Consider the following 113,545-nt stretch of genomic DNA (forward strand, 5'->3'; position numbering starts at 1 on the left):
CCCCCCCCCCCCCCCCCCCCCCCCCCCCCCCCCCCCCCCCCCCCCCCCCCCCCCCCCCCCCCCCCCCCCCCCCCCCCCCCCCCCCCCCCCGCCTCGGTTCGTCTAGTGGTGGTGGGCTTCGGCTTCGCCTCGGCGGTGGACTTCGGCGGCGAGGCGGTCGGCGATCGCTTCCGGCGTCAGGCCGAGGTCGGCGAGGAGCTGGGCGCGGGTGCCGTGCGGGTGCCAGCCGCGTTCGACGGCGAAGTCGATGAGCGGGGTCTCGTCGCCGGAGTCGCGCAGGGACTGCGCGAGCGCGTCGCCGAAGCCGCCGGTGCGGATGCCGTCTTCGAGCGTCGCGACGAGCGGGTACTGGCCCGCGAGCTTGACGAGCGCGGCGGGCACCGGAGAGATCCAGCGCGGGTCGACGACGGTGGCGCGGATGCCCTGCTCCGCAAGGAGTCCGGCGACGCTGACGGCGGTCGAGGCGAAGGAGCCGCAGGCGACGATCAGGAGTTCGTCGTCTTCGTGCTTGACGAGCAGGTCGAGTCCTTCGTGGACTTCGACGGCTTCGATGTCGGCCTCGGGGATGGCGCCCGTGGGGAAGCGCAGCATCGTCGGGCCGTCGTCCACGGTCAGCGCCTCGGCGAACTCCTCGCGCAGCGAGGCGGCGTCGCGCGGCGCGGCGATGCGCAGGCCGGGGACGACGCGGAAGATCGAGGTGTCCCAGATGCCGTAGTGGCTCGGCCCGTCCGGGCCGGTGATCCCGGCGCGGTCGAGCACGAACGTCACGGGCAGCTTGTGCATGGCGACGTCGAGCACGGTCTGGTCGAACGCGCGGTTCATGAACGTGGAGTAGACGGCCACGACCGGGTGCATGCCGTTCATGGCAAGGCCCGCAGCGGAAGTGACGGCGTGCTGCTCGGCGATGCCGACGTCGAAGACCCGCTCGGGGTGGCGCTTCATGAGCTTGTCGACGCCGGTGGGGCCGGGCATCGCGGCGGTGATCGCGACGACCTCGGGGCGCAGGTTGGCCTGCGCGACCAGCTCGTCGGCGAACACGCCGGTCCAGCGGCGCTTGGAGGCGTTGAGCGGTTCGCCGGTGATCGGGTCGAACGCGGCCGAGGGCGCGTGCATCTGCTCGGCCTCGTCGGCGCGGGCGGGGGCCCAGCCGTGGCCCTTCTCGGTGAGGGCGTGGACGATCACGGGCCCGCCGAAGCGCTTGGCGCGGTCGAGGGCCTCGCCGAGTTCGGCGATGCTGTGGCCGTCGACGGGGCCGACGTACTTGATGCCGAGGTCGGAGAACATGCCCTGCGGGGCGAGGGCGTCTTTGAGGCCGGTCTTGGCGGCGTGGAGGCCCTGGTAGGCGGCGCGGCCGAACACGGGGATGCGTTCGACGAGCTCCTGGATCCTCTTGAGCGCGGGCTCGTAGCCGGGGTTGAGGCGCAGGCCGGAGAGGCGCTTGGCGAGGCCGCCGACGGTGGGCGCGTAGGAGCGGCCGTTGTCGTTGACGACGATCACGAGCTTGAGGTCGTCGCGGGCGGCGATGTTGTTGAGCGCTTCCCAGCACATGCCGCCGGTGAGCGCGCCGTCGCCGACCACGGCCACGACGTGCCGGTCGGACCCGCTGAGCGCGTGGGCCTTCGCGAGGCCGTCGGCGTAGGAGAGGGACGTGGAGGCGTGCGAGTTCTCGACGAGGTCGTGCGGGGACTCGGCCTGGCTGGGGTAGCCGGTGAGGCCGCCGCGCCCGCGCAGCCCGGCGAACTGCCCGGCGCGGCCGGTCAGTGCTTTGTGGACGTACGACTGGTGCCCGGTGTCGAAGACGATCTGGTCGTGCGGGGAGTCGAAGACCCGGTGGATCGCCATGGTCAGCTCGACGACGCCGAGGTTGGGGCCGATGTGGCCGCCGGTCCTGGCGACGGCGCCGACGAGGAATTCGCGGATCTCCTCGGCAAGCCGGGGCAGCTCCTCCTCGTCCAGCGACTTGAAATCGGCCAGCCTGCCGATGCCGGACAGCAGCGGGCCCATCTCGGGTTCGTCGTGCGGGTTCATAAGGGGGAAGTCTATCGGTGAGCCCGTGCGGGCGGTAGCTGCGCGAGCGCGGCTGGGACGTGTCTCATGGGCGTGCGCCAGGCGTGATCTGCGCGTCAAGGGCCCGGCGGCTCGGTCACGCTCCGGACGGGGGAACGTGACGGGACCGCACGGTGTTCGAGCGGTGCTCGCGCACACCGGAAGTTCATCCGGTCGGGGGACGGGACACATCTATGGCTCGCAAGCTTCGCCAAGGCAGAGCCGAATTTATGGCTCGCAAGCTTCGCCAAGGCAGGGCCGAATTTATGGCTCGCAAGCTTCGCCAAGAAGGCCTGACTGTCGGAAAGCAGTCAGTCCCCGAAAGGGACACGCCGGGCGAAAGCCGGGCCGGTTCGTGATCGAAATGTGATCATCCCAACATGGACCTCATCGACCTGCACCAGAACACCGAATGGCCCGCGCGCCTCGACCAGGTGTTGAGCTCCTCCCCGGTGGACTGGGCCGACCGGCGCGAGAGCGTGCAGGCCGCGGCCCCGCCCGGGCTGGCGCGGCTCCAGCGCATGTCGGCCGTCCCGCGGTTCGACCTCGACGCGGTGGACCCGGAGGTCTACGAGGGCATCCTGGAGGACGCGCTCATCGCCGCCGCGCGCGGCGGCGCGGTCTACACCGAGCTGCGGCTGCCGCAGGAGTCGGTGGTGTACCCGCAGTTCATGGAGCGGTTCACGGCCGCGTGCGAGCGGGTAGCGGCGACGTTCCCGGGGTTCAGCGCGGGCGCGGTGCTGAGCATGAACCTGTGGGACCCGATGCTGCGGGAGCTGTGCGACGCGTTCGCGGACGCGGCGGCGGCGGGCCTCTCGGGCGTCGAGATCATCTACGTTCCCTATGCGGCCGAGGCGGACTGGACGCGGGGCCGGATCGTGGCGGAGGCCGCGGGCGCGGCCGGGCTGGGAGTGACCGTGCCTGCGGGGGCGTTCAACGCCTCGAACCTGGCGTCGCTGGCGGAGATCGAGCAGATCGGGCGGATCGGGCACGCCGTGGGCGCGGCGAGCGACCCGGGGATCATGCGGCTGCTGGCCGACCGCGGCGTGACCGTGGAGGTGTGCCTGACCTCGGCGGTCGTGCTGGGCATGGTCGCGAAGCTGGAGGACCACCCGCTGCCGCGGTTCCTGGAGGCGGGCATGGCGGTCGTGCTGGGCACGGACTCGCCGATGCGGATGGGCACCTCTATCGCGGGCGAGTACGAGAAGGCGCGGGCGCTCGGGCTGAGCGAGACGGACCTGGCGGTCGTGTCGGCGCGGGCGAAGGCGGCCCGGCTCTGAGCCGACGCCGCGCCGAACGGTCACGAACAGGCCTCAGCTTGATCACCTGACGGCGTCAATTCTGCAGATCGTCGTATTGTAGACAATCAAACCAGCCTTCATTTGACATCTAGATTCAAGGCGTTGAGCTGCGGAAATATCGCGCATCAACGGCTCGTGTCGGTCTTATCACGCGCTGCTCGGGTTGAAAAAACACAGGCGTTGACTAGTGTTTCCCCGGTTCCCGCCCCCCAACCGGAACCCCCTGCTGCTCGAAAGGACGAGATGTCAGCGATAGCAGTTGATTCCCTGTACAAGGTCTTCGGCAAAGGCGCCCGAAGCGCCGTCGCCCAGCTGAAGAGCGGCACCCCGCGCGACCGGCTCAAGAACGTGACCGCAGCCGTCATCGACCACAACTGGTCGATCGAGCCCGGCGAGATCTTCGTCGTCATGGGCCTCTCCGGCTCCGGCAAGTCGACGCTGATCCGGATGCTCAACGGGCTCATCAAGCCCACGTCGGGCACCATCCGCATCGGCGACGTCGAGCTCGGCTCACTGTCGAAGCGCGAGCTGCGCCGGCTCCGCCGCGAGAAGATCAGCATGGTCTTCCAGCACTTCGCGCTGCTGCCCCACCGCAGCGTCGTCGAGAACGTCGCGTTCGGCCTGGAGATCAAGGGCCTCAATAGACCTGAGCGGCTGGAGCGCGCAAGGGAAGCCGTCGAGCTCGTCGGCCTCTCCGGCCACGAGGACAAGCTCCCCGCCCAGCTCTCGGGCGGCATGAAGCAGCGCGTCGGCCTCGCCCGCGCGCTCGCGGCCGACACCGAGATCCTGCTCATGGACGAGGCGTTCAGCGCCCTGGACCCGCTCATCCGCCAGGAGATGCAGGACCAGCTGCTCGACCTGCAGTCCAAGCTCGGCAAGACCATCGTGTTCATCACGCACGACCTCAACGAGGCCATGCGGATCGGCGACCGGATCGCCGTGTGCGACGGCGAGGTGAAGCAGCTGGGCACCGCCGAGGACCTGCTGCTGCGCCCGGCCGACGAGTACGTCGCCGAGTTCACCGCCGACGTCGACCGCGCCCGCGTGCTCACCGCCGAGGCCGTCATGGTCCCCTGCCGCACCGTGCTCACCCCCGACGAGCTCGCCGCGGCCGACCGCGACGTCACCCAGTTCGACACCGTCGCACCGGATGTGCCCGTCAACGAGCTGTACGAGTCGGTGCTCAACTCCGAGCGGCCGGTCCTGGTCGTCGACGAGCAGTCCGACCGGCTCGGCGCGGTCACGACCCGGACGATCCTCGAAACCCTGGCGAACGAGCCCGCCGCCGAACCCCAAGCTCCCGAGGCCCCGGCCTCCGCAGCCGAGGAGGTCGCCGCGTCATGATCGAGTACCTCAACAACTGGTTCTGGACCTATATCTGGAAGCCCCTGCCCGACATGCCGTTCGGCGACTGGATGGAAACGTTCATCCGCTGGGCGCGGGACGCCTGGTCGGCCGGGTTCGACGCCGTCGACACGGGCCTGGAGTTCCTGTACCTGCACCTCGCCGACGGACTGCTCTGGCTCCCTTCGGGAGTCATGGTGCTCCTGTTCGCGGCGGCCGCGTGGGCCGCGAAGGGCTGGAAGCTCGGCGCGGGCATCGGCCTGGGCATGTTCGTCGTCGCGTGGACCCCGTACTGGGAGCAGACGATGCAGACCCTGTCGATGGTCCTCGTCTCGGCGGTCATCGCGATCCTGCTGGCGATCCCGCTGGGCGTCGCCGCCGCCGAGAGCAGGGCGTTCTCGGCGGTCGCGCGGCCGGTCCTGGATTTCATGCAGACGCTCCCGGCGTTCGTGTACCTCATCCCGGTGGTGATGCTGTTCAGCGTCGGCGTGGTCCCTGGCATCATCGCGACGATCATCTTCGCGATGCCGCCGGGCGTGCGCCTCACCGAACTCGGCCTGCGCCAGGTCGACCCCGAGGTCGTCGAGGCCGGGCAGGCCTTCGGGGCCTCGCCCGCGCGCATCCTCGCGCGCATCAAGCTGCCGCTCGCGCTGCCGACGATCATGGCCGGGCTCAACCAGGTCATCATGCTCGCACTGTCCATGGTGGTCATCGCGGGCCTCGTGGGCGGCGGCGGCCTCGGCTCTGTGATCTCAGGGTCCCTGGGCCGCTTGGACATCGCCGCCGGGTTCAACGCCGGGCTGGCCGTGGTGCTGCTCGCGATCCTGCTCGACCGCGTCACGCAGGGCCTGTCCGACCGCACGCCGGTCGCGCGCGCCGCCAAGCTCGCCCGCTAGCCATCGAACACCCCGTCAGTTGGCGCACGCCCCTGCGCCGGAGAGAAGGAATCATGCAACGACGTTCGATCATGAAGGGCGCCATCGCCACCGGCGCCGTGACCCCGCTGGTGCTGGCCGGCTGCTCGGTGGAGGAAGAGCCGGGCGAGGCCGCGGCGGAAGGCGTCGACTTCGGCCTGCCGAAGGGCGAGGGCGAGATCAAGATCGGGTACATCAACTGGGACGAGGCGGTCGTCGCCACCGAGCTGTGGCGCCAGGCGCTCACCGCCTCGGGGTACACGGTGACGGCCCAGGAGTTCACCGAGGTCGGGCCGTTGTTCGAGGGCCTGTCCTCGGGCGACCTCGACTTCTTCCTCGACGGCTGGCTGCCGATCACGCACCAGACGTACATGGCGACGTACGGCGACCAGCTCGAGCAGCTGGGCACGTGGAACGAGAACGCGGCGCTCACTGTGGCCGTGCCGTCTTATGTGGACGTCGAGTCGCTCGCGGACCTCAACGCGAACGCCGGGCTCTTCGGCGGCCGGATCGTCGGCATCGAGGCCAGCGCGGGCCTGACGGAGGCGGTGCAGAACAGCACGATCCCCACGTACGGGATCACGGACCTGACGCTGGAGACCTCGTCGACGACGGCGATGCTCACCGAGCTCGACAGCGCGATCGCGGCGGAGGAGCCGATCGTGGTGACGCTGTGGCAGCCGCACTGGGCGTACGCGAAGTACGACCTGAAGAACCTGGCCGACCCGGAGGTGACACTGGGCGAGGCCGAGACGATCAACACCTTGGCGCGCTTGGGGTTCAGCGAGGAGTTCGCGGATGTGGCGGCGGCGCTGGGCACGTTCGCGATGAGCGACGAGCAGCTGGCGGGCCTGGAGAACCTGGTGTTCTCGGAGCACGGCGGCGACGTGCAGGCGGGCGTGACGGCCTGGCTGGCGGAGAACGAGTTCTCGGACCTGGTCGCTTAACGCAGGCGTGGCGGGCCGCATCCGGCCCTTCGGCCGGATGCGGCCATAGGGCATGCCCCTTCCCACCCGCATCCACCTCCGACCACCGGGGATAAATAAGACGACTCTCCCACAGGGGTCCGACATCCCCTGTTCAATTGCATTGATATCTGTTGATGTTTCGATTAGAATGTGACACGCCACCTCGTTTTTGAACCAGGTGGCGCAGGTAGCGGTGGCATTCCCCGGCATCGCGCACCGCATGGCGCATTGGAGCACCATGTCCAGCACCCATAGTCCGGCACCCGCACTTCCCCGCCGGCGCCTCTTCCAGGGCGCGGCCGCCGCAGGCGGCCTCGCCGCGTTCGGCACCGGCGTCCCCGCCGTGCAGGCCCAAGACGTCGGCACCCTGGCCGTCCACCCCGGGGCGCTGCACACCCAGGCCGACATCGACCGCATGTACGCGAAGGTGAGCACCAACCAGGAGCCGTGGCGCAGCGGCTGGGAGCGGCTGATCGCGAACAGCCACGCCCAGACCACCTGGGCCGCAAGGCCGACCGCGACCATCATCCGCGGCGGCGACGGCCAGAACTACCCCCAGCTCTACAACGACATCCACGCCGCCTACCAGTGCGCCCTGCGCTGGAAGGTCTCCGGCAACACCGCCTACCGGGACAAGGCCGTCGAGATCCTCAACGCCTGGTCGTCCACGCTGGAGGCCGTCAACGGCAACGCCGACCGTTTCCTCGCGGCCGGTATCTACGGCTACCAGTTCTGCTGCGCGGCCGACCTCGTGCGCGGCGCGCCCGGCTTCGACCTCGGCGCGTTCCAGGCCATGATGACGAGCATCTTCCTGCCGATGAACGAGCACTTCCTCACCAACCACAACGACGCCTGCATCACCAACTACTGGGCGAACTGGGACCTGTGCAACATGTGCAGCATCCTGGCCATCGGCATCATCTGCGACGACGCCGCGCTCATCAACCGGGCCGTGGACTACTTCTGGAACGGCGAGGGCAACGGCTCGATCTACAACGCCATCCCGTTCGTCCACTCAGGATTCCTCGCCCAGTGGCAGGAGTCGGGCCGCGACCAGGGGCACTCGATCATGGGCATCGGCATGATGTCGAGCTTCATGGAGATGGCCTGGAACCAGGGCATCGACCTCTACTCCGCGCGCGACCTCGCGTTCGGCAAGGCCGCCGAGTACGTCGCTAGGTACAACCTGGGCTACGACGACCTGCCGTTCACCACCTACAGCTGGGGCACCGGCCAGAGCTGCGCCTACAGCGAGCAGACCGTCATGGGCTCGGGCGGCCGCGGCCAGCTGCGCCCCGTGTGGGAGATGGTCTACAACCACTACACCGTGCGGCGCGGCCTGCGGATGCCGAACGTCGCGCGCATGGCGGCCCTGGTCCGCGCCGAAGGCGGCGGCGGGGACTACGGCACGACCTCGGGCGGGTTCGACACGCTCGGGTTCGGCACGCTCGCGCACACCCGGCCGACCCCGGCGGTCGTCTCCGGCGGCGTCTACACGCTCATGACCGAGCGCTCCGGCAAGTGCCTCGACAACGGCTCGGTCACCACCGAAGGCGCCCAGGCGATCCAGTGGGACGACAACGGCGGGAACTGGCAGCGCTGGCGCATCACGGACGTCGGGAGCGGCTACTACAAGCTCGTGAACCTCCACTCGGGCAAGGCCCTCGACAACTTCTCACTGACCGCCGACGGCGGGAAAGTGGTGCAGTGGACCGACAACGGCGTGGCCGCGCAGCGCTGGCAGATCACGGACGTCGGCGGCGGGGCCGTCCGGCTGGTGTGCCAGCACTCGGGCAAGGCGCTCGACAACGGCAACGGCGAGGCGAACGGCGGCGGCGCGATCCAGTGGGCCGCCTCCGGCGGGGTCCAGCAGCGCTGGAACCTCAAGCGGGTCGCGTAGCCGAGCGGGCGGCGGGGAGCGCGTCTCCTCGCCGTCCTTTGTGCTGCAACGCATTGCAATTGTCCGATTACGTCGGAAATCCTGGAAATATGTCGTTTGATCTTGAAGATTGTTTATGCGGCCTTTAGACTGGCCAGCGGCGGCGGCCTCCCGGCACCGCCCGCCGACAATCCGCGGTGGCATTCCCCGGCATCGCACACCGCATGGCGCATAGGAGCACCATGTCTACTAAGGACAACACCATCGAACCGAATAGCGGCCCGAACCTCAAGCGGCGCCGGCTCATCACGGGCGCGATCGCCGCGGGCGGCCTCGCGGCCGCCGGAGCCGGCGGGCTCGGCATCGCGGCGGCCCAGGACGCGGACGACGTCACGGCACAGGCCTCCCACCCCGGCCTCCTGCACACGCAGGCCGACTTCGACCGCATGAAGGCCAAGGTCGACGCCGGGCTCGAGCCGTGGGTCGCGGGCTGGAACAAGCTCACCGCCAACAGCCACTCGCAGTCCACCTGGGCCGCAAGGCCGACCGCGACCATCATCCGCGGCGGCGACGGGCAGAACTACCCGCAGCTGTACAACGACATCCACGCCGCCTACCAGAACGCGCTGCGCTGGAAGGTCTCCGGCGACACCGCGCACCGCGACAAGGCCGTCGAGATCCTCAACGCCTGGTCGTCCACACTGGAGGCCGTCAACGGCAACGCCGACCGCTTCCTGGCCGCCGGGATCTACGGCTACCAGTTCTGCTGCGCCGCCGACATCGTCCGCGACGTCTCCGGGTTCGACCTCGGCGGCTTCCAGGACATGATGACGGGCATCTTCCTGCCGATGAACGAATCGTTCCTCACCAACCACAACGACGCGTGCATCACCAACTACTGGGCCAACTGGGACCTGTGCAACATGGCGAGCAAGCTCGCCATCGGCATCATCTGCGACGACGCCGCCATCACCGACCAGGCGATCGACTACTTCTGGAACGGCGAGGGCAACGGCTCGATCGGCAACGCCATCCCGTTCGTGTACGACGGCGGGCTCGCCCAGTGGCAGGAGTCCGGGCGCGACCAGGGGCACTCGATCATGGGCATCGGCCTCATGTCGTCCATCATGGAGATGGCCTGGAACCAGGGCGTCGACCTGTACGGCGCCAACGACAACGCCTTCGCGAAGGCCGCCGAGTACGTGGCGCGCTACAACTCCGGCCACGACGACCTGCCGTTCACCACGTACTCCTGGGGCACCGGCCAGAACTGCGCCTACAGCGAGCAGACCGTCATGGGCTCCGGTGGGCGCGGCCAGGCGCGGCCGGTGTGGGAGATGGTCTTCCACCACTACACCTCGCGCCAGGGCTACGCGCTGCCGAACGTCAGCGCCCTCGCGGGGACCAACAGCCCCGAAGGCGGCGGCGGTGACTACGGCACCACCTCCGGCGGGTTCGACACCCTCGGGTTCGGGACCCTCGCCCACGTGCGCCTCACCTGGGACGAGATGCCCGACAACCTCAAACCGCTCGGCTGAGGCCAGACCCGCACGAACGGGACGCGCCCGGCGGTCCCCCGCCGGGCGCGCGCCCGCCCGCGACGCCCGAAAACACCTCCGGATTCATGCGTATGTGCTAATATGTTGGTGCGCTTTGCGGGCCGCCCCCCTCGCTGAGCGCCTACAGACCCTGCACGCCTCCCAGACGCGACCGCCGACCCGCGCTCGGCGGTCGCGTTGCGTCCCAAGGGCATCCGCACCGCCGTACCCACACAGTGGCGCTCCACCACTACGATCTGCCAAGACACGCCCCCAACGGCAGGCCGCGAGGCACGGCCCCGGCCCGCCGTCGAGAGCTAGGAGACCACTTGTTCGGCATGCTCGCGCCCTGCCCCTCCCGCACCCCCGACGACCTCAAACCCCGCTGGATGGGGCATTTCTGCGGCCTGTGCCTGGAACTGCGCGACGACGCGGGCCAGTTCGCGAGGCTCACCACCAACTACGACGCCCTCGCGCTCTCCGTGCTCGTCGAAGCCCAGCAGGGCGACGCCGCCGACAGCCGCAACGCCGGGCCCTGCGCCCTGCGCGGCATGCGCCGCCAGACCGTCGCCACCGGCGCCGGACCGCGCCTCGCCGCCACCGCTTCACTCGTGCTCGCCTCGGCGAAGATCCGCGACCACGTCGAGGACGGCGACGGCTTCGCCGCCCGGCCCGGCGCGCGCGGCATCGCAGGCCTCACCGCCGACCGCCTGCGCGCCAAGGCCATCGCTATCGGCGACTCGATCGACCTCGACACCGCTCCGCTGTTCGCCCGCATTGAGGGCCAGCACGGCATCGAAGCGGCCACCAGGATCGGCACACCGCTCACTGTCGTGACCGCCCCGACCGAGGCCGCCACGGCCGCGCTGTTCGCGCACGCGGCGCTCATCGGCGGCAGGCCCGAGAACGCCGACGCATTCCGGACGGCCGGGGCCGCGTTCGGGCGGCTCGCGCACCTGCTCGACGCCGCGGACGACTTCGAGGAGGACGCCGCGCGCGGCGCGTGGAACCCGCTGGCCGCCACCGGGTCCGGGATCGGGGACGCGCGGGCGCTGGCGAAGGGCGCCCTGGCGGACATGAAGCGCGCCTTGGACTCGGCGGTGATCGTCGACGCGTCGATGGTCGGCCTGCTGCTGGACCGGTATGCGCGCCATGCGTACTCGAAGACGTTCAAGTCGTCGTGCTCGACGCAGCACGCGCCCGCGCAGGAGACCGCCGAGCGCCGCGGCTACCGGGAGCGCCGGGACTATCGCCGGGACGAGCGCCGCCGCTACCGCGAGGACGAGGGCCACCACGGGCGCAGTCGCGGCTTCTGGGCCGGGCTGTGCACGTTCGCGGTGATGGCGTGCACGTGCCAGCTGTGCTGCTCCGAACATTACAACGACCCGTGGACGGGTCAGCCGCGTTCGGGCTGGTGCCGGGACTGCTGCGACAGCTGTCAGTGCTGCGAGTGCTGCGAATGCTGTCAGTGCTGCGGCGACTCGGAGGGCGACGGATGCTGCGGCGGTTGCGACTGCCCCTGCAGCTGCGACTGAGCCGTTCCGCTACCGGGGCGGCTGCGGCCAGCCTTGCGACGCAGAGGAACCGGGGACTGGCGGCTGCTGCCCCGGCGGGGTGTACGGGCCGGGCTGGTTCGGCTGCGGGGCGGCGTCCCTCCACTGGGGAGGCGGCGGCTGCTGGTAGCCGGGGAAGACCTGGTCGTCGGCGGCGGGGCGCTGCTGCTGGGCCTTGGCTGACTGGTTGCCGGGGGTGTTGCGGAGCCAGTTGCCGACGGGCTTGGTGAAGAGCAGGCCGAGGACGCCGAGCACGGTGAGGAGCTGCACGAGCGCGAACGGGACCTTGAGCGCGCCGATGAAGCCGCACAGGGACACCAGGCCGAGGAAGCCGAGTCCGATGTAGAACGCGGTCTTCGGGTTCTCGAAACCGAAGCGGCCCAGGCGCTCCCTGGCGGTCCCCCAGATGAGGACGAGGTCGACGGCGGCGACGAGCACGCCGAACACGATGTTGAGCACGAGCCCGGCGCCCGGTCCGAGGAACGAGGCGATCGCGGCCGAGAGCGACACGGACACGATCGTCAGGAGCACGGCGGCGGCCAGGTAGATCCACAGCAGCTGGAGCATCCACGTGACCTGCTTGAGCCGGCCTTCCATGGGCACGATGCCCCAGCGCTGCGCGAAGGTGGGCGCGGGCGGGAGCACGGGCCCGGAGGGCTCGCCGGGGGCGAAGGTCCCGTAGGGGTCGTGCGGGCGGTAGTCGAAGGACGGCGAAGCGGGCCCGTTCTGCTGTGGATTCGGCTCGCTCGCGGGCCCGGTTGCGTAGGGAGGGTTGGTCATCGATGCTCCGAGGCTGCGGTCAGTTGCGGCAATCAAGTTATCGCAACGCGCGCGGGCGCGCGGCCCCCGGTCAGTAGTCGACGAGTTCGAACAGGGCGATCGTCTCGAAGTGCTGCGTCATGGGGAACGCGTCGAACGCGCGGATGCGGGTGAGCTCGTAGCCTTCGATCGCGAGGTCCTTGGCGTCGCGGGCCAGAGCGCCTGCGTCGCAGGCGATGTAGCAGATGGCGCGGGGGCGGGCCTCGCCGAGCGCGACGACGACTTCGGGGCCCGCGCCGCTGCGGGGCGGGTCGAGGACGACGAGGTCGACGGAGCCGAGGTCGGGGGCGATGGCGGCGACGTCGCCTTCGATCGCGCCGGCGTTCTTCCAGGAGGTGAGGTTCGCGGCGGTGCGGGAGGACGGCGCGTTCTCAACGGCCACAACGCGTCCGGTGTCCCCGACGGCTTCGGCGAGCCCGGCGGCGAAGAGCCCGGCCCCGGCGTACAGGTCCCAGGCGGACTCGCCTTCCTGCGGGTCGAGGAATTCGAGGGCGCAGGCGAGGAAGGCGGGGGCGGCGGCGGGGTGGACCTGCCAGAAGCCGTCGAAGGCGATCTCGAACTCGTTGTCGCCCACCGTCTGGTGCACGAGTTTGGGGCCGCTCTTGTGGTGCGGGCGGGCGGTGCGGCGCAGCTGGGTGTAGACGGCGAGCTCGTCGTCGTTCGAGTCGACAACGCCGACGGCGCCCATGCCGTCCCAGGTCTTGGTGAGGAGGTCGGATTCGCGGATGCGCTCGGTGGCGATGGCGCACTTGTCGATGTGCACGAGGTCGTGCGACTTGTGGACGCGCAGGCCGGGCTTGCCGTTCTCGTCGACGGCGTACTGCATGCGGGTGCGCCAGCCGAGCGCGCCCTCGTCCCAGGGGAGCTCCTCGACTTCGACGCCCTCGAGCTTGGCGGGGTCGACGCCGCCGATGCGGGTGAGCTGGTCGTGGAGGACGCGGGCCTTGAGGCGGCGCTGGGCGGCGGGGGCGGCGTGCTGGAAGTCGCAGCCGCCGCACTTGCCGGGCCCGGCGTAGGGGCAGGGGGGCTCGACGCGGTCGGGCGAGGCCTCGATGACCTCGACGGCGTCGGCGAACGCGAAGCGCTTTTTGCGCTCCTTGATCTCGATGCGGACGGTCTCGCCGGGCAGGGCGTGGCGCACGAAGTACACCTCGTTGTCGACGCGGGCCACGCAGTGGCCTCCGGCTGCGACGTCTGCAACGGTGACGATCATCGTCCTCAAATCCTCAAGCTCTCCGCCGCCGGAACTCGGCGGGCCGCACGCCAGGATACGGGTTCGCAAAGCACCCTCGCCGCGACTTACCACGCGGGTGTGACATCGCGTTTCCGGGCCCCCCGGGGATACCCTACGCGCAAGGTCCGACAGTGAGCCCCCTTCACCTGTGGAAACGCCCGGGACCCGCCGTCGCGGCGGGTCCCGGGGCGTTCGCTAATCCGTTACGGCCGCTTCGATGGTGAGGGTTCCGGCGGCGGTGTCGAGGGTGGCTTCGGTGCCGAGTGGCATGACGCGCGGGTCGAGGCCGTGGCCGACCTTGAGGCCGCCGAGGACCGGGACGCCGAGGTTGCCGAGGCGGTCCATGAGGGCCTCGTTCATGGTCCATTCGCCTTCGGTGTACTCGTCGTTCGCGTCCGGCTCGAACTGGCCGACGGCGATCCCGGCGAGGTTGGAGAAGTGCCCGGCGCGGATCAGGCGGGTGAGCATGTTGTCGACCCGGTAGCGGGCCTCGTCGACCTCTTCGACGAAGAGGATCGCACCGTCGAGGTCGGGCCAGTTGGACTCGTCGGGCTCGGCGGCCATGAGCGAGAGGTTGCCGCCCAGCAGCGGCCCCGTCGCGGTACCGGCGACCTCGACCTCCGCGGTCGGCACGAGCGGGTCGCGGGTGAGCACGACCGGGTCGGTGGTCATCAGCGCCGTGCGCAGCGACTCGGCGGTCGCGGCGGTGTTGTTCGACGACCACGCCATCATCGGCGAGTGCAGGCTCGCCAGGCCCGTCTGGTGGTTCGCGGCCAGGTGCAAAGCGGTGATGTCGGAATACCCGACGATCAACTTCGGGTTGTCCGCGAGGCCGCTGAAGTCGACCTCGTCGATGATCCGGGTGGTGCCGTAGCCGCCGCGCGCGGTCATGACCGCCTTCGCTTCCGGGTGGTCGAGCGCGTACTGCAGGTCGGCGAGGCGGTCCTCGTCGGGCGCCGAGAGCCAGCCGTACGTGTCGAGCGCGTGCTCGGTCAGCTCGACCCGCAGGCCCCAGCCTTCGAGGATCGCGATGCCCTTCGCGACGGCCGCGGCCGTGGTCGCGCTGCCCGGGGCGGGCACGACGACGAGGTCGCCCGGCACGAGCTTGGCGGGCTTGCATGCCTTGGGCTGCTTCGCGTTCGCAGGCGATGCAGCTGCGGCGGCGACGACGGCGCCAGCGGCGATGCCGCCGATGAGGGCGCGGCGGGAAAGGGCGGGACGGGGGTCTTGACGCATCGGGGTCTCCTCAGGAGTGGAACAGTTACCCCCCCACTAGACGCAGAAAACATGTCGCTTCAACACCCCCGTGACCGATTTTTCTCAGAGTTCAACCGGTCCTCGTCTCCGGCCCGGCGCGAACGGCGGCGCGGTATCGTCACGTGGACAGCGTCGACGCGAGGGGTGGAGCCGGGTGCATGTGGTGATCATGGGCTGCGGGCGCGTGGGCTCGTCCCTGGCGCGGAGCCTGGTGGAGCGCGGGCACACCATCGGGATCATCGACCAGGACCCGAAGGCGTTCCGCCGCCTCGGCCCGGACTTCGACGAGACCACGGTGCGCGGCGTCGGCTTCGACCGCGGGGTCCTCCAGAAGGCCGGCATCACCCGCGCCGACGCGTTCGTCTCGGTCTCCTCGGGCGACAACTCGAACATCATCGCCGCGCGGGTCGCCCGCGAGAACTACGGCGTCCCCAACGTCATCGCCCGCATCTACGACCCGCAGCGCGCGAGCGTCTATGAGCGCCTTGGCATCCCGACCGTGGCGACGGTGCGGTGGACGGCCGACCGGCTGCTGCGCCACCTCCTCCCCGAGGACCAGGAGCCCTTGTGGAGGGACCCGACCGCGACCCTGTCGATGGTCGAGGTCCTGTGCGCCGAAGCGTGGTACGGCACGCCGCTGTCCCGCCTGGAGGAGGCCACCGGCCACCGGGTCGCCTACATCACCCGCTTCGGGCGCGCGACCCTCACGGGCCCGTCCACAGTGCTGCAGGACGGCGACCAGGTGTTCATGCTCGTCGCCGACGGCGACGAGTCCCGCATCCGCGAGATCGCGGGCACCGCCCCGCAGGGAGGTGCCGCATGAGGGTCGCCATCGCCGGGGCCGGGAACGTCGGCCGCTCGATCGCCTCGGAGCTGGTCGGCAACGGCCACCAGGTGCTCCTCATCGAACGCGACCCCGATTCCATGCGGCCCGAACGGGTCCCGGAGGCCGAGTGGCTGCTCGCCGACGCGTGCGAGCTGGAGAACCTGCGCCAGGCGCACCTCGAAGGCTGCGACGTGGCCGTGGCCGCCACCGGCGACGACAAGGTGAACCTCGTGGTGAGCCTCCTGTCGAAGACCGAGTTCGCGGTGCCGCGCGTGGTCGCCCGCGTCAACCGCGCCGAGAACGAGTGGCTGTTCAACGAGGAGTGGGGCGTGGACGTCTCGGTCTCCAAGCCGCGGCTGCTCGCCGCGCTCGTGGAGGAGGCCGTGAGCGTCGGCGACCTGGTGCGGCTCCTGACCTTCCGCCAGTCGCAGGCGAACCTCGTCGAGATCACGCTGCCGCTGGACGCCCCGCACGTCGGCAGCCGCGTCGCCGAGGTCCCGCTGCCGCACGACGTGGCGCTCGTGGCGATCATCCGGGGCCGCCACGTCATCCCGCCGAGCCCGGGCGACACGCTCCAGTCCGGCGACGAGCTCGTGTTCGTGTGCAATGAGGACGCCGAGGACGCGACCCGCTCGGTCATCCTGGGCGAACGCCCCTAACTGCGGCGCTCAAACCTGGCCCTTCGGGCTTTACAGGGGCGAGCACCGCAAGATACATTGAAAGTTCTCAATGTTCCTATTATTTGGGAGCGCTTTCATGTTGCACCTCAAGCAATCCGGCAACCCGCCGGACCGACAATCGCGCAGGCGGAACCTCCGCGGCCTCATCGTCCTCATCGCCGCGCTGTTCGCGGCCGGGACCGCCGCGGTCGTGTTCGTCCAGCCCGCCGCCAGCCACGGCACCTCCATCGCCCAACCCTCCCGGCACTACAGCTGCTGGGAGCGGTGGGGCTCGGACTTCCAGAACCCGGACATGGCCCAAGAGGACCCCATGTGCTGGGCCGCATGGCAGAACGACCCCAACGCCATGTGGAACTGGAACGGCCTCTACCGCGAGCAGGTCGGCGGCAACCACCAGGCCGCCATCCCCGACAACCAGCTGTGCTCGGGCGGACAGACGGGCGGCACCCGGTATGCGCCCCTCGACACCCCCGGCGCCTGGAAGACCACGAAGGTGAACTCGGACTTCACGTTCACCAACTGGGACCAGGCGAACCACGGCGCCGACTACTACCGCATCTACGTCACGAAACAGGGGTACGACGCCCAGACCGACGCACTCGACTGGGCCGACCTCGAACTGGTCGAGGAGACGCCGAAGATCCTCCCCGGAGCGGGCCGCACCCCGCCCTCGGGCGGCGGCACCCTCGTCGACATCGACGTCTCCGCGCCCGGGCGCACCGGCCACCACGTCGTGTACATGATCTGGCAGGCCAGCCACTTCGACCAGTCCTTCTACTCCTGCTCGGACGTGTGGTTCGGCGAAGGCCAGCCGACCGACCCGCCGACCACGCCCACCGGCAGCCCCACCACCAGCCCGACCACGGGCCCGACCACCGGTGAGCCGACCGAGGAGCCCACCACGGGCGGCCCCGCCGGGTACCTGTGCGGCGCAACGGCGACGGTCAACAGCTGGGGTTCGGGCGCGACGGTGAACGTCAAGGTGTCCAACACCGGGACGCAGGCCATCCACAACTGGATGCTGCACTGGCAGTGGCCCAGCGGCGTGACGCTCAGCAACATCTGGAACGCCACGCACTCCACGATGGGCACCATGGAGATGGCCGAACCGGTCGACTGGAACAAGGCGATCCCCGTTGGCGGCTCGGTCGAGTTCGGGTTCAACGTCTCAGGCTCGCTCACCAGCGCGCCCGCATTCGAATGCCTCCCGAGTTAGACAAGAGAAGGCGCGGCGCATCAGCGCCGCGCCTTCTTGAAGAACCTCTTACGACGAAGCGGCCTCGACGGCCTTCATCCTGCGGCGCACGGCCCAGATCGTGAAGGCCGTCAGAGCGATCGTGACGGGCCAGCCGCCGAAGAGCGTCACCAGGCCCAGCGCGTTGTCGGAGTCCAGGTAGTACAGCCAGATGCGGGCCGCGTTCTTGACGATGAAGACCACGCCCCACAGGATCGTGATCTTGCTCAGGACGTCGACGAGCGGCTTGTTCTCGCGCCACTCCTTCTTGCCGCCCTGGGCGACCACGGCGTAGATCCAGCCGATGATGGGGTGGCGCACCAGCGCCGAGACGATGAGCAGCACCCCGTAAATGGAGCCCTGGATGATGCCGGGCAGGTAGAAGTTGCGGGCGTCCGTGGACTTCCAGGCGAGGAACGCGCCGAGCGCGATGCCGAAGAGCCCGTTGAGCGCGTGGCGGATCGGCTCCTTGCGGGCGGCGCGCCACCCGGCGATCGCGAGCGCGCTCGCAGCCGAGATGACGATGGCCCACTGGAGTCCGCTGAGGGGCCCCATCTGGTCGGGCAGGAGCGGGTTGAGCACCACGAACAGGGTGATCGGGACGGCCGCCTCGACGACGCCCTTGACGCCGCCGAGCTGCTGGGAGAGCTGCTCGGTGAACGGCGGGAGCTCGTCCGGGTCCTGCGGCTCGCGGCGCTCTGAAGCGCTGCGGTCGGCTTGCTTCGGCGCGATCTCGTGGTCGTGGGCCGGCGTCTCGGTGCTCAATGCGGGCCTTCCAGGTCGTGTGGCCGGTCCGCGTTCCGGGGCGGTCTCGGCGCCGGCTTGCCAGCCGTAGATGTGCACAGTTCGTAGGTCGGGTTGTAGACGGCGAGGCGTCCATCGCCCAGCTGGGCCACGCGGCCGCGGGCGACGAGCCTGGTCCCGGCCTCAAGGCCCACGATACGCCGTCGGCCCATCCAGACCAATGCGACGTGTCCGGTGCCGTCGTCGAGTTCGGCCTCCACGGAGGGCGAGCGGCCGCCGGTGTCGGCCGTGACGGCGGTCAGGGTCCCGGCGACGGCGGCGAGCTGCCGCGGCCGGAGCCGGGCGATCGGTACGGCGTCGGCTTCGGCTTCGCGGCGGATCTCGTCGGTGAACGGCACCTGCCGGGGCGGGGTACGCCAGCGCTCCGCTCGCAGGCTCCGCAGTGAGTGGAGCCAGTCCTTGGCGCGGGCGGCGGGCATGGGGGTGCTCCCTTACCGCTTGGGGCGCGGCGAGGGCTTGCGGCGGACCTGGGGCCGGGGGGTGTCGCCCGCGGCGATGATGGCGCGGTTGCCGTCGCCGCCTTCGGCTTTGCGCTGCGCGATGCGGGCGGCGGCCTCTTCGGCCATCTTCGGCGGGAGCTTCAGCGGGAGGGGTTCGCGCACGGGCATGGCGACGGAGCCGCGGTCGATCACGAGGAGGCGCAGGGCCTCGTCGAGTTCGGGGGCGGCGTCCACGTCGAGGGCCCTCTGGCCCTGGAAGGTGGCCTGGACGAACCAGCGGGGGCCGTCGATGCCGCAGAAGCGCACGGAGTTGGTGCCCTTCTTGGAGGCGACCTTGGCGATGAGCTCGGTGCCCCAGCGGCCCTCGACCTCCTCGACCTGGCCGCCCTGGCCGGTGACCTGGGTGGTGAGTTCGCCGCGGAACTCGTCCCAGATGCCTTCGCTGCGGGGCGCGGCGCGCACGAGCAGCTGGAGGGCGGAGGCGCCGGTGGTGAGCAGGACCTGGCTGATGTTGCCCTTGGCGTCGGTCTGGGCCTGGAAGCCCACGCCCTTGGGGACGGGGAGGCGGATCGCTCCCAGGTCGATGCGGCGGACGCCGTCGTCGGGGGCGTCGGAGACGTCGTAGGGGCCTTCGGTGGCCTCGTGCTCGAAGGTCTCGCCGCTCTCGGCCAGCGAGTCGAGGACGGCGCCCTCGGCGGGGCGCTGCTTCTTCGACTTTCGCCGCTTAAACACGTTCGCTCTCCTCTGCAAGTCGGCGGTGCCCGCCGGTGGAACCGTGGCCGCTCGCGCCGCGCTGCGTCGGCGCGAAGTCGTCGACTTCGGTGAAACGGGCTCGCACAACCGGTTGGACTACCAATTGTGCGACACGGTCGCCGCGTTCGATGACGGCGGTCCGCTCCGGGTCGAGGTTCACGAGGTTGATCTTGATCTCACCGCGGTAGCCGGAGTCGATGGTGCCGGGTGCGTTGACGATGGTGACGCCGAGGCGGTGGGCGAGTCCGGAGCGGGGGTTGGTGTAGCCGACGTGCCCGTCGGGGATGGCGACGGCGACGCCGGTGCCGACGAGGGCCCGCTGCCCGGGGGCGAGGGTGACGCCTTCGGCGGCGTACAGGTCGGCGCCCGCGTCGCCGGGGTGCGCGTAGGCGGGCAGCGGCAGGTCGGGGTCGAGCCGCCGGATGGCGACCGGGACGTCGGCGGTCATCGTCGTCGGGTTCCTCTCACTCGCGGAAGCACGGCCCGAGGGCCGTACGAGTTGCGGGGTTATGGTCTCAGATATGAAGAGCGGGGAACGGTACGCCGAGCGCATGCGGCTTCCGGCGGCGGGTTGGCTGGCCGTGATCGTGGTGGCGGTGCTCGCGGGGGCGTTGTCGAACTTCGGCGACATGCGCTGGTGGCGCGTGGCGGCGAGCGTCGCGCTCATGGCCGCGGTGTTCGCGGGCGCGTGGTGGCTGGGCCGCCTGCGGGTGAGCGTGGCGGAGGCGGACGGCGAGGTGTGGCTGCACGTCGACGACGCGAAGCTGCCGATGTCGGCCGTGGCGGAGGTACAGGTGCTGGACCGGGTCGCGTACTCGGACGCCCTGGGCGTGGCGCTGCATCCGCTGGCGTTCGTGGTGCAGCGGCCGTGGATCGGCCGGGGCCTGCGGATCGTCCTCGACGACCCGGCGGACCCGACCCCCTACTGGGTGGTCGCCTCGCGTCGTCCCGAGCGCCTGGAGGCGGCGCTGACGGCCTCGCGCGTGTCCGCTGAGGCCTAGAGGCCCGGACAAGCGAGACGGCCCGCAGGAGGCATCCTGCGAGCCGTGCGCTATCTGAGGGGCACCGTTCAGGCGGGCGTCACCCGAGCCGCGGGGGCTCGGTGCTTACGCGCAGTCCTTGCAGATCGGCTGCCCGTTCTTCTCCTTGGCGAACTGGCTGCGGTGGTGGACCAGGAAGCAGCTGGAGCACCGGAACTCGTCCTGCTGCATCGGCAGGACCTTCACGGACAGCTCTTCGTCGCCCAGGTCGGCGCCGGGCAGCTCGAAGTTCTCGGCGACTTCGGCCTCGTCGACGTCCACCGACCCCGATTGATCGGTGCGGCCCTTCGCGAGGGCGTCAATGCCGTCGCCTCCGGCGGACTCTTCCTTGTCGCGGCGCGGGGCGTCGTAGTCGGTTGCCATCGTTTTCCACTCCCAATTGGTTTCTCTTGCGGTTCCGGAACCGAGCGCGGCGGGTTGCCGCTGGAGTGTTCGGGTGACACAGCGGCCCGGCTCGGGTTCCTGGCGGGTTCGGTTCCGTCCCTGCAGGCGGCGTACCTTACCGCGTGCAGTCCATTCCTATACACGATGCCCCCGGGTTTTTCATCCCCATTGTGGCGAGAAACACTTCTGTGTCAAGCGCAGCGAGTGTACCGCCTCTCGCCCACGGAGACGACTCGCGCACGATAGCCTTTCGGATGGCAACGTTTGCGGGCCTTCGGCTCGTCTAAGTGCAGACACATTCGTTGGCACTTTTTGGAGACTCGGGGAGGCAGCCGTGCGTATCGCTCGTATCCGCGCTTTGACGGTTCTGTGCGCATTGGCTCTGGTGGCGGGCCTGATCACGCTCTGGGCGATCCGGAACGACTCGCAGACGTCCGCGAGCGGGGACTGCCCGCCCGGAGCCGTCGAGATCAAGACCTCCCCGATCCCCAAGACAGAGGAGATCGAACTGGTCGTCCTCAACGGCACCGACCGGGACGGCCTGGCAGAGCAGGCCGCCGCGCAGCTGGAGGACCGCGGGTTCATCGTCACCGAGACGGGGGACGCCGACGAGACCTACGACGGCACCGCGCTCGTCTACTTCGGCCCCGACCAGTACGCCGCCGGCGCCCACGCCCACGCGTACTTCTACCAAGGCAGCCAGGCCTTCGACCTGGACTGGGACAAGCCCATCACCATCGTCCTCGGCGACGACTTCGCCGAGGTCCGCTCGGCCTCCGACGCCCGCCAGTCCTTCGCCCAGGGCGGCATCGGCCCGGCACCCGAGGGCACCTGCACGGTAGAATAGAGCGCCGTCACACCCCACGTGCTGCAACACATTGACACTGAAAATGCGGAAACACAGCTCGAAACGGCACCACGGACGGGCCGCAGGCGAATTTCGGCGCTACAATTCACGCCTGCCCGGTCGTTGTGCCGACCTGGGCTGCCGACCCAATATCCAACGCTCACCCGCTATGGAGCCCGGCTGCGCCGTGCCCGCCATTGCCTCGGAAGGTTGCTCGTGACTGACGCACGTCCCACCGGCACAGACGTCAATTCCCTGACCGACTCGCTGCTCGCTCTGGCCCGAGAGAGCAACGGGCAGCTGACGTCCGCGACGGTCGCCCAGGTTCTGGAGTCGGTGCAGGCCTCCCCCGCTGACGGCAAGAAGGTGCTCCGCGCCCTCGCCGAGGCCGAGGTGACCGTGGTCGTGGACGGCTCCGCCTCCACGCGCAAGCGCGTCCCCGCCGCCCGCACCGCCACCTCCTCCCGGACCACCACCGCGAAGGCCGCCAAGAAGACCGCGGTGAAGAAGACCGCCGTCAAGAAGGCCGCCGCCGCTCCCGCCGCTGAGGAAGCCGACGAGGAGGGCGCGGTCAAGAAGGCCGCCAAGAAGACCGCGAAGAAGGCCGCCGTCAAGAAGACGGCGGTGAAGAAGGCCGCCGCGAAGAAGCCCGCCGACGGCGAGGAGCCCGACGAGGCCGAACTCGCCGCCGCGGCCGACGACGACGCGCTGGCCGAGGCCGCCGCCGCCGCGCCCGCGAAGAAGGCCACCCGCAAGAAGGCCGCCAAGAAGGCCGCCGCGGGCCGCAAGTCCAAGAAGGACGGCGAAGAGGACGAAGAGGGCGACGACTTCGAGTGGGACGAGGAGGACTCGGAAGCGCTCAAGCAGGCCCGCAAGGACGCCGAGATGACCGCCTCGGCCGACTCCGTCCGCGCCTACCTCAAGCAGATCGGCAAGGTCCCGCTCCTCAACGCCGCCCAGGAAGTCGAGCTCGCCAAGCGCATCGAGGCCGGGCTCTACGCCGTCGAGCGCCTCAAGCTGCTCCGCGAGGCCGGCGAGGAGATCCCCACGCAGATGCGCCGGGACCTCGAATGGATCGTCCGCGACGGCGACCGCGCCAAGGACCACCTCCTCGAGGCCAACCTCCGCCTCGTCGTCTCCCTCGCCAAGCGCTACACCGGCCGCGGCATGGCGTTCCTGGACCTCATCCAGGAAGGCAACCTCGGCCTCATCCGCGCCGTCGAGAAGTTCGACTACACCAAGGGCTACAAGTTCTCCACGTACGCCACCTGGTGGATCCGGCAGGCCATCACCCGCGCCATGGCCGACCAGGCGAGGACCATCCGCATACCGGTCCACATGGTCGAGGTCATCAACAAGCTCGGCCGCATCCAGCGCGAACTCCTCCAGGACCTGGGCCGCGAACCCAGCCCGGACGAGCTCGCCAAGGAGATGGACATCTCCCCGGAGAAGGTCCTCGAGATCCAGCAGTACGCGCGCGAGCCGATCTCCCTCGACCAGACCATCGGCGACGAGGGCGACAGCCAGCTCGGCGACTTCATCGAGGACTCCGAGGCCATCGTGGCCGTCGACGCGGTCTCCTTCTCGCTCCTCCAGGGCCAGCTCCAGCAGGTGCTGCAGACCCTCTCCGAGCGCGAGGCGGGCGTCGTCCGGCTCCGGTTCGGCCTCACCGACGGCCAGCCGCGCACCCTCGACGAGATCGGCCAGGTCTACGGGGTCACCCGCGAGCGCATCCGCCAGATCGAGTCCAAGACCATGTCGAAGCTGCGGCACCCGTCGCGCTCGCAGGTCCTGCGCGACTACCTCGACTAACCCGCTGCGACCGCACCGTCCCGATTACGCCCGGTTTCGCTCCGGGCGTAATGGAACCCCAAGGCGCAGCACGGCTCCGAGCTGGGGTGTATCACCCGAACGGGTGGGTACCTCAAGCTCGTGCCGGGTTGTCGAACGGCGTTCCGTGGGCTACGGTGTGGAACAACCATCGAACCGATGAACTGAGTGAGGCCAGTCTCAGTCAGGAAATGTCGGGAAGAGGCAGTACAGTGCAGGCGTTGAACGGAACGAGCCGGTCAACAGGCCGACCATAGAGATTCATTGCTATGCAGGTGCATAGCGACCGAACGCAGCGGAGGACCTGGTATGACATCCACCCTGACGCCCCCGCCCCAGGTGGAGGAACGTCCGATCGCGGGCGAGCGCTGCGATCGGTGTAGCGCCGCGGCAAAGCTCCGCGTGACCCTGGCCGAAGGCGGCGACCTCGTCTTCTGCGGCCACCACGCGAACCAGTTCGCCGAGAAGCTCGTGCCGATCGCCATCGACTTCACCGCCGACCCCGAATTCGAGTGGCGCGGCACCGACCTCATGGCCTCGGAGAACTAGCCGGGAACCAGCCGCCGACACAGGCTTTCAAGGGCCCGAGCGCGATTGCGCTCGGGCCCTGATCCATGTCCGGACAGCACTGCCGGAACGATGCGACGGGCCGCCAGCGCAATGCGCCGGCGGCCCCGTTGTTTATATAGCGGACATCCCGCTCCGGGATTCGGTCACCAGGAGCGGATGACGGCGATCCGCTCCTCCAGCTGCTCGATGGTCGCCTGCGCGCTCGGCGGGCCGCCGCACGTCGACCGGAGCTTCGCGTGGATCTTCCCGTGCGGCTCGTTCGTCGAGAACGACTGCGCGCCGACGAGGGCGTTCAACTGCTTGCGGAGCTTCAACCGCTTCTGCGCGTTCGTCATCGCCGGTTCGGCCGCCGGGCGCTCGGCAGTCTCGGTGCGGGTGCCGGTCCTCTGCTTCGCCATCTGCTCGCGCTGGCGCTTCTGCAGCAGCAGGTGCACCTGCTCCTGCGTCAGGAGGCCAGGCAGGCCCAGGTACTCCTGCTCCTCGGCGCTTCCGGCCTCCACCGGCAGGCCGAACGAGCCGCCGTCGAAGATCACCTGGTCGAGCTCGGCGTTCGACTCCAGGGTCTCGCGCTGGCCGCCGAGTTCGGTGCCCTCGTTGAGGACCCGCTGCGCCTGCTCCAGCAGGAGCTCGGGGTCCTGGTCGTCGGCGGACTTGGGTTTGATGACGTGGTCGCGGTCGGCTTCGAGGTTCTCGGCGAGGCTCAGCAGCGGGATGACGCTGGGCAGGAACACCGAGGCGGTCTCGCCGGGGCGCCGGGACCGCACGAAGCGGCCGATGGCCTGCGCGAAGTACAGCGGCGTGTGGGCGTTCGTGGCGTAGACGCCGACGGCGAGGCGCGGGATGTCGACGCCTTCGGAGACCATGCGGACGGCCACGAGCCATTCCTCATCGGACTCGGCGAACTTGGCGATCTTGTCCGAGGAGCCCGCGTCGTCGGAGAGGACGATCGCGGCGCTCTTGCCGGTGACGCGTTTGAGGATGCCGGCGTAGGAGCGGGCGGTGTTCTGGTCGGAGGCGATGATGAGCCCGCCCGCGTCCGGGATGCCTGCGGCGCGCAGCGAGGAGAGCCTGCGGTCGGCGGCCCGGATGACCTGCTTGATCCACTCGCCTTCGGGGTCGAGGGCGGTGCGCCAGGCCTGGCTGGTGAGGTCTTTGGTGAGCGGCTGGCCGAGGCGCACGGCCAGCTCGTCCCCCGCGCTCGTGCGCCATTTCGCCTGGCCGGAGTAGGCCATGAACATGACCGGGCGCACGACGCCGTCGGCGAGCGCGTCGCGGTAGCCGTAGAGCGCGTCGGCGCGGGAGCGCTTGACGCCGTCGGCCTCCTCGTCGTATTCGACGAAGGGGATCGGGTTGTCGTCGCTGCGGAAGGGCGTGCCGGTGAGGGCGAGGCGGCGTTCGGCCTCGTCGAAGGCGGTCTTGACGCCGTCGCCCCAGGAGCGGGCGTCGCCCGCGTGGTGGATCTCGTCGAGGATGACGAGGGTGCGGCGGGCGAGGGTGCGGCGGCGGTGGACGGCGGGGTCGGCGCCGATCTGGGCGTAGGTGAGGACGACGCCGTGGAAGTCGGATGCACTGTGGACGGAGGCGTTGCGGAAGGCCGGGTCGAGCTGGATGCCGAAGCGGGCGGCGGCCCCGGCCCACTGGGTCTTGAGGTGCTCGGTGGGAGCGACGACGGTGACGGTGTCGACGGTGCCGTCGGCGAGCAGGTCGTAGGCGATGCGCAGCGCGAACGTGGTCTTGCCGGCGCCGGGCGTGGCGACCGCGAGGAAGTCGCGCGATTGACCCCGGTGGTAGGCGACCATGGCCTTGCGCTGCCAGACCCGAAGCGACGGAAGCGTTTCGGGTGGGGCGGCCGGGATCATGCGGGCTCCTCTGCGACGTGGGCGGACCCGGTTGATTTTAGGACGCGACAGGGGTCACGTTCATCGCTCCAGCAGGATCGTGTTGGGGCCGACGTTGACACTGCGGACGAGCATCATGGCGCCGAACTTTCCGGTCTCGACGTGCGCGCCGAGGCCGCGGAGGCGGGCGGCGACGGCTTCGACCAGGGGCTCGGCGACGGGCCCGGGAGCGGCGGCGTTCCAGGAGGGGCGGCGGCCCTTGCGGGTGTCGGCGTAGAGGGTGAACTGGCTGACCAGGAGGATCGGTGCGTCCAGATCGGACGCCGAGAGCTCGTCGCGCAGGATGCGCAGGGACCAGATCTTCTCCGCGATCCATTTGACTTCGTCGGGTCCATCCGTGTGGGTGACGCCGAGGAGGACGAGGAGGCCTTCGCCGATGGCGCCGACGCTGGTGCCTTCAACCGTGACTTCGGCTTCGCTGACGGTCTGCACAACTGCTTTCATGCCCCAGATCCTCCCGCACCGGTCAGGCGTAGGCTCGAAGGGTGGCAAGGCGTGAGAAGGCGACGAGCATCACCGATGCGGCGATGTCCCTCGATGAGGAGCGGCGGTACCGGACCATCCGGTATGTCGTGATGATGTCTATTCGCGGCGTGGTCGTGATCGTGCTCGGCATCGCGGTGATGGCCGAGGCGCCCCTGCTCTGGCTGTGGCTGGCGCTCGGCATCGTCGGGATGGCGGTGCTGCCTTGGCTGGCGGTGCTGCTGGCGAACGACCGCCTGGTGCGCAAGCCGGGCGTGTTCACCAAGCACCAGCGGCGGGCGCACACGCTGGAAGCCCCCGAGCACCGCATGATCGATTCGGAATAGTCGGGTCGGGCCTCCTCGACGAAGCTTGCGGGTCGTAAATTCGTGGAGCAAGATTGACGGGATCTTGCGCGTTAATGAGGAGTGAGTTGCCGTGAGCGAACTTCCCACCACCGGTGGTACCGAGGGCGGCGGTTCTACCCTGCTCGAAGAGCAGACCCAGACCAACCCGAACTACACCTACGAGGACGGCGACGAGGATCGGTTCTCGCACTACGTCCCGAAGGACAAGCTCATGGCCGCCATGGTCGACGGCATCCCGGTGAAGGCGCTGTGCGGGAAGATGTGGGTCCCCACCCGCGACCCCGACCGCTTCCCGGTCTGCCAGAACTGCAAGGACATCTACGCGAAGATGAAGGGCTAGCCGCGGCGCGGCTCTCACCTTTGCGAAGAACAACGATGTGATGGGGCTCCACCTGCTATAACGCACGGGTGGAGCCTTCTGATTTCGACCCGAGCGCCTTGATGCTGGTCGCCGAGCTGATCGGCACGGCGGTGTTCGCCGCATCGGGCGCGAGCGCCGCGGTCGGCAAGCGCCTGGACCTGTTCGGCGTGGTCGTCATCGGTGTCCTCTGCGCGCTCGGCGGCGGGGCGGTCCGCGACGTCCTGATCGGCGCGAAACCCCTGCTGCTCACGGACTGGCGGTACCCGCTGACCGCGCTCGTCGCGTCGCTGTTCGTGTTCCGGTTCCACCCGGCGCTGTCGCGGATGCGGCCGACGATGCTGGTGCTCGACGCGGCCGGCCTGGCGCTGTTCACCGTGGTCGGGACGCAGAAGGGCCTGGATTTCGGGTTCGCGGTCTACGCGGCTTGCATCGTGGGAGTACTCTCCGGAATCGGCGGGGGCATCCTGCGCGACATGATGGTCCAGGAGATCCCGGCGGTACTCCGCGAGGACTTCTACGCGATGGCCGCGGCGATCGGCGCGATCATCGTGGCGGTGGGGGCGCGCTGGGAGTCGCTGATCGGGCACTGGACGCTCGCGCTGATCGCCATCGCGGCGATCTTCGTTGTACGGCTGGTGGCCATCAGGTATCGGTGGCAGGCCCCGAAACCGAATTTCTGATCGTGTCTCCCGGGTTCGTGCCACCCTTCGTTCTGGGGGATCAGAATCCTCGAAATCACCTGCAAGCTGGTAGCCCGTACCCCGGTGCCCGCCGGGTCAGGCGCGGTTCAACCCACGCGCCGAGGGTCTGCAGCGAAAGGCGAATTCGATGGCACCTGTCGACAGCATCCGCCAGCGTCCGGCGAGGCGTCCGGCGCAGCGCGCGACCGAATACTCCGGCGACCCCGTTCGCGCCTATCTGAACGGCATCGGCAAGCACCGGCTCCTCACCGCCTGCGAGGAGGTCGAGTGCGCCAAGGCGATCGAGGCCGGCCTCATGGCCGAGTGCCGCATCTCCGAAGTGACCGACCCCGACTTCCGCTCGGACCTGGCCCGCATCGCGGCCGAGGGCCGCGCGGCCAAGCAGCGCATGCTCGAGTCGAACCTGCGCCTCGTCGTCTCCGTCGCGAAGCGCTACTCCGGCGCCGGGCTGAGCCTGCTCGACCTCATCCAGGAGGGCAACCTCGGCCTCATCCGCGCCGTCGAGAAGTTCGACTACCAGAAGGGGTACAAGTTCTCCACGTACGCCACCTGGTGGATTCGCCAGGCGATCAACCGGGCCGTCACCGACCAGTCCCGCACGATCCGCGTGCCCGCGCACACCGTGGACCAGATCAAGCGCATGAACCGGGTCCGCCAGGACCTCATGGTCGAGCTGGGCCGCGAGCCGCGCTACGAGGAGATCGCCGAGGAACTCGACGTCACCCCGGGCAAGGTCCTGGAACTCATGTCGTACGACCGCGAGCCGGTGAGCCTCGACCAGACCGTCGGCGAGGACGACTCGACCGCGCTGGGCGACCTCGTCGCGCACCTGCCGCGCGAGCACGGCACCGACGACGCGGTGTCGTACGCGCTGCTGCGCCGCCACATCGCGAACGTGCTCGCCTCGCTCCCCGAGCGGGAACAAACCGTGCTGCGCCTGCGTTTCGGCATCGACGACGGGCGCCAGCGCACCCTCGAAGAGGTCTCCGCCGACTTCGGCCTCTCGCGCGAGCGGGTGCGCCAGATCGAGAAGAACGCGCTGCACCGCCTCCGCCAGCCCGACTACGCCGGGCGCCTCGCCGAGTATGTGGCGTGATCGACCCTGACGGCCCGGTTCACCGTGTCGCTTTGGGGTGTGAGCGTGCCGTACGTCCGGATGGCTGCACGCAGGAGCAGCCTTCACGCCGTATACCATTGGGGTTGACAGGGGGTCTGGCGGCTACTCGACCCACCCCGCTCGGTGCCCTGCGGGCGGACTAAGTGAAGGAACGAAGCTGTGACCACGGACCTCGTCGACACCACTGAGATGTACCTGCGCACGATCCTCGAACTCGAGGAGGAAGGCGTCCCGGCGCTGCGCGCCCGGATCGCCGAACGGCTGGAGCAGAGCGGCCCGACGGTCTCGCAGACCGTGGGCCGGATGCAGCGCCACGGCCTGCTCAACGTCAAGAGCGACCGGCACTTGGAGCTCACCGAGGAGGGCCGCAGGCAGGCGGTCGCGGTGATGCGCAAGCACCGGCTCGCCGAGCGGCTCCTGGTCGACGTCATCGGCATGTCCTACGTGGAGGCCCATGAGGAGGCCTGCAAGTGGGAGCACGTCATGAGCGACTCGGTGGAGAAGCGCGTGTACGAGCTGCTGGAGCACCCCACCCGGTCGCCGTACGGCAATACGATCCCCGGGCTCAAGGAGCTCGACGCCTCGGCAGTCGCGGAGGGCCGCGAGGCCGACGAGCGGCCGCTGAGCGTGGTCTCCCCCGGTTCCAAGGTGCGCGTGACGCGCCTGTGCGAATCGGCCCAGACGCACCCGGAGCTGCTGGCCTCGCTGCACGAGGCCGGTGTGGACCCGGGCGCCGAGGTCGCGATCGACCGTCTCGACGGCGAGGTCGCGGTGACCTCCGGCGCTGACACGATCCGGCTCTCGACCGACGACGCCGCGAAGATCTTCGCCACTCCTGTCGTGTAGTCCACGGGCGCAAGGGTTTGCGCGCCTTGGAAGTCCGTGCCGCCGAGTCTTGACCCGGGCCTTACCGGGGAGTAGTCTGAGCAAAGCGTGCAAACGTTTCCAATTCATCCCACACAGGGCCGACCACGGGAAACGTCTGCGCCCGATAACTGCACTCCGCACCTGAGCGCCCTCCTCGCACCCCCGGCGAGGAGGGCGCTCACTATGCGGGGCAAAGCGAAAGGCCGCCGGAGAACCGGCGGCCTTTCGTCTTGCTTGTCTAGCCCGCTTGCTCCGCATATGCCGCTGCGATGCCCTTGGCGAGTTCGGTGAAGCCGCCGACGAGTTCGTCCACGGCGGCCGGGTCGGTGTCGACCGGGGTGGTGTATCGCATCTCGAAGATGGTGCCGCCGTTGTACCAGCCCATTTCGAGGGCCGGGCCCGCGCCCGTGTCCTCGGTGTGGACGATCCAGTAGGCCGCTTCGCCGAGGCCGTCGATCGACTCGGTGCCGTCGGCCAGTTCCTCTTCGTAGACCTCGACCTTCGCCTCGGTGCCGATGACGAAGAGCGTCAGGTCCGGGTAGGCGGCCTCGCCGGTCTGGACGGCGCACGTGAGCTGGGCCGGGGCCTCTTCGGTCTCCTCGCCGGGGCCGCCGGAGGCGAAGCGGAAGTCCTCGCCGGTGACGGAGTTGAGGGTCGCGCCGTCGATGAACGGGCAGGCGCCCGCGGCGTCGGCCAGGTCGAGCTCGACCGGTGCGGTCGAGGCCGACGACTCGCTGGACTCGTTCGCGGCGGTGTCCACCGGGTCGCCGCCCTCGGGCGTGCCGTCGTCGCTGCAGGCGGCCAGCGCCAGCAGGAGCGCGGCGGGGAGGGCGATCAGTGCGCGTCTCATGCCTGCTCCTCTCCCTGTGCCAATTTACGGCTCGCAAGCGTCGCCGAGGTGGCGACGTCGCGGCCGCGCGAGACCCAGTCGCTCCACGAGCCGATGTACACCGGCGGGGTGGGCAGTCCGGCGGCGGTGACGGCGAGCGCGGTGCGGGCCGCGCCCACGCCGGAGCCGCAGTAGTAGGCCGCTTCGGCATGGGGCGCATAGCGTTCGCGCAGGCGCGCGGTGTCGGCGAGGTCGTCTTCGCCGAGGAAGAGGTTGATGGCGCCGGGCACGTGCCCCGCGACCGGGTCGACCGGTTCCATCTCGCCGCGGTAGCGCTCGGGGGCGCGGACGTCGACGAGTTCGCGGGTCCGGGCCCATGCGGCGGCTTCGTCGGCGTCGAGCACCGGGAGGTTCCCGGGACGGACTCGGGCGGTGCCGGGCTTGGGCTCGGGGGTCTGGGTCTCCAGCGGGAGTCCGGCGCCGGTCCAGGCCTTGATGCCGCCTTCGAGGACCTGGACGTTCGCGATCCCGGCCCAGCGGAGGGTCCACCAGGTGCGGGCGGCGGCCATGCCGTCGCCGTCGTCATAAACGAGGACGTGCGAGTCGTCGTCGATGCCTGCGGCGCGCAGTACTGCTTGCAGCGCTTCGGGTTCGGGCAGCGGGTGGCGGCCCCCGACGGGGCCGACCGGGCCGCACACGTCCCGGTCGAAGTCGAGCCGGACGGCGCCGGGCAGGTGCCCTTCGGCGTAGTCGGCGTCCCGGGACGGTCCCCCGAGCGTCCAGCGGACGTCGAGACGGACCGATTCGCGCAGTTCGGCGGCCGCCTCGGCGCCGATCAATGGCCTCATGGGTCCCAGATTAACGGAGGTGCGCGTTGGGGCGTTCGGCCGCGTCCGCGAATTCGGGCATCACGGTCACAACCACGCCGTTCTCGCGCAGGATCGCGTCGCCGCCGGGCGTGTCGACGAAGTTGAGGGGCTCGCCCAGGGCGTACACGACGCGGGTGATCCCGGCGCCGATGAGCAGGCGGGCGCACGGGTCGGGGCGGGAGGCGCGGTGGCCGCACGGTTCCATGGAGGAGTAGGCGGTCGCGCCGCGCGCGGCGTCCCCGGCTTGGCGGAGGGCGACCTCCTCGGCGTGGTCGCTGGGGTCCTCGGCGCGGGAGTAGCCTTCGCCGACCATCGCGCCGTCTGCGACGATCACGGCGCCGACGCTGAAGGCGGTGTCGGACGGCGGGCATCGTTCGGCCAGTTCGACGGCGCGCGCCATCCAGCGGGCGTCGTCCTCTGTGGAGTAGTCTTCGGCGTTCGGCACGGTCCCACCGTACCGCCGCGAGGCCCGGCCCGGACGCCATGAGGCGGTAGTCACCGGCCCTTGCCGGGGGCCGATACCATGTGGGAGTCCCCCGACACTCCAGCCACGTCAGACGTGCGCGCGGCCGCGGCCGCCGATCAAGTGAGGTGCAGTAGTTGTCCGTCCAGTCCCCTCCCGCTCCGACACAGGCGCCCAGCGCACCTGCTGCAACCGGGCAGCGACGGTTCGACCGCGTGCTGGCCGCACTGCGGTTCACGCCCGGACAGCTGCGCGGCGTGCTCGCGCTGGTCGCCGCGCTGATCCTCGGCGCCGGGATCACCGGCATGACCGCGATCCTCGCGAAGTCGGCCGTCATCGAAGAGACCACCAGCCAGTCCGGGCGGCTCTCGGTGGCCGCCCTCTCGCTGTACCAGGCGCTCTCGCAGGCCGACGCGACCGCCGCGTCCTCGTACCTGACGGCGGGCACGCCCTCTGACGAGATGAACGAGACCTACCGCGAGGCGATGCGCGACGCCACGGTCGCACTCGCTACGGCCGCAGGGGAAGTGAAGACCCCGGCCGACACCGCGCTGGTGGCCGAGCTGAACGCGCGGCTGCCGGTCTACACCGGGCTCGTGGAGACCTCCCGCACGTTCAACCGCCTCGGCGAGCCGGTCGGCGCGACCTACCAGGAGCAGGCCTCGACGCTCATGCGCGACGAGATGCTGCCCGCGGCGCACGAACTCCAGGAGAACGCCCTCGGGCAGCTGCACGAGTCGCGGGACGCGGCCGCCGCGTTCCCGTGGGTCGCCGCGGCGCTCACGGTCGCCGCGCTCGGCACGCTCGTGTGGGCGCAGATGTGGCTGTCGCGCAAGACGAACCGCGTGTTCAACCTCGGTCTCGTCGGATCCTTCGTGCTGCTCGTCGCGTTCGCGGGGTGGCTCACGATGGCGTCCCTGGCGTCCGGCAGCCACACGAACCGGTCCCATGAGGAGGGTTCGGCGCCGCTCGAACTGCTCGCCGAAGCCGAGATCACCGCCCAGCAGGCGCGCGCCGAGGAATCGCTCCTGCTCATCGCCCGAGGCGAGGACCAGGACGCCGCCGACCGCTTCGAGGAGCACTTCGCGGCGCTCGCAGACGAAGGCCGGCTCCTCGACCGGCTCGAAGTCGAATTCAAGGGCGACAGCACGATCGCCGAGAAGATCGCGACCGCCCGCACCGCCGCGGACACGTGGCGGGCCGGGCACGACGAGGTCGTCAAGCTCGCCCAGGGCGGCCAGTACAACGAAGCCGTGGACCTCGTCGTCGGCGAGAGCGACACGAGCCTGTGGGCGTCCTTCACGACCCTCAACAACGCCTTGACCGAGGCGACCGACGTCAGCGCCGACCGCTTCGCCGAGGCCACCAACGACGCCCAGCGGTCCCTCTCGGGCGCCGCCGCCGGGCTCGCGGCCCTGGCGCTCGGCGCGCTCATCAGCGCCGCGGTCGGCATCCAGCTGCGAGTGGCGGAGTACTACGCATGATTCGACACCAGATCCGGCTCGCGGCCGCAGCCGCCGCCTGCCTCGTCCTCGCGGCCTGCTCCCAGCCCGCCGACATGGGGCCGCCGCAGGTCGACGTCCCCACGCCGCTGCCCTCGGGCATCAACTTCTCCCCCGAGATCGAGACCGACGCGGTCGACGAGTCCTGCCAGCCGCTCGCGTCCTACAACCCCGGCGCGACCACCGCCGCGCAGGCCGTCGCGCAGCTCGACAACCCCGAGCAGATCACCATCGGCGTCAGCCAGTCCACGAACCTCATGGGCTACACCGACCCCTCGTCCAACGAGCCGGCCGGGTTCGACATCGACATCGCCAAGGCCGTCGCCCAGTCGATCCTCGGCCCCGACGTGACGATCCGCTGGGTCCCCATGACCTCCAAGCAGCGCGAGGACGCCGTCAACGACGACAGGGTCGACATGGTCGTTCGCACCATGACCATGAACTGCAAGCGCTGGGCCGATGTGGAGTTCTCCGCCGAGTACTACCACGCCGGGCAGCGACTCCTCGTGCCGAAGGACTCAGGCATCGGCAGCCTGGCCGACCTCGCCGACGACCACCTCGTGTGCACCGGCGACGGCTCCACCTCCGTGCGCACCATCGCCGAGCAGTCCGCCGCGCAGGCCGTCACCGTCCCCGACTTCAACGACTGCCTCGTCCTCCTCCAGCAGGGCACCGTCGACGCCATCACCAGCGACGACACGATCCTCGCGGGCATGGCCGTCCAGGACCCGACGCTGCAGGTCGTGGGCGACGCGTTCTCCCAGGAGCCCTACGGGATCGCGTTCCAGAAGGGCAACACCGACCTCGCCCGCTACGCCAACGCCGCCCTCGCCCAGATCATCGCGAACGGCACCTGGCAGGCCGCCTACGACAAGTGGCTCAAAGGACCGCTGGGCGTCGCCGGCGCCCCGCCAGCCCCCCAGTACCGGGATTAAGGAAGCGACATGAGCGACCAGCAGCCGCCTCCCGAGCACACCCAGCGGTACCTCCCGGGCGCCTACCAGCCCGAAGGCGAGGCGACCGACACCGTCAGCATCCGCAAGCGGCTCAACACGCCCCCCGCGGTGCCCCCGCAGCCGGGCTTCGCGCCCGCGCCGCCCGGCCCGCCCGGGACGAATGCCGTACCGCCGCAGCCGATGCAGCACCAGGCGCCGCCCGTCTCGCCGCCGCTGCCGCAGCCCGGGACGCAGGGCATGGTGCCAGCTGGCGCCATGCCGTCCCCGCCCCCGGCCCCCTACCGGGCGCCCGCCGCGCCGCTGCCGCAGCCCATCACCGGCCCCGTCACGCGCTCCTCGACCACCAGCGCCCGCCAGCGCGGCGGCCTCTCCGACATGCCGCCCGTCCCGCCCCGCGACCCCGCCGAAGCGGTCATGGAGCACCCGCAGGTGCCCGAGCACAAGCGGTTCTGCTCCGCGTGCGGCAAACCGGTCGGACGGCCCCAGGCCGGGCGCGGCGGCCGCGTCGAGGGCTACTGCGCGCACTGCCGCACCCGCTACTGGTTCACGCCCGCGCTCAGCCCCGGCGACATCCTCTCCGACCGCTACGAAGTGCTCGGCGCGATCGCCCACGGCGGCCTCGGCTGGATCTACCTCGCCAACGACAAGAACTTCGCCGACGACCTGACCCAGCGGTGGGTCGTCATCAAGGGCCTCATCAACACCTCCGACGAGGACGCGATCGAGGCCGCGATCAACGAGCGGCGCTTCCTCGTCGGCATCGACCACCCCAACGTCGTCGACATCCACGACTTCGTGACCGCCGCCGACCCGCGCTCGGGCCAGCTCCAGTCGTACATCGTCATGGAGTACCTGGCCGGGAAGTCCCTGCGGGACATCAGGGACGCGGTCGACGAGAACGGCGAGCGCCACCCGCTCCCGCTCGAGCAGGTCCTCACCTACACCGCCGAGCTGCTGCCCGCGTTCAGCTACCTGCACGACCGGGGCCTGCTGTTCTGCGACTTCAAGCCCGACAACATGATCCACGTCGAGACCTGGCTCAAGCTCATCGACCTCGGGGCGGTCCGCCACGTCGAGGACATGGAGTCCGCGATCTACGGCACCCCCGGGTACTCGGTGCCCAACGACGAGATCCTGTCGGTCGGGCCCTCGGTCACCTCCGACCTGTACACGATCGGCCGCTCGATGGCCGTGCTCGCCTTGGATTTCAAAGGTTTCACGAGCACGTACCGCGACAAGCTGCCGCCCGCTTCCGAAGCGCCCGTGTTCAGCGAGTTCGGGGCGTTCCACCGGCTCCTGCTGCGCGCCACCAACGCCGACCCGCGCTCGCGGTTCCAGGACGCCGACGACATGCGCACCCAGGTGCGCGGCGTCCTCCACGAGGTGCAGTCGGTCCAGAAGGGCGAACCGCGCTTCGAGCCGTCCACGCTCTTCTCCGGCGAGCAGTCAGTGTTCGGCGAACCGGACGTGGAGTACGACCTCCACGCCGTGGGCGACCCGTTCGACGTGGCGCACGCGCTGCCCACGCCGATGGTCGACCTCGCCGACCCCATGGCCGCGTTCATGGCCACGCTCCAGGCCACCGACGCCGCGGGCATCCTCGCCGAGCTGAACGCCGCGCCCGTGCAGAGCCCCGAGGTGCACATGCGGCGCGTGCGCACCCTCGTCAACGCCGGGGACCTCAACAACGCCGCCACCGCGCTCGACCAGTTCGCGCAGCGCGAGGGCAACACCTGGCAGGTCACGTGGCTGCGCGGCACGATCTCGCTGCTCGCCGCCGACTTCCACACGGCCGCGGCGCATTTCGACGCCGTCTACTCGCACCTCCCCGGAGAGCTGGCGCCGCGCCTGGCGCTGGCGGCGTGCGCGGAGCTGGCGGGCCGCCGGGACCTGGCGCTGCCGCACTATACGCGGATCTGGACGTGCGACCACCGGTTCGTCTCGGCCGCTTACGGCCGCGCGCGGCTGCTGGACATCGACGGGAACTCTACGGAGGCGATCACGACGCTGCACCAGGTCCCGAAGACCTCGTCGCAGTACGGGATCGCGCAGACCGCGGCGATCCAGACGGCGCTGCACTCGCGCACGTCGCCGCCGTCCCTGCTCGACCTGCACCACATGGCCGGAAGGCTCGACGAGCTGAAGCTCGAGCCGCGGCGCAGGCACCTGGTGTCGACCCGCATCCTCCACCTGGCGCTGGAGACGGTGCAGCGCACCGGTCCCGCGCACGAGCCGCGCGTGTTCGGCGCGCAGCCGGAGGAGCGGGAGCTGCGCCTGGCGCTGGAGCGGACGTACCGCGACCTCGCCCACGCCTGCACCCGCAGGGAGGACCAGGTGTACTACTTCGACCTGGCGAACACCCACCGCCCCCGCACGATGCTGTAGCGAAGGAGCCCTATGCAGCCCTCAACCACCCTGGGCGCCGCGAAGCGTTGCACCGCTTGCGGTCTCACCGCCGACATCGGCCGCTACTGCGAGGATTGCGGCGGCGACCTGGAGGAGTTCGCGGTGCCCGCCGAGTCGGTGCCGTGGATGTCCTCCGTTGCCGTGGAAGAGAACCCGGACCACCCGGGCGGTTCCGACGACCACCTGTCGTTCGGGCTGCCGGGCATCGGCGCGGCCACCGACGTCGGCCACCGGCACCACTACAACCAGGACTCGATCGCGATCGCGCTCGCCGACGACGGGCGCAAGATCGTCGTCGTCTGCGACGGGGTCTCGGGGGCCTCGGACTCCGAGCGCGCGTCACTCGCAGGGGTGGAAGCGGCGGTGACGGAGATCCGCGCGGCGCTCGGCGAAGGGCTCTCGGCGGAGGACGCCTCGAGGCGCGGGGTGGGCGCGGCCCACTCGGCGGTGGCCGCGGTCGGGAAGCAGTACCCGAACTCGCCGCCGTCGTCCACGTACGTCTCGGCCGTGGTCGAGGGGAACCAGGCGATCCTGTGCTGGGTAGGCGATTCGCGAGCGTACTGGGCCGGCGAGAAGGAGGCGAAGTGCCTCACAGTCGACGACACGATCCAGGACCGGCTGGAGTACCAGGGGGTCCCGCCCGAGGACGAGCGGTACAAGAACCCGTACGCCAAAGCCCTGCTCGCGTGGCTCGGCGCGGACGCGCCGACGCTCAACCCCAACCTGCTCCGCGTGGATCTGGACGGGGGTCATGTCGTAGTGTGCAGCGATGGTCTGTCGCGCTATTTCAATGACGATCGCGACCTTCTGCCACTGCCGGACGGCAGCGTTGGCGACAAGGCGGTAGCGTTGACACGACAAGCGCTCGCCAACGGCGGGCACGACAACATCAGTGTCGCGGTGGTGGAACTCGAATCCCCCGGTTCGGTCCAGGCCCAAGCGCATGCCCAGGAGCATGCCGGCCAGGACGGTCCGAACCAGGGTGACGGGTCCGCCTCGCTTGCTGGTGTCGTCAGCGAGGCCGAGTACACCCAAATGCTTGGAGGGGGACGACCTTGACCTACCAGCCGACCTACGGCGGTGCCCCACAGCCGGGCGGGTACCAGTGCGCCTGCGGGGCCTTCCCGCAAGCCCAGTTCTGCGAGCAGTGCGGAACGCCCAACCCGGCGTGGCAGCAAGGCCAGCCCCCGCAGTCGCCGGCCTTCGGCCAGGGCTACGCGCCGAACGACCCTTACGGGCAGCCTCAGGACCCGTACGGGCAGCAGCCGCAGCAGGGCTACGGGCAGGACCCGTACGGCCAGCCGCAGCAGCAGGACCCCTACGGCCAGCAGCCGCAGCAGGGTTACGGCCAGGACCCGTACGGTCAGCCGTCGCAGCCGCAGGACCCGTACGGGCAGCAGCAGGGCTACGGCCAGCCACAGGACCCTTACGGGCAGCAGCCGCAGCAGGGGTACGGACAGGACCCTTACGGGCAGCCGTCCCAGCCGCAGGACCCGTACGGGCAGCAGCAGGGCTACGGGCAACCGCAAGACCCTTACGGCCAACCCCAGCAGCAGGACCCTTACGGTCAGCAGCCCGGTTACGGCCAGCAGGACCCGTACGGCCAGCCGCAGCAGCAGGACCCCTACGGTCAGCAGCAGGGCTACGGCCAGGACCCTTACGCGCAGCAGGCGTACGGCGCCGCACCGACCTCGGCCCCGCCCGGACCGCCCCCGGGCGTCCCGGCCGCGCCGTTCGGCGCCCCGACCTCCGCGCCGCCCGCGACGGCGACCGGCGGGTTCTCCATGCCGGACGCGCAGCCCGCGGACCTGGCGTCGAACTACGCCCCTGCCGGACAGGCGGCCACCCGCTGGGGTGTCGCGGTCACCGCGGACCAGGGCTACTTCAACAAGGTCGCGGCCTCCGACGGGGCCTCGCAGCTGCAGTACCCGTCGTTCGCGAAGCCGCGCCGCTTCCCGCTCGACAAGCCGGACCTGACGATCGGCCGCTACAGCGCCAAGCGCGGCGTCACCCCGGACATCGACCTGTCCGGCGACGTGGCGGACCCGGGCGTCAGCGCCCAGCACGCGAAGCTGTTCTCCAAGCCCGACGGCTCCTGGACGATCATGGACGTCGGCTCCTCGAACGGCACGTTCCTCAACGGCTCCGACGAGCCGCTGGCGCCGAACGTGGAGTTCCCGGTGACCGACGGGACCTACATCAACATCGGTGCGTGGACCCGCTTGACCGTGCACTACGAGGGTTAAGACCTACGAGTAAGGGCCGGGTCCGATGGACCCGGCCCTTACTCGTACCGCTTACTAGCCGTTCAGGAACGCCCTCACCCTGGCACTGACGGCCGGGTTCGCGAGGACCTTCCGGTGGCCCAGGCCCGTGGTCGCCATGAGCTCGGCGTTCGGCCACGCGTCCGCGAGGGCCTGGCCGTGGCGGAACGGGTTGGGCCGGTCGCCCTTGTCGTGGACGATGAGCACCGGCGCGTCGACCTCGACGCCGCGCAGCGAGAAGTCGTCGAGCGCGATCCCGGCCTTCGCCTCGCCGAGGGGCACCAGGTGCCCGAAGATGCGGGGTCCGACGGGCACGATCGCGCCGATCGTGTCGCGGAAGCCCTCCTGGCCGCCGATGAACGGGGCCAGCATCGCCAGGCGCACGTTCTCGATCGCGATGCCGCTCTGGAGCATCGCGTGCACGGAGCTGAGCGAGCCCATCGAGTGCGAGACGACCGCGTGCGGCGTCCCGAACTTCTCCAGGACCACGTTCATCGCCTCGATCAAGTGGAGGCCGCTGGCGTGCCGCTCGCCCCAGGGCCCGGCCCCGGCGTTGCCGTGGCTCGGCGTGTCGAACGCGACGACGCGGAAGCCGGAGGCGACCAGGTTCGCCGCGATGAACTTGAAGTCCCCCGTCGAGCCGCCCCAGCCGTGCACGAGGTAGACCAGCGGGCCCTCGCCCCAGTCGTACCCCCACACCGTGGTGCCGAGGCACTCCAGCTCGAACACGTGCGACCCGGCCGGGGCCTCGCCGCGCAGGCGCTTCTCAGGACCCGCGGGGAGCTTGAACCACAACTCGCACAAGACCTTCGCGGCCCGCGCGGGAGCGACGCGCTCGGCGGCGGCGAAGCCGGAACGCACATACCAAGGAGCACGAACGGTCGTGCTTTTCTTTTTCGCGGTAGGGGCTGGGGACGCCATGTGTGCGGGCCTTCCTGGTTAAGACTGGAGACTCTCGATCAGTCGGTTGAACGCCGTCCACGCGCGGTCGGCGGCGTCGGGATAGGACAGGATGCGGCTCATCCAGTTGTAGGACAACAAGATGCCGAACACCTCCTGTGCCACCTGGAAGACGTCGGTGTCTTCGGGGAACTCGCCCTGCCCGACCGCCGTCGAGGCGATCCGGGCGAGGGACTCGAGCAGGTCGCGCTGCTCCGAGGCCATGAAGTCGTGCAGCGGCCCCGGCAGGTCGTCGAACTCGGCGGCGGCGGCCAGGAACAGGCAGCCGCCCGGATGCGCGTACCACTGCATCCAGTACTCGACGATGGCCTGCAGACGCGTGATCCCGCGCGGCTTCTGGAGCGCGGGCCGGATCACCTCGTCGATGAACTGCTCCCCGTTGCGCTCCATGCAGGCCAGCTGGAGCGCCTCCTTCGACTTGAAGTGCGCGTACAGGCCCGACTTCGACATGTCCGCCGCGGCCGCCAGCGAGCCGATGGTCAGCCCGGAGAGCCCCGAGTAGCGGGCCATCCGGACCGCTTCGTCGAGGATCGCCTGCCGCGTCATCTCGCCTTTGCGCACCGCTTAAAAATAGCACGATCGTGCTGGAATCCATAGAGGTGCGCTAGACGTCGCACTGGCTCGCATCACCCGCATACGAGAACGTCACCGACACCCGCTCCGACAGCGCCCGCACCGACCCCGGCTCCGGCGACTGCCTGATGATCTCGCAGTCCGCGTACGACCAGTCGAAGACACCGCGCTCCTCCCCCGACTGGTCCACACCCGCGAAACCCGCGTTCTCCACGGCCTCGTGGGCGTCAGCGGTCGACATGCCGACCAGGTTCGGCACCTCGCCGGTCGGCGCGCTCTCCGTCGTCGGCTCCTCCTCCGACGAGGTCGCCTCCTCGACCGGCTCCTCGGGCCCCTGCACGCTCTCCTCGGGCGTCGGCGATTCCGACGGGCTCGCGCTGGCCGTCTCGGAAGGCGTGCCGCCCGCCTCCGGGGAGGCAGCCGCAATGGTCTCCGAAGTCGTTGCGGCGGAAGCGCTCTCACCGTCGAGCGCCTCGTCCCCGGCTGAATCCCCGTCACCGAGTTGCGAACCGAACGCCGCGCCCGCACCCACCACGACCAGCAGCGCCGCCGCGATCACGACCGCGCGCCCCTGACCCCGGCGGCGCGGCGCGGCCTCCTGCTCCTCGACGAACGGCAGCTCCCGCGTCGGCACCGGCGCGGCCTCGGCCGCCAGGACCTTCGCGTTCGGCGCGGCGAGCACCGGCTCGACACCGAACCGGCGGCGCAGCGTCGTCGCCGCGAGCGGCGTGCGGGACGCCCCGCCCGCCATGAGCAGGCCGGCAAGCTCGGCGGGGTGGACACCCGCCTCCGCCAGGGTCTCTTCCAAGACGTCGGCGGTCGTGTCGACGAGCTCGGCGACGCGCGACTCGAATTCCTCGCGCGTCAACGGCATCTTGATATCGGCGGCAGGGACGTTGACGACGGTGAAGTCGCGTTCGGACAGCTGCTCGCGGGCATACGTGATCTTCTCCAGCAGGAGCGCGCGCAGCTGCCGGTCGCCGGCCTCCGAGGGGTCGGCGATGCGCGACCACAGGCGCACGCCCGCGTCGGGGTGGCGGCCGGAGAGGTACGCCAGGATCAGGCCGTCGAACTCGGCGCCGCCGATCGGCTCGGTCCGCTCGGCGACGACCACGACTTGGTTCTCGACTCGGCGGACGACGGCGGCGTGGAACGAGGACCGGCCGAGCCGGTAGACCGCGAACGCGGCGCCGGAGGCGAGGGGGCCTCCGGTCGCACTGCTGAGACTTGCCGCTGCGGCCCCGGGGTCGATCCGGACCGATGCGGCCGGGGGGACGTTGTGCATAGAGGCGAGTCTATGACCGCCGCATCCGGCGCCTTCGACCCGTCTTGGTCTGCTTTGGACCGTTTACGCAGTGCAATCACGGTGTACGGCAAACGGGGCCGGGAAGGGATTCCCGGCCCCGTTTCAGGCATTTCTCCTAGGAGCTAGCTGCAGCCGCTCGTGGCCCCGCAGCCCTCGCAGGCGTAGCAGGAACCGGCCGGGCGCATCTTCGTGCCGCAGTTCATGCACAGCGGCGCGTCCGCGCTGCGGGCCTGGGCCGAGTGCAGGAGGTCCTTGCGGGACTTCTTCGACTCGATCTGGACCCTTTCGGCCACGGCCTCTTCGATGGGCGCGGACGCGCGCAGCACGTCCATGTCGATCTCGTGGACCTTCGCGGGGTCGTCCCCGTTCAGCTCGGCGGTGCGCTCGGCGGTGGTGAGGATGCCGAGCGCGGCGCGCTCCTCGTACGGCAGGTAGTCCAGCGCGAGGCGGCGGAAGATGTAGTCCACCAGCGACGACGCCATCCGGATGTCCGGGTCGTCCGTCATGCCCGCGGGCTCGAACCGCATGTTCGTGAACTTCTCGACGTACTTCTCAAGCGGCACACCGTACTGCAGCGCGATCGAGATGGACACCGACAGCGCGTCCATGACGCCGGCCAAGGTCGAGCCCTGCTTCGACATCTTCAGGAAGACCTCGCCCAGGCCGTCGTCCGGGTAGGACGAGGAGGTCATGTAGCCCTCCGCGCCGCCCACCGAGAACGAGATCGTCTGCGACGGGCGCTTCTTCGGGAGCTTGCGGCGGACCGGGCCGTGCGTCGCGACGGTCTCGATCGCCCTCTCCACGGCCTCCTCGACCGCCTGCTCGACTTCCTTCTTCTTGGCGGACAAGGGCTGCCCGACCTTGCAGTTGTCCCGGTAGATCGCGAGCGCCTTCAGCCCGAGCTTCCAGCCCTGGTAGTAGACCTCCTCGACGTCCTCGACCGTGGCCGTCTCCGGTAGGTTCACGGTCTTGGAGATCGCACCGGACAGGAACGGCTGCACGGCGGCCATCATGTGCACGTGGCCCATCGGCGCGATGGACCGCTCGCCCATGGCGCAGTCGAAGACCGAGTAGTGCTCCTCGCGCAGCACGGGAGCGCCGATGACGTGCCCGTGGTCGGCGATGTACTCGACGATCGCATCGCGGTCGGCATCGTTGTAGCCCAGGCATTCGAGCGCGCGCGGCACGGTCTGGTTGACGATCTCCATAGAACCGCCGCCGACGAGCTTCTTGTGCTTGACGAGCGCGAGGTCGGGCTCGATGCCCGTGGTGTCGCAGTCCATCGCGAACGAAATCGTGCCAGTAGGTGCCAACAAGCTCGCCTGCGCGTTGCGCCAGCCGTTGACCGCGCCGAGCTCGTTGCCGTGGCCCCATTCGGACTTGGCGGCCTCGATGATCTGCGTGTCGACGTCGCCGAAGGTCCGGACGGTCTCGGCGGCGTCGGCGTGCTTGGCCATGACCCGCTGGTGCGGCTCGGCGTTGATCGCGTAACCCGCGTAGGGCCCGACGACTCCGGCGATCTCGGCGGAGCGGCGGTACGACACGGCGGTCATCAGCGCGGTGATCGCGGCGGCGAGGGCGCGGCCCTCTTCGGAGTCGTACGCGTGGCCGGAGGCCATCAGGAGCGCGCCGAGGTTCGAGTAGCCGATGCCGAGCTGGCGGAAGTCGCGGGTGTTGCGGCCGATGGCCTCGGTCGGGAAGTCCGCGAAGGAGATCGAGATCTCCATCGCCGTGAACACGGTCTCGACGGCCTTGGTGAACATCTCGACGTCGAAGGAGCCGTCCTCGCCGAGGAACTTCAGCAGGTTGAGGCTCGCGAGGTTGCACGAGGAGTCGTCGATGCTCATGTACTCCGAGCAGTTCGCGACGACGACGCCGCTGACGATGTACGAGTGGTTGCGAGGCTCGGTGAGGTTGAACGTCGTCTCGAAGCCGATGCTCTCGCGGCTGGTCATCCGCACGGTCCGGTCGGCGTCATCGCCGGCCTCAAGGCCGCGAACCGAATCGAACCCGGTCATCGACCCGACGGCGATCCGGAGGTCGAAGCCGTCGGCATCGCCGCGTCGGATCTGGGCGCTGACGCCCTGTGCCGCCAGGATCTCCTGGACGCCCAGCAGCAGCTCCTCAGGCTTTCCGCCGAGCTCGAAGCAGCGGCTCCCGTCCGCCTGTTCCGCGACACGACCGCGGGAGTCGAAGAGGCCCTTCAAGAACGCGTCGAGCGTTTCCTCGTCCGACTCGAACATCGCCTCCGGCAGCGACTGCTCCTCGGCACCGTCGGCCGCCACACCGAGTGCCCTGAAGAACTCGATCAGGCCGGCGTTTCCGGAGCGCAGTTCTCGCGGGCCGCTGCCGACGATCGTGGTCGGCTCGCCGGTCAGGCGCTCCAGCAGGCGCTGGTGGCGCGGGAGCAGCTCCTGCTGCTCGGCTTCGGTGCCGTACACCGTGACCGCGCCCTGGTCGCTCAGGGAGCCGTGGCCGACGAGCCAGCCCATGTAGTGCGCGAGGTCGGGCTCCTCGTCCCACTTGTGCGGCAGCCGCAGCGCGGAGCCGGTGGCTTCTGCGGCCGCGAGCGCGGCCCGCGGAATCCGCGTGCTCGCGGCCGACCGCGGCGCGTACTGGTTGGAGCGGACGACCTTGTCCTCGGCGGTCAGGTCCTCGGCGTGGACCCAGCCGCGGTTCTGCGTCCAGAGCCGGTGGCCCGGGGTGCAGCGCAGCCGCGAGCCGTCGGTGAAGCGGAGCTCGACGACTTCGTTGGTGCCGGTGACCATGTAGCGCAGCGGGTTCGTCGCGACGACGCGGTCGACCGCCTCGGTCTCGGAGGTGACGTCGTTGGTGAAGACCGCGAAGGTCTCGCCCTCTGCGGAGCGGCGCACGAGGTCGCCGATCTTGATGAGGCCCTTGTCGGTCGCGACGCGCTGGTCGGCCGGGAAGCACGGGTTGGAGGTGCGGATGCGGTCGGTGTTGGGGTTGGTGTGCCAGTCGTTGATGATGTCGTCGTACTGGATGCCGGGGTCGGCGCACTCCCATGCGGCCTCGGAGAGCTTGCGGAAGATCTTCCGGGCGTCCTTGCGGGCGAGCTCCTGGCCGTCGAGGCGGCCGGTCACGGCGTAGTCGCCGCCGGTCTCGAAGGCCTTCATGAACTCGTCGGAGACGCGCACCGAGTTGTTGGCGTTCTGGTACTGGACGGAGACGATGTCCTTGCCGCCGAGGTCGACGTCGAATCCGGCGTCGCGCAGGGCGCGGATCTTGTCCTCTTCGCGGGCCTTCGTCTCGATGAACTCCTCGATGTCGGGGTGGTCGACGTCGAGGATGACCATCTTCGCGGCGCGGCGGGTCGCGCCGCCGGACTTGATGGTGCCCGCGGAGGCGTCGGCGCCGCGCATGAAGCTCACGGGGCCGGAGGCGTTGCCGCCGCTGGAGAGCAGTTCAGTCGACGCGCGGATCTTGGAGAGGTTCACACCGGCGCCGGAGCCGCCCTTGAAGATCAGGCCTTCTTCGCGGTACCAGTTGAGGATCGAGTCCATGGTGTCGTCGACGCTGAGCAGGAAACACGCCGAGACCTGCTGCGGCGCAGCGGTTCCCACGTTGAACCAGACCGGGGAGTTGAAGCTGAAGTACTGGTGGAGGAGGAGCCAGGTGAGCTCGTCGGCGAAGATCTGGGCGTCTTCGGCGGTGTCGAAGTAGCCGTTCTTGTCCCCGGCGGCGTGGTAGGCCTGGACGACGCGGTCGATGACCTGCTTGAGGCCGGTCTCGCGCTGGGGGGTGCCGAGGGCGCCGCGGAAGTACTTCGAGGTGACGATCTGGGTGGCGTTGATGCTCCAGAACGAGGGGAACTCGACGCCGCGCTGCTCGAAGTTGATCGAGCCGTCGCGCCAGTTGGTCATGACGACGTCGCGGGACTCCCATTCGACCTCGTCGTACGGGTGCACTCCCGGTTTGGTGAAGACGCGTTCGACCTTCAGGCCTCCGGTGGGGGCCTTGGCGGCGGTCTTCTTCGCGGTGGTCCTGGTGCTCGTGGTCTTCGGCATGTTCCTCGCCCCTGTCTGCTCATGCCTGGTCATGGGAATCGGATGGGTGTGGTTCGCGGTGAGGGGTTCAGCCGCTGTTCTGGGCGGCGCCGTTGCGGGCGGCGTGCTCCTCGCGCAGCTGCGCGATCGCGGCCTCGAAGTCTTCGAGGGATTCGAAGTCCTGGTAGACGGAGGCGAAGCGGAGGTAGGCCACTTCGTCGAGCCGCCGGAGCGGCGTGAGGATCGCCAGGCCCACTTCATGGGCGGGGACCTCGGCCACGCCCTTGGAGCGGATCTCGTCCTCGACGGACTGGGCGAGCTTCGCGACGTCGTCGGCGTCGACCGGGCGGCCCTGGCAGGCCTTGAGGACGCCGGAGGCGACCTTGCCGCGGCTGAACGGCTCGGTGGCGCCGCTGCGTTTCACGACCGCCAGGATCGATTCCTCGACCGTGGTGAAGCGCTTCTCGCACTGCTGGCAGACCCGGCGGCGGCGGATGATCTTCCCGTCCTCGGCCTCGCGGGAATCCACCACTCGGCTGTCGGGATGGCGACAGTACGGGCAACGCATCGCTAGTCTCCTTCTTGGGCCATCGTCTCGCAGCGGTCCGACATTCGATGAGGGGATCCATCGAGCTGATGGCGGTGCGTCGGGAGGGACAGCTTGCCCCTCGTCGTTCCAGTAGGTGCCGGAACCCCAACACCTAGTGAGAGACGATACAACACACCACTAGATCTTGTGTCTAGGATAGCGCAAAACGGGGTGCCGAAAGATCGCGGAGTTCGGGGGCGGGCTCCAGTGAACCAGCGGTCGACGCAGTATCGTTCACCCGTACGGGTGAACCTGGGCGAAAACACATTCCGAGCAGCGCGGCGACACGCCGGTGTCGCACGAATGTTTGACTTGACACAGCACCTGAGTTACATTGTCGGAATCAGACATACCGTCCCATTTGTCTAACGGGAGCCTCCTGTGGCTAGCGAGACCGCAACAGCCCGACCGAAAACGCGCAAGCTCACGCGTCGGCAGCAGCAAGTCCTCGAGTACATCGAGGAGTTCATCAACAACAAGGGGTACCCGCCCAGCGTCCGCGAGATCGGCGCCGAAGTGGGCCTCGCCTCCGCCTCTTCCGTTGCGTACCAAATGAAGCAGCTGGAACGCAAGGGCTACCTCAACCGCCTGGCCGGTCGGCCGCGCGCGGTCGGGGTGCGCCAGTCGACCCCGGGCGGCGTGCAGACCTGCTCGCAGCACCCGCGGCCGCGGTACGTGCCGATGGTCGGCGAGATCGCCGCCGGGCAGCCGATCCTGGCCGAGGAGCGCGACTACGACGTCATGCCCCTGCCGGCCGAGTTCGTCGGCGAAGGCGTGCACTTCCTCCTGCGCGTCAAGGGCGACTCGATGGTCGACGCGGCCATCACCGACGGCGACTGGGTCGTCGTGCGCCAGCAGCCGGACGCCCTGAACGGCGAGATCGTGGCCGCCATGATCGACGGCGAGGCCACCGTGAAGACCTGGAAGCGCAAGAACGGCAAGCCGTGGCTGCTCCCCGCGAACTCCCTGTACGACCCGATCGACGCTTCTGAAGCCGAGATCCTCGGGCGCGTCGTCGCCGTCCTCCGGAAGATCTGAACCGCGCGGCCTTCGGGCCGCGTGCTCACCGCTGCGCTCGGGAGCAGTGCTTTACGCGCTGCTCCGGGCGCCGCAGCGTTTCCAGACCTGTCAGCGACCCCGGCCGTACGTCGTGCCGCCGCCGCCTTCGGGCGGACCCCAGAAGTCCTCCTCCGGCTCGGCGGGCTGCTGCCCGCCGCCGTAGACGCCCCCCTGGGACGCGCCGTACGTGTTGCCCTGCCCTGCGGGCGGGGCGGCGGGGCGGGCGCCGTAGACGTTCCCTGAGGGCTCGGGACGGGCCCCGAAGTTCTGGCCCTGGCCGCCGCCCGCGTTGTCGTAGACGCTGCCCTGGCCGCCGCGTTCGAACGCGCCGTACTGCGGTTCCTCGCGGGCGCCGCCGTACACGGCCCCCTGCCCGGCGGGCGGGGTCGCGGGACGGGCGCCGTAGACGTTCCCAGAGGGCTCCTGGCGCGCGCCGCCGTAGACCGAGCCGCTGGGCTCGGGCCGGGCCGGGCTCGCGCCGTAGACGTTCCCTGAGGGCTCGGGGCGGGCGCCGCCGTAGACGCTGCCGGTGCCGCCGCGCGCGACCTGGCCGAGGTCGGGGTCGGGCTGGCCGGAGTCGAGGCCGAGGTCGACCGGGTCGTCGTAGACGGAGCCGCGGTCGTCGCCGAAGGAGGACTCCTCGCGGGCGAAGCCCAGCTCGGCGCCGTCCTCGTCAGCGCCCTCGTTCTGCTTGCGGTACTTGCGGATGATGATGATGCCGAAGACCATCGTCGCCATGCCGAGGATCGCGATGGCGGCCAGGATCTTCACGATCGTGCCGATACCGAGGTCGAGGATGCGGTCGACCAGGCTGGGCCCCGCTTCTTCCTCGCCGCCTGCGGCGGCCTCGTCGCTGGCGGCGGGCTCCTCGGCGGCCGCGGCCGCCGGGGTGAACGTGTAGATCGCGGCCGGGGCGGCCTCGTCGCCGGTCTGGGCGATGGTGAGGAAGTTGCCTTCGGAGTCGTAGGCGATGTCGTTGCCGCCGTCGCTGAGCTCCGTCACGCGCGGCTCGGCGGCGGTCATGGAGGCGACCGGGTCGCCGTCGGCGACGTCCCACTCGTAGGCGGCGTCGCTGGTGCGCAGCACGACTTTCGTGGCGTCGGCGTTGAGCGCCGCGCCGGTCACCGCGCCCGCCCCGTCAGGGAGCGTGACGGTGCCCGCGAGCTCCAGCGGGGTGTTTTCCTCCTGGCCGGGGCCGTCGGACTTGTACAGCTCCGCGGTGCCGGGGGTGGAGGGGATGAAGACCGGGCTGCGGTCGGGGAGCAGGAAGTACGCCTGGGCGTCCTTCATGCCGTCCGGGTACACGTACCGGGTCATCACGAAGTCGCTCGCGTTGTCGACCGCGACCTGCGTGAGCGAGACGCTCTCGCGGTCGCCGGTGTCGCCGATGTCGGCGACCCACAGGAAGCCCTTGTCCGCTTCCAGGGAAAGGTCCTGCGGGTCCTTCGGCAGCCACTCGACCGCGAGGCTCCCGGCCTCGGTGTCGCGCACCGAGCAGTCCTCGCCGACCAGGCGGATCGTCATCATGCCGTCGGTCTGGCCCTCGCCGTCGGGCAGGACCCACCAGCCGCCGTCGGAGGCCTCCACGATCCCGGTCGCCGTGGCGACGCGGGGGTCGTGGATCTCGCAGACCGGATCCCCGGCGCCCTCTTCCTGGGCGTAGACGGGGGGCGCGGCCGTGACCAGGACAGCCGCTCCTGCTGCCGCCCCGGCGACGATCCGCGCAGGCAGGGCCCCACGGCCCACACGGCGCTCTCGCATCAGGCAAGTGTTCCAGAACACGGGGTGTACCGGCCAGGCCCCCCGAGAGACATGTTCAGGACCACTGCAATTCAGTCATTTTCCAGGACGAACGCTCGCAATTCACCGGCCAGCGCGTCGTCCACGCGGGCCGTGATCACGCTGCCGTCGCCGCGGTGCTCGGTCGCGAGGACCTCGCCGCGCGAGCGCAGGCGCGAGACCAGGTCGCCGCGCACGTACGGGATGCAGACGGTGAGCGTGGTGTGCGGCTGCGGGAGGGCCTGCTCGATGGCGGCGCGGAGCTTGTCGATGCCTTCGCCGGAGTGGGCGGAGACGAAGACGGCGTCGGGCCAGTCGGAGCGGAGCTGGAGGACGTCGTCGGGCGCGACCAGGTCGAGCTTGTTGACGACGACGAGCTCGGGGATCTCTTCGGCGCCTACTTCGGCGAGCACTTCGCGGACCGCTTCGGCCTGGCCGAGCGGGTCGGGGTGCGAGCCGTCGATGACGTGGACGATGAGGTCCGCTTCGGCGACCTCTTCGAGGGTGGAGCGGAAGGCCTCGACGAGCTGGTGGGGCAGGTGCCGCACGAACCCGACGGTGTCGGTGACGGTGTACTCGCGGCCCTCGGCAGTGCGGGAGCGCCGCGTGGAGGTGTCGAGGGTGGCGAACAGGGCGTCCTGGACGAGGATGCCCGCGCCGGTGAGGGCGTTGAGCAGGCTCGACTTGCCCGCGTTGGTGTATCCGGCGATGGCGACGCCGGGGACGCGGTTGCGGGTGCGGGAGTCGCGTTTGGTCTCGCGGGTGACGGTGAGTTTGGCGAGTTCGCGGCGGAGTTTGGCGACCTTGGCGCGGATGCGGCGGCGGTCGGTCTCGAGCTTGGTCTCACCAGGGCCGCGGAGGCCGACGCCGCCGTTGGAGCCGCCCTGGCGGCTCATGGCGTCGCCCCAGCCGCGCAGGCGCGGCAGGAGGTACTGGAGCTGGGCGAGTTCGACCTGTGCCTTGCCCTCGGCGCTCTTCGCGTGCTGGGCGAAGATGTCGAGGATGAGGGCGGTGCGGTCGATGACCTTGACGTTGATGATCTTCTCGAGGGCGATGAGCTGGCCCGGGGACAGCTCGCCGTCGGCGATCACGGTGTCGGCGCCGAGGGCTTCGACGGTGTCCTTGACCTCGCGGACCTTGCCGGAGCCGATGAAGGTGCCGGCGTCGGGCTTGGAGCGGCGCTGGATGAGGCCGTCGACGACTTCGGAGCCGGCGGTCTCGGCGAGCTGGGCGAGTTCGGCGAGGGAGTTCTCGGCGTCGTCGATGGTGCCTTCGGTCCAGACGCCGACGAGGACGACGCGTTCGAGGCGGAGGCGGCGGTATTCGGCGTCGGTGACGTCTTCGAGTTCGGTCGAGGCGAGCCCGGCGACGCGTCGCAGCGCTTGGCGGGCTTCCAGGTCCAGTTCGCCCGTGGAGGGGGCGGCGGTGGACGGGAAGTCTTCAGGTGAGTTCATGTGCTCTTCGTGCATCACCACAAGCTTGACACGCGGGGGTGACAAGGGCGAGTGATTATGGCCGCGCGTCCGTCTGGGGCCCGTGTCGAGATTTGTTCTTATTGTTCACCGGGGCCGGAAGTCGGCGGTCCGGACCAGCGCGGACATCGGTGCTGGTCGGAGGCGTCACCCCGGGCTTGGGCGCGGGCGGGCCGGGCGTGCGCGGTGGCATGATTCAGGTGTATCGACCTGAAGTCCACAACGTGGTGACGATTAGGAGTGGCATGACTGCTGCACGACTTCCCAGTGCCGGTTTCTCCATCACGGTCCGGCTGGCCCTGTCGGCCGACCCGGGCGCGGCGGGGCGCCTCGCCACTGTCGTGGGGCAGGCCGGTGCGATCGTCACCGCGCTCGACGTGGTCGCCTCCGACAACAAGCGCATGACGGTCGACCTCACGTGCGACACCTCCGACTCCGCGCACGCCGAGCAGGTCACGAACATCCTCGAAGCGATGCCGGACTTCGACGTCAAGAAGGTCTCGGACCGGACGTTCCTGATGCACCTGGGCGGCAAGATCGAGGTCACTCCCAAAGTGCCCCTTCGCAACCGCGACGATCTGTCGATGGCGTACACGCCCGGCGTGGCCCGCGTGTGCATGGCGATCGCGGAGAACCCGGACGACGCGCGGCGCCTGACGATCAAGCGCAACACGGTCGCGGTCGTGACCGACGGTTCGGCGGTGCTGGGCCTGGGCAACATCGGGCCGGCCGCGGCGATGCCGGTGATGGAGGGCAAGGCGGCGCTGTTCAAGAAGTTCGGCGACGTGGACGCGTGGCCGGTGTGCCTGGACACGCAGGACACCGACGAGATCGTGAACATCGTGGCCGCGCTCGCGCCCACGTACGGCGGGATCAACCTCGAGGACATCGCCGCGCCGCGCTGCTTCGAGATCGAGGCGCGGCTGCGCGAGCGGCTGGACATCCCGGTGTTCCACGACGACCAGCACGGCACGGCGATCGTGGTGCTGGCGGCGCTGACGAACGCGCTGCGCGTGGTGGGCAAGGAGTTCGGGGACGTGCGGGCGACGATCGTGGGCTGCGGCGCGGCCGGGACGGCGATCATGCGGCTGCTGGAGAAGGCGGGGATCGGCGACATCATCCCGGTCGACCGCGACGGCGCGCTGCACAGCGGCATGGAGACGGACAACGAGACGTGGAAGTGGCTGGGCACGCACTTCAACAAGGACGACTACTCGGGCGACCTGTCGGGTGCGGTCGAGGGCTCTGACGTGTTCATCGGGGTGAGCGCGCCGAACATCCTCAAGGGTTCGGACGTGGCGAAGATGGCGAAGGACCCGATCGTGTTCGCGCTGGCGAACCCGGACCCGGAGATCAGCCCGACGGAGGCGGCGCGGTACGCGGCGATCGTGGCGACGGGCCGGTCGGACCAGCCGAACCAGATCAACAACGTGCTGGCGTTCCCGGGCGTGTTCCGGGGGCTGCTGGACGCGCAGGCGCGGGACTGGAACGACGACGCGGCGCTGGCGGCGGCTACGGCGATCGCCGACTGCGTGGGCAACGAGAAGGTGAACGCGACGTACATTGTGCCGAGCGTGTTCGACCCGAACGTGGCCCCGGCGGTGGCGGCGGCGGTCAAGCAGGCCATGCGCTAGGCGCAGTGACGCTTTTCATACCCCGGGGACCGCTGGTTCCCGGGGTTTTCTGTCGTACCCGCGCGCAACGATGGGCCCGTGCCCCTCTGGGAGGGTGGGGGCTAGTGGATGGCCGTCGCCGAGGCGCCTCACATTCACGTTTCGGAAGCGCGAGATCGGAAGTGGCGCGGCACCGGTTCGAAGGCGGCGCTAGATCCGGAAGGTTCCCTCGGCGACGATCACGGCGGGGCCGGTCAGGTAGAGCGTCTCGTCGGTGACGGTGATCGTGAGCGTCCCACCCGGAACGTCCACTTTGCACACACCGGTGTCCTGGCCCGCGTGCCGCAGGGCCGTAGCGCCGACGGCGCAGGCGCCCGTGCCGCAGGAGGCGGTCTCGCCGACCCCGCGCTCGTGGACGCGCATCCGCACCTGCGGGGCCGCGCCGACCACGAACTCCACGTTCACGCCGTGCGGGAACACGCCCGTGTCGTAGCGCGGCTGGTGGTAGAGCTCCAGCGCCTCGAGCTCCGCTTCGTCGCCGAGGTGGCACACCAGGTGCGGGTTCCCCATCGACACGGCCTGCCCGGGCCAGGTGAACCCCTCCACCGAAGCCTGCGAGGTCGGCCCGAACTCGGCCGAACCCATGTCCACCCGCAGCTCATCGCCTTCGACCCGCACGGTCTTGATCCCCGCCCGGGTCGCCACCGGCACCTCCGGGCCCTCAGCGAGGCCCTTTTCGAGCAGGTACCGCACGAACACCCGGACGCCGTTGCCGCACATCTCGGCGATCGAGCCGTCGGCGTTCCGGTAGTCCATGAACCACTGCGCCGCCGGGTCCTCCGAAGGCGCGACGCGCAGCAGCCCGTCGCCGCCGATCCCGAACCGGCGATCGCACAGGAGCGCCACCTGGGCGTCCTTCAACGGCAGCGCGTCCTGGAGGTCGGGCACGATCACGAAGTCGTTCCCCGTGCCGTGTCCCTTGGCGAAGTCGATGGTGGTCACTAGGCAATTGTGCCCCACCGCCCCCGCGCTAGCCTTATGCCGTGACTGAGACGACCGACGCCGGGCCCCTCGCCGACCTGAAAGCGAAGTTCCCCAACGGGGTGTGGACCACCCGCGCCAACGCGCGGCTCCAGGACGCCCTCATCGAAGGCGCCGGCCTCGGCCGCCTCCAGGCCGCCGTCGGGTGGGCCGCGCGCATGCAGGCCACCGACGCGCCCGTGCCGTTCGCCTCGCCGCAGATGCTCCTGTTCGCGGGCGAGTACCCGGACGGCTGGGCCGCCGGGGACTACGCGCCCGTCGAAGAGCAGGCCGAAGCCCTCGAGAAGGGCGAAGGCGCACTCGCCGAGCAGGCCTCGCGCGCCGGACTGCCCGTCACCGTCGTCCGCACGCCCGCGAGCGAGGGCGTCGAGGGCCCGCTCCTCGACGAGACCGAGCTGAACGAGGCCCTGCGCCTCGGCCGCGAGACCGCCGACCGCGCGATCGACGCCGGGGCCGACCTCCTCCTCATCGCCGGGCTCGGCGCGGGCGCCGCGACCGCTTCGGTTGCCGTCTGCTCCTTCATCGCCAAGGACGACATCACCGCGTACCAGCCGCAGCTGCGCGCCCCCGGCGGCACGGTCGCCGACGGCGCCTGGATGGGCCGCATCGCCGCCCTCCGCGACCATCTCGCGTTCAACCGCGGCTTCAAACGCAGCCCCGAAGCGCTCGTCGCGCGCCTCGGCGGCGCCCAGCTCGGCGCGATGGCCGCCGCGATCTTCACCGCCGCCACCCGCTCCACCGCAATCCTCATCGACGGCCCGGCCGCCATGGCCGCCATGATGATCGCCCGCGACTTCGGCCTCGCCGCCCCCAAGTGGTGCTACGCGCCGAACCGCTCCGGTCACCCGGTCGTCGTCAAGCTCGCCAAGCAGGGCGGCCTCGCCGACGACCTCGGCTTCGAACTCGACCTCCCCGACGCCGCCGCACTCCCCCTCGGCTGGGACCTCCTTCAGCAGGGCCTGCGAATCTCGCAGGCACTCCCGATGCCCGCCAAGGAAGAACCGGAACCCGCCGCGGCCGAAGCGACCACCGCCGCATCCGACCCGGCCGCAGCCGAGGAGACCCCGGAACCCGAACCGGCTGCGGCCGAGCCCGAAACGGCCGACGAGGAGAAGCCCTCCGACGCGTGAGCACCGGCCGGGCGCTCGTCGACGCCCGCGCCGCCATCATCGCGACCGCCGGTCGCCGCTGCCTCGCACTCCGCGCCGGATGCGTGACCAGCGTGAACGAGTGGCGCATCAGTAGACTCGGTCCACATGAGCACCGCCCGGCTCCTCCGCGCCCTCGCCGACCTCGCCCCCGCTCCGCAGCCGACCGAGCAGCGCCTCCAGCGCGACCTCCTCGGCGACAAGTACGCATGGGGCGATTTCGACAGGCTCGGCCACGACCCCGCCGGGCTGGCGAAGTACGACGAACTCCACCGGGACGAGCGCCTGCTGCGCCAGGGCTGGGGCGTCGTCATCGGGCGCACCGAGGTCGACGGCAAGCGGCGCCAAATCCGATACCCGCTGGTCAGCCGGCCCATCCGCATTGAGACCGACCCGGACAGGCACCTGAAGCAGCAAGTGGTCCCCGCAGGCGACCTGGAAGTCCACCATGGACTCGAAGGGACCGGGTTCGGCGACAAGCTCGAAGCGGTCTTCGATCCGGAGCGCCGCGACGAGGTCCTCTTCGACCTCACGTGGCTGCCCGCAGCCGCGGCAGCGGCGGGCTTCGACGTCGACGAAGTCTGGCACGACATCCGCTACACGCCCCGTCGCCTGGCAGTCGTCCCGCGGACCGTGGTCTACATCGCCCCAGAGAGCAACCCGTCGTCGCTCTCCAGCGAGCTCCGCACCTGGGCGAACCGGCCCGGCCTGAGCGACACCGCGTTCACGGCCATGTACGACCCCGTCGACACCGAACCCGAAGCCGACGGGCGGCCGCCGCGCTGCCCGCTGCCGCTCAGCGGTGAACAGGCCGCCGCGGTGGTGCAGGCCCGCACCGCACCGGTCACCGTCGTCGCGGGCGCGCCGGGCTGCGGGAAGAGCCACACACTGGCCGCGATCGCCTTGGACGCCATAGCGAACGGGCAGTCGGTGCTCATCGCCGCGCAATCCGTCCACGCCGCCGACGTCCTCGCCGACCTCCTCGACCGCCACCCGGGCCCGCTCCCGGTCCACTTCGGGGACTCGGAACGGCGTGACCGGTTCCTGACCCGTCTCGGCACTGGGACCGGCAAGGGCCACAAGCGCCGCGAGGTCGAACGGCACCGGGACGCCGCCACCGAAGCGATCGAGTACACCTCGCGAATCGAAGCCGAGATCGCGACCTGGCTCGACCTCGAATCCCGGCGCGGACGCGTGCACGACCTGCCGACGTTCCTCCTCGACGACTTCCCCGGCCTCCGCGACGCCGACCTCGACGAAGCCGAACGGCTCCTCGCCCGATCCCAGAGCGACGGCTCCTGGTGGCAGCGGCTGCGAGCCCGCTTCGCCGCCAAGCGATTGCAGCGCCTCGCAGGCGCCGAAGGCGCCCCTGCCGCGATAGCCCGGGCCCTCCGCGCCGCCCGCGACCAGCGTGACACCGCCCGTCTGGCCGCCGCAGGCGGTCTGCGGCTCGCGCCTCTCTGGCAGAGCCTCAGCTCCGCCGATTCCGAAGCGGCGAAGGCGATCGGCGAAGCGCTCCGCATCGAGTCCGGTGCCGCCGACCGCCGGGACGCGGCCGCCCGTAGGGCTTTGGCGGAACTCGGGACCGCCCTGCGCAGCGGCAGCCGCCCGCAGCGACAGGCGCGGCTCGAGAGCGTCGACGCCGCGGCGCTCCTGCGCGCCATGCCGCTCTGGATCGGCACCGTGGCCGACGTCGAAGAGGTGCTCCCGGCCCGTGCGGGCATGTTCGACCTGGTGATCCTTGACGAGGCTTCCCACATCAACCAGCTCCGCGCGGCCCCGGTGCTCGCCCGCGCTCGCCGCGCGGTCGTCGCGGGCGACCCGCGTCAACTGCGGTTCGTCTCCTTCGCCAGCGCGGCGAGGACCGAAGATGTCCTGGCGAAGCACGGGCTCTCCGACCGCCTGGGGCAGTTGGACATCGGCAAGGTGAGCGCCTACGACCTCGCGTGCGGGGCCGGGCCGGTGGTCGAGCTGACCGAGCATCACCGCAGCGTGCCGCACCTCATCGGGTTCTCGGCCGCGAAGTTCTACCACGGCCGGGTCAAACCGGTTACCACGCATCCGCGCAATCACGAGGCCGACGTCATCTCGGTCCATCGCGTATCCGCTGAGTCCTCTAAGGATGGTGTGGTCGAGGCGGAAGTGTCGCGCTCGCTCGACCTGCTCGGCGAACTCGTCGACTCGGGCACGACCGGCTTGGCCGTGATCTCGCCGTTCCGGGCGCAGGCCGAGGCGATCGAGGCGGCGATCCTGAAGCGCTTCGACCTGGAGACGATTCGCCGCCACCGGCTGCGGACCGGCACGGTGCACGCGTTCCAGGGCAGCGAGTCGGAGACGGTGATCATCGCGCTGGGTGTAGCCGAGGGCGATCCGGCGGGTCGGCGGCGTTTCGCGGCCGGGCCGAACCTGTTCAACGTGATGGTTACGCGGGCGCGCGAGCATCTGCACGTCGTCACGGCTGTGGGCGAGACCGACGGCCTGATCGGCGAGTTCCTGCGGTATGCGGACAGTCCGCCGCGTTCACCGGGGAACGGTGACGCGGTCCGGCAGTGGACGGCGAAGCTCGCCGACGCCATGGAGGGCGCGGAAGTGGCTGTGCGCCAGGCGTACCCGGTCGGCCATTGGACGGTGGACCTGGTCGTGGGCGACGGCGAGCAGGCGATCGGCGTGGTCGCGGAGGTCCATCCGGACGGCGCGGCTTCACACGTCGCGCGCCACAGGGCGCTGCGGCGCGCAGGCTGGCGGATCGAGGAGGCGTTCCCGTCAGCCTATGGCGATGACCCGTCCCGGGCCGCTGTCGACCTCCTGACCGGGCTCCGCGTTCACTGAGCGACTTTGTCGCCTTCGGGTTTGCGGATCTGGCTCCAGGAGACGACGAGCTGCATGCCGAGCAGGTTGATGACGACCGCGATGCCGTAGAGCAGGCCCGCGGCGCCCAGGCTGGCGAGGAAGACGCCGACGCCACCGAGGAGCCCGGCGACGATGCCTAGAACGAAGACGAGCACTGCGAGGACGGTCAGGCCGCCGGAGGCCTTCCCGGCGCGGTTGAGGGCCTTCTCGACTTCGCCGTCAAAATCGCTCATCGGCTCAGCGTAATGAACTCGCGGCGTGCTTGATGGCTTCCGCGACGGAATCGGCGGTGTGCGTCGGCGCGTAGTCCGCCTGGGACCATTCGCGGCCCAAGTGGAGCCAGACGCTGCGCAGGCCGAGCCGGTGCGCGCCGAGGATGTCGGCGTCGTCGCGGTCGCCGATCATCCAGGCGCCGTCGAGGCTCGCCCCGACTGCTTCGGCGGCCGCGTGGAAGATTCCCGGCTCGGGCTTGCGTGAGCCCACGCCCTCGCTCACGACCGTGGCATCGACGAGGCGGTCGAGCCCTGAGGCGGCGACCTTGCCGGTCTGCTGTTGCACGGTGCCGTTGGTGACGATGACGACCTGGTTTCCCGCGTCGCGAACCTCCTGCAGTGCAGCCGCGGTCTCGGCGGTCACGCGGGCGTGTTCACGTGCCCCTCGGCGCAGGAACGCGATGATCTCGGCTTCATCCAGGCCGACGGGGTACCGCTCGATGATCGCCCGCGCGACAACGGTTCGGGTGGCGTACCCGGAGGCGTCCACGGTCATGACCCAGTCCACGTCCTCCGCCGGAAGCTCATGCGCAGCAAGGAACTCGGTGACCCCGAGCCGGAAGGCCCCGTCGCGGTCGATGAGCGTGTTGTCCAAGTCGATCATCAGAAGCGTCATGCTGAGGATGCTACGGACCGCGGCAACACTCGGCAAACGTGTTCCCAGAAGGCACCGGCTCGCCGATAGGGTCGACGGCATGTCTCCCAAAGCGCTGATGCCGCCGGACGAGTGGCTTGAGAGCCGCCCGAAGTTCCTCGCCGCCGCCGGTGCGCTGTTCACCGACGCGGAGGGCCGGGTGCTCGTCGTCAAGCCGAACTACCGCGACCACTGGCTGTTCGTGGGCGGCCAGGTCGACGCGGGCGAGAGCCCTGACCAGGCTTGCCGCAGGGAGGTCAAGGAGGAGATCGGCCTGGACGTCGTGCTCGGCGGGCTGCTGGTCGTCGACTGGACGGAGCCGGTGCCCGGTCGACCGCTGCCGTTGGTCGTCTTCGTGTTCGATGGCGGCGTGATCGAACCCGACCGGATCGAGCTCGACGGCGACGAGCTCGACGAGTTCCGGTTCGTCGCGGTCGAAGAGGCGCTGCGGCTCCTTTCGGCGAACGGGCGGCGCCGACTACCGGCCGCGCTCGAAGCGAGGCGGACCGGCGCCGCCAGGTACCTCGCCCCCTAGAGCGGGGGTTCGGTGATCGCTTCGGGCCAGGTGATCTCGGTCGGGTCCGGGTTGCGGTGGAGGCCTTCGAAGGCGCCCTTCATGAGGTGCTGGCGGGCGGCGGATTTGGCGACGAGGCGGGCCACTTCGATGGCGCCGGTGGCCTGGAAGTGGGTGTTGTCCTGGACGCCGTCGGGGTAGTGCTCGTGGCCCGGATCGATCCAGAGGAAGTAGTCCTTGGTCCCCTCCTCGCCGAGCTGGGCCCAGAGGGCGAGGCTCGCCGCCTGGAGGTCGATGAGCGGGATGCACTCCTCTTCTGCCAAGGCGCGCATGGCCTCCGGGTACTCCCCCAGGGTCTCGACGGGTTTGCCGTCTTTGAAGCGGCGGCGTTCGACCGAGGTGACCAGGACCGGGTTGGCGCGGTGGAGGCGGGCGGTTTCGATGTAGCCGCGCAGGTACTGCTGGTAGGTCGTGTACGGGTCGGTGCCCCGGTTGGGGTCTTCGGTCTTGGCGTCGTTGTGGCCGAAGGAGATCAGGAGCCAGTCGCCAGGCTGGATCAGGGCGGCGATGGCGTCGAGGACGCCCTTGTCGGTGTGGCTCTTGGAGCTCGCGCCGGACCAGGCCCGGTTGTCCACAGTGATCCGGCGGGTGGTGAAGACGTCGAGGGCCTGGCCCCAACCTGCCCTCGGTGAGCGCCAGGACGCGTAGGTCGAGGCCGTCGAGTCTCCGGCTGCGAAGATCGTGAAGTCGCGGGTCTTCGGGGCGGGTGCGTCGGGTTCGTCCTGCGGGGCCCAGTCGCCGAGGTAGGTCTCCGTGGTGTGTTCGGCCGCTTCGTCTTCGCTCAGTTGGCGCGGGCGGGTGGCCGGGTCGATCATCGCCGCGCCGGGGCCGATGTTCGCGTATTCGGCGTACCGCTGGTCCTGCCAGGGGTAGCCGCTGCTCATGACCGTGTACGGCGCGGCGGCGTCGATGCCGGGGCCGAGCCAGCTGTCGCGGATGGTCAGAGACGGCCAGGCGGTCGTGTTCGAGCTGGGGACCCACGGCCGGGAGAGTTTGTACTGGGCGTCGCCGGCGGCCGAGGTGACGCGGCAGCCGGTTGCGAGATAGCCGTACTCGAACTCGCGGGAAGTCGAAGGGGCCCAGGGCATGCCCTTCGGCGTGAAGGTCACGTCGCGCTCGACGCAGTGGATCTCGCACCGGTCGAAGACGGCCGTGCCGCGCCCGAAGATGAAGTCGACGTCGCCTTCGATGTGGCAGTGCCGGTAGTACTGCCGCGCGGCGACAGTGACCGCCGAGGAGTCGGCGTAGAGCGTGTCCTGGTGGCCGAGGAACCGGCAGCGGTAGAACGCGGAGCGGTCGCCGCGCACGCGGCACGCGACGGCCTGGGTGCCGCTCATGCCGGGGTGGTCGGCGCGCAGCCAGTCGTTGGCGAAGGTGACGGCGCTGGCGGTGAACCCGGCGCCGTCGAGCTTGACGGTGGCGGAACCGGCGGTGCCGACCGTGGTGCCGTCGGGGTTGAGGGTGCCCGCGGCGAGGTCGTAGACGATCACCGTGTCGTTCGGGTCGTCGGTGGCGCCGATGAACGTCAAGTCGGCGGCGGCCACCTGGACGAGTTCGCGGTAGGTGCCCGCGGCGATCACCACAGTGGAGCCGGGGGCGGCGGCGCCGACGGCCGCCTGCACTGTCGTGTGGTCGCCGCGGCCGCCCGCGTGGACGTAGAGGGTGTCGGCACTGAGGCGGTCGTCGGGCGAGCCGTAGCGGCCGAAACTACCGCCGTGCGCTTGGGCCGCACCGGGGATCGCGGTGGCGGCGGCCGTGGCGGCACCGGCGGCGAGGAGGAGTCGGCGGGTGAGGGGAGGGGTCATGGCGACTGCTTTCAGGGGGAAGTGACAGCGCTTACCTCGCACACGGTAATCGATTGCCGATTCATATTCAAGGGCTTCGATAAGTTGATCTTGCTGGGCCGCAACACGAGGGCACGAAAAGGCGCGCGGGCGGTCTCACCAGTCCGCCCGCGCGCCCCGCTCTGTCAGTCGTTGACCGCCCGCAGGATGGGCTTCGCCGTCAGCGCCTGCTGCAGCTCGGCCGAGGCGGCGACCACCTCGCTCTGCACGGTGAAGGTGACCTGCTCGCCGGGGACGAGGGTCACGAGGGCCTTGTCCACCACCGCCTCAGGGTCGACGCGGTCGGCGAACAGGCACAGGTCGCGCAGCACGCTCTCGGCGTGCACGGTGATCTGGACGCCGCCGTCCACAATGGCGACATCGGTCGTGAACCGGGCCTTCGGCCAGTCCATGTCCTTGTCCTCCTTGGTGAACCAGGTCGCGCGCGGGAAGTCCTCACGGCCCGTGAGCAGGAACTCGCCGTCCTTCGGGATCGCGCCCGGCTCGAGTTCGAGCACGGCCGTGTCGCGCGGGTCGATCTCCATCTGCACGAGCGCCCGGCCGATGATGCGGCCCTCCGCGTTGCACTTCCAGAACCCGATCACACCGGTCCAGGCCTCGGCGGAGTCGTTGACCACCACCATGTTCAGGCCGTCGCCCTCGGGCTGGAAGGTCACCATGCGCTCGGCGAAGACGTCCCGCAGCGCGTACCAGAGCGGCTTGAGCCGCTCCTCGCCGTCGATCGCGGCCCACGAGGTCACCGGCCAGCAGTCGTTGAGCTGCCACACGATCGCGCCCGAGCAGTACGGCTGCAGCGAGCGGAAGTACTCGATGCCGAGCCGGATCGCGCGGGCCTGGTTGACCTGCGTGAAGTACAGCCAGTCGTCGAAGTCGCGCACGGGCGGCAGGTGGGCGTCGAGGCCGCGCTGCAGCTTGCCCTGGCCGTTCTCGGCCTTCTGGTGCCACAGCATCGCGGCGCTCTCGGCCTCGAGCGGCTCGTCGGTGACCATGCGCCGCACCGTGGCCCACGTCGGCGGCGCCTGGTAGCCGAACTCGGCCACGAAGCGCGGCTTCCAGTCCCGGTAGCGGGCGTAGTCGAGGTCGTTCCACACGTCCCAGATGTGCACGGACGCGTGCGCCTGCTCATTCGGGTGCAGTTCGCGCACACCGGAGTAGGGGCTGCCGGGCCAGTACGGCCGGGTACCGTCCACTTCGGCGGTGAGCTTCGGCAGGAGGTCGTGGTAGTACCCCGCGCCCCAGGTCCGCTCCCCCAGGTCGCCCTGCCAGTCCCAGTCGTGCCAGCCCCACAGGTTCTCGTTGTTGCCCGTCCAGGTGACCAGGCTCGGGTGCGGGGCGAGGCGGGCGAGGTTGTCGCGGGCCTCTGCCTCCACTTCGGACCAGAACGGCTCCTCTTCGGGGTAGGCCGCGCACGCGAACAGGAAGTCCTGGCCCACAAGGAGACCGAGCTCGTCGCAGATCCGGTAGAACGCCTCCGACTCGTAGACGCCGCCGCCCCACACGCGGATGTAGTTGATCCCGGCCGCGACCGCCTGGCGCAGGCGCCGCTCGATGCGGGCGGGGTCGATACGGCTGAACAGGGCCTCGTCGGGAATCCAGTTGGCGCCCTTGATCCAGACGGTCTCGCCGTTGACCTTGAGGAGGTAGGGGCGGCCGTCGGCGTCGGGCTCCGTGTCGAGTTCGACGGTGCGGAAACCGATCCGGCTCTCCCACGTGTCGCCCGCGGCAGTCACCTTGACGCCGTACAGCTTCCGCTCGCCGCGGTCGTGCGGGCGCCACAGCTCGGGGTCCTGGACCTCGACGCGGACGCTCGCGGTCGCGACCCCGGCCGCGAGGCGCACGGTCTCGGTGACGCCCTCGACCTCGCAGACGAGTTCGAGTTCGGCGTCGGCGGCGGTCTCGAGGCTCACGGAGAGGTCGACGACCCCAACACCGTCCTCAAGGGATACTCGGGGCACGACTTCCCCGATGCGCGCGGTCTTCCAGCACTCCAGGCGCACCGGCCGCCAGATCCCGGCCCCGGCGAGGTTCGGCCCCCAGTCCCAGCCGAAGTTGCAGGCGGCCTTGCGGATGAAGTTGCCGGGCTCGGGGTAGGCGTTCGGCCGGTTCCCGAGCCGGTCGCGCTGCGCCTCCGCGTAGGTGTACGGCGCGGTGAAGTGCACTTCGAGTTCGTTGGCGCCCACGCGCAGCAGGGAGCGCACGTCGAAGCGGTAGCGGCGGTGCATGTTCGCGGTCTCGCCGACCACCGTACCGTTGAGGCTGACCCGCGCGACCGTGTCGAGCCCGTCGAAGACCAGGTCGATCCCGTCCCAGTCGCCTGCTTCGTAGTCGAACGAAGTCCGGTAGGTCCAGTCGCTGCGGCCGACCCAGGCCAGGTCGCGTTCGGCCTCGTCCGTGTAGGGGTCGCCGACGAGACCGGCGGCCAGCAGGTCGGCGACCACTTCGCCTGGCACGGACGCAAGGGTAGCGTCGACGGCCACCGGGGCCCCGGGGTCGCCGGTGACGGTCCAGCCTTCGTGCAGGGTTCGCTTGGCGCTCAAAGAGACTCCTATGCCTTGTGTAGCGAGCGGTGGGCACGGCCGAGGACGCTCGCCGTCGAGCGTCCGGGCCGAACGTGCCTATGCCTTGATACCCGAGAGGGCGATGCCCTTGATGAAGTGCTTCTGGAACAGGAAGAAGAACACCACCGTCGGCAGCGTAGCCAGCATCGAAGCGGCCATCGCCACGCCCATCGACCCCGGGCTGGAGACGATCGTGTTGTTGAGGTTCGACAGCGCCACAGGCAGGTTGAAGAGCTCGTCGGTGCGGATGATGATGAGCGGCCACAGGAAGTTGTTCCACTCCCCCAGCGCCACGAAGATCGCCATCGCCGCCAGCGCCGGGCGCAGCAGCGGCAGGACGATCTGCCACCAGATCCGCCATTCGCTGGCCCCGTCGACGCGCGCGGCGTGCACCAGGTCGTCGGGGATCGACCGCAGGTACTGCACCAGGAAGAACACCACGAAGGACTTCGCGAGCCCGGGGATGATGTAGCCGAGGTAGGAGTCGGTCATGCCGAGGTCCGAGGTGAGCAGGTAGTTGGGGATGAGGCTGACCTGCCAGGGGATCATCATCGAGGAGATGATGACCACGAACACGACGCGGCGGCCGGGGGCCTGCGTCTTGGTGAGCATGTATGCCGCGAGCGAGGCGATGAGCAGGCTGAGGACGGTGACGATCACGGTGATGCCGAAGGTGTTGGCGGCGAAGCGGAAGAACCCGCCCGCGACCTCCTCCCAGCGCTGGAAGACGCCGGGGACGCTGTCGTTGTCGCCGAGGGAGGGGTCGTAGAAGGAGTCCAGGGACGGGTCCTTCGGGTAGAACGTGGGTGGGTTCTGCATCAGTTCGGGGACGGTCTTGAACGCGGCGATGATCATCCACCAGAAGGGGATGAGCACTACGGCGGCCCACAGGTAGAGCGGGATGCGGACCAGTTCGGCGGCGAGGTTGGGCTTTCTGGGCCGCTTGGAGACGCGATCCGCTGAGACGAGGGTCTTGACGCTCACTTCTCGAACTCCTTGAAGGTCTTCGTGACTCGCAGCTGGACCAGGGTGACCAGGAAGATGATGAGGAACAGGACCCAGGCGATGGCGGAGGCGTAGCCGAGCTGGAACCGGTTGAAGCCCATGTCGTACAGGTAGGGGACGATCGTGAGGGCGCTGTCGAGCGGGCCGCCGACGATCGAGGCCGAGCGGCGCCAGAGCAGGTAGATCGCTTCGAAGATCTGGAACGCGCCGATCGTCGAGGTGATGACGACGAAGACGAGCACGGGGCGCAGCAGCGGCAGCGTGATGTGCCAGAACTGGCGGCCTTTGGAGGCGCCGTCGATGGAGGCCTGCTCGTACAGCTCGTCGGGGATGGCGTTGATGCCTGCGACGAAGAGGACCATCGAGTAGCCCGCGCCGCCCCAGACGGCCATGGCGACCAGGATGGGGATGCTCATGGTCGGGTCGGCGAGCCAGGCGCGGTTCTCGCCGCCGAAGAATCGGACGACGGTGTTGCCCAGGCCCCAGGAGTCGACCATGAAGATCCAGCGCCAGACCAGGATGACGCCGACGCCGGCGGAGACCGAGGGCAGGAACAGGATGGTGCGCATCAGGCGGTCGCGCATCGAGGTGGTCTTGAAGGCGACGGCCAGGACCAGGCCGAGACCGATCGTGAGGACCACCGAGAAGACGACGTACTTGAGGGTGTTCCAGATGGCGGTGTGGAAGCGGTCGTCGTGGAGGAACAGCTCGGTGAAGTTGTCGAAGCCGACGAACTCGGGGGCTTTGATCCCGTTGAAGTCAGTGAGCGAGTAGTAGAACGAGCGGCCGAGCGGGTAGATCAGGAAGACGATGAACAGCAGCGCGAAGGGCAGCAGCATGGCGTAGGCGGGGCCGTAGCGCTGGAGGCGGTGGGACGGTCGGCCGCGTCGCGGTGCGGGCCCGGCATGCGGGCCGGTTGCTCCGGCCCGCTCGGGGCCTGCGGTCTGCTTGAGGGTCAAGGGAGTGCTCCGAGGCGGTGAGAGCGGGCGGGGGCGGCTGGCCGCCCCCGCCCGGGAGACTGCTACTTCTGGTTGGCTTCCATGGCGGTCTTGGCGTTGGCGAGGGCTTCCTCGACGGGGACGCCTTCGAGCACGATGGACTGGAGGGCGAGCTGCACGTCGGGGGACGAGGGCTCCCAGCCGGTGCAGTTGGGCGGGCCGACGGAGGTCTCGAAGATCGAGGTGAGGGCCTGCTTGTTGGCGTCGTCGAGGTGGGTGTCGGCGACCTTGTCGGTGCGCGGGGGCAGCCACAGGACGTTGTTCTCGGCGGCGGTGGTCAGCATGGCGTCGACGCCGGCGTCGGAGTAGACCATGTCGATGAAGGCGGCGGAGGTGCCGGGCGCTTCGGACTGGGCCATGACGCCCATGACGTTGCCGCCGATGAACGATCCGGCGTTGGCGGGTCCGGCCGGGAGCGGGGCGGAGCTCCACTTGCCTTCGAGCTCGGGGAAGCCGACGGCGAGGGTGTCGTAGTTCCAGGAGCCGCCGGTGGCGAAGACGTACTCGCCCGCGGACATCCCGACGCCGAGGTCGGGCTGGTCGGTGGGGACGTTCTGCTCGCTGAAGCGCTTGGCCCAGTACTCGGTCCCGGCGACGACCTCGGGCGAGTCGATGGTGATCTCGGTGCAGTCCTCGCTGTAGAGCGAGCCGCCCGCCTGGTGCATGTAGTTGAACCAGTCGAGCCAGCCGATGGGCTCCCAGGTGGCGGCGAAGGGGGTCTCGTAGCCGGCGCCCTGGAGCTTGGTGATGGCCGCGTCCATCTCGTCCCAGGTGGCCGGGACGGCGATGCCCTCGGCTTCGAGGATGTCGGTGCGGTAGAACATCGAGTAGGTCGTCATGTTGAGCGGGACGCCGTAGAGCTCGCCGCCGGGCGACTCGATGGACTGCCAGAGCCCTTCGATCACGTTGCCCTCGAGGTTCTGGGTGTCGTACTGGCGCAGGTCGACCAGGCCGCCGAGCTCGCCGAACTCGATCCCCCAGGAGAGGCCGCCGGTGAAGATGTCGGGGCCGTCGCCGCTCTGGATGGCGGTGAGGAACTTGGTGTGGGCGTCGGCCCAGTCGACGATCTCGACTTCGACCTTGACGCCGTGCTCGGCCTCGAAGAGGGCGCCGACGGCTTCGATCATGGGCTGCTGGGAGGCGTCGCCGGTGTGCCAGATGGTGATCGAGTCGGCGTTCTCCTCCTCCATGCTGGTGGCTTCGCCGCCCCCGCCGCCGTCGGAGCAGGCGGCTGCGGTGAGGGCGATCGCGGCCGCGGCGGCGGCCGCGCCGAAGCGCTGGGTTCTCGAGATCACGGTGACGTTCACTCCGTTCAGGGGAAGGGGTTCTCCGGTGGGCGCCGCGCGTCTCACGGGACTCATGAGGTCAGAGCGCTTAACCGGATAAGTGACCCGAACCTATATGTCAGATCACACCTAGTCAATGCCTTGACCGCACCGTGACCGAATTGAAATCATGAATGTCGATATCTCGAACGACCACGGCTGAACCGGTTCGCTTGCGCCGTGCGCTACAGTCTGGAAACCGGCGGCGCCCTGCGCGGGCCGGGCCCGAAGCCACCTGAGAGGACCACCGATGACCAGGCGAGTCACCATCGCCGACATCGCCGCCGCGGCGGGCGTGTCGAAGGGCGCGGTCTCCTACGCCCTCAACGGGAGGCCCGGCGTCTCGGAGACGACCCGGACCAAGATCCTCGCCATCGCCGCCGAGATGGGCTTCGTCCCCAACCGCGCCGCCCGCTCCCTCTCGGTCTCCTCCGCGCAGACCGTGGGCATCGCGCTGCGCCGCTCCGCGCGCACCATCGGCATCGAGCCGTACTTCATGGAGCTCATCAGCGGCATCGAGTCCACCCTCTCCGCCGGGTCCTTCGGCCTCACGCTCCAGATCGTGGGCACCGTCGAGGAGGAACTGGAGGTCTACCGGCGCTGGTGGGCCGAGCGCCGCGTCGACGGGGTCTTCCTGTGCGACATCGGCACCAGCGACCAGCGGCTCGACTTCATCGCCGACCTCGGCCTCCCGGCCGTGGCCGTGGGCGGCCCCGTCGAGGGCGCGCGCTTCCCCGCGGTCTGGCACGACGACGTCGAGCCCAGCCGCGACATCCTCGAGTACCTGTTCGCGCTCGGCCACCGGCGCGTCGCCCGCGTCGCGGGGATGCCCGGCCTGCTGCACACCGCCATCCGCGACCAGGCCTACGCCGACACCACCGCCGAGCTCGACTTCGAGTCCGTCGCCACCGTCCACAGCGATTACACCGGCGAGCAGGGCGCCCAGATCACCAGGCGGCTGCTCTCCTCCGCCAAGCGCCCCACCGCGATCGTCTACGACAACGACGTCATGGCCGTGGCGGGCCTCGGCGTCGCCCACGAGCTCGGGCTCCAGATCCCCGAGCAGCTGTCGATCGTGGCCTGGGACGACTCGCCGCTGTGCCGCCTCACGCACCCCGCGCTCACGTCGCTCACCAGGGACATCCCGGCGTACGGCGCCGAATGCGCCGAAGTCCTCCTGACCCTCGTCGGCGCCAACCGGGAGAGCGGGCCGCCGAGCAGCGAGGCGCGCACTTTCTCGGTTCAGTGCAGGCCCGCGCGGCTCTCCCCGCGCGGCTCCACCGGACCCGCGCCGCGCTAAGTCCACACCGGCCGGATCACCGCAGTTCGGGCCCGTCCACGAGCCAATAATCCGGCGCGTCTTGAACCCCATCAATATTTATGGTTTTCTATGTTGGGATCGGATTAACCGATTCACCTCTCACTCGAACCTAAAGATGGGATCGACATGGATACCGGCACCTCCGCCGACGCCGCCCCGGCACGGCGTCGCTCGTCCCGCCGAACACGCAAGTGGCTCATGGCCATCACCGCCGCGGTCACCGTCGTCCTCGCGGGCGTCTGGCAGCTCGTCCCCGCGGGCGCGCAGCAGACCGGCGGCTTCTCGATCGACGGCACGCAGCTCATCGACGCCAACGGCAACCCGTTCATCATGCGAGGCACCTCCCACCCCGACGTCTGGTACGAGAGCCAGTTCCCCAGCTACGGCGAGATCAGCGACCTCGGCGCCAACACCGTCCGCGTCGTCCTCGGCTCCGGACAGCGCAACTGGGGCGTCTCCAGCGCGGCGCGCGTGCAGCAGATCGTGGACGAATGCAAGGCGCAGCGCCTCATCTGCGTCCTCGAAGTCCACGACACCACCGGTTACGGCGAGGAGGGCGCGGCGGCCAGCCTCGACCAGGCCGTCACGTACTGGGAAGGCCTGTACTCCGTCCTGGAGGGCGAAGAGGCCTACGTCCTCATCAACATCGGCAACGAGCCGATCGGCAACACCAACCCGCAGCAGTGGACGCAGCCGACGATCGACGCGATCGAGCGGATGCGCGCCATCGGCTTCAAGCACACCCTCGTCGTCGACGCCCCGAACTGGGGCCAGGACTGGCAGAACGTCATGCGCGACAACGCCCCGGCCGTCGCCGCGGCGGACCCGGACGGCAACACGCTCTTCTCGATCCACATGTACGCCGTGTACAGCAGCCCGCAGACGGTGATCGACTACTTCAACGCCTTCGACGCGATGAACCTGCCGCTCATCGTCGGCGAGTACGGCGACGAGTTCCAGGGCCAGACGGTCGCCTGGGAGACCATCCAGACCGAGGCGCAGGCGCGCGGCATCGGCTGGCTGGCCTGGTCGTACTCCGGCAACACCGGCGGCGACCTCGACCAGGTGCTGAGCTTCGACCCGAACCAGAAGACGACCTGGGGCCAGCGGGTCTTCGACTCGGCCAACGGCATCGCGGCCACCGCCGAGCGCGCGAGCGTCTACGGCGACGACCCGGGCCCGACCACCCCGACCACGAGCCCGACCGACAACCCGACCACGGGCGGACCGGCCGAGGGCGACTGCACCGCGAAGATCACCGTGGTCAGCTCCTGGAACTCGGGCTGGCAGGGGAACGTCAGCGTCACCGCCGACCAGGGCGCGGTCGACGGCTGGCGGCTCACCTGGACGTGGGCCGGGGCCACCCGGATCACCAGCAGCTGGAACGCCGACATCACGGCCTCCGGCGCGGGCGTGACCGCCGAGGACGTCGGCTGGAACGCCACCGTCGCGAGCGGCCAGACCCGCGAGGTCTTCGGCTTCATCGCGTCCAGCCCCACGGCCACTCCGGCCGTGACCTGCGAGGCGATCTGACGATGACATGAAAAGCGGGCGGCGGACCAAAAGGTCCGCCGCCCGTTTCGCTTATGCGCCAACCGTTTCCGGTATTAGCCGTTCTTGGTCGGGAGCTGGAACTTGCCGACCCCGCCCTTCGGCATCTGGGAGCGGACGCTGCCCTTCTTGTTGCCGATGGCCTGGTGGCCGGACTTCTCGGCCTTCTTGCCGCGGGCCAGCGCACGGCGCTGCTCGCGGTTCAAGGGCTCTTCGGCGGTGGCTTCTTCTGCGGCTTCTTGGGCCTTGGGAGCTTCGGCGGTCATACGCTTCCCCTTTTCGGGTAGAGAGTGAAGAGACGTGAGCGCGAAACGGAGTCAGACTCGACGTCTCGGGAACTGGCACTCATTCGTATTGGCGGCCCCAATGCAGGAGGCGGCCGAATCTCTTCTAAAAGATCATGGGCCCCACTCTAGCGGCTGCGCGTCCGGCACACAACGGGCTTTGCGCCGCGCCTACCGGTGACTACCCTCATACGCATGACCCAGCACCCTCCCGCGAAGCTCGCGCGCGTGCGCACGGTCGCGCAGGACGCGATGCGCGGCGCGCGCTGGTGGACGCTCCTGGACCTGGAGCAGACCCTGCGAGCCGACACCGAGTTCTGGCGCGACCTCTGGGCCCCGTCGCTGGCCATCGCCGCCCACAAGGTGGGGCTCAAGCACGCCAGGGCGCGCCTCGACGAGGCGATCGACGCCGGGTTCCACCAGACCGACCTGTTCGAGCCCGAGCTCTCGGCGGCGTTCGGATCGGACCCGGACTGGGATCGGGTCATCGAGCGGGCCCGCGCGAACGTCCCCGAGCCGGGCCTGCGGCTCACCTCCTGGCCCGAGCCGGGGACGGCCGCGCCGCTGCGCCTCGACCGCGTCGAGGCCCACCGCGAGCCGCAGCTGCTCCCCCGCCTGCCGAAGCCCGCCGCGACCGCCTGGGAGACCGCGAAGACCCTGCTGGGCTGGACGGCGGGGCTGTGGCGCCACGCCAACGCCCGCATCAACGCCGGTGACGCGCTCGACGTGCTCGAGCAGGTCGCCAACGGCGCGCGCTACTCGTGCGTGGAGTACTCGATCGTGCTCGCGCAGGGCCTCAACGTGCACCGCGTCCCGGCCCGCCGGGTCTGGCTGCGGCGCGGCGACTACCACGACGGCGTCGGCCAGGGCCACGCCGTGGCCGAGGCCTGGATCGACGACCTCGACCAGTGGGTGCTGCTCGACGGGCAGCACGGCGCGTACTGGGCCGACGAGGGCGGCAGGCCGCTGAGCCTGCCTGAGCTCCAAGCACGCGAACGGCCCGCGAAGCCGGTGCATGTGGGGCCGCGCCCGCTCATGAAGGACCCGGGCCTGTGGGCGGCGTATTTCGCGCATGCTTCGGTGACCGGGATCGCTTGGGAGCCAGCCGGTTTCGTGCCGGTATTCCAGGACGGCCAGGTCCTGGCTACCGACCGGCTCGTGCGCGAGAGCGCCGACGCCTACCCGTGCCTCTCGGACCTCGCGATCGGTATCACCGCCGTCGGCGGCGCCCCGGCCGTGGAGTTGAAGCCCTTGCACCCGTTCGCGATCGGCGGCACCTGGAACGGCGAAGTAATCAAGACGCACGGACGCCAGCGCTTCGCGCGGGCCCTGGACCGCGAGCCGGGCGAGCACAAAGCGGACCTGGCCGCGCTGACCCCTTACGGCCCCTTGGCGACTCGCGAACTGCGCTGGACGGCGGCCTGACCCGCGATGCCGGGCGGGCCCCTGCCGCAGACGGCAGTACCGCCGCATTGCCCGCCGACTTCCCATGCTTTCCCGCGCCCTTATCCCTAGTAATTCGATGGGATTACTGCTATATTCGAGTCATGAAGCCCGCCAACGCACTCGCGAAGCGGCGCGCCGTCGACCAGATGCGCGTCGCCAGCGCCCTCTGTCGCTGATCCGGCACCCGCCGCACCAAGCGGCCCGCTCCGCGGCCGCATCCTCCGGTCGGCTCCCCGCGCCCTAGAGCGCCGCATGCACTCCCCCGCCGCGACCTCGTTCGCGCCTCGCCGTCGGCGTCCCCGCGAACCGCGTTACACGCCGCAGCACCGCAACCGTTCCCCACCGCGTTCACTCCCACCGCAAGGAGCATCATGTCCTCCACCGACCGCACCCGAACGTCTATATCCCGCCGCGCGATCATCGCGGCCGCACCCGTCGCCGCCACCGGCATCGCCGTCGGCGCCGCCGCGCCTGCCGCAGCGCAGTCCGGCAACCCGGCGGCGGCGCTGCACTGGTTCGACGCCACCGACGCCGCGATCACCGCGGCACCCGCCTCAGCGCAGGTCGCCAACAGCCGCACCTGGGCGATCGCCTGGCTCGCCGCCGCCCGCGCGGTGCGCCGCGTCCCCCACGGCGTCAACGCGACCCACTACCGTGAGGCCGCGCTCGCGGCGGCCGTGCACCGCGCGCTCTACGCCCTCGCCCCCACGCAGACCGGCGCGCTCGACACGGCCCTCGCCGATGCGCTCGCGCAGATCCCCGACGGCCGCGCCAAGCGCAAGGGCGTCGCGGCGGGCGTCGAGCGGGCCGACGCGCTGCTGGCCGACCGCGTCGGCGACGGCCTCGACCCGGCCTCGGTGAACCCTGCGTACACGCCGCCGACCGCGGCGCCGGGCGTCTGGCAGCCGACGCCGCCCGCGCACGGCCCGGCGCAGCAGGCGGGCACCCGTTTCGCCGTCCCGTTCGTGCTCGACAGCGCCGACCAGTTCCGCCTGGAGGCGCCGCCCGCGATCGGGACGCCGCAGTACCGGGCGGATCTCGAAGAGGTCCAGGTGTACGGCGCGCTGAACGGCAGTGCGCGCACGCAGGAGCAGACCGACACCGCGCAGTTCTGGCTCGGCAGCTCGTTCGTGCTCTACAACCCGGTGCTCCGGGCGGCCCTGGAGCACCACACCGGGTCGCTGCGGGACCAGGTCGAGCTCGTGGCGCTGTTCCACGTCGCCTCGGTCGACACGCAGATCGCGACCTCGGACTCGAAGTACGCGCACGTGTGGTGGCGGCCGGTCACCGCGATCGCGGGCGCGGTCGAGGACGGCGACCCCGCGACGGTCCAGGACCCGTCCTGGGCGCCGCTGCACGCCACCCCGTCGCACCCGGACTACCCGAGCGGGCACAACACGTACTCGGGTTCGGCCGAGGAGGTGCTGACCCAGCTCGTGGGCGACGGTCCCGGTGCGGCCTATACGATCCCGAGCCCGACCGCGCCGGGCGTCACGCGCACGTACACGACCTGGCACCCGCTCACCGCGGAAAACGTCGACGCGCGCGTGTGGTCGGGCATCCACTCCCGGTCCGCGGACCTCGCCGGGGTCGAGCTGAGCCGGAACGTCGCGGCATACGTCCTGACCAGGGCCGGCGACCTGCTCGCCTAGGGCTTCGCTCCAGAGGAGACGGGCGCTCCGGCCGCGTTGTCCACGCGGCCGGAGCGCCCGGTCTCGTGCACGGTCCAGGACATATTGACATTTGCCTATCTATTGACAGGCAAACGCTCGCACGGTAGGTTTGCTTCACTTCCCTCGAAATCCATTGAGAAGCCGCGACCCGGCGGCGCTCCCGCAGCAGCACGAATGAAGGCCGAGCTCTCGGCCCTCATTGGGAGCGCTCCATCCATCCGGCTCGCGACGCGCAAGACCTCGCAGTATTGGCGAAGACCCCCGGCCCCCGGCTCGTCGGCGGGTCTTCGCCGTGTTCTACCTCAAAGCTTCGTCGAGGATGTACCGCTCGGCGTCCAGCAGCCGCAGGTCCCGCGCCGGGCGGCGCAGGTGTCCCTTCTCGACGATCCGCTCGAACGCGGGGTCGCCCGCCTGGGCCATCCGCCGGATGCCCTCGATGTGGTCCACGATCCGCTTGCGGATCACCTTGATGAACCGCTGGCGGTCCCGGTCGGAGAGCCCGTACGCGTCGGCGAACATCCGCAGCCGCCGCGCCCGGTCGGGCTTCTTCCAGCCCAGCGTGATCGAGTCCCGGTCGGTGAAGATCGGCACCCAGGTCCAGGCCGCGTACGCGACGTCGTAGATCCGCGCACCGGGGCTCGCCAGGTCGAAGTCGATGAGCGAGAGCGTCCCGTCCGGCCGCCAGACCACGTTGTGCGGCGCGGCGTCGTGGTGGCAGATGACCTCGGTGTCCGGCGGCGGCGGCCCGAACGACCGCCACGTCGCGCCCTGCGGCGGCCGGAAACCGTACTGCGCGTCGTGGAACATCCGCAGCATCTTCGCGACCGCGCTCATGGTCTCGTCGGTCGTCCAGTGCGGCGCCAGCGGGTACTTCCCCGGCTCGCCCTCGACGAACGAGAGCACCTCCCGCGCGTGCTCGTCGATGCCCAGGACCCGGGGCGCGCCCGTGAAACCGGCGCCGTCCAGGTGCCGCAGCAGCGCGTGCACCGCGGGCGTCCAGGGTCCCGTGTTCCGGCGGACCGTATCGCCCAGCCGGACGACCGTGCTCGTGTTACCGCCGATCAGCGGAATCTCGTCTTGGCTCACCGGTCCCCGCAGTGCCTGCCGTCTTCGTTAAGGGGTTTGTCAGGACTCGGCGCCATCGACAATCGCATCGACGAACGCTCCGACTTCGAACGGGGCCAGGTCGTCCGGCCCCTCCCCGAGTCCGACCAGCTTAACCGGTACCCCCAACTGCCGCTGAACCGCGATCACGATCCCGCCCTTGGCGGAGCCGTCGAGTTTGGTGAGCACGATGCCGGTGACGTCGCAGACCTCGCCGAAGACCTTCGCCTGCTGCAGGCCGTTCTGGCCGGTCGTGGCGTCGAGCACCAGCAGCGTCTCCGCGACCGGGCCCTGCTTCTCGATGACCCGCTTGACCTTCCCGAGCTCGTCCATCAGCCCGGCCTTGTTCTGCAGGCGGCCCGCGGTGTCGATCAGGACGACATCGGCGCCCTCCTCGGCACCGGCCTTCACCGCGTCGAACGCGACCGAAGCGGGGTCGGCGCCCTCGCCGCGGCGCACCACCTTCGCGCCCACGCGCGAACCCCAGGTCTCCAACTGCTCGGCGGCCGCCGCACGGAACGTGTCCGCCGCGCCCATGAGCACCGTCTGCCCTTCGGCGATGAGCACCCGGGCCACGCGGCCGCAGGTCGTGGTCTTGCCCGAGCCGTTGACGCCGACCATCATGATCACGGCCGGGCCCTCACCCGAGGGCGAGACGGTCGCGATCGAGCGGTCGAGCTCGGGTTCGAGAACGGCGGTGAGCTCGGCCTTCAAGAGGCGGCGCAGCTCCTCGGGGTCGCGCGTGCCGAGGACCTTCACGCGCTCGCGCAGGCGCTCGACCACGTGGGTCGTGTCGGCGATGCCCACGTCGGCGGTCAGCAGGGTCTCCTCGACCTCGTCCCACACGTCGTCGTCGAGCTTGTCGCTCGCCAGCAGCGCCAGCAGGCCCTTCCCGAGCGCGTTGTTCGAGCGCGCCAGGCGCGACCGCAGCCGCACCAAACGGCCTTCGACGGGCTCGGGCGTCTCGATGCTCGGCGCAGCGGGCTTCGGCGCCTCAGCTTTCGACTCAGCCTGCTTCGGGGCCTCGACCTGCGGTTCCTCAACGGGAGCCTCGACGGCCGACTTCGAACGCGAAGCGCGAACGCCGAACGCGACGCCGACGGCGGCCGCGATCACGACGACGGCCGCGACCAGCCAGATCCACAGGTTGTCCACAGGGAAATCCTCCACCAGAGCTTCGAGCGCACGGATGCGACCGGGCAGCCGCACACGTGCAACCACTGTACTGGCAGGGGCTCAGTCCTCTTCGCGGGAGAACTTCTGGCTGATGACCTGCGTGACACCCGCGCGCATCGTCACGCCGTACAGCGCGTCGCCGATCTCCATAGTGCGCTTCTGGTGCGTGATGATGAGCAGCTGCGAGTTCTCCTGCAGCTGCCGCAGCAGGTCCAGCAGGCGGCCGAGGTTCACGTCGTCGAGCGCCGCCTCCACCTCGTCCATCAGGTAGAACGGGCTGGGACGGGCGCGGAAGATCGCGACCAGCAGCGCCAGCGCGGTCAGCGACCGCTCGCCGCCCGACAGCAGCGAGAGCCGCTTGACCTTCTTGCCGGGCGGGCGGGCCTCGACCTCGACGCCGGTGTGCAGCAGGTCGTCGGGGTCGGTGAGCAGGATGCGGCCCTCGCCGCCGGGGAAGACGGTCTGGAAGACGTTCTCGAACTCGCGGGCGGTGTCCGCGAAGGCCTCGGCGAAGACCTGCTGGATGCGGTCGTCCACTTCCTTGACCACGGTGGTGAGGTCGGCGCGGGTCTTCTTGACGTCCTCGAGCTGCTCGTTGAGGAACTTGTAGCGCTCCTCGAGGGCCGCGAACTCTTCGAGCGCGAGCGGGTTGACCTTGCCGAGGAGCTTGAGTTCGCGTTCGCCGCGCGCGGCGCGCTTCTCCATGGTGGCGCGGTCGAACTCGTACGGCTCGGGTTCGGGCTTGCCCTTCTCCATCGCGGCGTTGACCTCTTCGGCGCTGGGCGGCACGGGCTGGTCGGGGCCGTACTCGGCGAGGAGGGTCTCGATGTCGACGCCGAACTCGGCCCCGGCCTTCTCTTCGAGCTGCTCGATGCGCAGGCGCTGCTCGGCGCGGGCGACCTCGTCGCGGTGGGCGGCCGAGGTGATGCGTTCGAGCTCGGCGGCCGTGGCCCCGGCGCGGGTGCGCAGGTCGGCGAGGGCGGCTTCGCGGCGGGCCTGCTCGGCGGCGATCGAGTCGCGTTCGATCGCGGCGGCCTCGAGGGAGTCGGTGAGCTGGACGCCGGCGTTCTCTGCGGCTTCGGCGACGAGCGCGGCGACTTTCGCGCCGCGCGCGCGGGCGGCGCGGCGGGCCTCGGCGCGGGCGCGGGAGGCGCGCTCGGACTGGGCCTGGCGGGCGAGGGCGTCGGCGCGTCCGGCGAGCGCGGAGGCGCGCTCTTCGGCGGTGCGGACGGAGAGCCGGGTCTCCATCTCGTTCTGGCGGGCGGCGTCGAGCGCGCGGGAGAGGACGTCGCGCTCGTCGGTGGAGGGCTCCTCGATCGCGGGGAGCGATTCGAGTTCCTCAAGGCGCGCTTCGAGGTCGGTGAGTCCGGCGGTGTCTGTCTCGCGGGCGGCCTGGGCGCGGTCCTTGGCCTGCTGGAGGCGGGCGACCTCGGCTTCGGCGCTGCGGGCGGCGGCGCCGAGTTCGGCGAGGCGGCGGGCGACGACGCTGTGCGCGGCCTCGGCCTGGCGCTGCGCGGTGCGCACTTCCTCGGCGGCGGCTTCGGCTTCGGCGTGGGCTTCCTTGGCGGCCTCGAACTGCTCGCGCAGCTGTGCCGCAAGGGATTCGGAGCCGAGTTTGCGGTCGCGGGCCTCGTCGACGGCGGCCTGGATCTCGATGTAGGACTGGGCCTTCGCGGAGCCGCCGAAGGCTTCGGCCGCACCGAGCACGTCCCCGTCGCGGGTGACGGCGGTGAGCTGCGGGTGGGCGTCCACGATGGCGCGGGCGGCGTCGAGGTCGTCGGCGACGCACATCCCTGCGAGCACGGACCGCACGGTGGAGGCGAGTTCGGCCGGGGCGGCGACGGTGTCGGCGACGGTCTTCAGGCCGGCTGGGACCTCCACATGGGACTGCGATCCGGCGATCAAGAATGCCGCCTGACCGCCGTCCTCGTCGCGGAGCAGCTTCAAGGCGGCTGCGGCGCTGGCGGGGTTGGTGACGGCGATGGCGTCGGCGAGGCGGCCGAGCGCGGCGGCGAGCACCGCTTCGTAGCCGGGTTCGACGGTGAGGAGGGCGGCGACCGAACCCAGGACGCCGGGCACGGCGTCGGCTCGGGCGAGCAGCGCGGCGGCGCCGTCCTTGCGGCGCAAGCCGACAGCGAGGGCTTCCTCGCGGGCGGCCCACTGCGAGGCCTCGCGGTCGGCCTCGCGTTCGGCGGCCTGGAGGCGGTCCGCTTCGGCCTTGGCTGCGGCGACGCGGGCCTTCGCTTCGGCGACGGCCTCGTCGAACTCGGCGTTCGACTCGACGGTCTCGTTCTCGGCGTCGGCTTCGGCGTGCGCCTCGGCGGCGGCTTCGGCGCGCTCGCGGGCCTCGGCGAGCGCGATGCTGGCGCGCTCGAGCTCTTCGGCCGCGGCGGCGGTGCGGGTCTGGAGGGAGTCGACCTTGCCGCGCAAGGTGGCGAGGGCTTCGCGGCGCTCGGCGGCGGCCTTCACGGCGGTGACGATGCGCTGCTCGGCGTCGGCAAGCGCGGTCTCGGTCTCCTCGCGGGCCTCCACTGCGGACGAGAGCCGCTCGGAGTCCTCCGCGATGGACTCGCGCAGCTCGATCTCCTGCTCGCGGATGCGCTCGGCCTCGGTCTCCAGGACCTCGGGGTCGCGTCCGGCGCGGTCGTCCCCGGCGTCCTCAGAGAGGTAGCGGCGGCGTTCGGCGGCGAGCTGGGCGGTGGAGCGCAAGCGCTCGGCGACGGCCTGGAGGCGGTACCAGGTCTCCTGGAGGCGGGCCAGGCGCGGCTTGTCGGCGGCGTGCGCGGCTTCGACCTCGCCGACCTGGGCGTTGAGGCGTTCGTGCTCGTCGGCGAGGACGTCCTTGCGTTCCTTCAGGGCCTCTTCGTCGGCGAGGTCCTTGGCGATGTTGCCGCGCAGGGACGTGAGGTCGTCGGCGAGGAGGCGCAGGCGGGCCTCGCGCAGGTCCATCTGGATGGTCTGGGCGCGGCGGGCGAGCTCGGCCTGGCGGCCGAGGGGCTTGAGCTGGCGGCGCAGCTCGCCGGTGAGGTCGGCGAGGCGGTCGAGGTTGCCCTGCATGCCTTCGAGCTTGCGGAGGGCCTTCTCCTTGCGCTTGCGGTGCTTGAGGACGCCGGCCGCTTCCTCGATGAACGCGCGGCGGTCCTCGGGGCGGGCGTGCAGGTAGGAGTCGAGCTTGCCCTGGCCGACCAGGACGTGCATCTCGCGGCCGATACCGGCGTCGGAGAGGAGGTCCTGCACGTCCAGGAGGCGGCAGCGGTCGCCGTTGATCTCGTACTCGCCCTCGCCGGAGCGGAACATGCGGCGGGTGATCGAGACTTCGGAGTAGTCGATGGGGATGGCGCCGTCGGAGTTGTCGATCGTCAGCGTGACCTCGGCGCGGCCGAGCGCGGGGCGGCCCGTGGTGCCCGCGAAGATGACGTCCTCCATCTTGCCGCCGCGCAGGGACTTCGCGCCCTGCTCGCCGAGGACCCAGGCGATCGCGTCGACGACATTGGACTTCCCGGAGCCGTTCGGGCCCACGACGCAGGTGATCCCCGGTTCGAAACGCAGGGTCGTGGCCGAGGCGAAGGACTTGAAGCCCTTCAGCGTGAGGCTCTTCAGGTACAACGGTCGCTCCGGGCTGGTGTGCTGCGGTTCGGGTGCGGGACCGTCCCAGCCTACAAGGCCGCCGTCCGGGAGATCGGCATATCAAAGGCCCCAAAGGGGACGAACTGGGGAGGGACTGCCAGGGTGTGCGAGGTGGGGACATAGCAATGCGCGCCTGCTGCGAGGCAGCTGGCGCGCCGGTGTTCCGTTGTCGCGAGACGTACTTAAGTCAACGCGGGCTCTTGCAGCCGCATCAACTCCTCGACATGATCGTGCTCGATCTCGTCCTCACGGGCCCGCATCTCGGCGAGCTCGGACTCGAGGTTGCGTACTCGCGCGCGTAGCTGGACCACTTCTTCGAGCAGGCGCTTGTTGGGAGCCTGGCCGATGTGGCCGTAGAGGGCTTTCGCCATGGTTTCTCCTTGCGATCACGTCGACTGGTGGCGTTGGCGTACGCACCATGAAAACGTCGCATTTGCTGAGTGAATTTTTTTAGCCGCTGGGGCCGATTGCCCCGAGCCAGACCAGTGGAGCACGGCTCGTGAACACTGGCCGTCTCCTGACATCATCCGCCTGATCGACGGTTCTCGTCAAGCTTTGCACATGCTTTGCCCACGGAATTCGACGGGGGTCACACCCGAGAGGGGTACCCCACGCCCGATCACGCGTGAACGCGTCCGTGCACGCGCCGCGCAAACCTGATAGGGTCCCGGAAAATCCGAACATTGCACACGTAACCCCACGTGACGAGGCCGTACCCCCATGCGAAGACTCCAGGGCGGACGCCACCGCGACCGCGCCGACCACCGCCGCCGGATGCTCCTGCTCATCCCGGCGATCTTCGGCCTCACCGCGGGTGCGACCTCACTGTGGGCGCTCGGATCGCCACTCGACGGCATCGCCGCCTCGGACGACACCCCCACGTCCTCAGCCGTAGCGACCACTCAAACGGAGGACACCGCCTCCCCTGAACTCCAAGTGGACGGTGCGCCGACCGAAGCCGGCATGCGCACCCAGGAGGCCGAGGAGGTCCCCACCACCGAGGCGCCCGAGGAGACCACCGAGGCCCCGGCCGAGGAAGTGGACGACGGCGGCTCAGGCGGCGGCGAGGACCAGGCCGGAACGAGCGAGTACGCCGACGTCGAAGCCGCCGTGGCCGACCTCGTCGATGCCGAACGGGCCGAAGCCGGTTGCGGCTCATTGGAACGCGACTCCCGCCTCGACGCGGCCGCGCGCCTCCACGCCGAGGACATGGCCGCCAACGACTACTTCGACCACACCTCGCAGGACGGCCGCAGCCCCACCGACCGCGCCGCCGAGCAGGGCTACGAAGGCGGCGTCGGCGAGAACATCGCCGCGGGCTACCCCGACGCGGCGTCCGTCATGGAGGGCTGGATGAACTCCGAAGGGCACCGCGCCAACATCCTCAACTGCGACTACAGCGTGCTCGGCGTCGGCGTGGCCGACCGCGACGGCACCCTCTACTGGGTCCAGAACTTCGGGTAAGAGTCGGGCATTATCGCAGGTGGACGGCGCCTGAACCTCTTACTGTCGTCCATCCGACTCAACGCTGGACTGAATGATTACCAACAGTCATGCTGGGATGGCCGCCCGCTGAGGCGCGCATCTGGGGAGGCGACCAAAAAACCTGAAGGACGAGGTGCCAACCGTGCGTGTCATGCTGTACGACCCGAATCAGGTCTTCTCCGCCAGCATTCGACCCCTGCTCCACCGACGCGGTGACATCCCAGTCGAAGCCAGGACCGCGAAAGCGCTCGTGGCCGCGGATGTGCAGATCGACTGCTGCCTGGTCGCACTCGAAGCGGTCTCCCGGAACCGGGTCCTGACCGACTGCAAGCGACCGGTCTTCCTCATCACCGACCGCGACGACGGCTCGGTCCTCCGCAAAGCCGTCTCGGTCTCGGCCGCCGGGATAGCCAACACCCACATCATGCCCGGCGACCTGCTCGACGCCATCGACCGCGGGATGCTCAGCCCGCCCTACTACGATCCGCAGCTCCTGCGCGCGGCCCTGCAGCCCGCGCCACTGCTCGGCGAGCACGACGCACTCGAACTCGCGCACCACCTCACGCCCAGAGAGGACGACGTGCTGCGCCGCATCGTGCGCGGCGAGCCCACGGCCCAGATGGCCACGCAGATGGGCGTCTCCGTCTCCACGGTCCGCTCGCACGTCCAGAACGTGCTCGGCAAACTCGGCGTCAACTCGCGGCTCGCGGCCATCGCCTTCGCGATCAACTACGGACTCGACACGGTCAGGGAGAAGCACCCGCAGCTCAGCTAGGCATACTTGAGGGGTGCCAGAGCTTCCCGAAGTAGAGACCGTCCGCCGCGGGGTCGACGAGGCCTTCCGCGGCGGACGCATCCAGTCCGCCGAGGTCTACAACCCGCGGACCGTGCGCCGCCACGCCACCGGCATCGCCGATTTCCAGCTGAGCCTCAAGGGCCTCCAGGTCACCGGCAGCGGCCGCCGCGGCAAGTTCATGTGGCTCACGCTCGACGACGGCAGGGCGCTCGTGTGCCACCTGGGCATGAGCGGCCAGCTGCACGTCGTCACGGACGGTCGCGCGGCCCACAAGCACCTGCGCGCGAAGATCCGTTTCACCGACGACCGCGAACTGTGGTTCATCGACCAGCGCACGTTCGGCTACTGGGACCTCGCCGAACTCGACAGCGCCGCACCCGACACCGCCGTGCCGAAGACCATGGCGCACATCGCCCCCGACGTCTTCGAGGCCGAGTTCGACGCCGCATTCGCCGCCGAGCGGCTGCTGCGGCGCACCATCGAGGTGAAGAAGGCCCTGCTCGACCAGACCTGGATCAGCGGGGTCGGGAACATCTACGCCGACGAGGCGCTGTGGCGCTCCCGGCTGCGCGGCAGGCGGAGCGGCGACTCGCTCTCCAAGCGCAAAGCCGTCGAACTGCTCGGCCACGTCAAGGACGTGCTCACCGAGTCGCTCGCGGTCGGCGGCACCTCGTTCGACGAGCTGTACGTCGACGCGCGCGGCGAGGCCGGGTACTTCGCCCGCGAACTGGCGGTCTACGGCCGCGCGGGCCAGCCGTGCAACCGCTGCGGGACCGCGATCAAGCGCGAAGTCATCGGCGACCGGTCGGCGCACTACTGCCCCAAGTGCCAGAAGTAGACGGGAAGGGCGGCACCGGAGCACCGGTACCGCCCTTCCCGAAAAGTCTTACCGCTGCTTGACGCCCAGGCGCTCGGACAGCACCTGCCAAGCCAGCTTCGCGGCGATCTGCTCGGCGTCCTTCTTGGAACCGCCGGAGCCCTCGCCGAACTCCTCGCCGGCCACGACCGCCCAAGCGGTGAACTGCTTGGCGTGGTCGGGACCGGACTCGGTGATCCGGTACTCGGGCACGCCGAGGCCGGAGTCGGCGGTCAGCTCCTGGAGGCTGGTCTTCCAGTCCAGGGCAGCGCCCTGACCGGCCGCGGCCTCCATGAGCGGGTCGAAGAACAGGTGCACGACGACCTTGGCCGTCTCGATCCCGTACTGCAGGTAGACGGCGCCGAGCAGCGACTCCACCGCGTCCGCGAGGATCGAGTTCTTGCCGCGCCCGCCCGAGGTCTCCTCGCCCTTGCCGAGCAGGAGGTGCGGGCCGATACCGCCGTCGCCCATGCGACGCGCCACACCGGCCAGCGCCTTCATGTTCACCACCGACGCGCGCAGGCGCGCGAGCTGCCCTTCGGGCAGGTCGGGGTGGGTCTGGTAGAGCGCGGTGGTGACCACCAGGCTGAGCACGGAGTCCCCGAGGAACTCCAGGCGCTCATTGGTGGGCAGTCCGCCGTGCTCGTACGCGTAGGACCGGTGTGTCAGGGCGAGACGCAGCAGTTCGGGGTCGATATCTCGGACCCCGAACACCGCTTCGAAATGTTGTACTGCCTTGTCGCCCATGCGCGGGAGGACTTAGGCCTCGAGGACCTGACGGCCCCTGTACGTGCCGCAGACCTCGCAGACCTGGTGGCCGCGCTTCTTGGCGTGGCACTGCGGGCACTCGATCAACTGGATCGCGGCAGCCTTCCACTGCGACCGACGGTGCCGGGTGTTGCTGCGCGACATACGACGCTTCGGAACAGCCACTTCAGAACTCCATACCTATGTGCTTACGCTGTGCTATTTCGCTTCGCCGTCATTGCCGGCGAGTCGAAGCTTCTCCAAGCCTGCCCAACGGGGGTCCACGGTCTCGTGGACGTGGTCGTCGGGCAGTTCATCCCAGGGGACGCCGCATTCGGCGCACAATCCCGGGCAGTCAGGTCGGCACAGCGGGGTGACCGGCATAGCCAGCACCAGCGCGTCCCGGACCGCGGGCTCCAGATCGAGCAGGTCCCCCTCGAGCCGCATGATGTCATCGGCTTCTGTGGTCGCTTCGGTGACGGAGCCCTGATAAGCGTACAGCTCCTGCACCTGGACGCTGAGAGCGTCCTGCACGGGTGCGAGGCACCTCGCACACTCGCCTTCCGCGACCGCCTCGACCTGCCCGGCGGCGAGCACGCCTTCGCTGACGCCGGTGAGGTTGATGTCGAGGTCGAGGACCGCGCCCTTGGGTACCGCGTACACCGCTTCGAAGCCGTAGGCCTCGGGAGCGGGGATCTCGCGCGCGATGTGCATCATCGTGCCCGCGCCGCGCAGTTCCGCGGTGTCGAACACCAGCGGCGCAGCAGGATCCAGAGCGGTCTTCATGGGTGTATTGCGGTCCTTCGATAGGGAGGTGCGCCTCGATCGAGGCCGACCGGTAATGCTACATCAACGGCGGGACCGGCCCCAACCCAGGTGGAGGGCGGGGTGAGGCGGCAGCGGCTGCCGGCGTCGGGTGATTTCCCCGACACGGGGCCGCGAGACGCGGCGTTCCTGTCGGACCCTGCGGTGAAAATCGGCAGCAGGAGCGGCGGGGTGGTCTACCCACCCAGGGCGGGTAGACCGGTGGTCCGCTAGAGCTGCGGGAGCGGCTTCTCTTCTTCGATCGGCTCCTGCGGCGAGGGCGCGAAGGTGCCGATCTCCCGGAGGGTGTGCATCTTGTCGCGGCCGCGCTCGACGCCCGAGAGGGCGCGGTGCAGGAACTGCTCGAAGTTGGCGAGCGTCGTGTCGACGTACTCGTCGACCTCGTCGCGCAGGCGCTGCGCCTCGCCGCGGGCCTCCGCGATGATGCGGTTGCCCTCGTGCTCGGCGGAGACGGTGATCTCGTGGCGGGAGACGAGCCGCGCGTGCTCGGTCTCGCCTTCGGTGATGATCCGCTCGGCCTCGCGTTCGCCGGCGTCGATGATCTTGTCGCGCTCCTGGAGCATGGCCTCGGCGCGGCGGAGGTCGCCGGGGAGTTCGTTCTGGAGCTCTTCGAGCATGGCGATCATCTCGGCCCGGTCCACCTTGCAGGCCCGGGACATGGGAACGGCCTTGGCCTGCTCCACGTAGGCGATGATCTCTTCGATCCGGTCGAGCGCACCCACCGATTTGCTCCCGTCGATGTCAGTCATGGGGACATTGTCCCGGATGAGGGTCTGAAACGTGGCTAATCCTGCCCCAAACGCTCGATCAGTCGCGATTGGACGATTTCAGGCGCGTAGGGCGAGATGTCGCCGCCCCATTTCGCCACGTCCTTGACCATCGAGGACGACAGGAAGGAGTACAGGGGGTTGGTCGGAATGAAGACCGTCTCGATGCCTCGCAACCCGTAGTTCATTTGGGCCATCTGCAGTTCGTAGTCGAAGTCCGAGACCGCGCGGACGCCTTTGACGAGCACTCCCGCGCCGTGCTTCTGGCAGAAGTCGACGACGAGCCCTCTGAAGGACGCGATGCGCACATTGGGGATGTCCGCGGTGGTCTCGCGGAGGAGTTCCACCCGCTCCTCGACGCTGAAAAGCGCGTTCTTGGAGGCGTTGTGGAAGACCGCGACCCAGACCTCATCGTACAGCTGGGCGGCGCGTCCGAAGATGTCGAGATGACCGTAGGTCACCGGATCGAATGAACCGGGGCACACGGCGATGCGAGCTTCAGGTTTCACAGGGCGTGACCGTAGCAAAGGGCGGTGGTGCCGTAGCGACGGACGCGGTCTTCTGCGATCTTCTCGGGCCAGGGCACGGAGGCGTCCTTGCCGCCGCGTTCGACCACGACGTCGGCGTCCTCGGCGAGCCAGCCGTTCGCGACCAGCGCTTCCAGGACGTCGACTAGGCGTGCGTCGGTGACGGCGTAGGGCGGGTCGGCGAAGACGATGTCGAACGGCTCGGCCGGGGCGTTCTGGAGGGCCTTCTCGACAGGGGCGCAGATCACTTCCGCGCCGGTGACGGCGAGGTCGGCGATGTTGCGGCGCAGGAGCTTCGCGGTGAGCGCGTGCGACTCGACGAACAGGGCCGAGGAGGCGCCGCGCGAGAGCGCTTCGAGGCCGACCGCGCCGGACCCGGCGTAGAGGTCGGCGAAGCGCAGTCCGTCGAGGTCGCCGCCGGGGGCGAGCGAGTTGAACAGCGCTTCGCGGACGCGGTCGGAGGTGGGCCGGGTGCGGTCCCCCGGGGGCGTGGCGAGGCGGCGGCCCTTGAGGCTGCCGGCGATGATCCTAGTCATTTGCCACAACAATAATCCGGCCGAGCGCGAGCCGCAGGCTCGCCGCGGCGCCGTGTGCGGCGAGCGCGGTCGGTGCGAGCGGACGCTGTCGGGCGAGCCCGAGCCCGGCTGCCGCCCGCTTCGCTCAGCCCTTCTCCAGGAACTCGCCCCGGTCCTCGGCGAGGTCGTCCACCAGCGCCGCGAGGCCCGGTTCGCCCTTGAGCTCGGGGTCCGCGTCGATGAGCGCGGTCGCCTCGGCGCGGGCCGCCTCGATGATGTCCGCGTCCTTCAGCAGCGACAGGAGCTTCACGTGCGACTTCATGCCCGACTGGGCCGCGCCGAGCACGTCGCCCTCCCGGCGCTGCTCCAGGTCGAGTTCGGCCAGCGCGAACCCGTCCGTGGTCGAGGCGACCGCGTCGAGGCGTTCGCGCGACGAGGTTCCCTCGGCGGCCTCGCTCACGAGCAGGCACAGGCCCGGATGCGCGCCTCGGCCGACGCGGCCGCGGAGCTGGTGGAGCTGCGAGATCCCGAAGCGCTCGGCGTCGAGCACGACCATCGCGGTCGCGTTCGGCACGTTCACGCCGACCTCGATGACGGTGGTCGCCACGAGCACGTCGAGCTCGCCCGCCGAGTAGGCGCGCATGACCCGGTCCTTCTCGTCGGCGTCGAGGCGCCCGTGCAGGAGCCCGAGCCGCAGGCCGTTGAGCGCGCCGTTCCGCAGCTGCTCGATCACGTCGACGACGGCGAGCGGCGGGCGCTTGTCGCCGCCGTTGTTGTCTTCCGCGTCCTCTCCCCCGACCCTCGGGCAGACCACGTACGCCTGGCGTCCGGCGGCGACCTCTTCGCGGACGCGGTTCCAGGTGCGGATCATCCAGCGCTGGTCGGTGTAGGGCACGACGTGCGTGGCGATCGGGGTGCGTCCGGCCGGGAGCTCGGTGAGGCGGCTGGTCTCCAGGTCGCCGTAGACGGTCATGGCGACGGTGCGCGGGATCGGGGTGGCGGTCATGACGAGCGTGTGCGGGGTGCGTTTCGCTTTGGCGCGCAAGGCGTCGCGTTGCTCGACGCCGAAGCGGTGCTGCTCGTCGACGACGACGAAACCGAGGTCGGCGAAGTCGACGCCGTCGTAGAGGAGCGCGTGCGTGCCGATGACGATCCCGGCCGTGTTGGTCTTCACCTCGTCGAGCACGGTGCGGCGCTGCGCGGCCGTGGCGGAGCCGGTGAGGAGCGCGACGCGGGTCGCCTCGGGAGGGGCGCCGAGCTCGCCGCCCTGGGCGAGGTCGCCGAGCATCTCGACGATCGACCGGTGGTGCTGGGCGGCAAGGACTTCGGTGGGGGCGAGGAGTGCGGCCTGGCCGCCGTGGGCGACGACCTGGAGCATGGCGCGGAGCGCGACGAGGGTCTTGCCGGAGCCGACGTCGCCTTGGAGGAGGCGGTGCATCGGGTGCTCGCCCGCGAGTTCGGCGGCGATCTCGGCGCCGACCTGGCGCTGGCCTTCAGTGAGGGTGAACGGGAGCCGGGCGTCGAAGGCGTCGTGGAGGGCGCCGCCGGGGGCGTACGCGGTCGCGGCGTCACCGGCGGCCGCGGCTTTGCGGCGCACGAGGACGGCCTGCATGACCAGGGCCTCTTGCCATTTGAGGCGCTTCTTGGCCGCGCCCAGGGCTTCGTGGGAGTCGGGGCGGTGGATCTGGTGCAGGGCGGTGCCGTAACCGAGGAGGCTGAGGCGGCCGCGCAGCGAGGCCGGGAGCGGGTCGGCCGGGGCCTGGACCATGCCGAGGACGGTGTGGATGGCCTTGGCGATGTTCCAGGTCGGGAGCTCGGCGGTGGCCGGGTAGACCGGGATGAGGGACCCGGCGAACTCCTCGATCGCGCTCGAAGGGTCGGCGGCGTCCTCGGCGAGGAGCTGGTACTGCGGCGAGTTGAGCTGGAGGCGGCCGCGGAACTGCGCGACCTTGCCCGCGAACAGGCCCCAGCGTCCGGCGACGAGTTCCTTCGCGCGCCAGGACTGGTTGAAGAACGTGAGGGTGAGCGAGCGGCCGGCCTCGTCGGCGACGATCACCTCGAGGAGGTCGCGGGGTTTGCCGCCGGGCCTCGAACCACGTCCTTTGTGAGCGGAGGCTTTGGGGACGAACGATTTCTTGACGGCGGCACGGACCTGCGCGGTGACCGTGACGTCCTCGCCGATCTGGAGCGCGCCCAGGTCGGTGCGCTCGCCGCGCTGGGCGTAGCGGAACGGGTAGTGCCCGAGGAGGTCCCCCACGGTGTCGAGGCCCAGCCCTTCGCTGAGCGATGCCGCGGTCTTCTTGCCCAGGACCTCGCGCAGCCGGGTGTCCAGCCCAATGGTCATTCGGCTCCTAGCAGCAGCAGCGGTTCGTCGTCTCCGGCGGGCAGCTGCTGGATCTCCACCAGCGGCCACGCCTCACGGACATGATCGCTCAAGGCTGTGACAATCCCGGCGTTCGAACCGGCGCCGGGCAGGATCGTGAGGAGTTCGGCGCCGTCGGCGCAGAGCCGGTCGGCGAGGTCGCGGGCGGCGTCGGCGGGTTCGGCGAACGGCTGGACATCGCCGTTGACGACCGAGTTGCACCCTGAGGGGACCGCGCGGACCTCGCCTGTTCGGCAGGCTTTGATCGCCTCGCCCATCGCCGAGACGTCGTCGGCGAACTGCCGTTCGGGGTCGTGGACGGCGACGGCCGCGACGGCCTGCACGCGGGTGACGGCGTACAGCGCGGCGACCTGGCGGCCGTCGCTCCGGGCGGACTCGGCGGCGCGGTTCGCGGTGTGCGCGGCCGCATCGGTGTCGGCGAGGACGACGACGCTTGCGGCCCCGTCCGCCAGGGCAGCGGCGAGTTCGGCCCCCATGGTGGCTGCAGTCGCGGTCCGGCAGCCTTCGCTCGCAAGGAACTCGCGGAGGACGGCGGACTCGGTGACGACGACGAGAACACGGGTCGGCGCGTCCTCGTGGTGCGGGCGGCGCGCGGGCGCGGCGTGCATGCGGGCGGCGTGGGGCGCGACGGTGTCGTCGAAGCGGGTCACGGAGATGCGGTGCACGCGGCCGCGCTCGATCCCGGCCTCGATGGCCGCGCCGATGTCGTTGACGTGCACGTGGACGTTGAACGTCGTGACGTCCTTCGCGGCGCGCGAGCCGATGATGACGACCGAGTCGCCGAGCGCGGTGAGGCGGTGGCGCAGGTCGGCGGCGGCCGCGGCGTTCGCTTCCAGGAGGTACTGGACCTCGTAGCCGTAGACCTCCGAGCCGGTCTCGCGCGGCACCTCCTCGACCTCGGCGACGGCGCGCACGCGGTGGCGTTCGAGGAGGTCGAGCGCGCCGGTCGAGACCGAGCCGGTGAGGGTCTCGACGAGCGCCTCGAGGATCACGGTGAGGGCCAGGCCCCCGGCGTCGACGACCCCGGCGCGGGCGAGCGCGGGCAGCTGGCCGGGGGTGGCCGCGACCGCTTCGGCGGCGGCCTCGGCGGCGGCGCGGGCGGCCGAGACGAGGCCGAACGGGGCGGCCTTCCCTGCGGCGGTAGCGGCGGCCTCGGCGACGGTGAGGATCGTGCCCGCGGTCGGCACGGCGACGGCGGCGGTCGCGGCGTCGGTCGCCGAGCGCAGCCCGGTCGCGAAGCCCTTCGCGTCGATCTCGTCGCTGTTCCAGACGTCGGCGAGGCCGCGGAGCATCTGGGCGAGGATCACGCCGGAGTTGCCGCGGGCCGAGAGCAGCGCGCGCCCGGCGGCCTCGTCGAGGAGCGCTTCGAGGCGGAGCCCGGGCGTGCCGCCCTGGAAGGCGGCCTGGAGGGTCGCGACCATGTTCGTCGCCGTGTCCGAGTCGGCGACGGGGAACACGTTGAGCTCGTCGACGCCGCGCCGGTGGCGGGTCAACGTGTCGATGCCGCGCGCGGCCCACTCGCGCATGGTGTCTGCGTCGAGGGCCTGGCGTCCGGATTCAGGGATTTCCACCACGGGCCATGAGGATACGCCCCTGCGGCCCTGAGCGGTAGCGCAAGCGGACGGCAGGCGGAAAACGGACCGGCCCGCACGTTTCCACGTGCGGGCCGGTCGATGCCTTGATGCGCCTACGAACCGAAGCTGAGGCTGCCTCGGGTCGCTTCCAGGACCTCGACCTGGTCGGCCGTGGCCGATCCGACGAAGCCCACGTAGCCGTCGCCGCTCTCGATGACCGCGGTCATCACGGTCACGTCGCCGACGGTGAAGGTGCTGAACATCGCCGACCGGGCGTCGACCCGGTACTGGACGGCCTCGACGCCTTCAGCGGTGCCGCCCGCCCAGGTCGCGGCCAGGTTCTGCAGGTTCGTGCCGAGGTCGGGCAGCGGCACGTCCGCACCGGCGCCGATCGCGGCCGGGTCGAGCGCCCCGAAGAAGACCGTCGGGCCGGTCCCGGCCAGGATGAGCCCGGTCGGCCCGGTGAACCCGCCGGGCGGGTTCGCCGCCTCGGTCGAGCCTTCAGGAGCCAGGATGCTCAGGCCGGACGTCTCGTCGGCCACCACGGTCGCGCCGGGCACCACGGGCGCGGTGCTCTCGGCGGCGCCGCTGCTCTCGATCGTGCCGGTCTGGTCGTCGCTGCCGCCGCCGTTGTCGAGCGGGTTGAAGAGGATGAAGCCGCCGACGCCCAGCGCGAGCACGATGACCACGATCCCGGCGACGATGAGCCACATCGGGCCCTTGCCGCCCTTCTTCTTGTTCTTGCGCTGGATCGTGTCCGGCGCGCCCCACGGCTGGGCGCCGCCGCCGGAGACCGGCACGAGCTGGCCGCCCTGCGGGCCGAACTGGCCGCCGCCGAACGGCGGCTGGCCGCCCCCGCCCATCGGGGCCGAGACGGGCATGCCCGAGACCGGCATCCCGGAAGCGGGGATCGAGGACACGGGGGGCATCCCGGAGACCGGCATGCCCGAGACGGGGTAACCGCCGGAAGGGCCGAACGGGTCCGAGACCGACGGCGGAGGCGGGGACGCCTGGAACGGCTGCTGCTGCTGCGGGGGCATGCCTTGGAACGCCTGCTGCTGCGGCGCGTCGAACGGCGAGACCGGGACGCCCGGAGGCGGCCCGAACTGCTGCGGCGACGGCTGGCCGGGGCCGCCGACGTACTTGACGGTCCCGTCCTCTTCCACCGGGCCCTGCTGGCCCGACTGCGCCAAGCGCTGACTCTCCGGCGACCACGGCGGCTGCTCCTCTTGCGGAGGCTGCTCGTTCGGGCGGTACACCGGGGGCTGTTGCTGCGGCGGCTGCCAGCCGTCGGCAGGCTGCTGCGGGGTGTGGCTCATGTTCGACTCACCAAAGAAGATATGGGCATCGGCACATCATGTGTATGCGGCCAGCCTACGGGATCTGAACCCATCCTAGAGTCACCAACGGTAGCCGACCGCGGCAGCCGCCACAGCGCAGCGCCGCCGCGAATCGTCCTGGGAGGACCGACGAATCTGCGCGATCCGGGCCTACGTCTGCTTGCAGCACAGTAGGTCTTTCGATTGCGGCGCAGGTGTTCCGCCCGGGGAGGACCCGACCCTGCAAAGGGTCGGCCCGGCGGCCGGGGGCAAGGCTCCCGGCGGCTGTGGCGCAGGTCCCGCCACCTGGATGGGCGGCGGTTCGCCGGGTCCGTTAGAATTACCGGGTTGCCCGCCGTCGGGGTGGGCCGAATGAACGTCAATGCAGGAGTTTTGGATTATGTCGAGCGTGTGTGAAGTCTGCGCGAAGCGCCCTGGCTTCGGCAACAACGTCCCGTGGTCCCACAAGAAGACCCGTCGCCGTTGGAACCCGAACCTGCAGACCATCCGCATCGCGACTGGCTCCGGTGACAACAAGCGCCGCGCCAAGGTCTGCACTTCGTGCATCAAGGCCGGCAAGGTCACCCGTTAAGGGCTGACGCCGCGAAGACTTACGCCGCCGGGGCTGAGCCCCGGCGGCGCTTTGTCGTACCCGGAGTGAGGCGAAAGCCCTCCCGGTGCAAGCGCTTGACTGTCGGCCCCGGATGCGATGGTGGGACCTACCCACCCAGGGCGGGTAGGTAGGTGCGCGACGCCGGGCCCGCGCGCTACTCCTTCACGAAGTGGTCCCAGCCGGTCGGGCCGGTCCAGCGGTCGCCGTCGACCGTGACGCCTGCGCCTTCGGCGACCGCGCCGATGCGGCGCCAGCCTTCGGGGAGGAGCACGTCGGGCGGGAAGCACGCCGCCAGGGCGTGGTCCTCGCCGCCGGTGAGGAGCCAGCCGCGGGCGTCGGCGCCCAGGGCTTCGGCGGCGTTGCGCATCGGCTCGGGCACGGGCAGGGCGTCGGTGTCGACGTCGATGGCGACGCCTGAGGCGTCGGCGATGTGCCCGACGTCGGCGAGGAGGCCGTCGGAGACGTCGATCATGGCCCGCACACCCATGAGGGCAGCGTCACGTCCGGCCGGGTACGGCGGCTGCGGCCTGCGGTAGGCGCCGACGAGCGCGCCCGGCGAGCGGAAGCCGCGCGAGAGGACGTTGAGCCCGGCGGCGGCCCAGCCGATCCGGCCTGCCAGCGCGAGCACGTCCCCGGGCCGGGCTCCCGAGCGCGTGACCGGTTCGCGGCCTTCGAGGTCGCCGAGGGCGGTCACGGTGACGGTGAGGAGTTCGCCGCGGGTGGTGTCGCCGCCGATGACGGCCGCGCCGACGGCGGCGGCCTCGGTCGCCAGGCCGGAGGCGAAGCCGTCGAGCCATTCGGCGGGCAGGTCCTGCGGGGCGGCGACGGCGGCGAGGAGCGCGGTGGGCCGGGCGCCCATGGCGGCGATGTCGGCGAGGTTGGCGGCGGCGGCCTTGTGGCCGACGTCGGCGGCGGAGCACCAGTCGCGGCGGAAGTGGTTGCCTTCGACGAGCATGTCGGTGCAGGCGACGACGCGTCCGTCGGGGGCGGTGACGACGGCGGCGTCGTCGCCGGGGCCGAGCAGGACGGCGGGGGTGGTCGCGAAATGGCGCGTGAAGCGCTCGATGAGGCGGAACTCGCCGACCTCGGCGACGGTCTCACTCACGTGGGGCTCATTCCTCGGGCGTTTGAAGGTCGGTGGATGACTGGGTAATCTTCGCTCAAAGGCGATCGCGAAGCGGTCAGGCCCGCCCGTGTCGGGTCCTGCCCCACGATCCCCTTCTTGGCCGTTTCCAGAGGAGGCCTGTCTCATGGTGCAGGCGTACATCTTGGTCCAGACCGAGGTCGGCATGGCCGATCAGGTCAGCGAGGCCGTGTCACTGATCGAGGGCGTGGTCCGGGTCGACATCGTCACCGGCCCGTACGACGTGGTGGTGCTCACCGAGGCCGCCTCCGGCGAGCATCTCAGAACGCTGGTGGTGAGTAGAGTCCAGCGGGTGGCGGGCATTACCCGCACATTGACCTGTTCGATTCTCAACGCCTGAGGAGCGCGGTGGGTTCGCAGAAGAAGTCGCGGCTTCCGGCGATCGTGGCGACCGCTGTGGCGGTGCCGGTCGCGGTGGTCGCGGGCGTGCTGGTGTTCAACGCGATCGCGCCTGAGGCGGAGCCCGCGCATGAGGACCTTTCGCCGGTGGCGGTCGAGGTTCCCGCGTTGAGCGAGGAGGACGCGGTGATCTGCCTGGCGCTGACGGCGACCGCGCCCGAGACGGCGGGCGGCCTGCACGCGCGCCCGGTCGAGGGCGGCGCGGGCGCGGCGGAGTCGGTGCTGGCGTACGGCGATCCGGCGGCGGTGGCGACGTGCGGTGTCGAGCCCGTAGCGGTGGAGGACACGGCGCTGGTCTACAAGCTCAACGGGGTGTGCTGGTACTCGGACGAGGCGGGCCTGGAGTGGACGACGCTCGACCGGCAGGTGCCGGTGGGTGTGAGCGTCCCGGAGGCGAACGAGCAGCCGGTCGATGTCCTGAACGATCTTTCCACGGTGATCGGCGAGAAGGTCCCGGCGGCCGCCGAGGCGCCGACCGGGTGCGCGTGAGCGCTGCGCTGGAGCGCTCGTTCTTCGCGCGCGATTCGGTGCCGGTGGCTCCGGATCTGCTGGGCTGCACGGTGACCGCGAACGGTGTGACGGTGCGGCTGACGGAGGTCGAGGCGTACCGCGAGGACGATCCGGCCTCGCATTCCTTCCGCGGGGAGACGATGCGGACGGCGGTCATGTTCGGCCCGCCCGGGTTCCTCTACGTGTACTTCACGTACGGCATGCATTTCTGCGCGAACCTGGTGTGCGGCCCCGAGGGTTCGGGCGCGGCGGTGCTGCTGCGGGCCGGCGAGGTCGTCGACGGCCTCGATGCGGCGCGCGGGCGGCGCGGCGCGAACGTGGCGGACCGGGACCTCGCGCGGGGCCCGGCGCGCCTGGCGCAGGCGATGGGCTGGGACCGCGGGGACGACGGCCGCGACATGGTCGGCGCGGTGTTCCAGGGCGGCGGCGCCGCGGCGGTGTCGTCCGGGCCCCGCACGGGCATCACGAAGGCGGCCGACACCGCTTGGCGGTTCTGGATTCCGGGCGACCGGTTCGTGTCCCCGTACAAGCGCCACCCGAAGGCTCCGGCCGCGGACTTACTCCAGCTTGACGTCGAACTGCGGCGAGCGCATGAGGTCCCGGAACGCCTGGAGCGTCTCCTCGTGCTGGTGGACCTGGGAGTTGCGGCCGCTCTTGTGGTCGGCGGGCGTATCGAAGTAGACGATCGCCTTCAGCCGCGGGTAGTGCGCCATCTGGTAGCGGGCGGCCTGGAAGACCGCCTTCTGGTGGTCGGGGTACTGCTCCTCGTAGAACACGCCCCATTCGGCGAGCATCATCGGCTTGTCCGGGTGCTCGCGCGCGACCCAGTGGTAGAACCCGGGCCAGGCGCTCTCGCCCTTCGTCTGGTCCACGATCTCGCCGAAGTCGGACTGGCCGTCGTCGTGGAGGGACTGGCCGTAGCCGGAGAGGCCGATCCAGTCGACCACGTCCTCGCCCGGGTACAGGTCTTCATGCCAGGGCATCTCGACCCACTTGAGGTAGCCCATGTAGTTCATGACGGTCACCAGGTTGTCCACCCCGGCGCCCCGCAGGCGCTCGACGACGTACCGGTACATCGAGGCGTAGTCGGCGGCCTCCATGCCGGAGCCCTTCTCTTGGATCACGTCGTTCTCGGGCTCGTGGTGCACGGTGAAGAAGAACGGCTTGTCGAAGTTCGCCTTGATGTGCTCGGCGAGGCGGTCGAGGTAGGCGTCCACTTCCGGGTCCCCGGCGGCGATCTCGGCCCAGTTCGCCATCTGCGGCTTCCAGTTGATGAACAGGGTGCGCGGCTTGAGGGGGTCCTCGGTCAGCGCGATCTGCTCGGGGGTCGGCCACAGCCGCTCGTCCGCGCGCTCGTAGGTGTGGTAGACCTGCTGCGTCTCTTCCACAGTGGCCTCGAAGTCCAGGAGCGCCTGCTCTTTCGGCAGGCTGGTGTGCGCCGCGGGGGCGACGCCGACGAGCGCGCCGCACGTCGGGATGAGCTTCTCCCCTGTCCTGCACGTCGCGAGCTGGTCCTCGTTCTGGCCCGATTCGGGTTGCAGCGGCGGCCCTTGCGGCGAGGTCGGGTCGGCGGCCGGGAGCGCCGGGTCGGCGGACCCGGGCTGCGTCGGGGGCCCGGTCGGGCCGGTCGAAGACGGCGTTTCCGAAGACGGAGCCATAGAGGACGGCGCTTGCGAGGTCGGGTCCTGCGGCGGCACCGGGCTCGGTGAGCCGGTCGGGTCGGGCAGCGGGACGGGCGCGGTCGGCGGCACCGGGTTCACCGGCGGCACGGCCGAGATGGTGCGCAGGTTCGGGCCCGTGCCGTACTCGGCGCCCTCGAACTCCAGGTAGGCGTTGCGGTCGGGGGTCGTCACGGCGAAGCCGTAGCGGCCCGGCGCGTTGATCGCGCCGGTGACGTCGAGGACCACTTCCGTTGCGCCAGCGTCGATCTCGACCGCGTCCCACACCGCGCCGTACGGCGGGGCGGTCGCGGCGGTCAGCGAGCACAGGCAGCTGACGGGGTGCACGGAGGCGACCTCGACGGTCATGCCCTCGCTGTCGGGCGGGACGGCGACGGGCAGGCGCAGCTCGGCGGTGTGGTCGGGCCGGACCGTGGACTCGTCGACGGCGAACTGCAGGTGGGTGACGGCGATGCCGAGGTCGGCCGAGAAGCCGACGGGCAGCACCGCCGGCGACTGCGGCGCGGGGCCGGAGACCTGCGTGGCGGTGAACGAGGCGGCGAGCGGGGCGTGGTCGAAGGTGCCGTTGCCCTCCTGCCAGGCCTCGTCGACGGCGATGCCGAGGCGGTCGCCGCCGGCGCCGACGCCGTACCCGACCACGAAGCCCGCCAGCACCAGCGGGAGCACCGCCAGGACGGTCACGATGCCGCGGCCGGCCCGGAGGGGCTGGCGCTTGTCGGTGTCGCTCATCGTCCACCTTCTTCCGTCCAATGTGATCCACACTCAAATGTTGCGAATCACCATATTAGCGAACAAATTGGTTTTTACTAGTCTGCTCTCGCAAACGCAACCCCCACCCCGTTCGCGGCGCGTCCCGCGTTCGCCCGGCCGTCACCTCAAGGTCGCGTCGCTCGTTACTCAAACGAGATCCAGTGAACAAGAAAGGCCTTCGCGTTGAGGACCCCTGCCGCCCGCACGCTCGCCGATTACGGCGTCATCGTCCGCCGCTCCTGGTGGCTCATCATCGGAACGGTGGCAGCGGCGCTGGCCGCCGGGTTCGCCTACACCTCGCTGAGCGAGGAAGTGTACGAGTCCACCTCCTCGGTCCTGGTGCTGCCCACCGCGAGCGACACCGCCGTAGCGGGCGCCCGCACCGCCGGGCAGGTCAACCTCGACACCGAGGCCCAGCTCGTCAAGTCCACCGAGGTCGCCGTCGCCGCCGCCGAGGCGCTCGGCTCCGACGACCCGGACGACCTCGTCTCGCGCGTGTCAGTGACCGTGCCGCCCAACACCGCCGTCCTGGAGATCGCCTTCCGCGCCGGGACCGCCGAGGCCGCCCAGGCCGGGTCCATCGCCTTCAGCGAGGCCTACCTGGACCACCGCCGCTCCGGGGCCACCGCGTCCCTGGAGAGCGCGATCGCCACCGCCCACGTCAGTCTCGACACGGTGAAGACCGACATCGCCGCCGCCGAAAGCGAACTGTCCGGGATGGACTCGGGCGACAACGGCCGCGCCAGGCTCGAATCCGACCTCGACGCGCTGCGCCAGCAGGCCGAGGAGATCGAGGCGGAGATCGCCGCGGTCGAGGCCCAGCAGGGCGCGATCACGCCCGGCCGCGTCATCAACCAGGCCTCCGTGCCCGGGGCTCCCGTGAGCCCGAACGCGATGTTCAACCTCGCCGCCGCGCTCGGCCTCGGCCTGCCGCTCGGCCTCATCCTCGCGTGGGCCCGGCACCGCCTGGCCCGGAAAGTGGCATACCCGACCGACCTGGTCGAACGCTGCGAACTCGACGTCCTCGCCACCGTGCCCCCGGCCGTGAAGTTCCAGCGCCGCGAGGTCTTCGGCGCCTACAGCCCCGGCGGCCGGGTGTTCTCCCAGCTCCGCAATGTCGTGTCCTCGCAGCTGACGCACGACCAGCGCGTCATCGTCGTCGCCGGTGTCGCCCCCGGGCCCGCCGCGAGCGTCGTCGCCGCGAACCTCGCCACCGCGATGGCCCGCGCGGGCGACCGCGCCACCGCCGTCGCCGCCAACCCGAGCACCACCGTCGGCCTGCCGGAGCTGTTCGGCACCGACTCGGTGCCCGGCCTCGCCGACGTCTGGTCCGGCCGGGTCGACCTCGCCGAGGCGACGCAGGCCGCGCCGAGGCAGCCCAGCCTCAACGTGATCGGCCCCGGCGCCGCCGCCCGCGCCACCGGGCCCACCAGCGAAGCCGCCGCAGAGACCTTCTCGAAGCTCGCCGAAGCCGGACGGTTCGTCGTCGTCGACGCGCCGCCGCTGTCGTGCAGCGCCGACGCGCAGCTGCTCGCCGGGCACGCCGACGCCGTGATCCTCGCCGTCCAGGCCGGACGCGACGCGATCGGCGAGACCGCCGCCGCCGCGCTGGCCATGCGCCAGATCGACACGCCGCTGCTCGGCGCCGTCCTGCTCCCGCACGTGCTCGGCCCGATGAACACGGTGCCGCTGCCTGGGGCGCGGCGCGAGATTCCCAGCGCACATGAAGTGTCGCAGGACGAGACGCCCACGGACTCCCTTGAGCCCGTTGAGGATGAAGAGGCCACGACGCAGGTCATGCCGACGGTGCCAACGGCCGCGGTCGAGTCGCGATGACGCTCCTCGCGGCCGCCCGCACGGCCGGGCGCGGCCGGATCGACCCTCAGGAACGCGGGGCCCGCGAAGGGGCCTCGCTCACCTGGCTGCTCGCGGGGTTCCCGCTGTGGTGGGCGCTCGGCATGGGCGTCCTCGTCATCCCGTTCGTCGCCGCCGTCGCGGCCGTGAAGCTGGTGCGCCGCAGGTCGATCGCGGTGCCGCCCGCGTTCGGCTGGTGGCTCCTGTTCCTCCTCGCGGTCACGCTCAGCCTCGCGAACCTCGGCGTCGACCCGCCGGGCACCGTGCCCGAGACGTGGTTCTCGAGCCTGCCAGGGGCGACGTTCCGGCTCGGCTTCTACTGCTGCTGCACCCTCATCGCCCTGTGGGCGTACAACCTCATCGCCGAAGGCAAGCTCCCGCGGCAGCGGCTCATCCGGCTCCTCGGCTGGCTGTTCGTCGTCACCGTCGCGGGCGGGTTCCTCGGCACGTTCTTCGGGTCGTTCGAGTACACGTCGCCGGTAGAGGCGCTGCTGCCGAAGGCCGTCGCGAAGGACGGGTTCGTCCAGTCGCTCGTGCACCCGGCGGCCGCGCAGACCATGGACTTCCTCGGGTACGAGACGCCGCGCCCGGCCGCGCCGTGGGGCTACACCAACACGTGGGGCAACAACTTCGCGATCACCGCCGTCTGGTTCGCGGTCGCCGCGTTCTGCACGCCGCTGAAGAACAAGTGGCGGGTGGCCGCGGTCGCGCTGCTCGTCGTCTCGCTCGTGCCCGCCGTGTACTCGATGAACCGGGGCCTGTGGCTCGGCCTCGCCGCCATCGCGGTCTTCGCGGCCTTGCGGCTGCTCGTCTCCGGCAGGCCAGGCGGGATGCTCGCCCTCGCCGGGGCCGGTTGCGCCGCAGTGCTGCTCGTGGTCCTCACACCATTGGGGACGGTGGTGCAGACGCGGCTCGACAACGGGCACTCCGATGAGGGCCGGGCGTTCTCCTCCGAGCGCGCGACCGAGCTCGTGGTCGAGCACTCCCCCGTGATCGGCTTCGGGTCGACCCGCAAGACCCTCGGCTCGGGCGAGTCCATCGCGGTCGGCCCCACGCCCGAATGCCCGCGATGCGGCGGGCGCACGCTCGGCGGGAACGGCCAGCTGTGGCAGGTCATGTTCGCGCACGGCATCCTCGGCACCGTCACGTACCTCGGCTTCGCGCTCGCGGTCCTATGGCGGTTCCGGCACGACCACACCGCGGTCGGCATCGCCGGGAGCGCCGTCGTCGGGTTTTCGCTGATCACGATGTTCTACTACAACGCCCTCGTCACGCCCCTCCTGTTCACCCTGCTCAGCTACGTCCTCCTCGCCGCGGGCCGCCTGCCCGAGGTGTCACACCACGGCCCAGAGACGGAGAACCGATGAGCCGAGCCCTGAAGACCGCCGACGATCTGCGCAGGCGCGCGACCTACCTGGCGGAGGTGGTCGACCAGCTGTACCCCGGTGCGGCGCAAGGGGACGCACCGCGCCCGTACATCGTCGTGCCCGGCCGCCGCAAGCCGCGCGTGCTCATCCCGGCCGCCGACCGCAAGGTCGCCGCGGCCGCGCTGACCCGCTACGCCCGGCCCGCCGCGCGCGGCGCGCGCCTCAAGCGCGACGCCGCCGTGTGGGCGCTGCGCCTCGGCGTCGACCGGATGCTGCTGCCCCACCGGATCAAGGTCGGCGGCGCCGAAGGCATCGACGACCACCTCGCGGCGGTGCTCGGCCACGAAGTGCACCTGAGCATCCACATCGGACCGGCACGGGCGAACCGCAAGCCGGTGCTGCAGATCCTCAACGGGGACGCCGAGACCGTCGCGTTCGCGAAGCTCGGCGTCAACCCGCTCACCCGCGAGCTCGTCGAGGCCGAGACGAACGCGACCCGGCGCCTCAGCGAGTTCTGCGAGCTCAAGCTGCTGCGCGTGCCCCGGCTCCTCCACTCGGGGAACTGGAACGGCCACAACCTGATGGTGACCTCCGCGCTCCCGTCCTGGGACGCCCCGTCCGAACTCGGGCCCGCCCGCCGCACCGCCGCCATGCGCGAGCTCGCCGACGCCTGCACCACCGTGCGCTCCCCGCTCGGCGAGTCCGACTACGCCGCACGGCTCCGCGCCCGGCTGAAGGACCTCACCGACCGGGGCGAGACCGACGCGGACACGCTCCAGACCGCCGGGGAGACCCTGCTCGACCGGTACGCCGGCACCGAACTCACTTTCGGTGCGTGGCACGGCGACTGGTCGCCGTGGAACACCCGCGAGACCGAGACCCTGGTGTACCTGTGGGACCTCGAGCGGTTCGAGACCGGCGTCCCCTATGGATTCGACGCCGCCCACTACCGGCTCCAGGACCACATCGTCACGCGCGGGGCCGACCCGACCACGGCCGTGCTCGGCCTCGTCGCCGAAGCCCCTTCCGTGCTGGCGCCCATGGGCGTCGCGCCCGCCGAGGCCGAACCGACCGCGCTGCTGTACCTCGTCGACCTCGCCGCCCGCTACATGGGCGACCAGGCCGAGCAGGCCGGAGCCGCGCTCGGAGCCCTCGGCCGCTGGCTCCTGCCCACGCTGCTGCGCCACATCGCCCGCCAGCGCACCGCTTCCGAGACAGGGGGCCAGCAATGAGCCAGCGAACGCTCCGCGAGCGCATCCCCGGCCAGTTGAAGGCCGTCGTCGGGCAGTCCTCCCGCACGTTCGGGCGCCTGACGGCCTCGTCCCGCATCCTGCCCGGCCTACTCGTGTGCGGCGGCCAGCGCTGCGGCACCACGTCCCTGTACCGGGCCCTGGCCCAGCACCCGGCGATCCTGAAACCGGTGTTCCACAAGGGCGTCCACTACTTCGACACCGGTTACGACAAGGGCATGGCCTGGTACCGGGGGCACTTCCCGACGCAGGCGGCCTCGCGGCGCATCGCCGACCACACCGGGCTCGCGCCGATCGGGTTCGAGTCGAGCCCGTACTACCTGTACCACCCGCTCGCGGCCCAGCGGTTCGCGCGGGACCTGCCGGGCGTCAAGGTGATCGTGCTGGTGCGCGATCCGGTCGAGCGGGCGTGGTCGCACCACGCGCACGAGGTGGCGCGCGGGTTCGAGCCGATCGCGGACTTCGAGGAGGCCGTGGCGGCCGAGGCCGCGCGGCTCGACGGGAAAGAGGAGGCCCTGCGGGCCGATCCTTCGCTGTACGACTTCGACCACCAGCACCACGCCTACACGGCTCGGGGACGGTACACGGACTACCTTGAGCCGCTTGCGGAGCTGGTGGGCCGGGACCGGGTGCTGGTGCTCGACTCCGGGGAGTTCTTCTCCAGGCCGGAGGACGCGTTCGAGCGCGTGCTGCGGTTCCTGGGGCTGCCGTGGCTCGGGGAGTTCGCCTTCGCGCGGCACAACGCGCGCGGGCGTCCCTCCCCGATGTCCGCGGCCCTGCGGGAGCAGTTGACGGACCTGTACGGGCCCACGGACGAGCGGCTCGCGGACTGGCTCGGGAGCGTGCCGAGTTGGCGGCGCTAGCCCACAGCACTGTCGCCGCCGGGGCCGAGGAGGACAGCCGGGCGGAGCTGCGCGGGACCGCGCGCGGCGGGCTCGTGAACCTCGTCGGCGCGGCGGTCTCGGGCCTCGGGGGCCTGGCGGTCACCTGGCTTGCGGCGGTGGCGCTCTCGCCCGCTGAGGCGGGCGCGTTCTTCGCGGCGACCTCGGTGTTCCTGCTGGCGGGGGCGATCGCGCGGCTGGGGACGCCGACGGGGCTCGTGTACTGGGTGGCGCGGCTGCACCAGAACGGGCGGGACGGCGCGGTCGGGTCGGTCCTGCGGCTGGGGCTGTGGCCCGCCGCGATCGTGTCGATGGCGACGGCGTTCGGGCTGCTGCTGGCCGCGCCGATGTTCCAGAGCCCGGACCTGGTGCGGCTCATCGCGGTGTTCCTGCCCGCGTCGGTCGCGATGGAGGCGCTGCTCGCGGCGACCCGCGGATACCGGCTCATGGGGCCTTCGGTCCTCATCGACAAGCTCGGGCGCACCGTGGCGCAGCTGGCGGGGCTCGGTGCGATCGCGTTGGCGGGCACCGCTTCACCGTTCACGATCACGTTGGCGTGGGTGCTGCCGTACCTGCCCGCGGCGGTCGCGGCGGGCTGGTACCTGCTGCGCAGGCACCGCCGTTCGCGCACCGATCCGGGGTTCCCGGACCGGGTGTCGGCCAGGGCGTTCTGGGGGTTCACGGCGCCGCGTGCGGCGGCGGGCGTGGCGCAGCTGGGGCTGCAGCGGCTCGACATCATCATGGTGGCGGCGCTGGCCGGGCTGGGCCCGGCGGCGGTGTACACGGTGGCGACGCGGTTCGTGATCGTCGGGCAGATGGCGTCGGGCGCGGTCGGGCAGTCGGTGCAGCCGCGGGCCGCGGCGGCGATGGCGGCCGGGAACCCGGCGGCGGCCAGGTCGCTGTACCAGGAGTCGACGGCGTGGATCGTGGCGCTGACATGGCCGGTGTACCTGGGCGTGGGTTTGCTCGCGGACTGGTACCTGCGGCTGTTCGGCGGCGAGTACGTCAGCGGCGACGCGCGGCTGGTCGTGTGGATTCTGGTGCCCGCCATGATGATCAGCTCGGCGTGCGGGGTGGTCGACTCGATGCTGGCGATGGCCGGGAAGACCTCGTGGCAGCTGATCGACGTCTCGATTTCACTCGTCGTCAACGTGGGGTTGAACCTGGCGTTGATCCCTTCCATGGGGGTCGTCGGCGCGGCGATCGCGTGGTCGGCCGCGGTTCTGGTCAATAATTTGGTTCCACTCGCGCAACTGTGGCGCACGTTCGGCCTGCACCCGTTCGGGGCGTTGACGAGGCGGGCGCTGTTCGCGGCCGGTCTCGGATTCGGGGTCCTGCCGCTGGCGGTCGCACCGCTCGGCCCGCTGTGGACGGCGGGCGCGCTCGCCGCCGCGGGCCTCGCGTGGGGGGTGGCGCTGGTGCGCTACCGGACCAGGATCTGAATCTGAAAGGGACTTCGTGGCCAGCAACTACACCGAGGTGTTCCAGGACCCGACCGCGGTAGAGAAGTACGCCGAGCGGACGTACGCGCCGGGGACGTTCTCGTCGATCGTCTCCACCCGGCAGGCCGGGTGGCTGCGGGGGTTCGTGCCGAACGCGTTCGGGGCCAAGCCGGTCCACCACGACTTCGCGTGCGGCACCGGCCGCGTCTCGCGGATGCTCGCCGGGCTGTGCGCGGTCTCGCACGGGTACGACACCTCTGAGGCGATGCTGCAGAAGGGCCGCGAGCTGGGCACTCCCGGGTACGCGCACCTGGTGCAGCCGGGCCTGGCCGCGCCTGAGGTCGACCCGGGCCGTCCGGCGCTGGTGACGGCGTTCCGGTTCGTGCTCAACGTGGACCTGCACCTGCGGGACCAGCTGATGGACTTCGCTGCGGCGGCGCTGCCGGACGCGGACGCGGGGCTGCTGCTGGTGGAGAACCACGGCAACGCCTCGTCGCTGCGGCACCTGCGCAAGACCTTCGGGCGCCTGGACGCGAGCACGTGGTTCCAGGAGCTGTCGCACCTGGAGATGCGCGACCTCTTCGCGCGCCACGGTTTCGACCTCGTCGGCGTCCAGGGCTTCACGCTGTTCACGCAGGGCTGCTACCGCGCGCCGTGGGGCTGGGCCGCGAAGACCGCCGACGCCGCCCTGGCGTCCCCCCTCTCCAAGTGGGCCACCGACGTCGTCTACATCGCCCGCCGCCGCTGACCGCTCAGGTCAGCCCGAGGATTCGGCGCAGGACGAGTTCGATCTTCATCATTTGAAGGCTGTCGACTGCGCCGACACGCTTGACGAACCGTTCGATCGAGATTGTTCGAAGGTGTTCGCACTGGGCGTAGCTGGTGACAGGAAGGACCTCTTCGAGCTCCACGTGCGTCGGGTATTCCTTTCGCGTCCGGGATATCGGGACGACCATCGGAATGCCGAAGCGGGCCATGTCGTCGCGGGAAACGATGATCACGGGGCGCTTGTGGCCCTGCTCATGTCCGATCGGATCGCCAAGGTCGCAGAGGTAGATGTCCCCCCGGTTCACAGGATGTCGCTCCAGTCCTCGGGCTCAAGCCCATCACCGAGGGAGCTCGCAAGCAGTTCACTCTCGCGCTGGAGGTCCGCTCTGGCTGCAGCGGTGCCCATGACCGCCCGCGCCCGCGCCCAGAACTCCTCTTCCTCAGCGACATCGATGGCGCGCTCGACCGCGCCGGCCATGGTCAAGTGTCGGTGCTCGGCGAGCTTCGCGATGCGGTCGCGAAGCTCGACCGGCACCTTAATGGTAGTCATCGAACTCATACCGTGAGTATACCACCAGGGATACCATTTGGGCTATCGGCGGCGCTGGCGGTAGGCCTCGATGAGGAGGCGGGCGGCTTCGGGGACGTCGTCTCTGAGGTAGCGGCGGGCGAGGCGGCGGGGTTCGGAGAGCATCCGGAAGAGCCATTCGGTGCCGGTGCGCTGCATCCATTTGGGGGCGCGGCGGCGGTACCCGGCGATGAAGTCGATGCTGGCGCCGCAGCCGAGGAACCAGGCGCCGGGGGCGGCCGCGCGCAGGCGCACGCACACGAACTCCTGCTTGGGGAAGCCGAGGCCGACGTACACGAGGTCGGGGGCGGCGGCCTCGACGCGTTCGACGAGCGCCCGCCACTGGGATTCATCGCGGTCGAAGCCCATGGGCGGGCACCAGGCGCCGACGACCTTGAGGCCGGGGTAGCGGGCTTCGAGGAGGTCGGCGGCGCGTTCGGTGGGGCGCGCGGCGCCGTCCGGGGTGCCGCCCAGGAGGGCGATGCGCAGGCCGCGGGTGGCGGCGGCCTCCGAGAGGGACCAGACGAGGTCCGAGCCCGCGACGCGGGCCGGGAGCGATGTCCCAGCCACTTTGGAGGCCCACACTAGGGGCGCGCCATCGGCGACCACGAGGTCGCACGCGCCGATGACGGCGCGCAGCTCGCGGCTCCTGCGGGCGGCGGCGACGATGTCGACGTTCGGGGTGACGATCTGGCCGCCGCGCCCGGCTTCGAGCGCGTCGAGCACGCGCGCCACGGCCTCGGCCTCGGTGACCGGGTCGATGGCGATGCCGCCCAAGGTGATGCGGGGGGAAGGCGCGCCGCCGAGGCGGTCCGCGCGCGAAGGGCCCAAACGCTCCATGCGATCAGACGTTAGAGGTCCGCGTGCGATTTTCCGGGAAATTCGGCGACAGGGCGTGTCCCCCACCCCACCCCGGGTCGTTATACGAATCATCAAGGGGCATCTGCAGGTTTCCGAGCCCGGCTCGGATCGCGGCCCCCGAAGCAGTTGAGCACCAGGGTGAGCGAGGGATCAGTGAGCGTGAAGATCGCCGACACGGCCGAGCAGTCCGAGAACCGCGTCAAAGTGGTCTTCATCGGGGGCCTCGGACGCAGCGGCACGACGCTCCTCGAACGCCTGCTCGGCCAGCTCCCCGGCGTCGTCCCCCTCGGCGAGATCACCCACCTGTGGGAGCGGGACCTGGTCGGCAACGAGATGTGCGCCTGCGGGGCCACGTTCTCGCACTGCGAGTTCTGGCAGCGGATCGGGCAGCGCGCCTTCGGTTCCTGGGAGCAGGTCGACGTCGAGCGACTCAACGCCCTGAAAGCTACTGTGGACCGCACCCGGCACATCCCGGCGCTCGCGGCCAAGCGGCTCGCGCCCGCGCAGCACCAGCTCGTCACCGAGTACGCCGAGTACTTCGAGAAGATCTACACCGCCGCCGCGAAGGACACGCGCGCGCAGGTCGTGGTCGACTCCTCCAAGCACGCCTCGCTCGCCTACTGCCTCAGGTGGTCGCCGAAGATCGACCTGCGGGTGCTGCACGTCGTGCGCGACTCGCGCGGCGTCGCCTACTCGTGGACGAAGAAGGTCGCGCGCCCCGAGTCCCCCACGGGCGACCAGATGACCCGCTACTCCCCCGCGAAGGCCGCGATGCTGTGGAACGCGCAGAACGCTGCGTTCAGCCTCCTCGCGAGGCGCGGGGTGCCGGTGCGGCGGGTCCGGTACGAGCGCGTCATCCAGCGCCCGCGCAAGGTCATCGCCTCGCTGGGCCGCTTCTGCGGCCTGGACCTGACCGAATCGGACTACAACTTCATCGGGGACGGCTGGGCCGACCTCGGCCCGAGCCACTCGGCGGCCGGGAACCCGATGCGGTTCACCGTGGGGCGCATCCCGATCTACCCCGACGAGGCCTGGACGGCGGACCTGCCCGACGGCACCCGCCGCATGGTCTCCACCCTGACCCGGCCCCTCCTGGGCCGCTACGGCTACCTCGACGAAGAGGAGGCCCCCGTGGACGAACCTGTCTTGGAAGAGGTGATCGCCCGTGACTGACTGGCCTTCGGTGGGCGTCGTCATCCCCACGCACAACCGCCCCCAGCAGGTGCGCGCGGCGCTGCGCTCGGTGCTGACCCAGTTCTACCCCGGTGACATCGAAGTGGTGGTGGTCTTCGACCGCGCCAAAGTGGACGAAGACCTCGCCGAAGACGGCGAGCGGCCCGTGCGGGTGGTCAAGAACGACCGCACGCCCGGTCTCGCGGGGGCCCGGAACACCGGGATCACCGCGCTGGACACCGATCTCGTGGCGTTCCTCGACGACGACGACGAGTGGCTGCCCGGGAAGCTCGCCGCACAGGTGACCGCGCTCGGCACCGAGGCCGAGCTGTGTACTACCGCTATCGAGGTCGACTACCGGGGCCGGCGCAACTCGCGGCTCGCGCAGAAGACCATGGTGCGCCACGGCGACCTCCTGCGCTCGCGCATGATGATGCTGCACTCCTCGACGTTCCTGTTCCGCCGCTCGGCGCTGCTCGGCGGGCTCGGGCTCGTCGCCGAGGACGCCCCGGGGAGCCAGAACGAGGACTGGGACATGCTCCTGCGCGCCTCCAGGCGGCGCCCGATCGCGCACGTCGACGTGCCGTACGCGCTCGTCAACTGGGCCGGTTCGCACTTCGAGACCCGTTGGGACACCAAGATCTCCTCGCTGCGGTGGATACTCGACCGCCACCCCGAGATCCACGGCAGCCCCGAGGGCGCCGCGCGCGTCTACGGCCAGATCGCGTGCTGGCACGCCGCCACCGGCGACCGCAAGGAGGCCCTGCGATGGGCGCTGCGGGCGACCAAGGCGAACCCGGGCGAGCCCCGCGCGGCCGTCGCCGCCGCCGCAGCAGCGGGCATCGTCGGCGTCCCCGCCGTCATGGCCGCGCTGCACCGCAGAGGCCGCGGCATCTGACTCCAGGCCCGATAGGTGCTGGTCATACGAAAAGGCCCCGGAACCTGGCGGTTCCGGGGCCTTACGAGTTGTTCCTCAAGCGGGCCTTAGCCCTTCTTGCGGAGCTCCTCTTCGTTCTTGTGCAGGTCCTCGAGGCCACCGCACATGAAGAACGCCTGCTCGGGGAAGTGGTCGTACTCGCCCTCAGCGATCTTCTTGAAGGCCTCGACGGTCTCCTTGACGGGGACGAACGAGCCCTCGACGCCGGTGAACTGCTTCGCCGCGAACGTGTTCTGCGACAGGAAGCGCTCGATACGGCGCGCACGGCCCACGACGAGCTTGTCCTCTTCCGAGAGCTCGTCCATGCCGAGGATGGCGATGATGTCCTGCAGCTCGTTGTACTTCTGCAGGATCTGCTTCACCTGGGACGCCACCGCGTAGTGCTCCGCACCGACGACCTCGGGCTCCAGAATGCGGGAGTTCGAGGCGAGCGGGTCGATAGCCGGGTAGATGCCCTTGTCGGAGATCTTCCGCTCGAGGTTCGTCGTCGCGTCCAAGTGGGTGAACGCGGTGAACGGCGCCGGGTCGGTGTAGTCGTCCGCGGGGACGTACACGGCCTGCATCGAGGTGATGGCCTTGCCGCGCAGCGAGGTGATGCGCTCCTGGAGCTCACCCATCTCGTCCGCCAGGGTCGGCTGGTAACCCACGGCCGAGGGCATGCGGCCCAGCAGCGCGGAGGTCTCCGAACCGGCCTGCGTGAAGCGGAAGATGTTGTCGATGAAGAGCAGCACCTCCTGGTTCTTCACGTCGCGGAAGTACTCGGCCATCGTCAGGGCCGACAGGGCGACGCGGAGGCGCACCCCCGGCGGCTCGTCCATCTGGCCGTAGACCAGCGAGGTCTTCGGGAGCACCCCGGCCTCGGCCATTTCGGCGATGAGGTCGTTGCCCTCACGGGTGCGCTCGCCGACACCGGCGAACACGGAGGAACCGCCGAAGTTCTGGGCGACACGGATGATCATCTCCTGGATGAGCACCGTCTTGCCCACGCCGGCGCCGCCGAACAGGCCGATCTTGCCGCCCTTGACGTAGGGGGCGAGCAGGTCGATGGCCTTGATGCCGGTCTCCAGCATCTCGGTCTTCGGCTCCAGCAGCGCGAACGCCGGGGCGTGGCGGTGGATCTCCCAGTAGTCGTCGGCCTCGAGCGTCTCGCCCTCTTCGAGGTTGAGGCACTCACCGAGGACGTTGAAGACCTTGCCCTTGATGCCGTCGCCGACCGGGACCTTGATCTGGGCACCGGTGTCGCGCACCTCGGTGCCGCGGACCATGCCGTCGGTCGGGGCCATGCAGATGCCGCGGACCTGGTTGTCACCCAGGTGCTGGGCGACCTCCAGGGTCACGGTCTTCTTCGTGCCCGCATATTCGATGTCGACATGCAGAGCGTTGAAGATCGCCGGGATGGCGTTGCGAGGGAACTCGACGTCGACGACCGGCCCGATGACCCGTACGACGCGCCCCACTCCTTGAGTGTCAGTCATCGTTACTCTCTTCCTGCGGCGGAAAGGGCCGAGGCCCCGCCCACGATTTCGCTGATCTCCTGCGTGATCGCCGCCTGCCGCGCCGCGTTCGCGCTCCGCCGCAGGGTCTTGATCATTTCATCGGCATTGTCCGTCGCGGCCTTCATGGCCCGACGCCTCGACGCCGACTCGCTGGCCGCCGCGTCGATCAACGCCGCGTAGATACGAGTCGTCAAGTACTTCGGCAGCAGCGCGTCGAGCAGCGCCTCCGGGTTCGGCTCGAACTCGTAGTCCGGGAGGAGGACGTGCTCTTCGAGCTCTTCCTCTTCCACCTCTTCGACCTCGAGGGGAGCCAATTGCCGCGGTTCAGGGGTCTGCGTCAGCAGTGAGACGAACTTGGTGTGCACGATGTGCAGCTCGTCCACTCCGAGGATACCGTCCGCTCCCGCGTCGTCACCCTCGTCGTCGGCGCCGGACATGAACGCCGCGAGCAGCGTCCGCGTGATCTCCTGCGCGTCCGAGACCTTCGGCTGCTGGGAGAACCCGATCCAGGACTGCTCGATCTCGCGGGACCGGAACTTGTAGTACTCGACGCCCTTGCGGCCGGCGACGTACAGGATCGGCTGCTTGCCCTCTTCGGCAAGACGGGAGACCAGCTGCTCGGCCGTGCGGATGACGTTGGCGTTGTAGCCGCCGCACATCCCCTTGTCCGCCGTGACCACCAGCACGCCCGCGCGCCGCACCGCTTGACGCGGCTGCAGCAGCGGGTGGTTGATCGACGCGTTGCTCGCAAGCGAGGTCATCACGCCGGTCATGGCCCGGGCGTACGGCAGCGAAGCCGCGACCCGTTCCTGCGCCTTGGCGATCCGGCTGGTCGCGACCAGCTCCTGCGCCTTGGTGATCTTCTTGATGGACTGGGTCGACTTCAGCCGCTTGCGCAAGGTACGAAGCTGCGCTGACATGGCTAACCCTTCTTGACGCGCTTGACGGTCTCGACGTCCACGTCGCCCTCGAGGGCGTCTTCAGCGGTGTCGGTCACGTGCAGGTCGTCGGCGGTGGCCTTGAACATCTGCTTGAACTTGGCGATCGCGCGCTTGAGGGTGTCCTCGATCTCGCCAGCCACCTTCGTGTTGCCCGCGGTGAGCTGGGCGACGACGTCCTTGTGGTTGGCGCGCATGTAGGTGAGGAACTCGTTCTCGAAGCGGCGGATCTCGCCGACGGGGACGTCGTCGAGCTCGCCCGAGGTGCCCGCCCAGATCGAGATGGTCTCCTCGCCCATCGGGTACGGCTCGGCCACACCCTGCTTGAGGAGCTCGACCATGCGCAGACCGCGGTCCAGCTGGGCCCGCGACGCGGCGTCCAGGTCGGACGCGAAAGCCGCGAAGGCCTCCAGGTCGCGGTACTGGGCCAGGTCGAGGCGCAGCGAACCCGCGACGCCCTTCATGCCCTTGGTTTGGGCCGCGCCACCGACACGGGAGACGGACGTACCGACGTTGATGGCCGGACGCACACCCGAGTTGAACAGGCCCTCTTCGAGGAAGACCTGGCCGTCGGTGATCGAGATGACGTTGGTCGGGATGAACTGCGAGATGTCGCCGGCCTTGGTCTCGATGATCGGCAGACCCGTCATCGAACCCGCGCCCAGCTCGTCCGAGAGCTTCGCGCAGCGCTCGAGCAGACGCGAGTGCAAGTAGAAGACGTCGCCGGGGAAGGCCTCGCGGCCCGGGGGACGACGCAGCAGCAGCGACACCGTGCGGTACGCCTCGGCCTGCTTCGACAGGTCGTCGAAGACGATGAGGACGTGCTTGCCGCCGTACATCCAGTGCTGGCCGATGGCCGAACCGGTGTAGGGGGCCAGGTACTTCAGGCCCGCGGGCTCGTCGGCGTTGGCCGCCACGATGGTCGTGTACTCCATCGCGCCGTGCTCTTCGAGCATGCCCTTGATGCCGGCGACGGTGGAGCCCTTCTGGCCGACCGCGACGTAGATGCAGCGCAGCTGCTTGTTCGGGTCGCCGGACTCCCAGTTGGCCCGCTGGTTGATGATCGTGTCGATCGCGACCTGCGTCTTGCCGGTCTTGCGGTCGCCGATGATCAGCTGGCGCTGGCCGCGCCCGATCGGGGTCATCGCGTCGATGGCCTTGATACCGGTCTCGACCGGCTCGCCCACCGACTGGCGGTTGATGACGTTGGGGGCCTGGGCTTCGAGCTCGCGCTCGCCCTCGGCCTCGATCTCGCCCAGGTCGTCGATGGGGTTGCCCAGGGCGTCGACGACGCGGCCCAGGAACTTGTCGCCCACGGGCACGGAGAGGACCTTGCCGGTGCGCTTGACGGTCTGGCCCTCGCCGACCTTGGTGGGGTCGCCGAGGAGGACGGCGCCGATCTCGCGCACGTCGAGGTTCAGGGCCAGGCCCATCACGCCGCCCTCGAACTCCAGGAGCTCGTTGGCCATGACGGAGGGGAGGCCCTCGACGACGGCGATGCCGTCGCCTGCGGAGGTGACGGTGCCGACCTCTTCGCGGGTGATCTCCGGCCGGTACGACGAGACGTAGGCGTCGAGCGCACTGCGAATCTCGTCAGAGGAGATGGTCAATTCAGCCATCTGAACGGTTACCTTTCTGTTGTTACCGGCTGGATCAGCGTCCGGCCAAGGCTTGGCGGGCTTCGTCGAGGCGGCGCGAGACGGTACCGTCCCACAGCTCCGAGCCGACTTGCACTCGGATGCCCCCGACGATCGCGGGGTCGACCGTGACCTTGAGCGCCACCGGGCGCCCGTAGACCAGGGTCAGCTTGGCGGCGAGCTGACGCTCCCCGGCCTCGTCGAGCGGCTTCGCCACGGTCACGTAGGCCACGGCCTCGTCGCGAGCCGCCGCGGCGGTCTCGACCAGGTGGGCCAGCGAGGCGTGGAAGCTGCGCCCGCCGATGCCGAAGCACGCAGCGGACGCCAGCTTCACCGTCACCGGCTCGGCCTTGCCGTCGAGCAGCTGCTCGACGAGCGCGGCCCGGCCCTTCGGGTCGGTGCCCGAAGCGCCCAGGACCGAGGCCAGTTCGGCGTCGCCGTCGACGAGCCGCCCGAAGCGGAACAGCTCGTCTTCGACGTTCGCCAGGCTGCCGTCCGTGGCGGCGGCGAGGAGCAGGGCCGAAACGGCCAGCTGCTCGGTGCCGTCGACCAGTTCGGACGGCTTGCCCCAGCGGCCGCGCACGAGCGAGGCCACCACGTCAGCGGCGGTCGCGCCCACTTGGGCCGCGATGAGCCCGCGGACCAGGCCCTCCCGGTCGTCCGCCGTGCGGGCGGGGTCGGACAGGGCGCGACGCAGCCGAGGCTGGTCGACGAGGAACCGCGTCACTCCCAGCAGCTGATCGCCGCACTCGGTGAGCTGCTCGGCCGAGGCGCCGGAGGCAGCGGCCTCCAGCACGGCCCGGCCGGCCTCGATGCTTTCGCGTCCAGTCGTCGACATCAGCGAGCTCCGCTCGTCTCGGCCGTCTCGTCGGCGATCTGGCTGAGGAACTGGTCCACAGTCGCCGTCGTGTCGGCGTCGCCGGCGAGGCGCTGGCCGATGATCTTCCCGGCCAGGTCGACGGCGAGGTTGCCGACTTCGCTGCGCAGCTCGCGGACGAGCTGCTGGCGGGAGGCCTCGACCTGCGCGTGACCGGCCGCGATGACGCGGTTGGCCTCTTCGCGGGCGGAGACGAGGATCTCCTCCTTGGCGGCCACTGCGTCGGCACGAGCCTCGTCGCGGATCGCGGCGGCCTCTTCCTGCGCGGTGGCGAGCTTGCGGCGGTATTCCTCAAGCGTCTGATTGGCCTCTTCTTGAGCCCGCTCAGCCCGCTCGATGCCGCCTTCGATCGCGTCCACTCGTGCCTCGAAGGTCTTCTCCATCATGGGGAAGACGAACTTCATGAGCACGAAGCACAGCAGACCGAAGGCGATGGCGCCGACCAGGATCTCTTGCCAAATCGGGAAGAGAATCTGGGCGCCTCCTTCTTCGGCGGCGAGAATCATGTTCGCTCCGTGAGGTGGCTAGTTAGTTGATGAACGCGAGGACGAGGCCGAACAGGGCCAGCACCTCGACGAGGGCGAAGCCCATGAACAGCATCGGGCGGGTGATACCGGCCGACTCGGGCTGGCGCGCGGTGGCGGTGATCCACGCGGCGAAGATCAGGGCGACACCGATACCGGGGCCGATTGCGGCGAGGCCGTAACCAATGACGCTGACGGAGCCTTCCATGGCGTTTTCTCCTAGGTGTCAGCGTGGCGTGTCTATCACGCCACGATGTTGTTCAATTGCGAAAAACTGTGTGGTTTGAGGGGTGGAAGTCGGTGAGCCTCTAGTGCTCGTCCGCGAGGGACCCCTGGATGTACATGCCCGTGAGCAGAGTGAACACGTAGGCCTGCAGCAGGATGACGATGAGCTCGAACAGCGTCATGGCGATGCCCATGGCGAACGAGAAGACCGACAGCCCTTGGATGAAGACGTTGCCCGAGTTGAGCATCTCGAATCCGCCGAGGATGAACACCAGCAGGATGAGGTGGCCGGCGAACATGTTCGCGAACAGTCGCAGCGCCAGGGTGACCGGCCGCAGGATGAGGTTCTGCAGGAACTCGATCGGGATGAGCAGCGGGTAGATGAACCACGGGGCGCCCGGGGGCACGCAGGTGATCTTCAGGAAGCCGATGAACCCGTGCTTCTTGAAGCCCACGGCCATGTAGATGACCCACGACAGGACACCGAGCATCGCGGGGAACGCGATGTGGGCCATCGGGGAGACCTGGATGCCGGGCACGATGGCCCAGAAGTTCATGACGAGGATGAACAGGAACAGCGTCGCGAGGTAGGGGGCGAACTTGACGCCCTCCTTCTTGCCCATCTGGTCGATGGCGACGGTGTTGCGGATGAACCCGTACGCGGATTCAGCGATCCACTGCTTCTTGGTGGGCACGATCTGCGGCTTGCGGTACGCCCACAGGAAGAAGACGATGAGCACGGCGA

Annotated in this window: 102 protein-coding genes and 1 pseudogene (1 of these 103 cut by a window edge); 48 read left to right on the forward strand and 55 right to left on the reverse strand. The window is 70.2% G+C overall.

From position 1 onward, the window contains the following. Positions 1-102: 102 nt before the first annotated feature. A complete protein-coding gene (gene dxs / locus ACZ60M_RS07775) occupies positions 103-2,028 on the reverse strand; it encodes a 1-deoxy-D-xylulose-5-phosphate synthase (RefSeq protein WP_465415808.1) in 1,926 nt (641 codons plus the stop codon). A gap of 398 nt (positions 2,029-2,426) precedes the next feature. On the opposite strand from dxs, the gene ACZ60M_RS07780 reads away from it, so the two are divergent. The 7 genes from ACZ60M_RS07780 to ACZ60M_RS07810 all read left to right on the forward strand — a co-directional run bounded on the left by ACZ60M_RS07780 (position 2,427) and on the right by ACZ60M_RS07810 (position 11,525). Next, positions 2,427-3,326, forward strand: coding sequence for an amidohydrolase family protein (locus ACZ60M_RS07780; RefSeq protein WP_465415810.1), 900 nt, complete (start codon positions 2,427-2,429; stop codon positions 3,324-3,326). A gap of 264 nt (positions 3,327-3,590) precedes the next feature. Beyond that, positions 3,591-4,691, forward strand: coding sequence for a quaternary amine ABC transporter ATP-binding protein (locus tag ACZ60M_RS07785; protein WP_465415812.1), 1,101 nt, complete (start codon positions 3,591-3,593; stop codon positions 4,689-4,691). After that, positions 4,688-5,587 carry an ABC transporter permease gene (locus tag ACZ60M_RS07790; RefSeq protein WP_465415814.1) on the forward strand — a complete coding sequence of 300 codons (900 nt, stop codon included), beginning with the start codon at positions 4,688-4,690 and terminating at the stop codon, positions 5,585-5,587. Before ACZ60M_RS07785 ends, ACZ60M_RS07790 begins: the two co-directional genes overlap by 4 nt. Positions 5,588-5,640: 53 nt before the next feature. Further along, positions 5,641-6,552, forward strand: coding sequence for a glycine betaine ABC transporter substrate-binding protein (locus ACZ60M_RS07795; protein ID WP_465415816.1), 912 nt, complete (start codon positions 5,641-5,643; stop codon positions 6,550-6,552). Between the two features lie 259 nt (positions 6,553-6,811). After that, a complete protein-coding gene (locus tag ACZ60M_RS07800; RefSeq protein WP_465415818.1) occupies positions 6,812-8,473 on the forward strand; it encodes an RICIN domain-containing protein in 1,662 nt (553 codons plus the stop codon). A 221-nt stretch (positions 8,474-8,694) separates the two neighbouring features. Continuing rightward, entirely contained in the window at positions 8,695-9,990 is a 1,296-nt protein-coding gene (locus ACZ60M_RS07805; protein ID WP_465415820.1) for an alginate lyase family protein, read from the forward strand. Between the two features lie 338 nt (positions 9,991-10,328). Beyond that, on the forward strand, positions 10,329-11,525 hold the full coding sequence (locus ACZ60M_RS07810; RefSeq protein ID WP_465416064.1) for a DUF5685 family protein: 1,197 nt from the start codon (positions 10,329-10,331) through the stop codon (positions 11,523-11,525). 9 nt (positions 11,526-11,534) lie between these two features. Here the strand turns inward: ACZ60M_RS07810 and ACZ60M_RS07815 are convergent, their stop codons facing one another. The 3 genes from ACZ60M_RS07815 to ACZ60M_RS07825 all read right to left on the reverse strand — a co-directional run bounded on the left by ACZ60M_RS07815 (position 11,535) and on the right by ACZ60M_RS07825 (position 14,832). Further along, complete coding sequence (locus tag ACZ60M_RS07815; protein WP_465415822.1) at positions 11,535-12,323, reverse strand: hypothetical protein; 789 nt, start codon at positions 12,321-12,323, stop codon at positions 11,535-11,537. A 70-nt stretch (positions 12,324-12,393) separates the two neighbouring features. Further along, entirely contained in the window at positions 12,394-13,575 is a 1,182-nt protein-coding gene (locus tag ACZ60M_RS07820; RefSeq protein WP_465415823.1) for a class I SAM-dependent RNA methyltransferase, read from the reverse strand. 216 nt (positions 13,576-13,791) lie between these two features. Then, positions 13,792-14,832 carry a S66 peptidase family protein gene (locus ACZ60M_RS07825; protein WP_465415825.1) on the reverse strand — a complete coding sequence of 347 codons (1,041 nt, stop codon included), beginning with the start codon at positions 14,830-14,832 and terminating at the stop codon, positions 13,792-13,794. 175 nt (positions 14,833-15,007) lie between these two features. Here ACZ60M_RS07825 and ACZ60M_RS07830 point away from each other — a divergent pair, with 175 nt between their 5' ends. The 3 genes from ACZ60M_RS07830 (at position 15,008) to ACZ60M_RS07840 (ending at position 17,575) form a co-directional block, all read left to right on the forward strand. Next, positions 15,008-15,676, forward strand: coding sequence for a potassium channel family protein (locus ACZ60M_RS07830; protein ID WP_465415827.1), 669 nt, complete (start codon positions 15,008-15,010; stop codon positions 15,674-15,676). Continuing rightward, positions 15,673-16,338 carry a potassium channel family protein gene (locus ACZ60M_RS07835; RefSeq protein WP_465415829.1) on the forward strand — a complete coding sequence of 222 codons (666 nt, stop codon included), beginning with the start codon at positions 15,673-15,675 and terminating at the stop codon, positions 16,336-16,338. Before ACZ60M_RS07830 ends, ACZ60M_RS07835 begins: the two co-directional genes overlap by 4 nt. A gap of 97 nt (positions 16,339-16,435) precedes the next feature. Continuing rightward, positions 16,436-17,575: a lytic polysaccharide monooxygenase auxiliary activity family 9 protein gene (locus tag ACZ60M_RS07840; RefSeq protein ID WP_465415831.1), complete on the forward strand. Its 1,140-nt coding sequence runs from the start codon at positions 16,436-16,438 to the stop codon at positions 17,573-17,575. Positions 17,576-17,623: 48 nt separating this feature from the next. On the opposite strand, the gene ACZ60M_RS07845 is transcribed toward ACZ60M_RS07840, so the two are convergent. Genes ACZ60M_RS07845 through dut form a run of 4 tightly spaced genes read right to left on the reverse strand, consistent with a single transcriptional unit; the run spans position 17,624 to position 20,038 of the window. Then, a complete protein-coding gene (locus ACZ60M_RS07845; protein WP_465415833.1) occupies positions 17,624-18,358 on the reverse strand; it encodes a DUF3159 domain-containing protein in 735 nt (244 codons plus the stop codon). Beyond that, on the reverse strand, positions 18,355-18,816 hold the full coding sequence (locus ACZ60M_RS07850) for an OB-fold nucleic acid binding domain-containing protein (protein WP_465415835.1): 462 nt from the start codon (positions 18,814-18,816) through the stop codon (positions 18,355-18,357). Before ACZ60M_RS07850 ends, ACZ60M_RS07845 begins: the two co-directional genes overlap by 4 nt. A 12-nt stretch (positions 18,817-18,828) precedes the next feature. After that, positions 18,829-19,569 (reverse strand): DUF3710 domain-containing protein, encoded by a 741-nt coding sequence (locus ACZ60M_RS07855; protein WP_465415837.1) that lies wholly within the window; start codon positions 19,567-19,569, stop codon positions 18,829-18,831. After that, a complete protein-coding gene (gene dut, locus ACZ60M_RS07860; RefSeq protein WP_465415839.1) occupies positions 19,562-20,038 on the reverse strand; it encodes a dUTP diphosphatase in 477 nt (158 codons plus the stop codon). The genes ACZ60M_RS07855 and dut overlap by 8 nt, the downstream gene beginning before the upstream one ends. Positions 20,039-20,111: 73 nt before the next feature. On the opposite strand from dut, the gene ACZ60M_RS07865 reads away from it, so the two are divergent. Continuing rightward, complete coding sequence (locus tag ACZ60M_RS07865) at positions 20,112-20,591, forward strand: DUF3093 domain-containing protein (RefSeq protein WP_465415841.1); 480 nt, start codon at positions 20,112-20,114, stop codon at positions 20,589-20,591. Between the two features lie 105 nt (positions 20,592-20,696). Here the strand turns inward: ACZ60M_RS07865 and ACZ60M_RS07870 are convergent, their stop codons facing one another. After that, a complete protein-coding gene (locus tag ACZ60M_RS07870) occupies positions 20,697-20,993 on the reverse strand; it encodes a DUF4193 domain-containing protein (protein WP_465415843.1) in 297 nt (98 codons plus the stop codon). A 355-nt stretch (positions 20,994-21,348) separates the two neighbouring features. On the opposite strand from ACZ60M_RS07870, the gene ACZ60M_RS07875 reads away from it, so the two are divergent. The 3 genes from ACZ60M_RS07875 (at position 21,349) to ACZ60M_RS07885 (ending at position 24,240) form a co-directional block, all read left to right on the forward strand. Continuing rightward, on the forward strand, positions 21,349-21,861 hold the full coding sequence (locus ACZ60M_RS07875; protein WP_465415845.1) for a LytR C-terminal domain-containing protein: 513 nt from the start codon (positions 21,349-21,351) through the stop codon (positions 21,859-21,861). A gap of 216 nt (positions 21,862-22,077) precedes the next feature. After that, positions 22,078-23,673, forward strand: a complete 1,596-nt coding sequence (locus tag ACZ60M_RS07880) for an RNA polymerase sigma factor (RefSeq protein ID WP_465415847.1) — start codon at positions 22,078-22,080, stop codon at positions 23,671-23,673. 327 nt (positions 23,674-24,000) lie between these two features. Continuing rightward, on the forward strand, positions 24,001-24,240 hold the full coding sequence (locus tag ACZ60M_RS07885; protein WP_465415849.1) for a DUF7455 domain-containing protein: 240 nt from the start codon (positions 24,001-24,003) through the stop codon (positions 24,238-24,240). 164 nt (positions 24,241-24,404) lie between these two features. On the opposite strand, the gene ACZ60M_RS07890 is transcribed toward ACZ60M_RS07885, so the two are convergent. Together ACZ60M_RS07890 and dtd are read right to left on the reverse strand one after the other, a co-directional pair. Further along, entirely contained in the window at positions 24,405-26,120 is a 1,716-nt protein-coding gene (locus ACZ60M_RS07890) for a DEAD/DEAH box helicase (protein WP_465415850.1), read from the reverse strand. A 60-nt stretch (positions 26,121-26,180) separates the two neighbouring features. Further along, positions 26,181-26,603: a D-aminoacyl-tRNA deacylase gene (gene dtd, locus ACZ60M_RS07895; protein WP_465415852.1), complete on the reverse strand. Its 423-nt coding sequence runs from the start codon at positions 26,601-26,603 to the stop codon at positions 26,181-26,183. Between the two features lie 41 nt (positions 26,604-26,644). Here dtd and ACZ60M_RS07900 point away from each other — a divergent pair, with 41 nt between their 5' ends. From ACZ60M_RS07900 to ACZ60M_RS07920, 5 genes are all read left to right on the forward strand, one after another. Beyond that, positions 26,645-26,968: a DUF3099 domain-containing protein gene (locus ACZ60M_RS07900; protein ID WP_465415854.1), complete on the forward strand. Its 324-nt coding sequence runs from the start codon at positions 26,645-26,647 to the stop codon at positions 26,966-26,968. 91 nt (positions 26,969-27,059) lie between these two features. Next, on the forward strand, positions 27,060-27,329 hold the full coding sequence (locus tag ACZ60M_RS07905; protein WP_465415855.1) for a DUF3039 domain-containing protein: 270 nt from the start codon (positions 27,060-27,062) through the stop codon (positions 27,327-27,329). Between the two features lie 68 nt (positions 27,330-27,397). Further along, positions 27,398-28,030: a trimeric intracellular cation channel family protein gene (locus tag ACZ60M_RS07910; protein ID WP_465415857.1), complete on the forward strand. Its 633-nt coding sequence runs from the start codon at positions 27,398-27,400 to the stop codon at positions 28,028-28,030. Between the two features lie 148 nt (positions 28,031-28,178). Beyond that, entirely contained in the window at positions 28,179-29,147 is a 969-nt protein-coding gene (locus ACZ60M_RS07915; protein ID WP_465415859.1) for a sigma-70 family RNA polymerase sigma factor, read from the forward strand. Between the two features lie 180 nt (positions 29,148-29,327). Further along, on the forward strand, positions 29,328-30,014 hold the full coding sequence (locus ACZ60M_RS07920) for a metal-dependent transcriptional regulator (protein ID WP_465415861.1): 687 nt from the start codon (positions 29,328-29,330) through the stop codon (positions 30,012-30,014). A 259-nt stretch (positions 30,015-30,273) separates the two neighbouring features. On the opposite strand, the gene ACZ60M_RS07925 is transcribed toward ACZ60M_RS07920, so the two are convergent. Genes ACZ60M_RS07925 through ACZ60M_RS07935 form a run of 3 tightly spaced genes read right to left on the reverse strand, consistent with a single transcriptional unit; the run spans position 30,274 to position 32,178 of the window. Further along, positions 30,274-30,885 carry a hypothetical protein gene (locus ACZ60M_RS07925; protein ID WP_465415863.1) on the reverse strand — a complete coding sequence of 204 codons (612 nt, stop codon included), beginning with the start codon at positions 30,883-30,885 and terminating at the stop codon, positions 30,274-30,276. Next, positions 30,882-31,712 carry a sulfurtransferase gene (locus ACZ60M_RS07930; RefSeq protein WP_465415864.1) on the reverse strand — a complete coding sequence of 277 codons (831 nt, stop codon included), beginning with the start codon at positions 31,710-31,712 and terminating at the stop codon, positions 30,882-30,884. Before ACZ60M_RS07930 ends, ACZ60M_RS07925 begins: the two co-directional genes overlap by 4 nt. Before the next feature lie 10 nt (positions 31,713-31,722). Beyond that, complete coding sequence (locus tag ACZ60M_RS07935) at positions 31,723-32,178, reverse strand: deaminase (RefSeq protein ID WP_465415865.1); 456 nt, start codon at positions 32,176-32,178, stop codon at positions 31,723-31,725. A gap of 233 nt (positions 32,179-32,411) precedes the next feature. On the opposite strand from ACZ60M_RS07935, the gene ACZ60M_RS07940 reads away from it, so the two are divergent. Genes ACZ60M_RS07940 through ACZ60M_RS07960 form a run of 5 tightly spaced genes read left to right on the forward strand, consistent with a single transcriptional unit; the run spans position 32,412 to position 39,306 of the window. Next, positions 32,412-33,680: an MCP four helix bundle domain-containing protein gene (locus tag ACZ60M_RS07940; RefSeq protein ID WP_465415867.1), complete on the forward strand. Its 1,269-nt coding sequence runs from the start codon at positions 32,412-32,414 to the stop codon at positions 33,678-33,680. Continuing rightward, entirely contained in the window at positions 33,677-34,633 is a 957-nt protein-coding gene (locus ACZ60M_RS07945) for a glutamate ABC transporter substrate-binding protein (protein WP_465415869.1), read from the forward strand. Before ACZ60M_RS07940 ends, ACZ60M_RS07945 begins: the two co-directional genes overlap by 4 nt. A 9-nt stretch (positions 34,634-34,642) precedes the next feature. Beyond that, positions 34,643-37,039, forward strand: coding sequence for a serine/threonine-protein kinase (locus ACZ60M_RS07950; RefSeq protein ID WP_465415871.1), 2,397 nt, complete (start codon positions 34,643-34,645; stop codon positions 37,037-37,039). Between the two features lie 12 nt (positions 37,040-37,051). Then, positions 37,052-38,119, forward strand: coding sequence for a PP2C family protein-serine/threonine phosphatase (locus ACZ60M_RS07955; RefSeq protein WP_465415872.1), 1,068 nt, complete (start codon positions 37,052-37,054; stop codon positions 38,117-38,119). Further along, a complete protein-coding gene (locus ACZ60M_RS07960) occupies positions 38,116-39,306 on the forward strand; it encodes an FHA domain-containing protein (protein WP_465415874.1) in 1,191 nt (396 codons plus the stop codon). Before ACZ60M_RS07955 ends, ACZ60M_RS07960 begins: the two co-directional genes overlap by 4 nt. Positions 39,307-39,360: 54 nt before the next feature. Here the strand turns inward: ACZ60M_RS07960 and ACZ60M_RS07965 are convergent, their stop codons facing one another. The 5 genes from ACZ60M_RS07965 to nrdR form a co-directional block, all read right to left on the reverse strand. Continuing rightward, a complete protein-coding gene (locus ACZ60M_RS07965) occupies positions 39,361-40,185 on the reverse strand; it encodes an alpha/beta fold hydrolase (protein ID WP_465415876.1) in 825 nt (274 codons plus the stop codon). Between the two features lie 78 nt (positions 40,186-40,263). After that, a complete protein-coding gene (locus ACZ60M_RS07970; RefSeq protein ID WP_465415878.1) occupies positions 40,264-40,845 on the reverse strand; it encodes a TetR/AcrR family transcriptional regulator in 582 nt (193 codons plus the stop codon). Positions 40,846-40,888: 43 nt separating this feature from the next. Beyond that, on the reverse strand, positions 40,889-42,142 hold the full coding sequence (locus tag ACZ60M_RS07975; RefSeq protein WP_465415880.1) for a PASTA domain-containing protein: 1,254 nt from the start codon (positions 42,140-42,142) through the stop codon (positions 40,889-40,891). Positions 42,143-42,285: 143 nt separating this feature from the next. Continuing rightward, positions 42,286-46,191 (reverse strand): vitamin B12-dependent ribonucleotide reductase, encoded by a 3,906-nt coding sequence (locus ACZ60M_RS07980; protein WP_465415882.1) that lies wholly within the window; start codon positions 46,189-46,191, stop codon positions 42,286-42,288. 67 nt (positions 46,192-46,258) lie between these two features. Continuing rightward, the gene (nrdR, locus tag ACZ60M_RS07985) at positions 46,259-46,738 is read right to left on the reverse strand and encodes a transcriptional regulator NrdR (protein ID WP_465415884.1); all 480 of its coding nucleotides are present in this window, start codon (positions 46,736-46,738) and stop codon (positions 46,259-46,261) included. A gap of 402 nt (positions 46,739-47,140) precedes the next feature. On the opposite strand from nrdR, the gene lexA reads away from it, so the two are divergent. Further along, positions 47,141-47,797: a transcriptional repressor LexA gene (gene lexA / locus ACZ60M_RS07990; protein ID WP_465415886.1), complete on the forward strand. Its 657-nt coding sequence runs from the start codon at positions 47,141-47,143 to the stop codon at positions 47,795-47,797. Positions 47,798-47,887: 90 nt separating this feature from the next. On the opposite strand, the gene ACZ60M_RS07995 is transcribed toward lexA, so the two are convergent. After that, on the reverse strand, positions 47,888-49,579 hold the full coding sequence (locus tag ACZ60M_RS07995; RefSeq protein WP_465415888.1) for a hypothetical protein: 1,692 nt from the start codon (positions 49,577-49,579) through the stop codon (positions 47,888-47,890). Between the two features lie 71 nt (positions 49,580-49,650). After that, positions 49,651-51,051: a GTPase HflX gene (gene hflX, locus ACZ60M_RS08000; protein WP_465415890.1), complete on the reverse strand. Its 1,401-nt coding sequence runs from the start codon at positions 51,049-51,051 to the stop codon at positions 49,651-49,653. Positions 51,052-51,314: 263 nt separating this feature from the next. Here hflX and ACZ60M_RS08005 point away from each other — a divergent pair, with 263 nt between their 5' ends. Next, entirely contained in the window at positions 51,315-52,703 is a 1,389-nt protein-coding gene (locus tag ACZ60M_RS08005; protein WP_465415892.1) for an NAD-dependent malic enzyme, read from the forward strand. A 189-nt stretch (positions 52,704-52,892) separates the two neighbouring features. On the opposite strand, the gene dapF is transcribed toward ACZ60M_RS08005, so the two are convergent. Continuing rightward, a complete protein-coding gene (gene dapF / locus ACZ60M_RS08010) occupies positions 52,893-53,675 on the reverse strand; it encodes a diaminopimelate epimerase (RefSeq protein ID WP_465416066.1) in 783 nt (260 codons plus the stop codon). 50 nt (positions 53,676-53,725) lie between these two features. Here dapF and ACZ60M_RS08015 point away from each other — a divergent pair, with 50 nt between their 5' ends. Further along, on the forward strand, positions 53,726-54,853 hold the full coding sequence (locus ACZ60M_RS08015) for a nicotinate-nucleotide--dimethylbenzimidazole phosphoribosyltransferase (protein ID WP_465415894.1): 1,128 nt from the start codon (positions 53,726-53,728) through the stop codon (positions 54,851-54,853). 126 nt (positions 54,854-54,979) lie between these two features. Beyond that, a complete protein-coding gene (locus ACZ60M_RS08020; protein WP_465415896.1) occupies positions 54,980-57,700 on the forward strand; it encodes a DEAD/DEAH box helicase in 2,721 nt (906 codons plus the stop codon). Here ACZ60M_RS08020 and ACZ60M_RS08025 read toward each other — a convergent pair. Together ACZ60M_RS08025 and ACZ60M_RS08030 are read right to left on the reverse strand one after the other, a co-directional pair. Beyond that, complete coding sequence (locus ACZ60M_RS08025; RefSeq protein WP_465415898.1) at positions 57,694-57,954, reverse strand: hypothetical protein; 261 nt, start codon at positions 57,952-57,954, stop codon at positions 57,694-57,696. The two genes, ACZ60M_RS08020 and ACZ60M_RS08025, sit on opposite strands and share 7 nt — an antisense overlap. A 4-nt stretch (positions 57,955-57,958) precedes the next feature. After that, on the reverse strand, positions 57,959-58,609 hold the full coding sequence (locus tag ACZ60M_RS08030) for an HAD family hydrolase (RefSeq protein WP_465415900.1): 651 nt from the start codon (positions 58,607-58,609) through the stop codon (positions 57,959-57,961). A gap of 79 nt (positions 58,610-58,688) precedes the next feature. Here ACZ60M_RS08030 and ACZ60M_RS08035 point away from each other — a divergent pair, with 79 nt between their 5' ends. Then, positions 58,689-59,162 (forward strand): NUDIX domain-containing protein, encoded by a 474-nt coding sequence (locus tag ACZ60M_RS08035; RefSeq protein WP_465415902.1) that lies wholly within the window; start codon positions 58,689-58,691, stop codon positions 59,160-59,162. Here ACZ60M_RS08035 and ACZ60M_RS08040 read toward each other — a convergent pair. The 5 genes from ACZ60M_RS08040 to ACZ60M_RS08060 form a co-directional block, all read right to left on the reverse strand. Further along, positions 59,159-61,006 carry a pectinesterase family protein gene (locus tag ACZ60M_RS08040; RefSeq protein WP_465415904.1) on the reverse strand — a complete coding sequence of 616 codons (1,848 nt, stop codon included), beginning with the start codon at positions 61,004-61,006 and terminating at the stop codon, positions 59,159-59,161. The genes ACZ60M_RS08035 and ACZ60M_RS08040 overlap by 4 nt on opposite strands. A gap of 164 nt (positions 61,007-61,170) precedes the next feature. After that, on the reverse strand, positions 61,171-63,582 hold the full coding sequence (locus tag ACZ60M_RS08045; RefSeq protein ID WP_465415906.1) for a glycoside hydrolase family 2 protein: 2,412 nt from the start codon (positions 63,580-63,582) through the stop codon (positions 61,171-61,173). Positions 63,583-63,660: 78 nt separating this feature from the next. Continuing rightward, positions 63,661-64,587 (reverse strand): carbohydrate ABC transporter permease, encoded by a 927-nt coding sequence (locus ACZ60M_RS08050; protein ID WP_465415908.1) that lies wholly within the window; start codon positions 64,585-64,587, stop codon positions 63,661-63,663. Next, positions 64,584-65,567, reverse strand: coding sequence for a carbohydrate ABC transporter permease (locus ACZ60M_RS08055; RefSeq protein WP_465415910.1), 984 nt, complete (start codon positions 65,565-65,567; stop codon positions 64,584-64,586). The genes ACZ60M_RS08050 and ACZ60M_RS08055 overlap by 4 nt, the downstream gene beginning before the upstream one ends. Positions 65,568-65,629: 62 nt before the next feature. After that, positions 65,630-66,901: an extracellular solute-binding protein gene (locus ACZ60M_RS08060; protein WP_465415912.1), complete on the reverse strand. Its 1,272-nt coding sequence runs from the start codon at positions 66,899-66,901 to the stop codon at positions 65,630-65,632. 280 nt (positions 66,902-67,181) lie between these two features. Here ACZ60M_RS08060 and ACZ60M_RS08065 point away from each other — a divergent pair, with 280 nt between their 5' ends. Next, positions 67,182-68,231: a LacI family DNA-binding transcriptional regulator gene (locus ACZ60M_RS08065; protein WP_465415914.1), complete on the forward strand. Its 1,050-nt coding sequence runs from the start codon at positions 67,182-67,184 to the stop codon at positions 68,229-68,231. Positions 68,232-68,378: 147 nt separating this feature from the next. After that, the gene (locus ACZ60M_RS08070; protein ID WP_465415917.1) at positions 68,379-69,785 is read left to right on the forward strand and encodes a cellulase family glycosylhydrolase; all 1,407 of its coding nucleotides are present in this window, start codon (positions 68,379-68,381) and stop codon (positions 69,783-69,785) included. 74 nt (positions 69,786-69,859) lie between these two features. Here the strand turns inward: ACZ60M_RS08070 and ACZ60M_RS08075 are convergent, their stop codons facing one another. After that, positions 69,860-70,069: a hypothetical protein gene (locus tag ACZ60M_RS08075; RefSeq protein ID WP_465415918.1), complete on the reverse strand. Its 210-nt coding sequence runs from the start codon at positions 70,067-70,069 to the stop codon at positions 69,860-69,862. Positions 70,070-70,282: 213 nt separating this feature from the next. Between ACZ60M_RS08075 and ACZ60M_RS08080 the strand changes: the two genes are divergently transcribed. Together ACZ60M_RS08080 and ACZ60M_RS08085 are read left to right on the forward strand one after the other, a co-directional pair. After that, positions 70,283-71,512, forward strand: a complete 1,230-nt coding sequence (locus tag ACZ60M_RS08080) for a transglutaminase-like domain-containing protein (protein ID WP_465415919.1) — start codon at positions 70,283-70,285, stop codon at positions 71,510-71,512. Positions 71,513-71,904: 392 nt separating this feature from the next. Continuing rightward, positions 71,905-73,185 carry a vanadium-dependent haloperoxidase gene (locus ACZ60M_RS08085; RefSeq protein WP_465415920.1) on the forward strand — a complete coding sequence of 427 codons (1,281 nt, stop codon included), beginning with the start codon at positions 71,905-71,907 and terminating at the stop codon, positions 73,183-73,185. Between the two features lie 318 nt (positions 73,186-73,503). Here ACZ60M_RS08085 and ACZ60M_RS08090 read toward each other — a convergent pair whose 3' ends face one another. The 4 genes from ACZ60M_RS08090 to ACZ60M_RS08105 all read right to left on the reverse strand — a co-directional run bounded on the left by ACZ60M_RS08090 (position 73,504) and on the right by ACZ60M_RS08105 (position 79,484). Continuing rightward, positions 73,504-74,292: a phosphotransferase enzyme family protein gene (locus ACZ60M_RS08090; RefSeq protein ID WP_270121377.1), complete on the reverse strand. Its 789-nt coding sequence runs from the start codon at positions 74,290-74,292 to the stop codon at positions 73,504-73,506. Between the two features lie 39 nt (positions 74,293-74,331). After that, positions 74,332-75,465 (reverse strand): signal recognition particle-docking protein FtsY, encoded by a 1,134-nt coding sequence (gene ftsY / locus ACZ60M_RS08095; protein ID WP_465415921.1) that lies wholly within the window; start codon positions 75,463-75,465, stop codon positions 74,332-74,334. A gap of 81 nt (positions 75,466-75,546) precedes the next feature. Next, a complete protein-coding gene (gene smc, locus ACZ60M_RS08100; protein WP_465415923.1) occupies positions 75,547-79,092 on the reverse strand; it encodes a chromosome segregation protein SMC in 3,546 nt (1,181 codons plus the stop codon). A gap of 203 nt (positions 79,093-79,295) precedes the next feature. Then, complete coding sequence (locus ACZ60M_RS08105; protein ID WP_392962888.1) at positions 79,296-79,484, reverse strand: hypothetical protein; 189 nt, start codon at positions 79,482-79,484, stop codon at positions 79,296-79,298. Between the two features lie 349 nt (positions 79,485-79,833). Between ACZ60M_RS08105 and ACZ60M_RS08110 the strand changes: the two genes are divergently transcribed. From ACZ60M_RS08110 to mutM, 3 genes are all read left to right on the forward strand, one after another. Continuing rightward, a complete protein-coding gene (locus tag ACZ60M_RS08110) occupies positions 79,834-80,577 on the forward strand; it encodes a CAP domain-containing protein (protein ID WP_465415924.1) in 744 nt (247 codons plus the stop codon). Positions 80,578-80,749: 172 nt separating this feature from the next. Continuing rightward, a complete protein-coding gene (locus ACZ60M_RS08115) occupies positions 80,750-81,373 on the forward strand; it encodes a helix-turn-helix transcriptional regulator (protein WP_465416068.1) in 624 nt (207 codons plus the stop codon). A gap of 13 nt (positions 81,374-81,386) precedes the next feature. Further along, on the forward strand, positions 81,387-82,232 hold the full coding sequence (mutM, locus tag ACZ60M_RS08120; protein ID WP_465415925.1) for a bifunctional DNA-formamidopyrimidine glycosylase/DNA-(apurinic or apyrimidinic site) lyase: 846 nt from the start codon (positions 81,387-81,389) through the stop codon (positions 82,230-82,232). A gap of 48 nt (positions 82,233-82,280) precedes the next feature. On the opposite strand, the gene rnc is transcribed toward mutM, so the two are convergent. The 9 genes from rnc to ACZ60M_RS08165 all read right to left on the reverse strand — a co-directional run bounded on the left by rnc (position 82,281) and on the right by ACZ60M_RS08165 (position 90,907). Beyond that, positions 82,281-82,997 (reverse strand): ribonuclease III, encoded by a 717-nt coding sequence (gene rnc / locus ACZ60M_RS08125; protein ID WP_465415926.1) that lies wholly within the window; start codon positions 82,995-82,997, stop codon positions 82,281-82,283. A gap of 12 nt (positions 82,998-83,009) precedes the next feature. Continuing rightward, positions 83,010-83,183, reverse strand: coding sequence for a 50S ribosomal protein L32 (rpmF, locus tag ACZ60M_RS08130; protein ID WP_465415928.1), 174 nt, complete (start codon positions 83,181-83,183; stop codon positions 83,010-83,012). Positions 83,184-83,216: 33 nt separating this feature from the next. Further along, positions 83,217-83,783, reverse strand: coding sequence for a YceD family protein (locus tag ACZ60M_RS08135; RefSeq protein ID WP_465415930.1), 567 nt, complete (start codon positions 83,781-83,783; stop codon positions 83,217-83,219). Positions 83,784-84,031: 248 nt separating this feature from the next. After that, positions 84,032-84,571: a hypothetical protein gene (locus ACZ60M_RS08140; RefSeq protein ID WP_208495294.1), complete on the reverse strand. Its 540-nt coding sequence runs from the start codon at positions 84,569-84,571 to the stop codon at positions 84,032-84,034. 35 nt (positions 84,572-84,606) lie between these two features. Further along, positions 84,607-85,098, reverse strand: a complete 492-nt coding sequence (coaD, locus tag ACZ60M_RS08145; RefSeq protein WP_270121368.1) for a pantetheine-phosphate adenylyltransferase — start codon at positions 85,096-85,098, stop codon at positions 84,607-84,609. Beyond that, positions 85,095-85,652: a 16S rRNA (guanine(966)-N(2))-methyltransferase RsmD gene (rsmD, locus tag ACZ60M_RS08150; protein ID WP_465415933.1), complete on the reverse strand. Its 558-nt coding sequence runs from the start codon at positions 85,650-85,652 to the stop codon at positions 85,095-85,097. The genes coaD and rsmD overlap by 4 nt, the downstream gene beginning before the upstream one ends. A gap of 124 nt (positions 85,653-85,776) precedes the next feature. Next, positions 85,777-87,975 (reverse strand): ATP-dependent DNA helicase RecG, encoded by a 2,199-nt coding sequence (gene recG / locus ACZ60M_RS08155; RefSeq protein WP_465415935.1) that lies wholly within the window; start codon positions 87,973-87,975, stop codon positions 85,777-85,779. Continuing rightward, a complete protein-coding gene (locus ACZ60M_RS08160) occupies positions 87,972-89,588 on the reverse strand; it encodes a DAK2 domain-containing protein (protein WP_465415937.1) in 1,617 nt (538 codons plus the stop codon). The genes recG and ACZ60M_RS08160 overlap by 4 nt, the downstream gene beginning before the upstream one ends. 113 nt (positions 89,589-89,701) lie before the next feature. Further along, entirely contained in the window at positions 89,702-90,907 is a 1,206-nt protein-coding gene (locus ACZ60M_RS08165; RefSeq protein ID WP_465415938.1) for a hypothetical protein, read from the reverse strand. Between the two features lie 400 nt (positions 90,908-91,307). Here ACZ60M_RS08165 and rpmB point away from each other — a divergent pair, with 400 nt between their 5' ends. After that, positions 91,308-91,499 (forward strand): 50S ribosomal protein L28, encoded by a 192-nt coding sequence (gene rpmB, locus ACZ60M_RS08170; protein WP_030157716.1) that lies wholly within the window; start codon positions 91,308-91,310, stop codon positions 91,497-91,499. 175 nt (positions 91,500-91,674) lie between these two features. Here the strand turns inward: rpmB and ACZ60M_RS08175 are convergent, their stop codons facing one another. Continuing rightward, a complete protein-coding gene (locus tag ACZ60M_RS08175) occupies positions 91,675-92,625 on the reverse strand; it encodes a thiamine-phosphate kinase (protein WP_465415940.1) in 951 nt (316 codons plus the stop codon). A gap of 145 nt (positions 92,626-92,770) precedes the next feature. Here ACZ60M_RS08175 and ACZ60M_RS08180 point away from each other — a divergent pair, with 145 nt between their 5' ends. The 3 genes and pseudogenes from ACZ60M_RS08180 to ACZ60M_RS08190 form a co-directional block, all read left to right on the forward strand. Beyond that, complete coding sequence (locus ACZ60M_RS08180) at positions 92,771-93,004, forward strand: Lrp/AsnC ligand binding domain-containing protein (RefSeq protein ID WP_465415942.1); 234 nt, start codon at positions 92,771-92,773, stop codon at positions 93,002-93,004. A gap of 8 nt (positions 93,005-93,012) precedes the next feature. Then, positions 93,013-93,552: a DUF3515 family protein gene (locus ACZ60M_RS08185; protein WP_465415944.1), complete on the forward strand. Its 540-nt coding sequence runs from the start codon at positions 93,013-93,015 to the stop codon at positions 93,550-93,552. Further along, positions 93,549-94,109: pseudogene (locus ACZ60M_RS08190) on the forward strand (DNA-3-methyladenine glycosylase); the annotation flags it as partial. The gene ACZ60M_RS08185 and the pseudogene ACZ60M_RS08190, both read left to right, overlap by 4 nt. 21 nt (positions 94,110-94,130) lie before the next feature. Here ACZ60M_RS08190 and ACZ60M_RS08195 read toward each other — a convergent pair. After that, complete coding sequence (locus tag ACZ60M_RS08195) at positions 94,131-95,981, reverse strand: glycosyl hydrolase (RefSeq protein ID WP_465415946.1); 1,851 nt, start codon at positions 95,979-95,981, stop codon at positions 94,131-94,133. A 204-nt stretch (positions 95,982-96,185) separates the two neighbouring features. Here ACZ60M_RS08195 and ACZ60M_RS08200 point away from each other — a divergent pair, with 204 nt between their 5' ends. From ACZ60M_RS08200 to ACZ60M_RS08225, 6 genes are read left to right on the forward strand one after another with little or no spacing between them, the layout of a single operon-like run. Then, a complete protein-coding gene (locus tag ACZ60M_RS08200) occupies positions 96,186-97,838 on the forward strand; it encodes a Wzz/FepE/Etk N-terminal domain-containing protein (RefSeq protein ID WP_465415948.1) in 1,653 nt (550 codons plus the stop codon). Continuing rightward, positions 97,835-99,223: a hypothetical protein gene (locus tag ACZ60M_RS08205; protein WP_465415950.1), complete on the forward strand. Its 1,389-nt coding sequence runs from the start codon at positions 97,835-97,837 to the stop codon at positions 99,221-99,223. The genes ACZ60M_RS08200 and ACZ60M_RS08205 overlap by 4 nt, the downstream gene beginning before the upstream one ends. After that, positions 99,220-100,455, forward strand: a complete 1,236-nt coding sequence (locus ACZ60M_RS08210) for a hypothetical protein (protein WP_465415952.1) — start codon at positions 99,220-99,222, stop codon at positions 100,453-100,455. Before ACZ60M_RS08205 ends, ACZ60M_RS08210 begins: the two co-directional genes overlap by 4 nt. Further along, complete coding sequence (locus tag ACZ60M_RS08215) at positions 100,452-101,336, forward strand: sulfotransferase family protein (RefSeq protein WP_465415954.1); 885 nt, start codon at positions 100,452-100,454, stop codon at positions 101,334-101,336. The genes ACZ60M_RS08210 and ACZ60M_RS08215 overlap by 4 nt, the downstream gene beginning before the upstream one ends. Continuing rightward, positions 101,324-102,796 (forward strand): MATE family efflux transporter, encoded by a 1,473-nt coding sequence (locus tag ACZ60M_RS08220; protein WP_465415956.1) that lies wholly within the window; start codon positions 101,324-101,326, stop codon positions 102,794-102,796. The genes ACZ60M_RS08215 and ACZ60M_RS08220 overlap by 13 nt, the downstream gene beginning before the upstream one ends. Positions 102,797-102,812: 16 nt before the next feature. Then, complete coding sequence (locus tag ACZ60M_RS08225; protein WP_465415958.1) at positions 102,813-103,544, forward strand: methyltransferase domain-containing protein; 732 nt, start codon at positions 102,813-102,815, stop codon at positions 103,542-103,544. A 4-nt stretch (positions 103,545-103,548) separates the two neighbouring features. Here the strand turns inward: ACZ60M_RS08225 and ACZ60M_RS08230 are convergent, their stop codons facing one another. From ACZ60M_RS08230 to ACZ60M_RS08240, 3 genes are read right to left on the reverse strand one after another with little or no spacing between them, the layout of a single operon-like run. Beyond that, complete coding sequence (locus ACZ60M_RS08230; protein WP_465415960.1) at positions 103,549-103,869, reverse strand: type II toxin-antitoxin system PemK/MazF family toxin; 321 nt, start codon at positions 103,867-103,869, stop codon at positions 103,549-103,551. Further along, complete coding sequence (locus ACZ60M_RS08235) at positions 103,866-104,123, reverse strand: hypothetical protein (RefSeq protein ID WP_465415961.1); 258 nt, start codon at positions 104,121-104,123, stop codon at positions 103,866-103,868. The genes ACZ60M_RS08230 and ACZ60M_RS08235 overlap by 4 nt, the downstream gene beginning before the upstream one ends. A 33-nt stretch (positions 104,124-104,156) precedes the next feature. After that, positions 104,157-104,972, reverse strand: a complete 816-nt coding sequence (locus ACZ60M_RS08240) for a WecB/TagA/CpsF family glycosyltransferase (RefSeq protein ID WP_465415963.1) — start codon at positions 104,970-104,972, stop codon at positions 104,157-104,159. 174 nt (positions 104,973-105,146) lie between these two features. Between ACZ60M_RS08240 and ACZ60M_RS08245 the strand changes: the two genes are divergently transcribed. Next, positions 105,147-106,166: a sulfotransferase gene (locus ACZ60M_RS08245; protein WP_465415965.1), complete on the forward strand. Its 1,020-nt coding sequence runs from the start codon at positions 105,147-105,149 to the stop codon at positions 106,164-106,166. After that, entirely contained in the window at positions 106,159-107,064 is a 906-nt protein-coding gene (locus ACZ60M_RS08250) for a glycosyltransferase family 2 protein (RefSeq protein WP_465415967.1), read from the forward strand. The genes ACZ60M_RS08245 and ACZ60M_RS08250 overlap by 8 nt, the downstream gene beginning before the upstream one ends. An 86-nt stretch (positions 107,065-107,150) precedes the next feature. Here ACZ60M_RS08250 and atpD read toward each other — a convergent pair whose 3' ends face one another. The 7 genes from atpD to atpB form a co-directional block, all read right to left on the reverse strand. After that, entirely contained in the window at positions 107,151-108,578 is a 1,428-nt protein-coding gene (gene atpD / locus ACZ60M_RS08255; RefSeq protein ID WP_465415969.1) for a F0F1 ATP synthase subunit beta, read from the reverse strand. A 2-nt stretch (positions 108,579-108,580) separates the two neighbouring features. Next, entirely contained in the window at positions 108,581-109,519 is a 939-nt protein-coding gene (locus ACZ60M_RS08260) for a F0F1 ATP synthase subunit gamma (protein ID WP_465415971.1), read from the reverse strand. 2 nt (positions 109,520-109,521) lie between these two features. Beyond that, positions 109,522-111,156, reverse strand: coding sequence for a F0F1 ATP synthase subunit alpha (atpA, locus tag ACZ60M_RS08265; RefSeq protein WP_465415972.1), 1,635 nt, complete (start codon positions 111,154-111,156; stop codon positions 109,522-109,524). A gap of 34 nt (positions 111,157-111,190) precedes the next feature. Then, positions 111,191-112,012: a F0F1 ATP synthase subunit delta gene (locus ACZ60M_RS08270; protein WP_465415975.1), complete on the reverse strand. Its 822-nt coding sequence runs from the start codon at positions 112,010-112,012 to the stop codon at positions 111,191-111,193. Next, positions 112,012-112,557: a F0F1 ATP synthase subunit B gene (locus tag ACZ60M_RS08275; protein ID WP_465415977.1), complete on the reverse strand. Its 546-nt coding sequence runs from the start codon at positions 112,555-112,557 to the stop codon at positions 112,012-112,014. Before ACZ60M_RS08275 ends, ACZ60M_RS08270 begins: the two co-directional genes overlap by 1 nt. A gap of 22 nt (positions 112,558-112,579) precedes the next feature. Next, positions 112,580-112,783 carry an ATP synthase subunit c family protein gene (locus ACZ60M_RS08280; protein WP_125246947.1) on the reverse strand — a complete coding sequence of 68 codons (204 nt, stop codon included), beginning with the start codon at positions 112,781-112,783 and terminating at the stop codon, positions 112,580-112,582. Between the two features lie 100 nt (positions 112,784-112,883). Further along, positions 112,884-113,545, reverse strand: partial view of a F0F1 ATP synthase subunit A gene (atpB, locus tag ACZ60M_RS08285; RefSeq protein WP_465415979.1) — the 3' portion only. Its footprint extends 151 nt past the window's final position; only the last 662 of its 813 coding nucleotides appear in the window; its start codon lies beyond the right edge, outside the window; it ends in the stop codon at positions 112,884-112,886.

Source organism: Glycomyces sp. NPDC050141 (assembly GCF_055586545.1).

Excerpts from the sequence above, each read along its gene's own strand:
- dxs (WP_465415808.1), bottom strand. The coding sequence starts at position 2,028 with ATGAACCCGCACGACGAACCCGAGATGGGCCCGCTGCTGTCCGGCATC.
- ACZ60M_RS07780 (WP_465415810.1), top strand. The coding sequence starts at position 2,427 with ATGGACCTCATCGACCTGCACCAGAACACCGAATGGCCCGCGCGCCTC.
- ACZ60M_RS07785 (WP_465415812.1), top strand. The coding sequence starts at position 3,591 with ATGTCAGCGATAGCAGTTGATTCCCTGTACAAGGTCTTCGGCAAAGGC.
- ACZ60M_RS07790 (WP_465415814.1), top strand. The coding sequence starts at position 4,688 with ATGATCGAGTACCTCAACAACTGGTTCTGGACCTATATCTGGAAGCCC.
- ACZ60M_RS07795 (WP_465415816.1), top strand. The coding sequence starts at position 5,641 with ATGCAACGACGTTCGATCATGAAGGGCGCCATCGCCACCGGCGCCGTG.
- ACZ60M_RS07800 (WP_465415818.1), top strand. The coding sequence starts at position 6,812 with ATGTCCAGCACCCATAGTCCGGCACCCGCACTTCCCCGCCGGCGCCTC.
- ACZ60M_RS07805 (WP_465415820.1), top strand. The coding sequence starts at position 8,695 with ATGTCTACTAAGGACAACACCATCGAACCGAATAGCGGCCCGAACCTC.
- ACZ60M_RS07810 (WP_465416064.1), top strand. The coding sequence starts at position 10,329 with ATGCTCGCGCCCTGCCCCTCCCGCACCCCCGACGACCTCAAACCCCGC.
- ACZ60M_RS07815 (WP_465415822.1), bottom strand. The coding sequence starts at position 12,323 with ATGACCAACCCTCCCTACGCAACCGGGCCCGCGAGCGAGCCGAATCCA.
- ACZ60M_RS07820 (WP_465415823.1), bottom strand. The coding sequence starts at position 13,575 with ATGATCGTCACCGTTGCAGACGTCGCAGCCGGAGGCCACTGCGTGGCC.
- ACZ60M_RS07825 (WP_465415825.1), bottom strand. The coding sequence starts at position 14,832 with ATGCGTCAAGACCCCCGTCCCGCCCTTTCCCGCCGCGCCCTCATCGGC.
- ACZ60M_RS07835 (WP_465415829.1), top strand. The coding sequence starts at position 15,673 with ATGAGGGTCGCCATCGCCGGGGCCGGGAACGTCGGCCGCTCGATCGCC.
- ACZ60M_RS07840 (WP_465415831.1), top strand. The coding sequence starts at position 16,436 with ATGTTGCACCTCAAGCAATCCGGCAACCCGCCGGACCGACAATCGCGC.
- ACZ60M_RS07850 (WP_465415835.1), bottom strand. The coding sequence starts at position 18,816 with ATGCCCGCCGCCCGCGCCAAGGACTGGCTCCACTCACTGCGGAGCCTG.
- dut (WP_465415839.1), bottom strand. The coding sequence starts at position 20,038 with ATGACCGCCGACGTCCCGGTCGCCATCCGGCGGCTCGACCCCGACCTG.
- ACZ60M_RS07865 (WP_465415841.1), top strand. The coding sequence starts at position 20,112 with ATGAAGAGCGGGGAACGGTACGCCGAGCGCATGCGGCTTCCGGCGGCG.
- ACZ60M_RS07870 (WP_465415843.1), bottom strand. The coding sequence starts at position 20,993 with ATGGCAACCGACTACGACGCCCCGCGCCGCGACAAGGAAGAGTCCGCC.
- ACZ60M_RS07885 (WP_465415849.1), top strand. The coding sequence starts at position 24,001 with ATGACATCCACCCTGACGCCCCCGCCCCAGGTGGAGGAACGTCCGATC.
- ACZ60M_RS07890 (WP_465415850.1), bottom strand. The coding sequence starts at position 26,120 with ATGATCCCGGCCGCCCCACCCGAAACGCTTCCGTCGCTTCGGGTCTGG.
- dtd (WP_465415852.1), bottom strand. The coding sequence starts at position 26,603 with ATGAAAGCAGTTGTGCAGACCGTCAGCGAAGCCGAAGTCACGGTTGAA.
- ACZ60M_RS07915 (WP_465415859.1), top strand. The coding sequence starts at position 28,179 with ATGGCACCTGTCGACAGCATCCGCCAGCGTCCGGCGAGGCGTCCGGCG.
- ACZ60M_RS07925 (WP_465415863.1), bottom strand. The coding sequence starts at position 30,885 with ATGAGACGCGCACTGATCGCCCTCCCCGCCGCGCTCCTGCTGGCGCTG.
- ACZ60M_RS07930 (WP_465415864.1), bottom strand. The coding sequence starts at position 31,712 with ATGAGGCCATTGATCGGCGCCGAGGCGGCCGCCGAACTGCGCGAATCG.
- ACZ60M_RS07945 (WP_465415869.1), top strand. The coding sequence starts at position 33,677 with ATGATTCGACACCAGATCCGGCTCGCGGCCGCAGCCGCCGCCTGCCTC.
- ACZ60M_RS07950 (WP_465415871.1), top strand. The coding sequence starts at position 34,643 with ATGAGCGACCAGCAGCCGCCTCCCGAGCACACCCAGCGGTACCTCCCG.
- ACZ60M_RS07955 (WP_465415872.1), top strand. The coding sequence starts at position 37,052 with ATGCAGCCCTCAACCACCCTGGGCGCCGCGAAGCGTTGCACCGCTTGC.
- ACZ60M_RS07975 (WP_465415880.1), bottom strand. The coding sequence starts at position 42,142 with ATGCACAACGTCCCCCCGGCCGCATCGGTCCGGATCGACCCCGGGGCC.
- ACZ60M_RS07980 (WP_465415882.1), bottom strand. The coding sequence starts at position 46,191 with ATGCCGAAGACCACGAGCACCAGGACCACCGCGAAGAAGACCGCCGCC.
- nrdR (WP_465415884.1), bottom strand. The coding sequence starts at position 46,738 with ATGCGTTGCCCGTACTGTCGCCATCCCGACAGCCGAGTGGTGGATTCC.
- ACZ60M_RS07995 (WP_465415888.1), bottom strand. The coding sequence starts at position 49,579 with ATGCGAGAGCGCCGTGTGGGCCGTGGGGCCCTGCCTGCGCGGATCGTC.
- hflX (WP_465415890.1), bottom strand. The coding sequence starts at position 51,051 with ATGAACTCACCTGAAGACTTCCCGTCCACCGCCGCCCCCTCCACGGGC.
- ACZ60M_RS08005 (WP_465415892.1), top strand. The coding sequence starts at position 51,315 with ATGACTGCTGCACGACTTCCCAGTGCCGGTTTCTCCATCACGGTCCGG.
- ACZ60M_RS08020 (WP_465415896.1), top strand. The coding sequence starts at position 54,980 with ATGAGCACCGCCCGGCTCCTCCGCGCCCTCGCCGACCTCGCCCCCGCT.
- ACZ60M_RS08025 (WP_465415898.1), bottom strand. The coding sequence starts at position 57,954 with ATGAGCGATTTTGACGGCGAAGTCGAGAAGGCCCTCAACCGCGCCGGG.
- ACZ60M_RS08030 (WP_465415900.1), bottom strand. The coding sequence starts at position 58,609 with ATGACGCTTCTGATGATCGACTTGGACAACACGCTCATCGACCGCGAC.
- ACZ60M_RS08035 (WP_465415902.1), top strand. The coding sequence starts at position 58,689 with ATGTCTCCCAAAGCGCTGATGCCGCCGGACGAGTGGCTTGAGAGCCGC.
- ACZ60M_RS08040 (WP_465415904.1), bottom strand. The coding sequence starts at position 61,006 with ATGACCCCTCCCCTCACCCGCCGACTCCTCCTCGCCGCCGGTGCCGCC.
- ACZ60M_RS08065 (WP_465415914.1), top strand. The coding sequence starts at position 67,182 with ATGACCAGGCGAGTCACCATCGCCGACATCGCCGCCGCGGCGGGCGTG.
- ACZ60M_RS08070 (WP_465415917.1), top strand. The coding sequence starts at position 68,379 with ATGGATACCGGCACCTCCGCCGACGCCGCCCCGGCACGGCGTCGCTCG.
- ACZ60M_RS08075 (WP_465415918.1), bottom strand. The coding sequence starts at position 70,069 with ATGACCGCCGAAGCTCCCAAGGCCCAAGAAGCCGCAGAAGAAGCCACC.
- ACZ60M_RS08080 (WP_465415919.1), top strand. The coding sequence starts at position 70,283 with ATGACCCAGCACCCTCCCGCGAAGCTCGCGCGCGTGCGCACGGTCGCG.
- ACZ60M_RS08085 (WP_465415920.1), top strand. The coding sequence starts at position 71,905 with ATGTCCTCCACCGACCGCACCCGAACGTCTATATCCCGCCGCGCGATC.
- ACZ60M_RS08105 (WP_392962888.1), bottom strand. The coding sequence starts at position 79,484 with ATGGCGAAAGCCCTCTACGGCCACATCGGCCAGGCTCCCAACAAGCGC.
- ACZ60M_RS08110 (WP_465415924.1), top strand. The coding sequence starts at position 79,834 with ATGCGAAGACTCCAGGGCGGACGCCACCGCGACCGCGCCGACCACCGC.
- ACZ60M_RS08115 (WP_465416068.1), top strand. The coding sequence starts at position 80,750 with ATGCTGTACGACCCGAATCAGGTCTTCTCCGCCAGCATTCGACCCCTG.
- rnc (WP_465415926.1), bottom strand. The coding sequence starts at position 82,997 with ATGGGCGACAAGGCAGTACAACATTTCGAAGCGGTGTTCGGGGTCCGA.
- ACZ60M_RS08135 (WP_465415930.1), bottom strand. The coding sequence starts at position 83,783 with ATGAAGACCGCTCTGGATCCTGCTGCGCCGCTGGTGTTCGACACCGCG.
- ACZ60M_RS08140 (WP_208495294.1), bottom strand. The coding sequence starts at position 84,571 with ATGACTGACATCGACGGGAGCAAATCGGTGGGTGCGCTCGACCGGATC.
- rsmD (WP_465415933.1), bottom strand. The coding sequence starts at position 85,652 with ATGACTAGGATCATCGCCGGCAGCCTCAAGGGCCGCCGCCTCGCCACG.
- recG (WP_465415935.1), bottom strand. The coding sequence starts at position 87,975 with ATGACCATTGGGCTGGACACCCGGCTGCGCGAGGTCCTGGGCAAGAAG.
- ACZ60M_RS08165 (WP_465415938.1), bottom strand. The coding sequence starts at position 90,907 with ATGAGCCACACCCCGCAGCAGCCTGCCGACGGCTGGCAGCCGCCGCAG.
- rpmB (WP_030157716.1), top strand. The coding sequence starts at position 91,308 with ATGTCGAGCGTGTGTGAAGTCTGCGCGAAGCGCCCTGGCTTCGGCAAC.
- ACZ60M_RS08180 (WP_465415942.1), top strand. The coding sequence starts at position 92,771 with ATGGTGCAGGCGTACATCTTGGTCCAGACCGAGGTCGGCATGGCCGAT.
- ACZ60M_RS08195 (WP_465415946.1), bottom strand. The coding sequence starts at position 95,981 with ATGAGCGACACCGACAAGCGCCAGCCCCTCCGGGCCGGCCGCGGCATC.
- ACZ60M_RS08205 (WP_465415950.1), top strand. The coding sequence starts at position 97,835 with ATGACGCTCCTCGCGGCCGCCCGCACGGCCGGGCGCGGCCGGATCGAC.
- ACZ60M_RS08210 (WP_465415952.1), top strand. The coding sequence starts at position 99,220 with ATGAGCCGAGCCCTGAAGACCGCCGACGATCTGCGCAGGCGCGCGACC.
- ACZ60M_RS08215 (WP_465415954.1), top strand. The coding sequence starts at position 100,452 with ATGAGCCAGCGAACGCTCCGCGAGCGCATCCCCGGCCAGTTGAAGGCC.
- ACZ60M_RS08235 (WP_465415961.1), bottom strand. The coding sequence starts at position 104,123 with ATGAGTTCGATGACTACCATTAAGGTGCCGGTCGAGCTTCGCGACCGC.
- ACZ60M_RS08240 (WP_465415963.1), bottom strand. The coding sequence starts at position 104,972 with ATGGAGCGTTTGGGCCCTTCGCGCGCGGACCGCCTCGGCGGCGCGCCT.
- atpD (WP_465415969.1), bottom strand. The coding sequence starts at position 108,578 with ATGACTGACACTCAAGGAGTGGGGCGCGTCGTACGGGTCATCGGGCCG.
- ACZ60M_RS08260 (WP_465415971.1), bottom strand. The coding sequence starts at position 109,519 with ATGTCAGCGCAGCTTCGTACCTTGCGCAAGCGGCTGAAGTCGACCCAG.
- atpA (WP_465415972.1), bottom strand. The coding sequence starts at position 111,156 with ATGGCTGAATTGACCATCTCCTCTGACGAGATTCGCAGTGCGCTCGAC.
- ACZ60M_RS08270 (WP_465415975.1), bottom strand. The coding sequence starts at position 112,012 with ATGTCGACGACTGGACGCGAAAGCATCGAGGCCGGCCGGGCCGTGCTG.
- ACZ60M_RS08275 (WP_465415977.1), bottom strand. The coding sequence starts at position 112,557 with ATGATTCTCGCCGCCGAAGAAGGAGGCGCCCAGATTCTCTTCCCGATT.
- ACZ60M_RS08280 (WP_125246947.1), bottom strand. The coding sequence starts at position 112,783 with ATGGAAGGCTCCGTCAGCGTCATTGGTTACGGCCTCGCCGCAATCGGC.